General features: G+C 67.5%; 108 protein-coding genes, 1 tRNA gene and 1 pseudogene (2 of these 110 only partly in view). 52 read left to right on the top strand and 58 right to left on the bottom strand.

What is annotated here, in order from left to right; all coding sequences use genetic code 11:
- The 8 genes from MKK52_RS10140 to rimP all read right to left on the bottom strand — a co-directional run.
- Positions 1-1,387: the 5' portion of a histidine kinase dimerization/phosphoacceptor domain -containing protein gene (locus tag MKK52_RS10140; RefSeq protein WP_243953663.1), read on the bottom strand. 1,244 nt of this gene lie to the left of the window's left edge; the window shows 1,387 of its 2,631 coding nt (coding positions 1-1,387); its start codon is at positions 1,385-1,387; its stop codon lies beyond the left edge, outside the window.
- A 99-nt stretch (positions 1,388-1,486) separates the two neighbouring features.
- Positions 1,487-2,890 carry a dihydrolipoyl dehydrogenase gene (locus MKK52_RS10135; protein WP_243953662.1) on the bottom strand — a complete coding sequence of 468 codons (1,404 nt, stop codon included), beginning with the start codon at positions 2,888-2,890 and terminating at the stop codon, positions 1,487-1,489.
- 72 nt (positions 2,891-2,962) lie between these two features.
- Positions 2,963-3,988, bottom strand: a complete 1,026-nt coding sequence (gene truB, locus MKK52_RS10130; protein WP_243953661.1) for a tRNA pseudouridine(55) synthase TruB — start codon at positions 3,986-3,988, stop codon at positions 2,963-2,965.
- A 91-nt stretch (positions 3,989-4,079) separates the two neighbouring features.
- Positions 4,080-4,490, bottom strand: coding sequence for a 30S ribosome-binding factor RbfA (gene rbfA / locus MKK52_RS10125; protein ID WP_243953660.1), 411 nt, complete (start codon positions 4,488-4,490; stop codon positions 4,080-4,082).
- 108 nt (positions 4,491-4,598) lie between these two features.
- Complete coding sequence (infB, locus tag MKK52_RS10120; RefSeq protein ID WP_243953659.1) at positions 4,599-7,637, bottom strand: translation initiation factor IF-2; 3,039 nt, start codon at positions 7,635-7,637, stop codon at positions 4,599-4,601.
- Between the two features lie 109 nt (positions 7,638-7,746).
- Positions 7,747-8,451: an RNA-binding protein gene (locus tag MKK52_RS10115; protein ID WP_243953658.1), complete on the bottom strand. Its 705-nt coding sequence runs from the start codon at positions 8,449-8,451 to the stop codon at positions 7,747-7,749.
- Positions 8,452-8,474: 23 nt separating this feature from the next.
- Positions 8,475-10,109 (bottom strand): transcription termination factor NusA, encoded by a 1,635-nt coding sequence (gene nusA, locus MKK52_RS10110; RefSeq protein ID WP_243953657.1) that lies wholly within the window; start codon positions 10,107-10,109, stop codon positions 8,475-8,477.
- Positions 10,110-10,141: 32 nt separating this feature from the next.
- Positions 10,142-10,939: a ribosome maturation factor RimP gene (gene rimP / locus MKK52_RS10105; RefSeq protein ID WP_243953656.1), complete on the bottom strand. Its 798-nt coding sequence runs from the start codon at positions 10,937-10,939 to the stop codon at positions 10,142-10,144.
- Positions 10,940-11,126: 187 nt separating this feature from the next.
- On the opposite strand from rimP, the gene MKK52_RS10100 reads away from it, so the two are divergent.
- The 7 genes from MKK52_RS10100 (at position 11,127) to MKK52_RS10070 (ending at position 16,890) form a co-directional block, all read left to right on the top strand.
- Complete coding sequence (locus MKK52_RS10100) at positions 11,127-12,089, top strand: glycosylase (protein ID WP_243953655.1); 963 nt, start codon at positions 11,127-11,129, stop codon at positions 12,087-12,089.
- A gap of 5 nt (positions 12,090-12,094) precedes the next feature.
- Complete coding sequence (locus tag MKK52_RS10095; protein WP_243953654.1) at positions 12,095-13,051, top strand: hypothetical protein; 957 nt, start codon at positions 12,095-12,097, stop codon at positions 13,049-13,051.
- Between the two features lie 27 nt (positions 13,052-13,078).
- On the top strand, positions 13,079-13,828 hold the full coding sequence (locus MKK52_RS10090) for a class I SAM-dependent methyltransferase (protein WP_243953653.1): 750 nt from the start codon (positions 13,079-13,081) through the stop codon (positions 13,826-13,828).
- A 36-nt stretch (positions 13,829-13,864) separates the two neighbouring features.
- On the top strand, positions 13,865-14,560 hold the full coding sequence (locus tag MKK52_RS10085) for a spermidine synthase (protein WP_243953652.1): 696 nt from the start codon (positions 13,865-13,867) through the stop codon (positions 14,558-14,560).
- Positions 14,561-15,089: 529 nt separating this feature from the next.
- The gene (locus MKK52_RS10080) at positions 15,090-15,722 is read left to right on the top strand and encodes a cell division protein DivIVA (protein ID WP_243953651.1); all 633 of its coding nucleotides are present in this window, start codon (positions 15,090-15,092) and stop codon (positions 15,720-15,722) included.
- A gap of 71 nt (positions 15,723-15,793) precedes the next feature.
- A complete protein-coding gene (locus MKK52_RS10075; protein WP_243953650.1) occupies positions 15,794-16,312 on the top strand; it encodes a hypothetical protein in 519 nt (172 codons plus the stop codon).
- A gap of 26 nt (positions 16,313-16,338) precedes the next feature.
- The gene (locus tag MKK52_RS10070; protein ID WP_243953649.1) at positions 16,339-16,890 is read left to right on the top strand and encodes a hypothetical protein; all 552 of its coding nucleotides are present in this window, start codon (positions 16,339-16,341) and stop codon (positions 16,888-16,890) included.
- Positions 16,891-16,896: 6 nt separating this feature from the next.
- Here the strand turns inward: MKK52_RS10070 and MKK52_RS10065 are convergent, their stop codons facing one another.
- Positions 16,897-17,913 (bottom strand): aldo/keto reductase, encoded by a 1,017-nt coding sequence (locus tag MKK52_RS10065; protein WP_243953648.1) that lies wholly within the window; start codon positions 17,911-17,913, stop codon positions 16,897-16,899.
- 164 nt (positions 17,914-18,077) lie between these two features.
- On the opposite strand from MKK52_RS10065, the gene MKK52_RS10060 reads away from it, so the two are divergent.
- A complete protein-coding gene (locus tag MKK52_RS10060; protein ID WP_243953647.1) occupies positions 18,078-18,977 on the top strand; it encodes a sulfite oxidase heme-binding subunit YedZ in 900 nt (299 codons plus the stop codon).
- Between the two features lie 59 nt (positions 18,978-19,036).
- On the top strand, positions 19,037-19,411 hold the full coding sequence (locus MKK52_RS10055) for a hypothetical protein (protein WP_243953646.1): 375 nt from the start codon (positions 19,037-19,039) through the stop codon (positions 19,409-19,411).
- A gap of 7 nt (positions 19,412-19,418) precedes the next feature.
- Here MKK52_RS10055 and MKK52_RS10050 read toward each other — a convergent pair whose 3' ends face one another.
- The 3 genes from MKK52_RS10050 to MKK52_RS10040 form a co-directional block, all read right to left on the bottom strand.
- Positions 19,419-19,595: a hypothetical protein gene (locus MKK52_RS10050; RefSeq protein ID WP_243930532.1), complete on the bottom strand. Its 177-nt coding sequence runs from the start codon at positions 19,593-19,595 to the stop codon at positions 19,419-19,421.
- Positions 19,596-19,704: 109 nt separating this feature from the next.
- The gene (locus tag MKK52_RS10045) at positions 19,705-20,415 is read right to left on the bottom strand and encodes a cache domain-containing protein (protein ID WP_243953645.1); all 711 of its coding nucleotides are present in this window, start codon (positions 20,413-20,415) and stop codon (positions 19,705-19,707) included.
- A gap of 196 nt (positions 20,416-20,611) precedes the next feature.
- Positions 20,612-21,022, bottom strand: a complete 411-nt coding sequence (locus tag MKK52_RS10040) for a DUF4174 domain-containing protein (protein ID WP_243953644.1) — start codon at positions 21,020-21,022, stop codon at positions 20,612-20,614.
- A 122-nt stretch (positions 21,023-21,144) separates the two neighbouring features.
- Here MKK52_RS10040 and MKK52_RS10035 point away from each other — a divergent pair, with 122 nt between their 5' ends.
- The 8 genes from MKK52_RS10035 (at position 21,145) to MKK52_RS10000 (ending at position 28,581) form a co-directional block, all read left to right on the top strand.
- Positions 21,145-22,164 carry an NADP-dependent oxidoreductase gene (locus tag MKK52_RS10035; protein WP_243953643.1) on the top strand — a complete coding sequence of 340 codons (1,020 nt, stop codon included), beginning with the start codon at positions 21,145-21,147 and terminating at the stop codon, positions 22,162-22,164.
- 330 nt (positions 22,165-22,494) lie between these two features.
- Positions 22,495-23,070 carry an FMN reductase gene (gene msuE, locus MKK52_RS10030; RefSeq protein WP_243953642.1) on the top strand — a complete coding sequence of 192 codons (576 nt, stop codon included), beginning with the start codon at positions 22,495-22,497 and terminating at the stop codon, positions 23,068-23,070.
- A 5-nt stretch (positions 23,071-23,075) separates the two neighbouring features.
- Positions 23,076-24,026, top strand: a complete 951-nt coding sequence (locus MKK52_RS10025; RefSeq protein ID WP_243953641.1) for an aliphatic sulfonate ABC transporter substrate-binding protein — start codon at positions 23,076-23,078, stop codon at positions 24,024-24,026.
- 5 nt (positions 24,027-24,031) lie between these two features.
- Positions 24,032-25,030: a sulfonate ABC transporter substrate-binding protein gene (locus MKK52_RS10020; protein ID WP_243953640.1), complete on the top strand. Its 999-nt coding sequence runs from the start codon at positions 24,032-24,034 to the stop codon at positions 25,028-25,030.
- Positions 25,027-25,812 (top strand): ABC transporter permease subunit, encoded by a 786-nt coding sequence (locus MKK52_RS10015; protein ID WP_243953639.1) that lies wholly within the window; start codon positions 25,027-25,029, stop codon positions 25,810-25,812. The genes MKK52_RS10020 and MKK52_RS10015 overlap by 4 nt, the downstream gene beginning before the upstream one ends.
- Positions 25,812-26,645 (top strand): ATP-binding cassette domain-containing protein, encoded by an 834-nt coding sequence (locus MKK52_RS10010; protein ID WP_243953638.1) that lies wholly within the window; start codon positions 25,812-25,814, stop codon positions 26,643-26,645. Before MKK52_RS10015 ends, MKK52_RS10010 begins: the two co-directional genes overlap by 1 nt.
- A 16-nt stretch (positions 26,646-26,661) precedes the next feature.
- Positions 26,662-27,837: an FMNH2-dependent alkanesulfonate monooxygenase gene (gene ssuD, locus MKK52_RS10005; protein WP_243953637.1), complete on the top strand. Its 1,176-nt coding sequence runs from the start codon at positions 26,662-26,664 to the stop codon at positions 27,835-27,837.
- An 84-nt stretch (positions 27,838-27,921) separates the two neighbouring features.
- On the top strand, positions 27,922-28,581 hold the full coding sequence (locus MKK52_RS10000) for an SCO family protein (RefSeq protein WP_243953636.1): 660 nt from the start codon (positions 27,922-27,924) through the stop codon (positions 28,579-28,581).
- Positions 28,582-28,590: 9 nt separating this feature from the next.
- Here MKK52_RS10000 and MKK52_RS09995 read toward each other — a convergent pair whose 3' ends face one another.
- From MKK52_RS09995 to MKK52_RS09975, 5 genes and pseudogenes are all read right to left on the bottom strand, one after another.
- Entirely contained in the window at positions 28,591-30,915 is a 2,325-nt protein-coding gene (locus MKK52_RS09995) for a TonB-dependent receptor family protein (protein ID WP_243953784.1), read from the bottom strand.
- Positions 30,916-31,050: 135 nt separating this feature from the next.
- Positions 31,051-32,232: pseudogene (locus MKK52_RS09990) on the bottom strand (PepSY-associated TM helix domain-containing protein); the annotation flags it as partial.
- 39 nt (positions 32,233-32,271) lie between these two features.
- Positions 32,272-32,589: a hypothetical protein gene (locus MKK52_RS09985; protein ID WP_243953635.1), complete on the bottom strand. Its 318-nt coding sequence runs from the start codon at positions 32,587-32,589 to the stop codon at positions 32,272-32,274.
- Between the two features lie 106 nt (positions 32,590-32,695).
- A complete protein-coding gene (locus MKK52_RS09980) occupies positions 32,696-33,916 on the bottom strand; it encodes a thermonuclease family protein (RefSeq protein WP_243953634.1) in 1,221 nt (406 codons plus the stop codon).
- A gap of 59 nt (positions 33,917-33,975) precedes the next feature.
- Positions 33,976-34,770, bottom strand: a complete 795-nt coding sequence (locus tag MKK52_RS09975; protein WP_243953633.1) for a hypothetical protein — start codon at positions 34,768-34,770, stop codon at positions 33,976-33,978.
- A 229-nt stretch (positions 34,771-34,999) separates the two neighbouring features.
- On the opposite strand from MKK52_RS09975, the gene MKK52_RS09970 reads away from it, so the two are divergent.
- A complete protein-coding gene (locus tag MKK52_RS09970) occupies positions 35,000-35,890 on the top strand; it encodes a lipid kinase (RefSeq protein ID WP_243953632.1) in 891 nt (296 codons plus the stop codon).
- Positions 35,891-36,054: 164 nt separating this feature from the next.
- Positions 36,055-36,924, top strand: a complete 870-nt coding sequence (locus tag MKK52_RS09965; RefSeq protein WP_279597738.1) for an FkbM family methyltransferase — start codon at positions 36,055-36,057, stop codon at positions 36,922-36,924.
- Here the strand turns inward: MKK52_RS09965 and MKK52_RS09960 are convergent.
- The 6 genes from MKK52_RS09960 to chpT form a co-directional block, all read right to left on the bottom strand.
- A complete protein-coding gene (locus MKK52_RS09960; protein WP_243953630.1) occupies positions 36,833-37,678 on the bottom strand; it encodes a CheR family methyltransferase in 846 nt (281 codons plus the stop codon). The genes MKK52_RS09965 and MKK52_RS09960 overlap by 92 nt on opposite strands.
- On the bottom strand, positions 37,675-38,844 hold the full coding sequence (cheB, locus tag MKK52_RS09955; protein ID WP_243953629.1) for a chemotaxis-specific protein-glutamate methyltransferase CheB: 1,170 nt from the start codon (positions 38,842-38,844) through the stop codon (positions 37,675-37,677). Before cheB ends, MKK52_RS09960 begins: the two co-directional genes overlap by 4 nt.
- Before the next feature lie 132 nt (positions 38,845-38,976).
- The gene (locus MKK52_RS09950) at positions 38,977-39,378 is read right to left on the bottom strand and encodes a response regulator (RefSeq protein WP_243953628.1); all 402 of its coding nucleotides are present in this window, start codon (positions 39,376-39,378) and stop codon (positions 38,977-38,979) included.
- 11 nt (positions 39,379-39,389) lie between these two features.
- Entirely contained in the window at positions 39,390-39,911 is a 522-nt protein-coding gene (locus MKK52_RS09945) for a chemotaxis protein CheW (RefSeq protein ID WP_243953627.1), read from the bottom strand.
- Positions 39,912-39,946: 35 nt separating this feature from the next.
- Entirely contained in the window at positions 39,947-42,667 is a 2,721-nt protein-coding gene (locus MKK52_RS09940; protein WP_243953626.1) for a hybrid sensor histidine kinase/response regulator, read from the bottom strand.
- A gap of 105 nt (positions 42,668-42,772) precedes the next feature.
- On the bottom strand, positions 42,773-43,468 hold the full coding sequence (chpT, locus tag MKK52_RS09935; protein WP_243953625.1) for a histidine phosphotransferase ChpT: 696 nt from the start codon (positions 43,466-43,468) through the stop codon (positions 42,773-42,775).
- A 192-nt stretch (positions 43,469-43,660) separates the two neighbouring features.
- Between chpT and MKK52_RS09930 the strand changes: the two genes are divergently transcribed.
- Positions 43,661-44,503: a 3'(2'),5'-bisphosphate nucleotidase CysQ gene (locus tag MKK52_RS09930; protein ID WP_409564645.1), complete on the top strand. Its 843-nt coding sequence runs from the start codon at positions 43,661-43,663 to the stop codon at positions 44,501-44,503.
- Here MKK52_RS09930 and MKK52_RS09925 read toward each other — a convergent pair.
- A complete protein-coding gene (locus MKK52_RS09925; RefSeq protein WP_243953623.1) occupies positions 44,484-44,975 on the bottom strand; it encodes a YHS domain-containing (seleno)protein in 492 nt (163 codons plus the stop codon). The two genes, MKK52_RS09930 and MKK52_RS09925, sit on opposite strands and share 20 nt — an antisense overlap.
- A gap of 148 nt (positions 44,976-45,123) precedes the next feature.
- Here MKK52_RS09925 and MKK52_RS09920 point away from each other — a divergent pair, with 148 nt between their 5' ends.
- The 8 genes from MKK52_RS09920 to MKK52_RS27250 all read left to right on the top strand — a co-directional run bounded on the left by MKK52_RS09920 (position 45,124) and on the right by MKK52_RS27250 (position 50,441).
- Entirely contained in the window at positions 45,124-45,726 is a 603-nt protein-coding gene (locus MKK52_RS09920; RefSeq protein ID WP_243953622.1) for a DUF1134 domain-containing protein, read from the top strand.
- Between the two features lie 130 nt (positions 45,727-45,856).
- On the top strand, positions 45,857-46,504 hold the full coding sequence (locus MKK52_RS09915) for a hypothetical protein (RefSeq protein WP_243953621.1): 648 nt from the start codon (positions 45,857-45,859) through the stop codon (positions 46,502-46,504).
- A gap of 135 nt (positions 46,505-46,639) precedes the next feature.
- Positions 46,640-46,918: a 3',5'-cyclic-nucleotide phosphodiesterase gene (locus MKK52_RS09910; RefSeq protein WP_243953620.1), complete on the top strand. Its 279-nt coding sequence runs from the start codon at positions 46,640-46,642 to the stop codon at positions 46,916-46,918.
- A gap of 125 nt (positions 46,919-47,043) precedes the next feature.
- Positions 47,044-47,400 (top strand): LPS translocon maturation chaperone LptM, encoded by a 357-nt coding sequence (gene lptM, locus MKK52_RS09905; RefSeq protein WP_243953619.1) that lies wholly within the window; start codon positions 47,044-47,046, stop codon positions 47,398-47,400.
- Between the two features lie 36 nt (positions 47,401-47,436).
- The gene (gene lysA / locus MKK52_RS09900) at positions 47,437-48,705 is read left to right on the top strand and encodes a diaminopimelate decarboxylase (RefSeq protein ID WP_243953618.1); all 1,269 of its coding nucleotides are present in this window, start codon (positions 47,437-47,439) and stop codon (positions 48,703-48,705) included.
- 27 nt (positions 48,706-48,732) lie between these two features.
- Positions 48,733-49,533, top strand: a complete 801-nt coding sequence (locus MKK52_RS09895; RefSeq protein ID WP_243953617.1) for a glycosyltransferase family 2 protein — start codon at positions 48,733-48,735, stop codon at positions 49,531-49,533.
- Positions 49,534-49,545: 12 nt separating this feature from the next.
- Positions 49,546-49,637 (top strand) — tRNA-Ser (locus MKK52_RS09890).
- A 495-nt stretch (positions 49,638-50,132) separates the two neighbouring features.
- A complete protein-coding gene (locus MKK52_RS27250; RefSeq protein ID WP_409564652.1) occupies positions 50,133-50,441 on the top strand; it encodes an ImmA/IrrE family metallo-endopeptidase in 309 nt (102 codons plus the stop codon).
- Positions 50,442-50,790: 349 nt separating this feature from the next.
- Here MKK52_RS27250 and MKK52_RS09885 read toward each other — a convergent pair whose 3' ends face one another.
- The 17 genes from MKK52_RS09885 to MKK52_RS09805 all read right to left on the bottom strand — a co-directional run bounded on the left by MKK52_RS09885 (position 50,791) and on the right by MKK52_RS09805 (position 66,467).
- Positions 50,791-51,729, bottom strand: a complete 939-nt coding sequence (locus MKK52_RS09885) for a DMT family transporter (RefSeq protein ID WP_313898745.1) — start codon at positions 51,727-51,729, stop codon at positions 50,791-50,793.
- A gap of 15 nt (positions 51,730-51,744) precedes the next feature.
- Positions 51,745-52,518, bottom strand: a complete 774-nt coding sequence (locus MKK52_RS09880; protein ID WP_243953615.1) for a ferredoxin--NADP reductase — start codon at positions 52,516-52,518, stop codon at positions 51,745-51,747.
- 17 nt (positions 52,519-52,535) lie between these two features.
- Positions 52,536-52,874 (bottom strand): ferredoxin FdxA, encoded by a 339-nt coding sequence (gene fdxA / locus MKK52_RS09875; protein ID WP_243953614.1) that lies wholly within the window; start codon positions 52,872-52,874, stop codon positions 52,536-52,538.
- A gap of 23 nt (positions 52,875-52,897) precedes the next feature.
- Positions 52,898-53,758: an ABC transporter ATP-binding protein gene (locus MKK52_RS09870; RefSeq protein ID WP_243953613.1), complete on the bottom strand. Its 861-nt coding sequence runs from the start codon at positions 53,756-53,758 to the stop codon at positions 52,898-52,900.
- A gap of 91 nt (positions 53,759-53,849) precedes the next feature.
- Positions 53,850-54,740 carry an ABC transporter permease gene (locus MKK52_RS09865; protein WP_243953612.1) on the bottom strand — a complete coding sequence of 297 codons (891 nt, stop codon included), beginning with the start codon at positions 54,738-54,740 and terminating at the stop codon, positions 53,850-53,852.
- A 6-nt stretch (positions 54,741-54,746) separates the two neighbouring features.
- Positions 54,747-56,171: an ABC transporter substrate-binding protein gene (locus tag MKK52_RS09860; RefSeq protein ID WP_243953611.1), complete on the bottom strand. Its 1,425-nt coding sequence runs from the start codon at positions 56,169-56,171 to the stop codon at positions 54,747-54,749.
- A 164-nt stretch (positions 56,172-56,335) separates the two neighbouring features.
- The gene (locus MKK52_RS09855) at positions 56,336-57,112 is read right to left on the bottom strand and encodes a Crp/Fnr family transcriptional regulator (RefSeq protein WP_243953610.1); all 777 of its coding nucleotides are present in this window, start codon (positions 57,110-57,112) and stop codon (positions 56,336-56,338) included.
- A 166-nt stretch (positions 57,113-57,278) separates the two neighbouring features.
- Positions 57,279-58,244 carry a HEAT repeat domain-containing protein gene (locus MKK52_RS09850; RefSeq protein WP_243953609.1) on the bottom strand — a complete coding sequence of 322 codons (966 nt, stop codon included), beginning with the start codon at positions 58,242-58,244 and terminating at the stop codon, positions 57,279-57,281.
- Positions 58,245-58,252: 8 nt separating this feature from the next.
- Entirely contained in the window at positions 58,253-58,486 is a 234-nt protein-coding gene (locus MKK52_RS09845) for a ferredoxin family protein (protein WP_149312599.1), read from the bottom strand.
- 26 nt (positions 58,487-58,512) lie between these two features.
- Positions 58,513-60,264 (bottom strand): fumarate reductase/succinate dehydrogenase flavoprotein subunit, encoded by a 1,752-nt coding sequence (locus tag MKK52_RS09840; protein ID WP_243953608.1) that lies wholly within the window; start codon positions 60,262-60,264, stop codon positions 58,513-58,515.
- Positions 60,265-60,328: 64 nt separating this feature from the next.
- Positions 60,329-60,700, bottom strand: coding sequence for a DUF971 domain-containing protein (locus MKK52_RS09835; RefSeq protein ID WP_243953607.1), 372 nt, complete (start codon positions 60,698-60,700; stop codon positions 60,329-60,331).
- Positions 60,701-61,139: 439 nt separating this feature from the next.
- Positions 61,140-61,553: a VOC family protein gene (locus MKK52_RS09830; RefSeq protein ID WP_243953606.1), complete on the bottom strand. Its 414-nt coding sequence runs from the start codon at positions 61,551-61,553 to the stop codon at positions 61,140-61,142.
- A gap of 40 nt (positions 61,554-61,593) precedes the next feature.
- A complete protein-coding gene (locus MKK52_RS09825) occupies positions 61,594-62,628 on the bottom strand; it encodes a biotin-dependent carboxyltransferase family protein (protein ID WP_243953605.1) in 1,035 nt (344 codons plus the stop codon).
- Positions 62,621-63,355, bottom strand: coding sequence for a 5-oxoprolinase subunit PxpB (gene pxpB / locus MKK52_RS09820; protein WP_243953604.1), 735 nt, complete (start codon positions 63,353-63,355; stop codon positions 62,621-62,623). The genes MKK52_RS09825 and pxpB overlap by 8 nt, the downstream gene beginning before the upstream one ends.
- The gene (locus MKK52_RS09815; protein ID WP_243953603.1) at positions 63,348-64,121 is read right to left on the bottom strand and encodes a LamB/YcsF family protein; all 774 of its coding nucleotides are present in this window, start codon (positions 64,119-64,121) and stop codon (positions 63,348-63,350) included. Before MKK52_RS09815 ends, pxpB begins: the two co-directional genes overlap by 8 nt.
- Positions 64,122-64,143: 22 nt before the next feature.
- Complete coding sequence (locus tag MKK52_RS09810; protein WP_243953602.1) at positions 64,144-65,427, bottom strand: Zn-dependent hydrolase; 1,284 nt, start codon at positions 65,425-65,427, stop codon at positions 64,144-64,146.
- The gene (locus MKK52_RS09805) at positions 65,424-66,467 is read right to left on the bottom strand and encodes a hydroxyacid dehydrogenase (protein ID WP_243953601.1); all 1,044 of its coding nucleotides are present in this window, start codon (positions 66,465-66,467) and stop codon (positions 65,424-65,426) included. Before MKK52_RS09805 ends, MKK52_RS09810 begins: the two co-directional genes overlap by 4 nt.
- Before the next feature lie 220 nt (positions 66,468-66,687).
- On the opposite strand from MKK52_RS09805, the gene MKK52_RS09800 reads away from it, so the two are divergent.
- From MKK52_RS09800 to MKK52_RS09775, 6 genes are all read left to right on the top strand, one after another.
- Positions 66,688-67,494 (top strand): amino acid ABC transporter ATP-binding protein, encoded by an 807-nt coding sequence (locus tag MKK52_RS09800; protein WP_243953600.1) that lies wholly within the window; start codon positions 66,688-66,690, stop codon positions 67,492-67,494.
- A gap of 34 nt (positions 67,495-67,528) precedes the next feature.
- Positions 67,529-68,212 carry an amino acid ABC transporter permease gene (locus tag MKK52_RS09795; RefSeq protein ID WP_243953599.1) on the top strand — a complete coding sequence of 228 codons (684 nt, stop codon included), beginning with the start codon at positions 67,529-67,531 and terminating at the stop codon, positions 68,210-68,212.
- Positions 68,213-68,279: 67 nt separating this feature from the next.
- Positions 68,280-69,077 carry a transporter substrate-binding domain-containing protein gene (locus tag MKK52_RS09790; RefSeq protein ID WP_243953598.1) on the top strand — a complete coding sequence of 266 codons (798 nt, stop codon included), beginning with the start codon at positions 68,280-68,282 and terminating at the stop codon, positions 69,075-69,077.
- Positions 69,078-69,145: 68 nt separating this feature from the next.
- Positions 69,146-69,826 (top strand): GntR family transcriptional regulator, encoded by a 681-nt coding sequence (locus MKK52_RS09785; protein WP_243953597.1) that lies wholly within the window; start codon positions 69,146-69,148, stop codon positions 69,824-69,826.
- A gap of 16 nt (positions 69,827-69,842) precedes the next feature.
- Positions 69,843-71,009, top strand: a complete 1,167-nt coding sequence (locus MKK52_RS09780; RefSeq protein ID WP_243953596.1) for a M24 family metallopeptidase — start codon at positions 69,843-69,845, stop codon at positions 71,007-71,009.
- A gap of 33 nt (positions 71,010-71,042) precedes the next feature.
- Positions 71,043-71,897, top strand: a complete 855-nt coding sequence (locus tag MKK52_RS09775; RefSeq protein WP_243953595.1) for a D-amino-acid transaminase — start codon at positions 71,043-71,045, stop codon at positions 71,895-71,897.
- Between the two features lie 229 nt (positions 71,898-72,126).
- Here the strand turns inward: MKK52_RS09775 and MKK52_RS09770 are convergent, their stop codons facing one another.
- The 3 genes from MKK52_RS09770 to MKK52_RS09760 all read right to left on the bottom strand — a co-directional run bounded on the left by MKK52_RS09770 (position 72,127) and on the right by MKK52_RS09760 (position 74,122).
- Positions 72,127-72,528 (bottom strand): RidA family protein, encoded by a 402-nt coding sequence (locus MKK52_RS09770; protein WP_243953594.1) that lies wholly within the window; start codon positions 72,526-72,528, stop codon positions 72,127-72,129.
- Positions 72,529-72,599: 71 nt separating this feature from the next.
- Positions 72,600-72,980, bottom strand: coding sequence for a DUF4267 domain-containing protein (locus MKK52_RS09765; protein WP_243953593.1), 381 nt, complete (start codon positions 72,978-72,980; stop codon positions 72,600-72,602).
- Positions 72,981-73,003: 23 nt separating this feature from the next.
- Positions 73,004-74,122 carry a zinc-binding alcohol dehydrogenase family protein gene (locus MKK52_RS09760; RefSeq protein WP_243953592.1) on the bottom strand — a complete coding sequence of 373 codons (1,119 nt, stop codon included), beginning with the start codon at positions 74,120-74,122 and terminating at the stop codon, positions 73,004-73,006.
- Between the two features lie 60 nt (positions 74,123-74,182).
- On the opposite strand from MKK52_RS09760, the gene MKK52_RS09755 reads away from it, so the two are divergent.
- Positions 74,183-75,130 (top strand): AraC family transcriptional regulator, encoded by a 948-nt coding sequence (locus tag MKK52_RS09755; RefSeq protein WP_243953591.1) that lies wholly within the window; start codon positions 74,183-74,185, stop codon positions 75,128-75,130.
- 57 nt (positions 75,131-75,187) lie between these two features.
- Here MKK52_RS09755 and MKK52_RS09750 read toward each other — a convergent pair whose 3' ends face one another.
- Positions 75,188-75,856, bottom strand: a complete 669-nt coding sequence (locus MKK52_RS09750) for a glutathione S-transferase family protein (RefSeq protein ID WP_243953590.1) — start codon at positions 75,854-75,856, stop codon at positions 75,188-75,190.
- Between the two features lie 217 nt (positions 75,857-76,073).
- Between MKK52_RS09750 and MKK52_RS09745 the strand changes: the two genes are divergently transcribed.
- Positions 76,074-76,967 (top strand): LysR family transcriptional regulator, encoded by an 894-nt coding sequence (locus MKK52_RS09745; protein WP_243953589.1) that lies wholly within the window; start codon positions 76,074-76,076, stop codon positions 76,965-76,967.
- 195 nt (positions 76,968-77,162) lie between these two features.
- Here the strand turns inward: MKK52_RS09745 and MKK52_RS09740 are convergent, their stop codons facing one another.
- Positions 77,163-77,702, bottom strand: a complete 540-nt coding sequence (locus MKK52_RS09740) for an MAPEG family protein (protein WP_243953588.1) — start codon at positions 77,700-77,702, stop codon at positions 77,163-77,165.
- Between the two features lie 613 nt (positions 77,703-78,315).
- Entirely contained in the window at positions 78,316-80,070 is a 1,755-nt protein-coding gene (locus MKK52_RS09735; RefSeq protein ID WP_243953587.1) for a GGDEF and EAL domain-containing protein, read from the bottom strand.
- A gap of 485 nt (positions 80,071-80,555) precedes the next feature.
- Here MKK52_RS09735 and MKK52_RS09730 point away from each other — a divergent pair, with 485 nt between their 5' ends.
- On the top strand, positions 80,556-80,798 hold the full coding sequence (locus MKK52_RS09730) for a DUF6522 family protein (protein ID WP_279597735.1): 243 nt from the start codon (positions 80,556-80,558) through the stop codon (positions 80,796-80,798).
- Between the two features lie 263 nt (positions 80,799-81,061).
- A complete protein-coding gene (locus tag MKK52_RS09725; protein WP_243953585.1) occupies positions 81,062-81,625 on the top strand; it encodes a chemotaxis protein CheB in 564 nt (187 codons plus the stop codon).
- 146 nt (positions 81,626-81,771) lie between these two features.
- Here the strand turns inward: MKK52_RS09725 and MKK52_RS09720 are convergent, their stop codons facing one another.
- Together MKK52_RS09720 and MKK52_RS09715 are read right to left on the bottom strand one after the other, a co-directional pair.
- A complete protein-coding gene (locus MKK52_RS09720; protein ID WP_243953584.1) occupies positions 81,772-82,041 on the bottom strand; it encodes a hypothetical protein in 270 nt (89 codons plus the stop codon).
- A 490-nt stretch (positions 82,042-82,531) separates the two neighbouring features.
- Positions 82,532-82,792, bottom strand: a complete 261-nt coding sequence (locus tag MKK52_RS09715) for a DUF6894 family protein (RefSeq protein WP_243928156.1) — start codon at positions 82,790-82,792, stop codon at positions 82,532-82,534.
- A gap of 342 nt (positions 82,793-83,134) precedes the next feature.
- Here MKK52_RS09715 and MKK52_RS09710 point away from each other — a divergent pair, with 342 nt between their 5' ends.
- Both MKK52_RS09710 and MKK52_RS09705 read left to right on the top strand, forming a co-directional pair.
- Positions 83,135-83,881, top strand: a complete 747-nt coding sequence (locus MKK52_RS09710; protein ID WP_243928155.1) for a Crp/Fnr family transcriptional regulator — start codon at positions 83,135-83,137, stop codon at positions 83,879-83,881.
- A 255-nt stretch (positions 83,882-84,136) separates the two neighbouring features.
- Complete coding sequence (locus tag MKK52_RS09705; protein WP_243928154.1) at positions 84,137-84,751, top strand: NIPSNAP family protein; 615 nt, start codon at positions 84,137-84,139, stop codon at positions 84,749-84,751.
- A 163-nt stretch (positions 84,752-84,914) separates the two neighbouring features.
- On the opposite strand, the gene MKK52_RS09700 is transcribed toward MKK52_RS09705, so the two are convergent.
- Positions 84,915-85,541, bottom strand: coding sequence for a LysE family translocator (locus MKK52_RS09700; RefSeq protein WP_243928153.1), 627 nt, complete (start codon positions 85,539-85,541; stop codon positions 84,915-84,917).
- A gap of 99 nt (positions 85,542-85,640) precedes the next feature.
- On the opposite strand from MKK52_RS09700, the gene MKK52_RS09695 reads away from it, so the two are divergent.
- From MKK52_RS09695 to MKK52_RS09640, 12 genes are all read left to right on the top strand, one after another.
- On the top strand, positions 85,641-86,546 hold the full coding sequence (locus MKK52_RS09695; protein WP_243928152.1) for a LysR substrate-binding domain-containing protein: 906 nt from the start codon (positions 85,641-85,643) through the stop codon (positions 86,544-86,546).
- 308 nt (positions 86,547-86,854) lie between these two features.
- Positions 86,855-87,724, top strand: a complete 870-nt coding sequence (locus tag MKK52_RS09690; RefSeq protein WP_243953583.1) for an STAS domain-containing protein — start codon at positions 86,855-86,857, stop codon at positions 87,722-87,724.
- 4 nt (positions 87,725-87,728) lie between these two features.
- A complete protein-coding gene (locus tag MKK52_RS09685; protein WP_243953582.1) occupies positions 87,729-88,127 on the top strand; it encodes an STAS domain-containing protein in 399 nt (132 codons plus the stop codon).
- Positions 88,108-88,512 (top strand): anti-sigma regulatory factor, encoded by a 405-nt coding sequence (locus MKK52_RS09680; RefSeq protein WP_243953581.1) that lies wholly within the window; start codon positions 88,108-88,110, stop codon positions 88,510-88,512. The genes MKK52_RS09685 and MKK52_RS09680 overlap by 20 nt, the downstream gene beginning before the upstream one ends.
- A 2-nt stretch (positions 88,513-88,514) precedes the next feature.
- Entirely contained in the window at positions 88,515-89,510 is a 996-nt protein-coding gene (locus MKK52_RS09675) for an ATP-binding SpoIIE family protein phosphatase (RefSeq protein WP_243953580.1), read from the top strand.
- Entirely contained in the window at positions 89,507-91,423 is a 1,917-nt protein-coding gene (locus MKK52_RS09670) for an ATP-binding protein (RefSeq protein WP_243953579.1), read from the top strand. The genes MKK52_RS09675 and MKK52_RS09670 overlap by 4 nt, the downstream gene beginning before the upstream one ends.
- The gene (locus MKK52_RS09665) at positions 91,423-91,956 is read left to right on the top strand and encodes a GAF domain-containing protein (RefSeq protein ID WP_243953578.1); all 534 of its coding nucleotides are present in this window, start codon (positions 91,423-91,425) and stop codon (positions 91,954-91,956) included. The genes MKK52_RS09670 and MKK52_RS09665 overlap by 1 nt, the downstream gene beginning before the upstream one ends.
- Positions 91,957-92,087: 131 nt before the next feature.
- Positions 92,088-94,049 (top strand): response regulator, encoded by a 1,962-nt coding sequence (locus MKK52_RS09660; RefSeq protein ID WP_243953577.1) that lies wholly within the window; start codon positions 92,088-92,090, stop codon positions 94,047-94,049.
- 830 nt (positions 94,050-94,879) lie between these two features.
- Entirely contained in the window at positions 94,880-97,135 is a 2,256-nt protein-coding gene (locus tag MKK52_RS09655; protein WP_243953783.1) for a TonB-dependent siderophore receptor, read from the top strand.
- A 10-nt stretch (positions 97,136-97,145) separates the two neighbouring features.
- Positions 97,146-98,699 carry a PepSY-associated TM helix domain-containing protein gene (locus tag MKK52_RS09650; RefSeq protein ID WP_243953576.1) on the top strand — a complete coding sequence of 518 codons (1,554 nt, stop codon included), beginning with the start codon at positions 97,146-97,148 and terminating at the stop codon, positions 98,697-98,699.
- Positions 98,700-99,080: 381 nt separating this feature from the next.
- Positions 99,081-100,658, top strand: a complete 1,578-nt coding sequence (locus tag MKK52_RS09645) for an ABC transporter ATP-binding protein (protein ID WP_243953575.1) — start codon at positions 99,081-99,083, stop codon at positions 100,656-100,658.
- A 117-nt stretch (positions 100,659-100,775) separates the two neighbouring features.
- On the top strand, positions 100,776-101,174 hold the full coding sequence (locus MKK52_RS09640; RefSeq protein ID WP_243953574.1) for a hypothetical protein: 399 nt from the start codon (positions 100,776-100,778) through the stop codon (positions 101,172-101,174).
- A 632-nt stretch (positions 101,175-101,806) separates the two neighbouring features.
- Here MKK52_RS09640 and MKK52_RS09635 read toward each other — a convergent pair.
- The 8 genes from MKK52_RS09635 to MKK52_RS09600 all read right to left on the bottom strand — a co-directional run.
- Complete coding sequence (locus MKK52_RS09635; protein ID WP_243953573.1) at positions 101,807-102,166, bottom strand: hypothetical protein; 360 nt, start codon at positions 102,164-102,166, stop codon at positions 101,807-101,809.
- Between the two features lie 30 nt (positions 102,167-102,196).
- Complete coding sequence (locus MKK52_RS09630) at positions 102,197-104,425, bottom strand: TonB-dependent siderophore receptor (RefSeq protein ID WP_243953572.1); 2,229 nt, start codon at positions 104,423-104,425, stop codon at positions 102,197-102,199.
- 758 nt (positions 104,426-105,183) lie between these two features.
- Complete coding sequence (locus MKK52_RS09625; protein ID WP_243953571.1) at positions 105,184-105,375, bottom strand: hypothetical protein; 192 nt, start codon at positions 105,373-105,375, stop codon at positions 105,184-105,186.
- Positions 105,376-105,397: 22 nt separating this feature from the next.
- Complete coding sequence (locus MKK52_RS09620) at positions 105,398-106,738, bottom strand: exodeoxyribonuclease VII large subunit (RefSeq protein WP_243953570.1); 1,341 nt, start codon at positions 106,736-106,738, stop codon at positions 105,398-105,400.
- 164 nt (positions 106,739-106,902) lie between these two features.
- A complete protein-coding gene (locus MKK52_RS09615; protein WP_243953569.1) occupies positions 106,903-107,772 on the bottom strand; it encodes a hypothetical protein in 870 nt (289 codons plus the stop codon).
- Positions 107,773-108,036: 264 nt separating this feature from the next.
- Positions 108,037-111,495: a MobF family relaxase gene (mobF, locus tag MKK52_RS09610; protein WP_243953568.1), complete on the bottom strand. Its 3,459-nt coding sequence runs from the start codon at positions 111,493-111,495 to the stop codon at positions 108,037-108,039.
- An 8-nt stretch (positions 111,496-111,503) separates the two neighbouring features.
- Positions 111,504-111,800: a hypothetical protein gene (locus MKK52_RS09605; RefSeq protein ID WP_243953567.1), complete on the bottom strand. Its 297-nt coding sequence runs from the start codon at positions 111,798-111,800 to the stop codon at positions 111,504-111,506.
- Positions 111,801-112,135: 335 nt separating this feature from the next.
- Positions 112,136-112,524, bottom strand: partial view of a hypothetical protein gene (locus tag MKK52_RS09600; RefSeq protein ID WP_243953566.1) — the 3' portion only. 274 nt of this gene lie beyond the right edge of the window; only the last 389 of its 663 coding nucleotides appear in the window; its start codon lies off the right edge, out of view; the stop codon is at positions 112,136-112,138.

The following is a 112,524-nucleotide window of genomic DNA, read 5'->3' as shown; positions in this document are numbered from 1 at the left end:
CGATCTCCTGCACCCGCATGGCGAAGGCGTCGGTCAGCACCGTCGCCGCCGCGCGGGTCTCCGGCGGCACGTAATGCGGCCGGCGGTGATGGCCGATCATCAGTCCCCACAGGCGCCCGTCCACCATGATCGAGATCGACATGGAGCCGTTCACGCCGAGGTTGCGCTGATATTCGAGATGGATCGGCGACAGGGAGCGGTGCTGCGCGAAGGTGAGGTCGATGGGGGCGTTGCCGCCCCCCGGCGCGCCGACGAGCGCCACCGGCACGCTGTCGCGGTCGATCACGAAGCGGCTCTTGGCCTTGGTGTAGAGGGCGCGGGCCTGGGCCGGGATGTCGGAGGCCGGGAAGCGCAGGCCGAGGAGGCTCCGCGACCATTTCGGCGTCTTGTCCTCGGCGACGGCCTCGCCGTTCCAATCCGAATCGAAGCGGTAGACCAGCACGGCCTCGAAGCCGGTGAGCGCGCGGATCTCCAGCGCGGCGACGCGGGCCGCGCCGGCCAGGGTCTCGGCGGCGCGCAGCCGGGCCACGGCGAGTTCGGTGTCGGTCTGGCTCGCCAGCCGGAAATCGTCCGCAAGGTCGGGCTCGCGCTCGATCTCGACGATCAGGCGCTCGGCATGGACATGGGCCACGGCGAGGTAGTTCGCCTCCGAGCGATCCGGGAACCGCACCCGTCGCCGGAGCGAGCGGCCCTCGTCCAGGGTCCCGCTCGCCAGCCGTGCCTTCACCGCCTCGATGAAGGCGGCGGGCAGGACGTCGCCGAGGGAGCGGCCGAGCAGCGGCGGCTCGGCCGGGTCCACCACCTCCGTCACGTTGGTGGAGAAGGCGGTGACGAGGAGGGTCGCCGCGTCGGCGGCGAAGAGGACGGCGTTGGGCTGGATCGAGCCCGGAATGTGGATCGGCTCGCGCTCGCACAGGCTCGGATCGACCGGCTCGGCGCGGACCCGGCGCCCGATGGCGGACACCACCGCATCCCGCGAGGCGCCGTAGCCGAGGCTCTCCAGGGGATCGATGCGCAGCCACGTGACCGGCGCGCCGTCGTACCGGCCGTGCTTCATCTGCACCTGCGCCCGCAGGGGCTGCGGCAGGCGGCCGAACACGTATTCGAACTGCTCGTCCAAGTCCCCGCGCCGGGCCCCGGCGAGGAAGCGCCCGCGGAAGGCCGGCACGTTGGCGGCCGGCATTACGTCCTGGAAGTAATCGCGCCCGAGCACCGCGTCCCGGGGAAGCTTGAGCAGCGCGCTCGCGCCTTCACTGAACGCGACGATGGTCCCCGCGCCGTCGAGGGCGATCACGCCTGCATCCAGGCGGTCGAGCTCGTCGGGGGCGAGGGTATCGAGGTCGGCACCGCCCTCGCGGCTCTCCAGGGGAGGCTCGCTCGGCGGCATCAGGCACGAGACCGGATCATCGGAGACGGTATGCCGGGGCTATCCGCGAAGTGCAATGCTTGCACGTCCCGTGTTGTACCCGCGATGCTGCGAAGTCCCTCACCCCCTTCGAGCATCCTCGATCCTTTGTATCATTTCGGACAATAACGTATTCAGCCCTTCTTCGACAGTCGGATGGTAAACGGGCCGGTCCATCATGGCATGGACGGTCAAGGTGTCGCGCAGGGCGTTCGACAGGATCTGGGACAGGTGCTCCACCGCCGGGCCCAGAAGCTCCCCGCCCAGCAGGCGGCCATCCGGCGCGGCCCAGAGGCACGCGCCGCCTTTGTTCACGCACTCCGTGCGGGCTCGGCCCTGATCCGCGAAGCTCATCCGCGCCACGATCCGATCCTCTGCCTCGGGGTCGAAGGGGGCGCCGACGCTGGCGGCCTGGGGGTGGGTGAACACCATCGCCAGGGCGGGCCAGGTCTCGGGGGCCTCGACCGGGCGGCCGGCGACGAGGGCGGCGGCGTTCTCGCCCGCGATGTGCCCCTGCCGGCTCGCCTCGTGCAGGATCGGACGCCACCCGTTGGCATCCCCGGCGATGAGGATGGGTGCGCCCTCGCAGACGAGGCTGCGCGGATCGAAGGCGGGCATCCCGTCCTCGTCGAGGGACAGGCCCGTCGTGTCGAGGCCGAGATCGGACACGTTCGGGGGCCGCCCCGCCGCCGAGAGCACATGGCTCACCTCGGTCGATTGGCGTGCGCCGTCCTTGTCGGTCCAGTCGAGGCGGACGAGGTCACCGACGCGCTCCGCCCCCTCGACCCGCGCCCCGAGATGGAGCGTGAACTCGTCGGAGAAGATCCTGGCCGCCTCGGCCACGAGGCCGGGCTCGGTCAGCCCGGCGATGGTGTCGCCCGAATCGAGGGCCGTCACCCGCACGCCGAGGCGGGCCATCGCCTGGGCGAGTTCGACGCCCACCGCGCCGAGGCCGAGCACCGCGAGGGAGGGCGGGAGGTCCGGGATCTCGAAGATCGTGTCGGTGGTGAACAGCCGGTCGCCCAGCCCCCGCAGGGGCTTCGGCACGGCCGGGCTCGACCCCGTCGCGATGATGGCGGCGCCGAAGCGCAGACGCGTCTCCCCGTCGATCACGAGGGTGTGGCCGTCGAGGAAGCGGGCCTGACCGGCCACGCGGTCGTCCTCAGGGATCTCCGCCACGCCGTCCAGCACCGAGCCGACGAAGCGGTCGCGCTCCCGGCGCAGGCGGGTGAGGACGGCGGGGCCATCGACGCGCACCGACTCGACACGGATGCCGAACAGATCGGTGCCGCGCGCGCGATGGGCGGCCTCGGCAGCCGCGATGAGGAGCTTTGAGGGCATGCAACCCACGCGGGCGCAGGTAGTGCCGCCGGGCCCCCGTTCGATGAGGATGGCGCGGGCCCCCTTGGCGCGCGCCGCCCGATACGCGGCGAGACCGGCGGTTCCCGCCCCGATCACCGCCACGTCGCATTCCCGTTCGCGCATCCAGCCCCCGCTTGTCGCAACGGGGGGCCAACAGGGCTGAAATGCCCCGTGTTCCGGGTGCGCCGACGCGCCTCAGGCGCGGCCGGGGGCCGTCCCGCCAAGGTGGAAGACGCGGTGCGGCACGAGTTCGCCGCGCTCCACGTCACCCACGGCCACGAGAATGCCGGAGCAGGTCGCGAAGGCCTTGCCGGAGACCGGGGCATCGCGCCCGCGCAAGATCACCGGCTGGCCGCGCATCAGGCGCAGGCCCATGTCGCGGGAGACGGCGATGCCGGGGATGGCGTCGAGGGCGATCTCGACCGGACGCAGATGGATGAGTGCCGCCTCCGGCCCCTGATCGGTCAGGGTCGCCACGGCGCAGGATTCCGCCTCGGCGAAGGGTCCGACGCGGGTGCGGCGGAGGGCGGCGACATGGCCGAAGCAGCCGAGCATCCGCCCGAGGTCGCGGGCGAGCGCGCGGACATAGGTGCCCTTGCCGCACTCGGCCTCGATGATTGTCTGCCCGTTCTCGTGGCCGACCACCTCCAGGCGGTCGATCTGCACCGGCCGGGCGACGAGTTCCACGGTCTCGCCGTCACGGGCGAGATCGTAGGCGCGCTCGCCCTGGATCTTGATGGCCGAATAGCGCGGCGGCACCTGCTCGATGGCGCCGACGAAGGCCGGCAAAGCCGCCTCCACCGCCGCCCGCTCCGGCCGCGCCTCGCTGGTGGCGACGGGGCGTCCCTCGGCGTCGTCGGTATCGGTCTCGACGCCCCAGGAGACGGTGAAGCGGTAAGCCTTGCGGCCGTCCATCACGAACGGGACGGTCTTGGTCGCCTCGCCCAGCGCGATCGGCAGGATGCCGGAGGCCAGGGGATCGAGGGTGCCGGCATGGCCCGCCTTCTTCGCGTTGAAGGCGCGCTTCACCACGGCGACGGCGTGGGTCGAGGTCATGCCGACATGCTTGTCGAGGATCACCCAGCCAGACACGTCCTTGCGCTTCGGGCGATCGGGCCGGGGACCGCGCTGCTGAGGGCGGCGCCCGTCGTGGCTGCGGGCTTCGCCCGGCAGGCCGGCGACCGGCTGCGCCGGAGCGTGATCGTCGGTGGAAACCGTCATGTCCCTCTGTGCCCTGGAACGTCAAAAACAAGGTTTCAAAAGGACTTGGTCCTTTTGCGGGTGCAGGGCGGCGCCCTGCGTCACCCCCGGATCAATGATCCGACTCGTGATCCGTTTCGTCGAGATCGCGCCGAACCCGGTCGTCGCGGAGCAGGCGGTCAATCCGCGCGGCCTCGTCGAAGGTCTCGTCGCGGCGGAAACGAAGCTCCGGCGCGAATTTCAGGTTCACCCGCCGGGCCACCTCCTGGCGCAGGACCTTCTGGTTCCGCTCCAGGGCCGCGATGACTGGGGCCTCATCCTGCCCGCCGAGCGGCATGATGTAGGCCGTCGCCAGCTTCAGGTCCGGAGACATCCGCACCTCCGGCACCGTCACGACATGCGAGCCGAGCACGGGATCCTGGATGTCGCCCCGCTGCAGCACCTCGGCCAGCGCATGGCGGATGAGCTCCGCGACGCGCTGCTGGCGCTGGGAAGGGCCTGTCGGTGTGGGTTTCTGTGCCATGTCCGTGAGCTAAGGCCCCGCCGTGAGGGGGGCCCTGCCTCCTCGAAAAAGAAAAGACGGCCGCGGCATGTGCCGCGGCCGCCCGGTCCGGACGGTTCGTCCGGACGATCAGAGCGTGCGGCGAATCTCTTCGACCCGGTAGCACTCGATCTCGTCGCCTGCGCGCATGTTCTCGAAGTTCTCGAAGGCCATGCCGCATTCCTGGCCGCTCGTGACCTCCTTCGCGTCGTCCTTGAGACGCTTGAGGGTCTTGAGCTTGCCTTCGTGGATGACGACGCTGTCGCGCACGAGGCGGACATGGGCGCCGCGCTCCACGACACCATCGGTGACGCGGCAACCGGCGACCTTGCCGACCTTCGACACCTCGAAGACCTGCAGGATCGTCGCCTCGCCCAGGCGCTCCTCGCGGAGCGTCGGCGGGAGCATCCCCGACAGCGTGGCTTTGATGTCGTCCACGAGGTCGTAGATGATGTTGTAGTAGCGGATATCGACACCCGCGCGCTCGGCGGCCTCGCGGGCCTCCTTGTGGGCGCGGACGTTGAAGCCGATCACCACCGCCTTGGAGGCCTGGGCCAGGGTGATGTCCGACTCGGTGATGCCGCCGACGCCCGAGAGCAGGATGCGGGCCGCGACCTCGTCGTTGCCGAGCTTCTCCAGGGCACCCACGATGGCCTCGACCGAGCCCTGCACGTCGCCCTTGATGAGGACGGGCAGTTCCTTGCGGAGAGAGCCTTCCTTGGCCTCGCGCATCATGTCGACGAGCGAGCGGTTGGCACCGCCGGTGCGGGCCGCGATGCGCTCGCGCTTGATGCGGGCGCGGTACTCGGTGACTTCGCGGGCACGGGCCTCGGTCGGGACCACGATCACGCGGTCGCCGGCATCGGGCGTGCCGTTGAAGCCGAGAACCTCCACCGGCACGGACGGGCCGGCGTACTGAACGTTCTCGCCGAGGTCGTCGATGAGGGCGCGGACCTTACCCCACTCGGCACCGGCCACGACGATGTCGCCGGTGAAGAGCGTGCCGCGCTGCACGAGCACGGTGGCCACGGGACCACGGCCGCGATCCAGCTGCGCCTCGATCACGGTGCCCTCGCCATCGCGCTTCTCGTTGGCGCGGAGGTTCATGATCTCGGCCTGAAGCTGCAGACCCTCGAGGAGGTCGGGCAGACCGTCGCCGGTCTTGGCCGACACCTCGAATTCCAGGGTCTCGCCGCCCATGGACTCGACCTGGATGTCGTGCTGCAGCAGCTCGGTGCGGACCCGCTGCGGGTTCGCGTCCGGCTTGTCGATCTTGTTGATCGCGATGATCATCGGGACGTTCGCCGCCTTCGCGTGCTGAATCGCCTCGATGGTCTGGGGCATGACGCCGTCATCGGCCGCCACCACGATCACGACGATGTCCGTCACCTTGGCGCCACGGGCGCGCATGGAGGTGAAGGCCGCGTGGCCGGGGGTGTCGATGAAGGTGATGAGGTCGCCGGAGGGCGACGCCACCTGGTAGGCGCCGATATGCTGTGTGATGCCGCCGGCCTCGTCATCGGCGACGTTGGCCTTGCGGATCGCGTCGAGCAGCGAGGTCTTGCCGTGATCGACGTGGCCCATGATCGTGACGACCGGCGGACGGGGATCGAGATCCTCCTCCAGATCCGGCTCGTCCGAGGACAGGCCCTCTTCGACGTCCGACTCGGCGACGCGGCGGACCGTGTGGCCCATCTCCTCGGCGATGAGCTGGGCGGAGTCCGAATCGATCACATCGGTGATCTTGTGGATCTGGCCCTGCTTCATCAGCATGCGGATCACGTCCACCGCCCGCTCCGACATGCGGTTGGCGAGCTCCTGGATGGTGATCGTCTCGGGGATCGTCACCTCGCGGGACAGCTTTTCCTTCTGCTCCACCTGGCCACGGCCGCTCATCCGCTGCTGGCGGCGGCGGAACGAGGCGACGGAGCGCGTACGCTCGTCCTCGCCGGCGGTGGCGTTGGCGATCGTCAGACGGCCGCGGTTGCGGTCGCCGCCCGGACCCTTGGGGGTCTTGGGCGGGGTGATGATCTTGAGCGGCATGCCGGGACGGCGGATGACCCGCTTCGTCTCCGACTCGTCCTCGTTGGTCTGCGCGCCGCGACCGGCGGCCGGACGGGCCGTCGTCGCGCCGGCCGGACGGGCCGCCGTGGTGGGCGTGGCCGACTTCTCGGGCTCCGGCGCGGGCGCCGGACGGGCCATGAAGTTCAGATCACGCGGCTTGCGGTTGTCGGCCGTGAGGATCTTGCGCGGCTCGTTCGACGCCGGGCGCGGGGCCGGCGGGGCGGACGGACGCGGAGCCTGACCCGCCGCAGCGGCGGGACGGCCGGCACCGGCCGGACGCGCGGCCGACGGCTGGCGCGCCGGAGCAGCCGGCTGACGCGGCGCGGAGACCGGAGCCTGGACCGCGGCCGGAACCGGCGCCTGGGGCGCGGCCGGGGCCGAGGCCGGGGCCTGGACGGCCGCCTGAGCGGGAGCCAGGCTGGCGGCGGCCGGCGCGGACGCGGCGGGAGCCGGTGCAGCGGGGGCCGGAGCGGCAGGCGCGGGAGCGGCCGGAGCCGGGGTCGCGGCGGCGGCTTGCGCGGCGGCGGCAGCCTGAGCCTCGGCTGCGGCCTTGCGGGCAGCCTCCTCGGCGGCCTTCGCCTCGGCGGCGGCACGGGCGGCCTCCTCCTCGGCGCGGCGGCGGGCGTCCGCCTCCTCGCGCTGGCGACGGGCCTCGGCCTCGGCGGCGGCACGCTGGGCAGCGGCATCCTCCTCGGCCTTGCGGCGGGCATCCGCCTCGCGACGCTGGGCGTCGGCCAGGGCGGCGGCGCGGGCCGCGCTTTCCTGTTCGCTCAGGGTACGGAGGACGACGCCACCGGCAGCGGGACGCTGCGGCGGACGCTGCGATCCGGCCGGTGCCGCCCCGGCGGGGCGGGCATTGGCGGCGGGACGCGGTGCGGGCGTTGTCGGAGCCGGGTTCGCCGGGGCACCGACGCGGCGCTTCACAGTCTCGACCATGACCTGCTTCGTGCGGCCATGGGAGAAGCTCTGACGCACCACGCCCTGTTCGATCGGACGCTTCAAGGAAAGCGGCTTGCGGGGGCCCCGCTCCGCAGTCTTGTCGCCCGGGTTGTTCGTATCACTCATCCAGTCAGAACCCTGGGGGTTTCCATTCGTGCCGTGGACTGCGCCCCGGTGGCGCCGGCTGCGCAGTCAATCTCGTGTCGTCTCGTGGGGCTCGTACGATCCCGCCGTGTCAGGCAGTCTCGGGCTCCTCGGTCGCCGTGGCGGCGCCCTCGAACGAGCGTAGCCGACGCCAACGCGACAGGCAGCCGGCAGCTCCGGCTCCTGCGACGAGCGCAGCGTGTATCACATGATCCCGACCCAAAGCCATGTCCAATTCGTCCTCGGACAAGTCATCGACGATCGGGATACCCGATATGGCTTGTCCATGCCTTCGCATCAAGGCTGCGGCGATCTTCCTGCGCCCGTCCGGACTGGCTTCGGCGGCGTGAATCACCGCCGCGACGCCGGGATCCGCGCCGATCGCCGATTCGACCTTGCCGAAGCCGGCGACGATGCTGCCGGCCTTGTTGGCCATCGCGATCGCCTGCCGCAGCTCGGCGCGCAGGGCCTCACCGAGTCGGTCGGGAAGATCGGCCCCAACCGGGGTCGGCCCCTTAAACGCCCGTGAGAACAGGTTTTTCTTCACCGCCAGCGCCACGACCTCGCGCCGGGCGCTGATCCAGGCGCCCCGGCCGGGCAGCTTACCCCGCAGGTCCGGCACGACGGTCCCGTCCGGGCCGCGCACGAAGCGGATCATCTCGTCGGGGGCCTGGGCCACCCGCGTGACGATGCAGGTGCGCGTGCGCGCACGGCGGCCGGGGCCCGCGTGGTCGGGGCCCGAATCGAGGGCATCCTCGATCCCGGACTCCGTCGTGTCGTCCACGGCCTCGCTCATGCTGCGGCGCCCGGCCCCCTCGCTCAGGCCTGCTGCTCGGCCGGCTCGGCCTCGCCCTCGGCGTCCTCGGCCTCGGCCTCACCGTCGGCCTGCTCCTCCGATTCGGTCGGAGCTTCGATCCAGCCCGCATGGACGCGGGCGGCCATGATCAGCGCCTCGGCCTCGGCCCGCGACACCTCGAACCCGTCGAGGAAGCCCGCGTGGCGGACGGCCTCCGGCCCACGGCCCTCGGTGTAGCCCACGAGGTCGTCCGTGGCGCAGCCGGCCAGATCCTCGACCGACTTCACGTCGTTCTCGCCGAGCGCCACCATCATCGGCGTGGTGATGCCCTCGAGCTCGCGCAGGTCGTCCGACACGCCGAGTTCGCGGCGGCGGTCGTCATGCTCCTGCTCGATCCGGGCGAGGTGATCCTGGGCGCGGGCCTGGATCTCGGCGCCGGTCTCCTCATCGAGGCCCTGGATGTTCGACAGCTCCCCGGTCTCGACGAAGGCGATCTCCTCCACCGAGCGGAAGCCTTCCGCCGCCAGCAGCTGGCCGACCGTCTCGTCCACGTCGAGGGCTTCCATGAAGGTCTGGGTCCGCTCGGCGAACTCCTTCTGGCGGCGCTCCGATTCCTCGGCCTCGGTCAGGATGTCGATGTCCCAGCCGGTGAGCTGCGAGGCGAGGCGCACGTTCTGGCCGCGACGGCCGATGGCGAGCGAGAGCTGGTCGTCCGGCACCACCACCTCGATGCGGTCGGCCTCCTCGTCGAGCACCACCTTCACCACCTCGGCGGGCTGGAGGGCGTTGACGATGAAGGTCGCCTGATCCTCGGACCAGGGGATGATGTCGATCTTCTCGCCCTGCAACTCGGCCACCACCGCCTGGACGCGGGAGCCGCGCATGCCGACGCAGGCGCCCACGGGATCGATCGAGCCGTCGCGGGAGATCACGGCGATCTTGGCGCGGGAGCCGGGATCGCGGGCGACCGCCTTCACCTCGACGATGCCGTCGTAGATTTCCGGCACTTCCTGGCCGAACAGCTTGGCCATGAACTGCGGGTGCGAGCGCGACAGGAAGATCTGCGGGCCGCGCACTTCCGAGCGCACGTCGAACAGGTAGGAGCGGATGCGGTCGCCGGGGCGGAAGGTCTCGCGCGGGATCATCTCGTCGCGGCGGACGATGCCCTCGCCACGGCCGAGATCTACGATCACGTTGCCGTACTCGACGCGCTTCACGACGCCGTTGAGGATTTCGCCGATGCGGTCCTTGTACTCCTCGAACATCCGGGCGCGCTCGGCGTCGCGGACCTTCTGGACGATGACCTGCTTGGCCGACTGCGCGGCGACGCGGCCGAAATCGAAGGGCGGCAGGGTGTCGGAGATGACATCGCCCACCAGCGCGCCGGGGTTGAAGCGGCGGGCCTGATCGAGGGTGATCTCGCGGGCGTCGTTCTCGACCTGCTCCACCACCAGCAGGTGGCGGGAGAGGCGCAGCGCGCCGCTTTTCGAATCGATCTCGGCGTGCACGTCCGTCTCCGCGCCGTAGCGGGAGCGGGCGGCCTTGGCGATCGCCTCCTCCATCGCCTCGATGACGATGCTGCGGTCGATCACTTTCTCGCGGGCGACCGCGTCGGCGATCTGGAGGAGTTCGAGCCTGTTGGCGCTGACGACGGCCATGGGTTCAGGTCCTTCTTCTCAAACGGGAATTGCTAGAGCGGCTCGTCTTGGCCCTTGAGCCGGGCGGCCTTGGTGATGACTGGCCCCTTCGGCCCGCTCCGCGCGGACTTCTCGGCGGCCGGCTTCCTGGCCGGAAACTTGGTCGTCTTGCCGGCGGGCGCCTTGCCCGGCGACTTGCCCCCCGACTTGGCCTTCGGTGAGGCGGCCTTGCGCGGAGCTGGACGCGGCGGGGCCTCGTCCTCCTCCTCGATCTCGTCCATCTCGTCGGCGGGCGGGCCGCCGCGACGCAGGGATTCGCGCACCAGTTCGTCGGTGAGGACGAGATGGGCCTCCGCGAGGTCGCGCAGCGGCACCGCGATGCGGCTCGGCAAGCCCTCCTTCACGTCGGGCAGGTCGACCGGCACCGTCTTGCCCTGGGCATCCGGCGTGCCGAGGATGCCCCGGAAGCGCTTGCGCCCGTCCAGCGGCACGGCCAGTTCCAGCTTCGCCTCGTGCCCCGCCCAGCGGGCGAAATCCGAGACCCGCACCAGCGGCCGGTCGATGCCCGGTGAGGACATTTCGAGGTTGTAGGCGCCGCCCACCGGATCATCGAGGTCGAGGATCGGCGACAGGACGCGGCTCGCCGCCTCGCAATCGTCGATGGTGCAGGTCCCGTCCGGCCGTTCCAGCATGATCTGCACGGTGCAGCCGTTCTGGGCCGAGACCTTCACCCGCACCAGCCGGTAGCCGAGGCCCTGGAGCGGGCCTTCGATGACGCGCGCCACCTGGGCGCCGACACCGGTCTCGCCAGTGAGGCGCGGTTCCGCGAGATCGGAGGGAATGTCGGCCATGGAGGTTTCGCGCAAGAGCCCGCTTCGGAGGCGACGTTGCGGCCAAAAAAAAGAGCGGGCCCGGGGGCCCACTCCGAACCGCAGCCTCGCGACTGCCATCAGAAATGATGCGCGTAACTTACGGGCATTCGCCTTCCGCCGCAAGGGCCGCGCGGGTAGTCTGCGCCATCGCGGGAGGGGGAACGACGTGCCGCATTGGCGCAAGCTCGGACGGGTCTTCGACCCCATGGCGGTCCATCACAGGCCCTGGTTGAAGGAATTCGCGCAGGCGCCGAGCGCCCTGGTCTGCGGCGACGTCGTGCGGATCTACTTTTCCTGCCGCCCGCCCGCCGACGCGGCCGGGCAATACGTGAGCCACAGCGCCTATGTCGATCTCGACCGGGCCGACCTGTTCACGATCCGCGCCGTGGCCGAGGCGCCGATCCTGCCTTTGGGCCAGACCGGCACCTTCGACGAGTTCGGTGTCTATCCCGTCTCGGTGATCCGGCACGGGGACGAGGTGCGGGCCTATTACGCCGGCTGGACGCGCTGCGAATCGGTACCCTTCAACACCGCCATCGGCTGCGCCGTGAGCCATGACGGCGGCGTCCGCTTCGAGCGCCTGGGGCCGGGACCGATCCTGCCCTATAGCCCGGACGAGCCCTTCGTGATGAGCGGCCCCAAGGTCCGCATCTTCGACGGCACGTGGTACCTGTTCTACATCGCCGGCCGGAGCTGGAAGATGCATGCGGGCCGGGCCGAACCGGTCTATCGCATCCGCATGGCGACCTCCCCCGACGGGCTGACCTGGACCAAGGCGGGCCGCGACCTGATCCCGCCCCGGATCGAGCCCGACGAGGCGCAGGCGAGCCCCGACGTCTTCTTCGCGGACGGGCGCTACCACATGCATTTCTGCTACCGGTACAGCACCGATTACCGGGGCCATGAACGCGGCTACCGGATCGGCTACGCCTGGAGCGACGACCTCGTGACGTGGACCCGCGCGGACGAGCGCGCCGGCCTCGACGTCTCGGCGGAGGGGTGGGACGCGCAGATGGTGAGCTACCCGCACGTCTTCGCCGTCGATGGGCGGACCTACCTCGCCTATCTCGGCAACGATGTCGGGCGCGGCGGCTTCGGCCTCGCCGTCCTCGACGGGCCGATGGGGTGAGGCCGATGCGCTGGGACAGGCTCGGCCTCGTCTTCGACCTTCAGGCGCATCCGCTGCCCTTCGGCATCGGCGCGTTCGCGCAGGGGCCGCAGGCCCTGGTGCTGGACGACCGCGTGCGGGTCTACTTCTCCACCCGCAGCCGCGATCCGGACGGGAAGTACCGCAGCCTCGTCGCCTTCGCGGATTTCACCCGCGACCTCTCGGCCGTCCTCGGCGTCAGCCAGGGCCCGGTGATCGAACCCGGCGGGCTGGGCACCTTCGACGAGCATGGCATCTTCCCGATGACCGTGCTGGCTCAAGGGGACCGGGTCTTCGGCTACACGACCGGTTGGAGCCGCCGCGTCTCGGTCTCCGTCGAGACCGGGATCGGCCTCGCCATCAGCCGCGACGGCGGGCTCAGCTTCGAGCGGCACGGCACCGGGCCGGTGCTCTCGGCCACCCTGAACGAGCCCTTCCTCGTCGGCGACGGGATCGTGCGGGTGATCGGCGGCCGCTTCCACATGTGGTACATTTTCGGCACGCAATGGACCCGGCCGACGCCCGACGCGGAGGCCGAGCGGGTCTACAAGATCGGGCACGCCACCTCGGCGGACGGGATCGCCTGGGTGAAGGAGGACGGGCGCCGGATCGTGCCCGACCGCCTCGGCCCCACGGAATGCCAAGCGCTGCCTACCGTCTTCGACCGGGACGGGCGCCACCACATGGTGTTCTGCTACCGCGAGCAGGTCGGCTTCCGCACCGACCCGTCGCGGGGCTACCGCCTCGGCCATGCGTGGTCCGACGACCTCGCCACCTGGACGCGGGACGATGCCATGCTCGGCCTGCCGGGCGGGCCGGGGGAGTGGGACGGGGCGATGCAATGCTACCCGAACGCCTTCACCTGCGACGGGGCCACGTACCTCCTCTACAACGGCGATGCGTTCGGGCGATTCGGTTTCGGCGCGGCGCGATTGGTTGTGTGACAGGGCGCCGGATCAGGGGAGCGGACCATGACCGGACCACGCGATTTCGACCGTGAGACGCAGGATGTGCAAGGGCACCGCTACGCCTACGACTTCGATTTCGACGTCATGCACGGCTACATGGTGCGCGCCTTCACGCCGTTCTTCCGGCCGGGCCGGCTGCTCGAACTCGGCAGCTTCCGGGGCGACTTCACCCGGCGCCTGACGCCGCACTTCTCCGACATCACCTGCGTCGAGGCCTCCGGCGAGGCCGTGGAGACCGCGCGCGACCGGCTCGGCGACGCGGCGACCGTCACCCACGCCACCTTCGAGGAGGCCGCCCTCCCCGGCCGTTTCGACACGGTGGTGCTCACCCATGTCCTCGAACATCTCGATGATCCGGTCGGCGTCCTGCGGCGGGTGAACGATGAATGGCTCGCCGAGGGCGGGCGCCTCCTCGTCGCCTGCCCGAACGCCAACGCACCCTCCCGGCAGATCGCCGTGCGGATGGGCCTGATCCCGCACCACAGCGCCGTCACCGAGGCCGAGCGCCAGCACGGCCACCGCCGCACCTACGCCCTCGACACCCTGGAGCGCGACGCCGCGGCGGCGGGCCTGCGCGTCGTCCACCGCTCCGGGATCTTCTTCAAGGCGCTGGCGAACTTCCAGTGGGACGCGCTGCTCAAGACGGATATCGTCTCGCAGGACTACCTCGATGGGTGCTATGCGCTCGGTCAGGTCTATCCCGACCTCTGCGCGAGCATCTACCTCGTCTGTGAGGCAGGCCGCGCGGCCTGACCCGGAGCCGCCCTTCGCGCGGCGTGAGAGTGACCCGTGCTTCCCTGGATCGAGATCGACACCGGCCCCGTCCCCGGCTGCGAGGCGCCCCTGCGGCTGATGCAGCGCGGCCATGAGTTCTCGATCTTCGCCGGATCGAACGAACTGATGAACAGCTTTCGCGGCGGCTCGGAGGAGGCGCTGGCCGTCCTCGCCTGCGAGCGGCTGGCCGGGATGCGCGCCCCGCGCGTGCTGATCGGCGGGCTCGGCATGGGCTTCACCCTGCGCGCCGCGCTCGCGAATCTCGGGCCGGACGCGCATGTCGCGGTCGCCGAACTGGTGCCCAAGGTCATCGCATGGGCCAAGGGCCCCCTGACCGGCGTGTTCAAGGGCTGCCTCGACGATCCCCGCCTCGCCCTGCACGAGGCCGACGTGAACCGCCTGATCCAGTCCGGCGAGGGCGCCTGGGACGCGATCCTCCTCGACGTCGACAACGGCCCCGAGGGCCTGACCCGGCGGGAGAACGACCGCCTCTACGACAGCTGGGGCGTGAAGCGGGCCCTGTGGGCGCTGAGCCCGAACGGCGTGCTCGGCGTGTGGTCGGGCGGGCCGGACCGCAAGTTCAAGGCCCGTCTCCAGAACGGCGGCTTCGCGGTGGACGAGGTGCGCCCCCGCTCCGGCGGCCGGCGCGGGGCGCGTCATGTCGTCTGGCTCGCCACCCGCGCGCAGGGTGCCGGCCACCGCGCCCGGTGATTTTTTAACGCGGCCGGGGCGTTCTTCGAACGCGCGCCGCTTCCAGTATTCACTGGGATGCGGGAGCGACTTCTTCGCCCCGCGCAAGCATTCCCCGGCACCCCTCGCCCTTGTGAAAATCTGCCCATCGGGTCTTCGCGGGGGCGGCGATGCCAGTCGGGGTTGTATTTCTTCCCGCTTGCTTCTGATCCTAATGCGATTGGACCACCGGGGGTTGCGATACTGCCTGGCGCGGACGGATCGTCCAGCACAGTGCAACGCAGCGCGATCAACTGAGCTATGCGCTCGACCCGGCAAAAACTGCCGCTCACATGTTAATCCGCGGCAGGACAGATTAGAAAAGGCTTACCCGGCAACTGCATGTTAACTGCGCATTAACCATGGCCGTGGTCCACATACGATTAGATTAAGTTTTCGTGTGGAGGGCAGAAACATGGCGGTGACTGCGCGCACTCCCTGGTCGCAAATCTTGAACCAGTTTGCGGAAGGGCTCGACGCTATACCTGATCAAAGGAGCGCCGAAATTCTTGTGTTGAAGTCCAGTCTCGACAACCCGACCGCGTCTCGCGACGAGGACGCGGTGGAGGTGGCGGCGGAGGCGATCCGGCCGCAGGTGACGGCCCAGATGGCAGCCCCGGTCGCGCCCCAGGCGACGGCGCAGGCGTCCATCTCGGCCTCTGCCCAGTACGCCGCGCAATATGCGGCGGCGGCCGAGTTGGACCCGGCCTCCGGCGAGGACCTGTCCGACTGGACGGCGACCCTCGACATCATCAACGGCATGGCCGGCTACGCCGACGAGCAGCGCTCGCGGGTGAAGGAGCAGGCCAAGTCGTACAAGGAGACTCTGCAGGACCTGCAGAAGGAACTCCGCGACGTCCACCAGCGCCTGCGCCTCTTCGAGAAGCAGGCCGCCGAGACGCAGCTTCAGGCCGATGCCCGCGTCCAGCGGATCCAGGCCGAGGCCGACGCCCAGGTGCAGGACATCCGGCTCGCCGCCGAGGCCCAGATCCGCTCGATCCGCAACGAGGCCGACGGCCGCGTGAAGATCGCCGAGGAGAAGACCCGCGCCGCCAACCTGCGCGCCGTGACCGCCGAGAAGTGGTTGCAGCGCATCGACAACGCCGCCAAGAACCTTCTGACCGGCGTCCACACCGGCGTCTGAGCCGCTCGCTCTCACCGTGCCCGGCCCGTGCCGGGGACTACCGCAACAGGGACGAAACGGGACAGGGACCGATGGACGACCACAACAACGATCAGAACCCCACGGTCAGCTCCCTGATGGACAAGGGCAAGAAGTTCGCGAACGCCGAGCAGGTGAAGAAGATCCTGCTGCTGAACACGGCCGGCAAGTCCTCCCCCGAGCGGGGCACCTTCGACGGGTTCCCGAACTCGGAGAAGATGGCCGGCCTGCTGGACCGGGTCCGCGACGCGGCGAGCTACATCCGCGACGTCGAGGACCGGGCCCAGGAGCAGGAGTTCCGCACCCAGGAACTGCTCGACCAAGTGCGCGCCGACATGCAGGCCGCCCGCAGCCAAGTGCAGGCGGCCGAGCAGCGCACGCGGGAGATCCAGGCCCAGGCGAATGCCCTGATCAAGGCCGCCGAGGACCGCGCCCGGGTCGCCGAGGAGCGGGCCGAGACCGCCGAGGGTTGGCTGCGCCGCATCGCCGAGGCGATCGAGTCCGAGTTCGCGCCGGGATCCGACGAGGCTGCCGCGATCCGCTCCAGCATCGGCCGCGCCGCCGTGGCGTGACGGTCCGCAGGGGACAGGGGACCGTCATGCCAGGGATAGACGAAGGGTTCTGGGACCAGCTCGACGCCCGCATCGCCGCCACCATCGTCCGGGCGCCGCGGCGCCTCCGGCCCTCGCAGACCTCCTCGAACCCGGCGCGGGTGTCGCGACCCGCGTCGATGATCGAGGTGCCGGCGGAGCGGCTCCACGTCTCCGACTGGACGGGGCTCGTGGAGACGATCTCGGCGGCCGGTGCCGCCGCGCAGGTGCAGGACGAGCGCCTGCGCGAGCGGAATGCCGCCTACGAGGTCCTGGCGGGCGATCTCAGGCGCGCCCTGGACGACGTCGAGCGTTACAAGGGCCTCGTCGCCCAGGCGCAGGCCCAGGCCGAGGCGAAGGCCCGCGAGATCCAGGCCCTGGCGGAGGCCCGGATCGACGCGATCCAGGCCCGTGCCGATGCCCGCGTGCATCGGGCGGAGGAGCGCGCCCACGCCGCCGACCAGCGGGTGGTCGTGGTCGAGGACTGGCTCACCACCTTCGAGGAGGCGAGCCGGAGCCTCCTGCCCGCGCTCCGCGCGCCGATCGCCAAGGCGTCCTAGCGGCCCTCAGCCCTCGCCCGACCGCGGCAGGCGCCCCTCGATCGGGTAGGCTGGGTCGTTGTAGCCGGGCGTCGAGGGGTGGCCCACCGCCACATGCGCGTCCACCAGCGCCTCGTCCTCGGCCGTGAAGGCGTATGCGAGGGCGCCGACATATTCCTCCCATTGCGCGAAGGTGCGCGGCCCAGCGATCACCCCCGTCACGAGGCGGTTGTTGAGCACCCAGGCCGTGGCGAACTGCCCGGCGGTGATGCCCCGCGCCTGCGCGTGGTCGCGGAACAGGCGGGCGATCCTCAGGGATTCCGGCCGCCACTCGGTCTGCATCATGCGCGTGTCGGCCCGGCCGGCGCGGGTTTCCTGCGGCGGCGGGGCATCGGGATCGTACTTGCCGGTGAGCACGCCGCGCGCCAACGGCGAATAGGGGAACACCCCGAGCCCGTAATGGGCGCAGGCCGGCAGGTGCTCGGTCTCCGGCATCCGGTTGAAGGCGTTGTAGTAGGGCTGGCTCACCACCGGGCGGTCGATGCCGGCCTCGTCGCACAGGCGGCAGATCTCCGCGACGCGCCACGCGCGGTGGTTCGAGACGCCGAAATGGCGGATCTTGCCGGCCCGGACGAGGTCGGCCATCGCCCGCACGGTCTCGGAGAGCGGCGTGCTGTGATCCTCCTTGTGCAGGTAGTAGATGTCGATGAAGTCGGTGCCGAGCCGGCGCAGGCTGTCCTCGACCGCCTTCATGATGTGCACACGGGAGAGGCCGCCCTCCTGCGGGCCCTTGCCGGTCAGCGTCGCGACCTTGGTCGCCAGCACCCAGGCATGGCGGTCGGCGGCGATGAGCCGGCCGGTGACCTCCTCGGAGCGCCCCTCGGTGTAGACGTTCGCCGTGTCGATGAAATTCACCCCCGCCTCGCGGGCATGGGACACGATCCGGCCGGCATCGGCCTCGTCGGTCGGGCCGCCGAACATCATCGTGCCGAGGCAGATCGGCGAGACCTTGAGGCCGGAGCGGCCGAGACGTCGGTACTGCATGGCGGCGATGGTCCTTTTCTCGCGAGGGCCCAATGTCGGCCGTGTTCCGCCCGCGTCAACCGGCCGGCGGCGTAACCGGGGGCGGCGGCGCGGCGAACTGACCCGCGAGGGGACGGAACGGCCGCCCCGCCGTTACCGTCTCCGTATCCCAGAAACCGATCCCGATGACGCACACCGCATCCTTGGCTCCCCGCCCGGCTCCCCGGATCTGGCCCTGGCTCGACAGGGCGGGCCGGCTCTCCTGGCTGAAGCTCGTCCTGTTCCTCGCCTGCCTCGCGCCGGCCTGCGAACTCGCCATCGCCTACCGGCTGGACGCGCTCGGGGCGAAGCCCGTCACCGCGCTGATCCACGGGACCGGCGAATGGGCGGTACGCTTCCTGCTGGCGGGCCTCGCCATCACGCCCCTGCGGCGCATCGCGGATTGGCCCAAGCTGATCCTGGTGCGGCGGATGCTCGGCGTGACCGCCATGGCCTACGCCCTGGCCCACCTCGCCCTCTACGTCACCGACCAGAATTTCGACCTCGTGAAGGTCGTCTCGGAGATCGCCCTACGGATCTACCTGACGATCGGCTTCGTCGCCCTGGCCGGGCTGATCGCCCTCGGCGCCACCTCGACCGATGCCGCGATCCGCAACATGGGCCCGAACTGGCACCGGCTGCATCGGCTCGTCTACACGATCACCGTGCTGGGCCTCGTCCACTACTTCCTGCAGGCGAAGATCGACGTGTCCGCGCCGGTCTTCTGGACGGGGGTGTTCCTGCTGCTGATGGGCTGGCGGATCATGCGCAAGTTCCGCCTGCCCGAGCGGCCCTGGGCGCTGCTGCTCCTCGCCATCGCCGCCGCCCTGCTGACGGCGGGGCTGGAGGCAGCGTGGTACGGGCTCGCCAGCGGCGTGCCGGCGAGCCTCGTCCTGGCGGCGAATCTCGACTTCTCCGGCCCGATCCGGCCGGCATGGTGGGTGCTCGCGGTCGGCCTCGCGCTGCCGGTCACGGCCCTGGTGCGGACCTCGCGCGCCGCCGCCGACGTCCGGGGCGCGGCGCCGCGCTTGTCGCCGCGCGCCTGATATCGCAGAACCCGCCGGCTCCCCCGCCCTCCCGGCGGGGCGATGGCGGAGTGTTCCGGATGACGCGCGGCCTGCTTCTCCTCCTCGCGGGCGCCCTGTGGCCCGCTGCGGCGCTGGCGGCGCCCCAGGCCAAGCCGCCCGCGCCGCCGGCCCCGGCCCCCGCGCCGGTCGCGACGACCTGCACGGTGCCGGCGCCGCCCGCGATCGGCGAGCGGCCCGCCAAGCCGGCCCTGCCGCAGAAGCCCACCTGCCTCGACGCCAAGGAGGGCTGCCCCGGCTGGGAGGCCTACAGCTACAACGATGCGGTGAAGGTCTATAACACCCAGGCCCAGGCGTTCCGGCCCCTGGCCGAGGCCTATCTCCAGAAGCTCAACGCCTACGTGAAGGCGAGTTCGGCCTACGCCCAGTGCGAGGCCGAGGCGATGCAGAAGTAGCCCCCGGTCAAATCCGCGCCGGCGCCTTCTTCAGGGCGGCGGCGAAGGCCTTGAGCTGGCGGTTGAGGTCGGCCAACTCGTTGAGGGCGATGGTCTTGTGACCATCGCGGACCGCGCGCTCGATATCCTCGACCTGCGAGGCGACGAGGCGGCGGAGTGCGGTGGCGACTTGTTCACGGGTCATCGGTCGAGCGTCTTCGCGGAGGATCGGGAGGACGGCCGGACGGGCGGCCAGGCACCTCCCGGTGATAGGCGGGTAGGCTTAACCGTTCGTGTCGCGCAGGGCCTTCGCCCTAATCGCCCGGAACCCGCGCGGCGGTGACCTTGAGGGCCGCCTCGGCCGCGTTCAGCCCCTCCTGCGCGCGGGTGATCGCAGCGGCCCGCGCGTCGCCGGCCTGATTCAGGGCCTCGAGGAACGCGGTCCAATCCGCCCGCGCGGAGGCGGGGATCTCTCCGTCGAGCTTCGCCCGGAGGCTCGCGACCCGCGCCTCCGGGGTCTCCGCCACGGGATTCCGGGAATCGGCTTCGTAGATACCGACCGCACAGGTCTGGTCGCCGGCCTTGGTGAAGTAGGTCGTCTTGGGCTCCTCGATGGTGCCGCCGGGCTTCGGGAAGAGGTAGCGGACGACGCTCACCCGATCGGGCCTCGCCTCCTGCATCATGCTGCGGATGAAGTAGTTGCCGGTGCGGTCATGCAAGTCGCGCACGTCGTGGCCGCGCAGGATCGGGTTGGGGTGGGCGCTCATCACGCCGTCCGGCGCGACGCAGAACACATAGGTGTCGGCCGTCCGGAACCCCTGCGTGCCGGCGGTGAAGGCCGCCAGCGCCTTCGTCTCATCCTGGGCGACGGCGGCGACGACCCGCTTCAGCATCCACTTGGCGCCGGCCTCGGCGCCGGTCGAGGCGTCGTCGCAGGACAGGCCCGCTTCGCTGTCGCCACAGGCGAGGGCGTGGCCGGGAGTGGCGAGCAGCGTGAGGACGGCGAGGATCGGAAGGGCGCGCATCGGTCTCTCCTCCGGGCGGTCCACGAGCGACTCGCCCGTTCGGCAAGCTAGGCCCCCGCGCGGCGCAACGAAAGCCACGAATTGCGCGAATATTACATTCGTTTGTCCGGCTCTGCGATCTCATCAATCGAATTGGGTGGATGTTGCCGATGCGGGAGGCATAGACGGCTGGCGATCTGTATCCACCCCAGCGCGATTACGGCGTTTGCACGCCTCTCCGCATCTCGTCCTTCCGCATCGGCATGGCGTCGATAGTGGCGAACAGGGTCTGCGGCGGGATCGGCTCCGCGGAGACCAGCTTCGATCCGCCGTCCTTGCCGATCAGCACCGCGCGGAACGCCTCCGGCGGCAGGCGCAGGCGCTTGCGCAGGGCCGTCGCCTCCGGCCCGGTGCCCACCGCCTCCATCACGACGAGGTTCCGCTCGGCGAGGCCGTCCCGCACCGGCCCGAGGGCGGCGCGCTGGGCCTTCAGCCCGGCATCGTCCGGCCCCGGCGCCGAGACCACGAGGATGCGCGCGCGCCAGCGCTGGGCGGCCAGGGGGTCGCGGGCCGCCGAGGCCCCGAAGGCCAGGGCCGCCAGGCAGAGACCGGCCACGAACGCGCGCATTCCTCATCTCCCGTCGCAGGACAAGCCCAACGCGCCCACGCCCCGGTCGTTGCGGATTTGCTTCGGCGGGCCGTCCGCCCCAGATCCGGGGCTCGATCCACCCTTGACCACGGGGTCCCCGCATGGCCACCATGAACCGCCGCATCGTCCTGGCCTCCCGCCCGCACGGCGAACCCAAGCCCGGCGACTTCCGCCTCGAGGAGGTGCCCGTGCCCGAGCCGGGTCCGGGGCAGGTGCTCCTGCGGACGAAATGGCTCTCCCTCGACCCCTACATGCGCGGCCGGATGAGCGCGGCGAAATCCTACGCCGCCCCCGTGGAGATCGGCGCGCCGATCACCGCCGAGACGGTCGGCGAGGTCGTGGCCTCGAACCATCCCGACTACAGAATCGGCGAGCTGCTCACCGCCTTCGCCGGCTGGCAGGAGTATTTCGTCACGGACGGCAAGGGCTCCCGCCGGATCGACCCGGCCGAGGCCCCGCCCTCGACGGCGCTGGGCGTCCTCGGGATGCCGGGCATGACCGCCTATACGGGTCTGCTCAACATCGGCCAGCCGAAGGCGGGCGAGACCGTCGTGGTCGCCGCCGCCACGGGGCCGGTGGGCTCCATGGTCGGGCAGATCGCCCGGCTGAAGGGCGCGCGGGCGGTGGGCATCGCGGGCGGGCCGGACAAGTGCCGCTACCTCACCGAGGAACTGGGCTTCGACGCGGCGGTCGATCACCGCGCCCCGGACTTCGCCGACGCCCTGGCCCGCGCCTGCCCCAAGGGCATCGACGTCTATTTCGAGAATGTCGGCGGGGCCGTGTTCGACGCGGTGCTGCCGCTCCTCAATGACTTCGCCCGCCTGCCGGTCTGCGGCCTCGTCTCGGCCTACAACGCCACCGAGGTCCCCCCGGGGCCCGACCGCCAGCCCGCGCTGATGCGCATGGTGCTGACCAAGCGGCTGCGCATCCAGGGCTTCATCGTCTGGGACTTCGCATCCCAGGCCGAGGAGTTCCGCCGGGAGGTCGGCGCGTGGATCAAGGAGGGCCGCGTGCAGTACCGCGAGGACGTGGTCGAGGGGCTGGAGAAGGCGCCGGAGGCCTTCATCGGCCTGCTCAAGGGCCGCAACTTCGGCAAGCTCGTGGTGCGCGTCTCGTCCTGAGCCCCCGGCCCCGAGGCGGTTTTCCTCTCCGGGACGCCGCCTCGGAGCGCTTTCTTCGCCGCACCGCTCGCACGGCGACACAGTTCTTCCGAATATCCATTGCGCAAAAGATGAGTGCGGCGAACATTTCGCCTGCATGACCCGCCACGCGGCGAGGCTTTTTCTGCCTCCCAGAGCAAAGCCGGAAATATCGTCTGGCGCGACGGCGATCTTTGAAAAGGCATTTCATTGACGGGAATGCCGCCCGGCGCCACCCTTTGTGGCGACACCTTGGCATGCCCGGCGCGGAATACGCATCGTCGCGGCCAGACCCACCGGAAAGATCCCGTGATGACCCGTCCGAGACTCGTCGGCCTGAGCGCGAACGTCCAGCGCCCCTCCAAGACGCGCACCCTGGTCGACCTGATCGTCCGCGAGGCCGCCGCGCGCGGCCCCGTCGAGACCCGCGTGTTCGACTTCGTGGATGCGGGCACCGGCCTCGGCGCCGCCTGGACGCGGGACCAGCTCTCCCTCCCTGCCCGGCGGCTGGTGGAGGCCATCGAGGAGGCGGACGGGCTCGTCGTCGGCTCGCCGGTCTACAAGGGCAGCTATACCGGCCTCTTCAAGCACCTGTTCGATCTGGTCGATCCCGCCGCGCTGGCCGGCAAGCCGGTCGCCATCGCCGCGACGGGGGGCGGCGCCCGCCACGCCCTGGTGGTGGAGCATTCGTTCCGGCCGCTCTTCGGCTTCTTCGGCGCGCTTCAGGTGCCGGTGACGGTTTACGCCTCGGATTCCGAGTTCACCGACGGCGCCCTGACCGACCAGGGGGTGCGCGAGCGCGTCGGGCTCGCGGGTAGTCTTCTCGCCGACCTGCTGGCGCACCGGGCGGCGGCGGACGCCCCCCGCGCCCTCGCCGCCGCCCGGTGAGCACCATGACCCTGCACAGGCGCACCCTCCTGGCCGGGCTCGCCGCCCTGCCCGCCCTCCACATGGCCCGCGCGGCGGAACCGGAGGTGCTGCGCATCGGCTACCAGAAGAACGGCATCCTCGTCGTCGCCAAGCAGCAGCGGGCGATCGAGGCCGCCCTCGAACCCCTCGGCCACAGGGTGGCGTGGGTCGAGTTCTCCTTCGGGCCGCCGCTCCTCGAAGCCCTGTCCCTCGGCGGGATCGATCTGGGCCAGACCGGCGACGCGCCGCCGATCTTCGCGCAGGCCGCGAAATCCACCCTCGTCTACGCTGCCGCGCAGGAGGCGGGCGGCTCGGGCTCGGGCATCCTGCTGCCGGCGGGCTCGACCATCCGGAGCCTCGCGGAGCTGAAGGGCAAGCGCGTCGCCTTCGCCAAGGCGTCGAGCGCGCACAACCTCACCGTGGCGGCGCTGGAGAAGGCCGGGCTGTCCTACGCGGACATCGAGCCCGTGACGCTCGCCCCCGCCGACGCGGCCGCCGCCTTCTCGCGCGGCAGCATCGACGCCTGGACGATCTGGGACCCCTATTTCGCCATCGCGGAGGCGGGCGAGGGCGTGCGGGTGCTGGCTACCGCCAACGACATCGCCCCACAGAACAACTTCTTCCTGGCGAGCCGCGCCCTCGCGACCGAGCGGGCCGCCGTGCTCTCGGCCGCCATCGCCACCCTCGGCCGGGTGGCGGAGTGGTGCACCCGGAACCGGGGTGAGGTCGCCGCCCTGCTCTCGCAGGGGACCGGCGTGCCGCTGCCCGCCACGAAGCGGGCGGTGGACCGCACCGATTACGTGATCGGACCGATGAACCCGCGCGTCACCGCCGCGCAGCAGGCCATCGCCGACCGCTTCCATGCCCTGAAGCTCATCCCCCGCCCGATCCGCGTCGCCGACGCGGTGTGGACGGCGCCCGACCGCAACGGCTGACCCCGATGACCCAGACGAAAGCCCTGTCTCCCAGCGCCGATGCGGGCCTGAGCCGGCGCTTGCTCCTTTCCGCCGGCCTCGGCCTCGCGGCGGCCTCCGCCCTGCGCCCCGCCCGCGCGGCCGGCGGCACCGTGCGGATCGGCTACCAGAAATACGGCTCCCTCGTGCTGCTGAAGGGGCGCGGAAACCTGGAACAAGCCCTGAAGCCCCTCGGCTATGCGGTGGAATGGTCGGAATTTCCCTCCGGCCCGCCGCTGATGGAGGCGCTGAACGCCGGGGCCATCGATTTCGGCTCGGCCGGCGAGGCGCCGCCGATCTTCGCCCAGGCGGCGAGCGCGGAACTCCGCTACGTCGCCGCCGAGCCGCCGGCCCCGCGGGGCGAGGCGATCCTCGTGCCCAAGGACAGCCCGATCAAGGACCTCGCGGACCTGCGCGGGCGGACCATCGCCCTCAACAAGGGCTCGAACGTCCACTTCCTGCTGGTGCGCGCCCTGGCGAAGGCTGGCATCCCCTACGATGCGGTGAAGCTCGCCTTCCTCGCCCCGGCGGACGCCAACGCCGCGTTCCTGCGCGGCGCCGTCGAGGCCTGGGCGATCTGGGACCCCTACCTCGCCGCCGCCGAGCGCTCTACGGGGGCACGGGTGCTGGCCGACGGCCAGGATCTGGCGCCGAACCGGCAATTCTACCTCTCCCGGCGCGGCTTCACCGGCGCGAGCCCCGCGATCGTCGCGGAGGTGCTGAAGGCGATCGGCGAGGTCGATGCCTGGGCCGAGGGCCATGCCGAGACGGTGGCGGCCGACCTCGCCCCCTCGGTCGGCATCCCCGCGCCGGTGCTGCGCGTGGCGCTGGAGCGCCTGTCCTACGGCGTCGCGCCCCTCGACGCGGCGGCCGTGGACGACCAGCAGAAGGTGGCGGACGCGTTCCACGCGCTGGGCCTGCTGCCGAAGCCGATCCGCGTCGCGGACGCGGTGTGGACCGCTCCGAAGAAGGCTGCCAGCCGATGAGCCGCGCTCTCACCCTTCCGCGCCTGCGCGACGCCACGGTGCCTTGGCTCCTGCCGGCGGCGCTGATCGTCGGATGGCAGGCCGCCGTCTCCACCGGGCTCGTCTCGAACCGCTTCATGCCCGCCCCGCTCGACGTGCTTCGCGCCGGCTACGACGCCGCGCGAACGGGCGAGCTCTGGACGAACCTCGGCGTCAGCACCCTGCGCGCCCTGGCGGGCTTCGCGGTCGGCGGCGGCATCGGCTTCGCGCTCGGACTCGCCAACGGGCTGTCGCGCCTGTCCGAGACCCTCACCGACACCTCCGTGCAGATGGTGCGCAACGTGCCCCACCTGTCGCTGATCCCGCTGGTGATCCTGTGGTTCGGCATCGGCGAGGAGGCGAAGCTGTTCCTCGTGGCGCTCGGCGTGTTCTTCCCGATCTACGCCAACACGCTGCACGGCATCCGCTCGGTGGATCCGGCGCTGGTGGAGATGGGCCGGGTCTACGGCATGTCCCGCGCGGAGCTGTTCCGTCGGGTGGTGCTGCCGGGCGCCCTGCCCTCGATCTTCGTGGGCCTGCGCTACGCGCTCGGCATCATGTGGCTGACGCTGATCGTCGCCGAGACGATCTCGGCCTCCTCCGGCCTCGGCTACATGGCGATGCAGGCGCGCGAGTTCATGCTCGTGGACGTCGTGGTGCTGGCGATCCTGATCTACGCGGCCCTGGGCAAGCTCGCGGACACCCTCACCCGGGCGCTGGAACGCAGCTGCCTGTCCTGGAACCCCGCCTACAGGAGCGCCTGATGCTGCTCGACGCCGTGAGCCGGGACGCGCTCCCCGCCTCCGCCCCCACCGCCTTCCGCACGGCGGCGCCTCCCCGGCCCGCCGGGCGGGGCCTCTCCGTCACCGTGAACGGCCTGCACAAGAGCTTCGACGGCAACCCCGTCATCGCCGGGCTCGACCTGTTCCTGCCGGCCGGCAGCTTCACGGCCATCGTCGGCCGCTCCGGCTGCGGCAAGAGCACCCTGCTGCGCACGATCCTCGGATTGGAGCGCCCCAGCGCGGGCCGCGTCACCGTCGAGGCGCCCTCGGCCGCCTCGCCCCGCGCGGTCCCGCCGAAGCGCATCATGTTCCAGGAGCCGCGCCTGCTCCCCTGGGCAAGTGTCCTCGACAACGTCGCCGTGGGCCTGACGGGGCTCGGCACCCGCGCGGAGCGTCGCGACCGGGCGCGGGCGGCGCTCGCCGAGGTCGGCCTCGCGGACAAGGCGGGGCAATGGCCCGCGACCCTCTCCGGCGGGCAGCGCCAGCGCGTCGCCCTGGCCCGCGCACTTGTGAGCGGGCCGGGCCTGCTCGCCCTCGACGAGCCGCTGGGCGCCCTCGACGCCCTGACGCGGATCGGGATGCAGGACCTGATCGAGCGCATCTGGCGGACGCAAGGGTTCACCGCCCTCCTCGTCACTCACGACGTGAGCGAGGCGGTGGCGCTGGCCGACCGCATCCTCGTGATGGAGGATGGCGGCGTCGCCCTCGACCTGCGGGTCGACGTGCCCCGCCCCCGCCGCCGGGGCGAGCCGGACCTCGCGCGCCTGGAAGGGCGCATCCTCGACCATCTCCTCGGCGCGCCCCAAGCTGCCTGAGAAAGGACGAAGCAAAATGACCCAACCGCATGACGGGCGCGCCGACGTCCTCTGGTTCCTCCCGACCCACGGGGACGGGCGCTATCTCGGCGCCGCCGAGGGTGCGCGAGAGGTGTCCCTCCCCTATCTCCGGCAGATCGCGCAGGCCGCCGACGAGCTCGGCTATTTCGGCGTGCTGCTGCCGACCGGACGCTCCTGCGAGGATTCGTGGGTGGTGGCCTCGGCCCTCGCCCCCCTGACGCGGAACCTGCGCTTCCTTGTGGCGGTGCGGCCCGGCCTACAGGAGCCCTCCGCCGCCGCGCGCATGGCCGCGACGCTCGACCGGATCTCGAACGGCCGCCTGCTCATCAACGTCGTGACCGGCGGCGATCCGGTGGAACTGGCCGGCGACGGCGTGTTCCTCTCGCACGACGAGCGCTACGCGGTGACGGACGAGTTCCTGCACATCTGGCGCGGCCTCGTCTCCGGCGCGACGGTCAGCTTCGCGGGCAAGCACCTGCGGGTCGAGAACGGGCGGGTGATCTTCCCCTCCGTCCAGAAGCCCTATCCGCCGCTCTATTTCGGCGGCTCGTCGCCCGCCGGCATGACGGTCGCGGCCGAGCATTGCGACGTCTACCTCACCTGGGGCGAGCCCCCGGCGCAGGTCGCGGAGAAGATCGCCGCCGCGAAGGAGGCCGCCGCCGCGAAGGGAAAGACCTTCTCCTACGGCATTCGCCTGCACGTCATCGTCCGCGAGACCGAGGCCGAGGCCTGGGAGGCCGCCGAGCGGCTGATCTCCCGCCTCGACGACGCCACCATCGCCAAGGCGCAGGAGACGTTGAAGCGCCAGGATAGCGTCGGCCAGAGCCGCATGATGGCCCTGCACGGCGGCAAGCGCGACAAGCTCGTGGTCTCGCCGAACCTCTGGGCCGGCGTCGGGCTGGTGCGCGGCGGGGCGGGCACGGCGCTCGTCGGCTCGGCCGATCGGGTCGCCGACCGGATGAAGGAGTACATCGACCTCGGGATCGACCGGTTCATCCTCTCCGGCTACCCGCATCTGGAGGAGGCTTACCGCTTCGCGGAGCTGGTCTTCCCCAAGCTCCCCCTGCGGGAGACCACCGGCCGCGCCGCGAGCAAGGCCCGCAACGACGGTCCGTTCGGCGAGATCATCGCCAACGACCTCGTGCCGCAGCGGCAGGTGTCGGCGAGCTGACCCGCCCTGCCCCGGACGCGGTGGCATAAGGCGGGACGGAGGCTTATGTGAACGAGGCTCCCGCGCCGCCTTTGGATGCCGCCCGTGATCTCGACCCCGCTCGCAGTCCTCGCCTCCGGTGTGATGCTTGCCCTCGTGGCGGCGGGCACGGGCGCGATCATGCTGCAGCAGGGTTCGTCCTTCAGCCATCCGCGCCGGGTCGGCGGGCCGTTCACCCTCGCCGACCTCGACGGCAAGCCGGTGACGGAGGCGGACCTGAAGGGCAAGCCGACCGCCCTGTTCTTCGGCTTCACCCGTTGCCCGGACGTGTGCCCCACCACCCTCTCGACGCTGACGAACGCGCTCGGCCGGATGGGCAAGGACGGCGACAAGCTGAACGTCGTCTTCGTCACCCTCGACCCGACCCGCGACACGCCGGACGTGGTGCGTGACTATCTGACCTCGTTCGATCCGCGCATCCGCGCCCTCACGGGAACGCAGGCCGAGGTCGACCGGATGGCCGACCTCTTCCACGTCCATGTGAAGCGCATCGCCGGCAAGGACGGCGATTACACGCTGGAGCACAGCGCGGCCGTCGAACTCTTCGACCGGACGGGCAAGGTCGTCGGCGAGATCGGCTACAACGAGGAGGAGGCCTCCGCCCTCGCCAAGCTGATCACCCTGGCCTTCCCCGGCCAATGCCATCCCGGCGGCGGCGTCAGCCTCTGGGACGGGGCGGCGGATGGAACCTGCCGCCCCTCGTGAGGGTGGGCCTCAGAAGGACAGCTTCATCCCCCCGGTGATGGTGCGCGGCGCGCCGGCATAGACCGAGCCCGTCGTGGTCGCGAGCACCCCCGCTCCGTTCTGGAACCCGGTCGTCCCGCTGATCGTGTTCGCGAGGTTCTGCGCCGAGGCGACGTAGACCGTGTCGAACAGGTTGCGGACTTCGAGATAGAGGTTCAGCCGCTTGGCGTAGCCGCCGGTCAGCACCGTCTCGTAATGGACGTTGGCGTTGACGATGGCATAGCCCGGCGCCTTCAGCAGGTTCGCGTTGTCGATGTAGAAATCGTCCTGGAAGACGGTCTCCACGAAGGCGCCGAGCCCGGCCAGCGGGCCGGTCGGCACGTCGTAGCCGATCCGCGCCAGAAGCTGGTGCGCCGGCACGCCGGGGATGGTGTTGCCGGCCCGGTCGAAGAACCGGGTGAGGCTCCCGGCGCTGATCTGCTCGACGTAGCGCGTGTAGATCTGATCGTTGAACCCGTAGGCGGCATAGGCTCGCCAGCCGGGGGCGAAGGCCCAATCCGCCCCGAACTCGATGCCGCGATGCTCCGAGGCCGGCGCGTTGAACGTGTAGGCCAGCAGCCCCGCGCCGGGGGATTGCGAGACCAGCTCGTTGCGGAAGAACTCGTAGAAGCCGGTGAGGCTCACGGTAAAGCCCGGCTGCGGGGTCCAGTCGGTGCCGAGGTCGAAGCCCAGGTTCTCCTGCGTCTTCAACTGCGTGTTGTTGCCCGGCAGGCCCGCCGGGGTGATGAACAGGTTCGAGGCGGCCGGCGTGGTGTAGCCGGTGGCCGCGCGGGCGCGCAGCTGCCACGCCTCGCTCGCCCGGTAGACGAGCGCCAGTTCCGGCGCCGTGTTGAGGAACTGGCGATCCGTGTCGGCGACGGTGCGGGTGATACCGCTCGCCGCGTAGCTGTAGGCGAGATTGCGGCCGGTGATGCGGGTCGATTCCGCGCTGATCCCGGCCACCGCCGTCAGCCGGTCGGTGAGCGCCAGCTCCATCCGCGCGCGCCCGCCGAGATTGTCCTGCACGGCGCTCTGGTCGCCGATCAGCCCCCCGAGGCTCGGGCCGTTATAGGGCGCGCGATTGTAGGTCGCGATGTGATTGTCGATGCGGTTGTAGGCCAGCGCCACGTACCCCACCGCCGGCAGGCCGAAGAGGTCGCCGCGCCGGGTCAGGTCGGTGAGGAAGTTCCACGACGGGTACGAGCCGGTCGAGGAGGTCGTGTAGAACGGCTGGTCGAAGTTGCGTTCATCGAAGCCGAGTTGCGTCCGCCACGTCGTATTGGCGTCGAAATCGTGCTCGTAGCGTAGGCCCACGATGGTGCGGCGGTCGTTGCGCTGAAGCGAGGCTTCGGTCGCCGTCACCGCCACGGTGCGCCCGAAGGCGCCGTTCACGAAGTAATTGTAGGTTGTGCAGCCCGGCGCCGCGTTCAGCGCCGAGGCGCAGCCCAACTGGTACGGGTTGATGCCGTACTGCGCCAGGGACGAACGCGCCGCGAGGTTGGCGTGCAACTCGTTGTTGATGACCTTCAGGGTGAAGCGGTTGTCCGGCGTCGGGGTGTAGCTCGCCAGCAGGTTGATGGTCTGGGTGTCGTAGGAGGAGTGGTCCTGATAGCCGTTGCCGCGCACGTCGCTGGCGAACAGGCTGATCTCGAACGGGCCGCTCACCCCGCCGACCGTGAAGTAGTTCGACAGGTACCCGAACGAGCCGGCATCGACGCCATACTCATAGCCGTCGATCTCCCGGCCGGTGCGGGTGCGGAAGGCGATGGCGCCGCCCGTGGCATAATTGCCGAACAGGGCCGATTGCGGCCCCCGGAACACGTCGATCCGGCTGTAGGCGCGTGGATCGGTGATGTCGAACCGCGAGGCGCCGTCCGGCTGGGTGACGATGAACCCGTCCTCCAGCACGACCATGTTCTTGATGACGCCGGTCGAGCGGGCGTTGTTGCCGCGAATCGAGACGATGACGTCCCGCGCGCCGTTGCCCTGGCGCACGGTCACGCCGGGGCTGTTGATGAGCACCGAGCCGATGCTCGTCGCCGGCCGGTCGGCGATGGTGTTCGCGCGGCCGATGGCGGTGACGACCTGCCCCACCGGCTGGTCGATCACGACCGATGAGCTGTTGGGCGGGGCGGCGACGCCGAAGGACCGGACGGTGGCCGGGCCGCCTTCGCCGGTGACGGAGAGTTCGTCCAGCGTCACCGTCTCCTGCGCCCGCGCGGGCGAGGCGCCGACGAGGCACGCGCCGCAGAGGAGCACGGCCGGCGCGGCGCGGCGGGCCACGACGCGCCGGAGGGCGAGGTCGAGGCCGAGCATCACGAGGATCGCGAGGCCGGTGAGCGGGAACAGGGCGCCGAGCCCGATCACCAGGGCGGTGACGCCCGCCATCACCCGCCTGTCGCGGGGCCAGGGCGGGGTGCCGAGGCCGCCCTTCGGCCGCCGCTTCCACCACATCGTGGCCGCCGTGACGGAGAGCAGGATCGTGGCGAGGCAGAAGGCCAGCATGGCGAACTGGTTCGCCCGTCCCCAATACTGGCCGAGATGGATGCCGATCCCGTACTGGATCAGCCGCCCCACGGGGCCGAGTTCCTGGAAGGGCACGTCGACCAGGGGCTTGCCGGAATATTGGTCGAGGGTGATGACCCGCTGGCGGGCGACATCCTTCGGATAGACCGCCGCCGCGTAGACCCCCTGCGGACCCATCGGCAGGGACAGTTCGTAGCCGCGCGGCATCCCGAGCCGGCCGAGGATCGCGGCGGCCTCGTCGATGCCGATGGGCTTACCCCCAGCGGTGGAACGCGGGACCGGCGCGTCCCGCATGGTCCAGCCGGTGGAGTCGAGCACCTGCCCCATCGGGACGGTCGAGACCGGCTTGCTCGCCCAGAGGATCGTCGGCTGGCCGAGGCCGGCGGCGTTCGACCAGTGGCGGAGCTGGTCGCCCCACCAGACCGACCAGGGCAGGCCCGTCAGCGCCAGGAAGAGCAGCCCGCCCCCCGCGATGATTCCGGTGACGGCGTGGAGATCCCGCCACCACACCCGGCGGCGGGGCGTGGCGCGGATCGTCACGACCCCGCCCTCCTGCCCGCGCGGCCACCAGAGATAGACGCCCGTGAGCACGAGGATGATCGCGAAGCCGGCGACGACCTCGATGATCCCGTTCGCCAGCGGCCCGAAATAGGCGAGGCTGTGCAGGCGCTTCACCACGGTGAAGAACTCGGAATCCCGGTCCACCGTATCGAGGACGGTGCCGTCGGCGGGGTCGAGATAGACGAGGATCCGGCGCGGCCCCTCGGCCAGCGTCACCACGGCCGAGGCATCGGGCCGGGCGGGGTCGGCGTAGGAGAGCGGCGTGCCGCCGGGGACCGCCTGCGTCGCCTCGAAGATCAGCCGGTCCGGCCCCAATGGCTTGGCCGTGGGCGCCACGATGCTGCGGCTCGCGAAGACGGTGGCGTTGATCTCGTCCTTGAAGAGGTACAGCGCCCCCGTCGCGGAGAGGGTGACGAGGAAGGGCAGGCAGAGCAGCCCGGCATAGAAGTGCCAGCGCCACACGGCGCGGTAGACGGCATCGCGCGAAACGCGCGCGGCCTGCGCGACGCCGAGCGGGCGGGCGCTGCCGGAAAGCGAAAACGACATGGGAATGGGTCCGTGGCTGAGCGATCGGGGACGGATCGGTCAGACGGCGGGCGGACCTCGGGACGAGACGGCGCGGTTCGGCGGGCCGCGCACGGGCGGCCGCTCGGCGACGCGCCAGACCGGCGCCACGTTGCGGCGGCGCGGGACGACGAGGGCGACGGCCTGCGGGACCGGCGCAACGAGGGGCTGGGCGAGATGGGCGGCGAGGCAGCAGAGCTGCTGCGGACAGGGCGTGCCCTCGTCGGCCGGGGCACCGTCATGGGCGGCGCAGATCACCCCGTCGGCGTTGAGGAACGTCGGGACGGGCTGGATCGAGACGAGGAAGACCTGAAGCAGCAGGCCGTAGAGCGCGGCCACCGTGATGACCGCGCGGCATCGAGCCGATCGGTCTGAGGGCCTGCGCATGGATCTTCACTAGGCGGGAGAATCGGCCCGCGTCAACGCCCCGCGTGGCCTCGCGCGGTCAGCGTTTCCACACCCCGAGGCGCTCGCTGCGGGCATGGTCCTCGGCGGCCACGAGTTCGGGGCTCGCCTCGGGGGAGGCCCGACCGCCGCCGTTGTAGAGCACCACCTCCGAGAGGTCGCGGCCATCGACGGTGCAGTTCATGTTCTCGCTGCCCGGCGCCGGCTGGCAGCTCACCGTGCGCCCGCCGATGTAGCGGGCGAGTTCGTCCGCCTGCCCGCCGCGCACCCATTCGACGCCGAACAGGTGCAGCAGCTTTCCGCCGACCTTGAGGGTCGCGGTGTCGATCACCTGCACCGTGCCGGTGATGGCGTTGGCGGCGGGAGGCGGGGCGTCGGGCTCGGGGTCGCCCCGTCCGTCGCCTTCCGGCGGCGGCGTGACGTTGTCCGGCACCGAGGGCGCGCGGGCGGTCTGGGCCGGCTGGGGGGTCGGCTCCGGCGCCGTGGTGGGCGCGGGCGCAGGCGCGGTCTGGGCCTGACGGGTGGCCGGCGGCTGCGCCGTCTCTGGCGAGCGGGGGGCGCTCACGACCACCGCCAGGAGCGCCATGGCGCCCGTCGCCACGGCGGCGGCGCCGAGCCAGAACCGGCCGCGATGCCCGTCCGCGTCCCCTGCGGTGATCCGGTCGCGCAGGGAGCCGACACGCTCGCCCAGGGCCTCGCGGACGTTGCCGCCCGCCTCGCCGTCCCGCTGCAGGCGGCCCCTCAGGGTCGCGAACGCCCCGGCGGCCGAGCGGGCCAGGGCCCGGCCCTGCACGGAGGAATGTTCGGCGAGGGAGCGCGCCCGCTCCGATTGCGAGCCGATGAAGCGCGCCGTGGCGGCCCGCATCTCGGAGGCCTGCGTCGCGAGGGCGGATTCCGCCGCGGGCTTGGCCTCGGGCCCGGGGGCCGGCTCCGGCTCGGGGGGGAGGAACAGGCCGGGATGCTTGGTGCGCTGCTCGGCGATGAGGTCGCCCAGGGTGAAGGGGCGTGGCTCGGCCCCCTCCCCCGCCGCGTGAACGCGCGGGGCTCCGTGCCGGTCGAGGACGCGGTAGCCGGGTTCGCCCTCCCGCGGCTCCAGGGCCGCCTGGAGGATCAGGAGCAGGGTGCGCTCGGCCACCGGATGCGGCCGCGCCTTGCGGATCTCGGCGAGGACGACCTCACGCAGGGCGGCACGCTCCGGCGCGTCGAGCCGGGGATGCGCCGCCGCCTTCTCCTGATCCGCCGCGACTGTCGAAGCCGTCATCCGCCCCTGCCTGCTGCTCCCGCCGGCCGGGAGGGCGGGCGGGGAACGATGGGAGGCTCTTAGCCCCTGCCCGCGGACGGGGCCAGGGTCTCGGCCCGCGCCTGCCCGGCGCCGTCGCGGTGCAGCACCCGCCCGCTCTCGGCGACGATGACCGGGCGCTGACCGGCGAAGCTCACTTCGAGCACCAGTTCGGACGCGCCCCGCGACACCGCGCCTCGCTGCGGGTTGGCGGCCCGGAAATCGACGATGGCCCGCACGATGCAGGTCGCCCCGTCCGGGGTGCAGCGGGTGCTGAAGGCGCGGGCCGCGTAGCGCCGCTCCGGCCAGCGCCGCACGAAGCCGCGCTTCTCGTCGAGGAGCCCGGCCAGCGTGGTCGGGCGACCGTAGAAGCGGACGCGGGTGCCGTAGAAGCGCGGCGTGGCCCCGACCATCTCATCCCCCGACGAGGAGACCACCGAGAGGTAATCCAACGCGAGCGCCTGGGCGGCCTCGACCCGGCCGGCTGGCGCGGGGCCTTGCGCCCTCGGCGCGGCGACCGGGCCCGCGGCGGGGGTGTCGGCAAGGCGGGTCGCGCGGCGGGCGTGAAGCTGGCGCGGCGCCGGGCGCTCGACCTCGGCCTGACGCGTCGGGCGCTTCGGACGGGCGGCCGGGGCGGCGGCGGCCTTGGTCGGCGGCGCCTCGGGGGCGGCCTTCACGGGCGCCTCGGCCGCCGGAGCGGGCTTCGGCGCGGCCGGGACGGATTTCGGCGGATCGACCCAGGCGCGTGGATCGGCCGAGGCCGGCAGCGCGAGCAGGGGCAGCACGAGCCCGAGGGCCGTGGCCAGGGTGCGGAAGGGAATGGGGGTGGCGCGCATGGGACCGGCCCGACCGAAGCGAGGGGGGAGGCTCTAGGAGAAAAACGCGCCCGGGTGCCGCATCGGTTCCGGGCGAAGAACAGGCATCGCAGGTGCCGACCCGACTCACCAGTGGCGAATTCCGGGGATGATGGGGTTGAGTTCACGCGTCTGACGACCAAGTGCCGAAAAGCAACACGTGTGGCGACAGCCGGCGGAGAACGATGCGCAACCCCATGACGGTCTCCCGATGACCGCGCAGACCCGTCGGGCGCTGCTCTGCTGCAACGCCAAGGCCCGCAACGGCAGCCTCTCGCTGGACGAGGTGCGTGCCGTCCTGCGCGCGGGGGGCATCGAGCCCGTCGATCCACCGAACGACGGCGATGCCTGCGCCGCGATCCGGTCGATGGCGGGCGAGGTCGATCTTGTCATCCTCGGCGGGGGCGACGGCACCATGAACGCCGCCGCCGAGGCCCTGGTGGAGACCGGCCTGCCGCTGGCGATCCTGCCGCTCGGCACCGCGAACGACCTCGCCCGGTCCCTCGGCCTCCCCCTCGATCCGCTGGCCGCCGCGAAGTTCATCCCAAGCGCGCAGCCGCAGCCGGTCGATCTCGGCTGGGTCAACGGCCATTACTACTTCAACGTCGCGAGCATCGGCTTCTCGGCCGAACTCGCGGGCGAACTCACCTCGGAGGCGAAGAAGCGCTTCGGCGTGTTCGGCTACGCGGTCGCCGCCGTGCGGGTGCTGCGCCGGGTGCGCCCCTTCGGCGTCACCATCGAGCACGACGGCAAGGTGGAGAAGGTCACGACCATCCAGGTCTCCGTCGGCAACGGCCGCCATTACGGCGGCGGCATGACGGTGGAGCAGGAAGCCGCCGTCGATGACGGCAACCTCGATTTCTACAGCCTGGAGGTCGCCCATTGGTGGCGCCTCCTCGCCCTGCTGCCGGCCCTGCGCCGGGGGACGCACGGCAAGGCGGCGGACGTGCGTGCCTTCAAGACGCAGGAGATCCGCCTGACGACGCGCAAGCCCCGGCCGATCAACACCGACGGCGAGCTGACCACCCACACCCCGGCCCACTTCAAGGTGATGCCGAAGATCCTGCGGATCTACGCGCCGCCGCCCTCCCAGCGGGGCTGACCCCGCGCGTCACTTCGCGCGGCACTCTATATTGATCTACTGGGAACAACCGAAAGTAGTTATCTTTATTCGGTGGGATACAGCGATCTTCATTGCCTCAATCACACGCGATCATGGTAGACCCATCGCCTCAGGACTGAAAGCCCAGGGTTCAAGGCGCCGCGATGGCCAGAGCGATCGTTTACGATTTCGGTATGAACAAAGGCGACGACGTCGAGTACTATCTCGCGAAGGGTCACGACGTCGTCGCCGTCGAAGCGAATCCCGCCCTGTGTGAAGACTGCGTGGCGCGGTTCGCCGTGGAGCTGCAATCCGGGCGGCTCACCATCCTCAACGCCGTCATCACCGACGCCGACGACGAAGGCGAGGTGGATTTCTACATCCACAAGACGAACCATGTCCTGAGCCAGTTCCCGGCTCCGCGCCCCGACCAGAGGGACGAGTTCGACCGGGTCCGGCTGCCCAGCATCCCGGCCGCCACGATCGTGCGCCGGCACGGCGCGCCGCATTACATCAAGATCGACCTCGAAGGGTTCGATCAGAACGTCCTGAGGAACCTGTTCGCGGCCGGCATCAGGCCCCCCTTCCTCTCGGCGGAGAGCCATTCCATCGAGGTGTTCGCCCTGCTCTGCGCGAACGGCTACAAGTCATTCAACCTCGTCGACGGAGCGACCGTCAACCAGGTCTATCGGCACACCATCATCGTCTGCGCGACGGGACGGAAGTGGTATTCCTTCAAGTTCCACTCGGCCGGGCCCTACGGCCTCGACCTCATGTCGCCCTGGCTCGATGCGGAGGCGTTCTTCTACAAGCTGGCGGAGGCCAAGCTCGGGTGGAAGGACATCCATGCGAGCCGCGAGCCCATGCCGAGCCGGCTCACGCCGCCGCTGAACGGCGCCGTGAGGAGCTGGCACTGGGGTTACGGGCCACCGCCCGCAGACCCTATCCCGCCGCCGCCCTCAGGGCCGGGGTCGGCACCGGCGCGTGACCGTACAGGCCCCGGTGCTTGGTATCGGGGGCAAGGCGGTCGGTGAGGCCGATCACCGTCTCGGCGGCGCCGAGCAGCAGCGCGCCGCCGGGCACGAGGCTGTTGCCGAACCGCGCCAGGATCTCCGACTTGGTCGGCGCGTCGAAGTAGATGAGCACGTTGCGGCAGAAGATGACGTCGAACGTGCCGAGCCCCTCGTAGCCGTGCAGCAGGTTGAACTGGCGGAACTCGACCATCGACCGCAGCGAGGCCGCGATCTGCCACTGTTCTCCGATCTGCGTGAAGTACTTCAGCAGCCACTGAACCGGCAGGCCGCGCTGCACCTCGAACTGGCTGTAGAGGCCGAGCTTGGCCTTATCGATCACCTCGCTGGAGATGTCGGTGGCCACGATGTCCACCTGCCAGCCGGCGAGCTTGGCGCCCGCCTCCTGCAGCAGCATCGCGATGGAATAGGGCTCCTGCCCCGTCGAGGCCGCCGCGCACCAGATCCGCAGCCGCCGCCGGGCGGCGTTGCGGGCGATGGCCTCCGGCAGCACCACGTCCCGGAAGAGGTCGAAGGGCAGCCGGTCACGGAAGAAGAAGGTCTCGTTCGTGGTCATGGCCTCGACCACGGCGCGCTCGATGGCGGTGTCGTGGCCGACCTTCAGGCTGCCGATCAGGTCGCGCAGGGTGGCGTAGTTGAAGCGCCGGCAGACCGGGGCGAGTCGGCTCTCGACGAGGTACCGCTTCTCGGCGGTGAGGGCGAGCCCGGAGCGCTGCTTGAGGTAGGCGCGCAGGAACTCGAAATCGAGCTCTGTCATGCCGGTTGACCCGTGATCATGGCCCGGAGCGCCGGGCCGATCTCGGGCAGGGGCAGGATGGCCTCGGCGAGGCCGGCGCGGGCGACGCTGCCCGGCATGCCCCAGACGGTGCTGGTGGCCTCGTCCTGGGCGAGCACCGGGCCGCCCGCCTCCACGAGGGCGCGGGCCCCGTTGGTGCCGTCCGAGCCCATGCCGGTGAGGATCACCGAGGCGGTCGCTGCGCCGAAGATCGCCGCCGCGTCCTTGAACAGCACGTCCACCGCCGGGCGGCAGAAGTTCACCGGGGCGCCGTCGTTGAGCTTGATCACCGTGCCGCCGGCCACCGCCGCGAGGCCCATGTGGCGGCCGCCGGGGGCGACGTAGATCCGGCCCGGCTCGATGCGCTCGTCGGCCTTGCCCTCGGCGGCCGGCAGGCCGACCCGCGCCGAGAGGTGCTCGGCGAACACCGCCGTGAAGACCGGCGGCATGTGCTGCACGATGAGCGTCGGTACCCGCCGCAGGGCCGCCGCGCCGATGCCGGCCAGGGCCTCGCCCACGGCGCGCGGGCCGCCGGTCGAGGAGCCGATGAGCAGGACGCGGGGGGTGGTGGCGACGCGGGCGCGGGGCCGCAGGACGACGGGGGCGGCGGGCTTGGCCGCCGCGACGGGCGCGGCCGGGACCGGCGTGGAGGTCTGCGTGGTGGGCGCGGCGGTGGTGCGCCGGCCCCGGGCGCGGGCGGCGCCGAAGACGCGGACGCGCTCGATCAGGTCGGTGCGGAAGGCGTCGGAGGTGGTGACGCCCCGGTTGCTCTCCGGCTTGGCGATGTAGTCCACCGCGCCGAGCGCGAGGCATTTCAGGGAGATGTCGGCGTTGCGCGTGGTCAGCGTCGACATCATCACGACCTGGAGGGTCGGGCTCGCCGCGAGCATGCGCGGCAGCGCCTCCGTGCCGTCGAGTTCGGGCATGTCGATGTCGAGGAGCACCACGTCCGGGTCGTGGCGCGACATCATCTCCAGGGCGATCTTGCCGTTCGAGGCGGTGCCGACGAGCTGGAACCCGGCCTCGGTGATCCAGCGGGCGACGAGGCCCCGGACCACCGCCGAATCGTCGGCGATCAACACGCGCACCGGGCTGCTCGGCGTTGAGGCAGGCATGCGCGGCGCCGCCGCCGCAGGACTCGAAGCCATGACCTTGTCCTCTCCCCTCGCCGACCCGATCCGGGCCCCGAAGGCGCCGCACCTCACCCGGGTTGGCGGGGAGGCGGCGGCGCCCACCCCGGGGCCGGTACAGCGTGAATATCCGAGACTAAGCGTAAGAGATTAAATAAGATTGGAGGCGGCTTTCGCCGAAACGCCAACCTGTTCGAGCTTCGCGGTCAAGATGTCGCGATCGAACGGCTTCATGATGTATTCGTCGGCGCCGGCGTGAAGGGCACGGGCGATGGCGCCGACATCGTTCTCGGTGGTGCAGAAGATGACCTTCGGCTGCCGTCCCGCCTCGCTCTGCCGCAATTCCTGCAGGAAGGCGTAGCCGTCGCGGTTGGGCATGTTCCAATCGAGCAGGATCACGTCCGGCATCGATTCGGCACAGAGTTCGAGGGCGGTGTCACCGTCCTCGGCCTCCACGACCACGTAGCCGATATCCTCGATGATCCGCCGGGCGACCTTCCGGATCACGGCGGAATCGTCGACGACGAGGCAGGTCGTCTCGCGCGGGCTCATGCTGGCCACCCTTACGCCGCCTCGGCGCCACGGGCGCCGCGCGAATCCTTGGCGCCGAAGTCGAGGAGCGAATCCACGTCGAGGATGACGAGCAGGCGCCCTTCCAGGCGGTGGACGCCGGTCGTCAGGTCGCGCCAGCGGGCATCGAGGTTGATCGGCACGCTCTCTCGCGTGTCGGCGCCGAGCTTCAGCACCTCGCCGACCCCGTCCACGATGAGGGCGAAGGTCTCGCCGCCCTGCTCCAGGCCGATGGCCATGCCCCGGTCGGTGACGGTGGCCTCGCCCTCGGTCCGCGCGGCGGCCGGGGCCATGCCGAGCCGGCGGCGCAGGCACAGGGCCGTCACCACCCGCCCGCGCAGGTTCAGGAGCCCGACGATCTCCGGCGGGGCCAGGGGGACGGGGGTCACACCCGAGGGCACGAACACGTCGTGCACCCGCTCGATGGCGAGGCCGAACAGGACCCCGTCGACATGGACCGTCACGAAGTCTTCTGTCGGGCCGGTCTCGGCGCCGTTGGCGTTCGCAGCCTTCATCTCACCCACTCCGGAATACGCTACAACCGTTCCGATCAGGCCGCGCGGGCCACGCCGTTCTGCGTCTCGGCCTCTTCGGCCGAGGCACCGATCTCACCCAGGGCGGCGACGAGGCCGCTCCGGTCGAACTTCGCGACGAGGTCGGTGATCGCGAGGGTGCGGGCACGCTCCACCGCCTCCGCCCCGACCGAGCCGCTGAGGCCGACCACCGGCATCCCGGCGAGGCGCTCGCCGCCGTGGCGCATGGCGCCGACGAGGTCGAACCCGCTGCGGCCGGGCATGTCGAGGTCGGTGACGACCACGGAGATGCGCTGGTCGGCCTGGAGGGTGGCCATGGCCTCGTCCGCGCTGCCGGCGGTGACGACGTGGAAGCCCGCCGCCTTGAGCACCGGCGAGAGCATGTCGCGGAAGAAGGCCGAGTCGTCGACGAGGAGCAGGGTCGAGGCCTGCTTCTGCGCCTTGCGCGGCCCCCGCGCCCAGTCGTCGTAGGCCATGGGCAGGAAGTGGGCGATGTTGATGATGTCGGTCGCCCGGCCCCGCAGCACCGCCGAGCCGATGAGATCGGAGCGGTCGGCGGCGATCTCGATGTCGAGGCGCTCCTCCACGATGTCCACGATCTCGTCCACGACGAGGCCCATGGCCCGCTCGCCATCGGAGAACACCACGAGCGCCTGACGGCCCTCGCTCTTGATCGCGATGCCGTCGTCGGCCGGCACCAGCGGCATCAGGCGGCCGCGGTACTGGATGAGCGGACGCCCGCCCAGCCACTCGACCTTGTCGCCCTCGATCTCTTCGAGGCGCGTGACCAGCGACAGCGGCACGGCCTTGAAGCCGCCCCCGCCGCCCTTGAACACGAGGAGCGTGGTGGTCGCCTCGGCGGCGTCGGCCGCCTCGGCCTCGGCCTCGGCCTGGCCGGCGCTGGCCTGGGCGCCCTGCGCCACCTGGTTGGCGACGCCGTTCGGGTCCACGATCAGCACCACGGCGCCGTCGCCGAGGATGGTGTTGCCGGCGAAGAGCGGGATGTGGCGCAGCTTCGCCGACATCGGCTTCACCACGATCTCCTCGGTGTGGAACACCTCGTCCACGAGGATGCCGAAGCGCTGGCGGCCGACCTGGGCCACCACGACGAAGCCTGTGGCCTCGGCCGCCGCCTCCGCCCCGAGCAGGCCGGTGAGCGACACGATCGGCAGCAGCCGCTCGCGCAGGCGCAGGACCGGCGAGCCGTTGATGTACTCCACGGGCTGCGCGTTGGCGCCGACCCGCACCAGTTCGAGCACCGCCACCTGCGGCAGGGCGAAGCGCTGCTCGCCGGCCCGGACGATGAGCGCCGCCACGATGGCGAGGGTGAGCGGGATCTTGATGGTGAAGACCGTGCCCTTGCCGGCCTGGGTGGCGATGTCGATGACGCCGCCGATGGTCTCGATGTTGGTCTTCACCACGTCCATGCCCACGCCCCGGCCCGAGACCGAGGTGACGGCGGCGGCGGTGGAGAAGCCGGCGTGGAAGATGAACTTCGCGACCTGCGCGTCGGTCATGCGATCGACGTCGGCCTGGCTGGCGAGGCTCCGCTCCACCGCCTTACGGCGGATGGCGGCGAGGTCGAGACCCTTGCCGTCGTCGGCGATCTCGATGGTGATCGTGCCGCCCTCGTGAAAGGCCGAGAGGCGGATCGAACCCCGGGCCGGCTTGCCAGCGGCGACGCGCTGGGCGGTGGATTCGAGGCCGTGATCCGCCGAGTTGCGGACCATGTGGGTCAGCGGGTCCTTGATGACCTCAAGGACCTGCCGGTCCAGTTCGGTCTCGGCGCCCTGCATCACCAGTTCGATCTGCTTGCCGAGTTCGGCCGACAGGTCGCGGACCACGCGGGGCAGCTTCTGCCACGCATTGCCGATGGGCTGCATGCGCGTCTTCATGACGCCTTCCTGCAGCTCGGCCGTGACGTGCGACAGGCGCTGCAGCGGCACCTTGTAGGCGGAATCCTCGTGACGGCGGGCGATCTCGAGGAGCTGGTTGCGGGTCAGCACCAGTTCCGAGACCATCGTCATCAGATGTTCGAGGGTGTCGACGTTCACACGGATCGTCTGCACCTTGTTGTTGTGGTTGGTTTCGCCTTCAGCGGCGGCCACGGGCGCATGAACCTCGGGCTTCGCTTCCGCCTTGGCTTCGACCTTGGCCTCCGCCTTCGGGGCCTCGGCCTTCACGGGCTCGGGGGCCGGCAGCGCCGGGACGGAGCCGAAATCCATCTCGTCGGGACCCGGCGCGGCCAGGAACGCCGCCTCCAGATCGTCGAGGGTGACTTCGCCGGGCTTCAGTTCCCGCGACACGGGCTCGGGTAGGACGATCTCGGGGACGATCACCGCCGGCGCGGGAGCCGCGCCGGTGCCGTGCTCCGCCATGTATTCCAGGGCCTCGATCAGGTCCGAATCCGCGCCCGTCGGCTCGGAGCCGGTGGCTTCGAGGTCGGCCAGGATCGCCTTGAGGCGGTCCAGGGTGGCGAGGATCAGCGTGACGCTCGCGGAGGAGACCGGCATCCCGTCGCGGAAGCGGCCCATCAGCGTCTCGGCGGCATGCGCCAGGGCTTCGAGGCGCGGCAGGCCGAGGAACCCGCAGGTGCCCTTGATGGTGTGCACCAGACGGAAAATGTTCCGCAGAATCGTCTCGTTGTTCGGGTCCTGCTCGAAACGGACGAGCTCCGTGTCGACCGTATCGAGATGCTCCGCGCTCTCGGTCAGAAACTCACGCAGCAGGTCGTCCATCGCCGATACTCGTTACGTGCGAAACGTCTCGCACCGGCGATGATGACGATGGGGCGTTATCGAAGAGTTGCGCCCGATTGGTTCCGCAGTGCTATTTTAAGCGCCTCAGGCGATTTCGGTGCCTGAATTCCCAGCATCGCTCTCCGGCGTCTGTTCAGTCACGGACGGTTCCGCCGTCACGGTGACCTCATCACCGTCGATGGCGAACTTCACATCCATCCGCGCCGCGCGAGCCACGAGGCCGGCATAGAAGGGCAGGATGCCGTGGGCGTCGACGGTGCCGCTCTCGGGCTCGCCCGCGATCAGCTCCACCACATGCGGGGGAATGCGGGCATGGGAGCCCTTGGCCTTCAGGACGAAGGTCGGCGCCTCGCCGTCGCCCGTCACCGTCACGTCGATGAGGCCGCCGCGCGGGATCGCGGAGGTCGTCACCATCACGAGGTTGAGGATCAGCTTCACCTTGTTCTTCGGGAACAGGGCCTGCGGCGCGCGCCATTCGAGCTTGGTCTTCTCGTCGGCGAACATGCCCTTGGCCACGCTCTCGGCGTCGGCGAGGTCGATGGAGGCCCCGGCCGAACCCGCCGCACCGAAGGCGATCCGGGCGAACTTCAGCCGGGCGGAGGCCTGCCGGGCGCTCTTGCCGATCAGCTCCAGCGCGAATTCGCGCATCGATTCGTCCTGATCGTCCTCCAGCACCTCAAGCCCGTTCACGATCGCGCCGACCGGGCTGATCACGTCGTGGCAGACGCGCGAGCAGAGCAGGGCGGCGAGATCCAGGCCGTCGAGAGTGAGAGTGGGCATCGGGAACTCCGGGGCGAAACGGTGCGCACGGATAGACGCGCAACGCCCCTTTGCAAAGCGTTAACCGGCTGTGCGGAGATCCGATTCGAGCGCGGCAAGACTTGCAGACAAGACTTGCGGAATCGACATCCGTTGCCGGCTGGGGCATCCCTATCGCGGGAGGATCGCGGCCTCATGGGCAGAGCGGCGACGATGACGGAAGGCGAGGCCCGGCAGAGCGCGGATGTGCTCGCCGAGATCGCCTGCGCCGCCGGAACGGTGCTGCGGCGATGGCACCGCGCCGACTGCCCCCATGTGATGAAGGAGGACGGCTCGCCCTCCAGCGCGGCCGACCTCGAAGCCGAGGCGCTGATCCTCCAGGCCCTCACGGCCCGCTTTCCCGGAATCCCCATCGTCGCGGAGGAGAGCACCCGCGACCTGCCGGCCGGCGACCTGTTCTTTCTGGTCGATCCCCTCGACGGCACCCGCGACTTCCTGGCCGGCACGCCCGATTACTCGGTCAACATCGCGCTCGTGGCGGAGGGGCGCCCGGTGGCGGCGGCCCTGGCCGCGCCGGGGCTCGAACGGGTCTGGCTCTCCGGCCGGGACGCCTACGAGGCGCCCATCGTCGAGGGCCGCCCCGGCCCGGCGCGGCCGGTGCGGGCACGGGGGGCACCGGAGGCGGGGCTCCTCGCCCTCGGCAGCCGCCGCCACGGCGACCCGGACACCGCCGCCTGCCTCGCCGCCCTCCCCGTCATGGAGGTGCGCACCAGCGGCTCGGCCCTGAAGTTCGGCCTGCTCGCCTCCGGCGAGGCGGATGTCTACGTCCGCTGCGGCCCGACCATGGAATGGGACACGGCGGCGGGCGACGCGATCCTGACGGCGGCGGGCGGCTGCGTCATCGTCCCCGATGGCGGGCCGATCCGCTACGGCCGCCTCGGCGACGGCTACCGCAACGGGCCCTTCGCGGCCCTGGGCGACCCGGCGCTCGCCCCCGACATCGTCCTGGCGCGGGGCTTCTCCTGCGACCGGCCGCTCAGCGCACCGCGCCCTTGATCTCATCCGGGTCGTCGAGGAGCCGGGTCAGGCTCGGCCAGATCGCCTCGGCCTGCCGCGCCAGGGCCGGATCCGCGAGGAAGCGCTCCCGGCGCTCGTTGTCCCGGAACAGGTAGAGCCGCCCGTCGAGCACCGCGAAGAGCGCCGGGTCGGCATCCACGATCCGCTGGTCGAGGATGCCGGCGGCGTCGTATCCCCCCAGGCGAGGCGCGTAGATTGTGGGGGCCTGCAGGAAGGCCGCCCGGTTGCCGTCGAGGGCGAATCGCCACACGCGGCCGTCCCATTGCGCCTCGAACCGCGCGGCGCCGGGCTGCGGCCCCTCCGGCAGGAAATAGCTCACCGGGTCGTAGCCGTTGAGGGCGAGGGGGGCGATCCGCGTCGGCGCGGCCTGCGCACCGGGGGCGAGGACGGCCAGAAGCCCGGCGACGACCGAGCGCCGCGATCGGTCGCGGTCACGCCCCGTTAACCCCATCTTGCGAATTTGGCCCAATGCTGATCCCACTCCCGGCCCCGGCGCGGGAGCCGTTGCCGCACATCCGGCCCAAATGCGCAAGGGGCGCCGGGTGGGGCGGCCGGCGCGACGCACGGGGCGCGGCCACGCTCATCGGCGGAGGAAGCCCATGACGTCATTTGTCTCTTCCGGCCTTCCACGGCGGCAGGTCCTGCGCGCCGGGCTCGGCCTCGCGGTCGGCGGCCCGGTCTCGGCCTGGGCGGGCAACCTGCCCCCGAACGCCGACCCCGAAACCTTCCGCGCCGAGGAGCTGGTCGATTCCGGCCATCGCTTCTTCGGCACGGTCTCGCGCGGGCTCGCCCTCACCGTCGAGGAGGCGGGCCGCCGCTGGGGCCAGCCCAACGGCTACATCCTCGGCCAGGAGGGCTCCGGCGCCTTCGTCGCGGGCCTGCGCTACGGCGAGGGCACGTTCTACACCCGCAACACCGGCCAGCAGCGGGTCTACTGGCAGGGCCCCTCCCTCGGCTTCGACGTGGGCGGCGAGGGCGCGCGGACGATGATGCTCGTCTACAACCTGCCCGGCACGCGCGCGCTGTTCCGCCGCTTCGGCGGCATCGACGGCTCGGCCTATTTCATCGGCGGCTTCGGCTTCACGGCGATGACCGACGGCGGCATCGTGGTGGTGCCGATCCGAAGCGGCGTCGGCGCGCGGCTCGGCGTGAACGTCGGCTATCTGAAGTTCACCCATCAGGCGACCTGGAACCCGTTCTGAGGCCGGGTGCGCCCCCGCTCCGCGCAAGACGGGCTCGGACTTGCTTGAGAGTTGCGCTAGAAGCCCAATGTGAAGCAGGGCCGGACCGTCCGGCCGGGGACGCGAGCGGTTCCTCTTGATCGAAACGGCGATGATCTTCGCGCTGGGGTTCCTGGTCGCAAGCCTGCTGGCCCTCCTCGTGCTGCCGGCGGTGAACGCGCGCGCCGCGCGCCTCGCCCGGCGCAAGGCGGAGGCCCGGCTTCCCCTCTCCCCCAGCGAGATCGCGGCCGAGCGGGATTTCCTGCGCGCCCAGTTCGCCATCCGCGAGCGGCGGTTGGAACGGGCCGTCGAGGCGGCCCGGGCCAAGCGCCACGCGGACATGGCGGCGATCGGCGCGGGCACCATGAAGGTCGCGAGCCTGAGCCGCGACCTGGAGGCGCTGGAGCGCCAGCTGGCGGATGTCCGCCTCGCCAACGGCAATCTCGAAGCCACCCTCGCCCAATCCCGCGAGGACAGCACGGCGAGCCTCGCCACCCTGCGCGCCCTGGAGGAGGCCCATGCCGACCTCCTCGACAGCCTCCTCGCCGTGCGCGGCACCGACACGGCCGCCCTGGTGGCGAGCCTGGAGGCCGCCGAGCAGGCGCTGGCCGGAGGATCCGGACGCGACGAAGCGACCGAGCGCGAGAACGCGGACCTGCGCCGCCGCATTACCGAAGTCGCCGACGCCGTGATCGGCCAAGCTCGCCTCCCGCGGGCCGGAGCCTTCGCGGTGCCCGAGCCGGAGCCGGAGCGGGTCTGAAGCCCCCCGCCTCCCTCGCAGGGCAGACGCCACGGGGCTGCAGTGCTGAATTCGTGCGGTCGCCATGTTTCGACCACGCGGAGGCATCATCGCAGCGCCACACCTTTGAAGACGAGCACACGGAAAGCGTACTCAATGCGCCTCAAGCACATCGTTCCCGCCGCGGTCGCGGCGCTCGCCCTCACGCTCCCGGCCGCCGCGCAGCAATCCAAGCGGGGCAACGAGACGCTGAAGAAGTACTGCACCGGCGATTATCTCTCCTATTGCGGCAACCTCGCCCCCGACGATCCGGCCACCGACGCCTGCATGCAGAAGAACTGGAAGCAGCTTTCCGAGAATTGCCGCCGGGCGATCGACGCCTACGAGGCCCAGGGCGGTCAGGGCGGCGCCAAGCGCGACGGCAAGCGCGGCTAAGGCCCGCCCGGCGTTGCGGGCGGCGCAGCTGTGGCCGATCGGCGCTCGCCCCGCGCCCGCCTAACGGCTAAGGTGGGGCTCCGGCCGGGCACGGTGCCCGCCGGGGACCGCCGGACCCGCGCGTGATGTTGCCCCGTTCCGCCCTTCAGATCCTGTTCGCCGCCGGCCTGTCGGCCCTCGCGCTCGCCGGATGCGGCCGCCGGGGCTCCCTGGAGCCCCCGCCCACGGCCGCCGCCCCGGCCTCGACCGTGGCGCCCACGAACAACCCCTCCTCGGTGAAGACCGCGCGCATCCTGCCCGAGAGCATCGGGCTCGGCGGCGGCCAGGCCGAACCGGAGCCCGAGGCGGTGCGAGCGGGGGACGAACTCCCCCCCTCCGCGGTCGCGCCGGCCGGGACCGAAGCCCCCATCCAGACCTCGAAGGGCGCCAAGCGCGGGTACCGGATCCCCAAGGAGCCTTTCATTCTCGACCCGCTGCTGTAGACGGACCCCGAACACGCAGCGACGGCGATAGGCGCGATGCACCACTTCCATTACCGCAGCGGCCGCCTCCACGCGGAGGAGGTCGATCTCGCGCGGCTCGCGGCCGAGGTCGGCACCCCCTTCTATTGCTACAGCACCGCCACGCTGGAGCGGCATTACCGCGTGTTCGCCGACGCCTTCGCGCAGGACGGGGCGCTGGTCTGCTTCGCCATGAAGGCGAATTCGAACCAGGCGGTGCTGGCGACCCTGGGCCGCCTCGGCGCGGGCATGGACATCGTCTCCGGCGGCGAACTCGCCCGGGCGCTGGCCGCCGGCATCGATCCGCAGCGGATCGTCTTCTCCGGCGTCGGCAAGACCCGCGAGGAGATGGCGGCGGCACTGAAGGCCGGCATCCTGTGCTTCAACGTCGAGAGCGAGCCCGAACTGGCGCAGCTCTCCGAGGTCGCCGTGAGCCTCGGCGCGGTGGCGCCGGTCTCGGTGCGGGTGAACCCCGACGTCGACGCGCTGACCCATGCCAAGATCTCCACCGGCACCTACGAGAACAAGTTCGGCATCCCGATCACCCGAGCCCGCGAGGTCTATGCCCGCGCCGCCGCCCTGCCGGGCCTCGCGGTGCACGGGATCGACATGCATATCGGCAGCCAGATCACCGACCTGACGCCCTTCGCCGACGCCGCCGCGCGGCTCTGCGGCCTCGCCCGCGACCTGATGGCCGACGGGCACGCCCTGAAGCACATCGATCTCGGCGGCGGCCTCGGCATCCCCTACCGGGACGACAACGCCCCTCCCCCGGACCCGGCAGCGCTCGCCGCGACCCTGCGTCCGCATTTCGCCCCGCTAGGCCTGCGCCCGGTCTTCGAGATCGGCCGCATGATCGCCGGCAATGCCGGGATCCTCGTGACCAAGGTACTCTACGTGAAGCGCGGCGAGGGCCGGACCTTCGTCATCGTCGATGGGGCGATGAACGACCTGATCCGCCCGACCCTCTACGACGCCTTCCACGCCCTGCGGCCCGTCACCGAGCCGGCGGCCGAGGCCCCGCGCCTCGTAGCCGACGTGGTCGGCCCGGTCTGCGAGAGCGGCGACTATTTCGCCAAGGGCCGCGAGATGCCCGAGCCCGCCCCCGGCGACCTGATCGCCGTGATGAGCGCGGGCGCCTACGGGGCGGTGCAGGCGGGCACCTACAACACCCGCGCGCTGGTGCCGGAGGTGCTGGTGCGCGGAGCCGAGGCGGCGGTGGTGCGCCCGCGCCAGGAGGTCGAGGCGATCATCGCCCTCGACCGCATGCCCGCCTGGCTCGGCTGACCCGGCGGCATCGGGGCCTCGACCGGCGTGTTACCGCTCTCCGTCTTCATCATCGCCCGCAACGAGGCGGACCGGCTCGGCGCCACAATCCGCGCCGTGCGGGACCTGACCGACGACCTGATCGTGGTCGATTCGGGCTCGACGGACGGGACGCAGGCTCTCGCCGAGTCCCTCGGCGCGCGGGTGATCCACCACGACTGGCCGGGCTACGGCCCACAGAAGCGTTTCGCCGAGGAGCAGTGCCGCCACCCCTGGCTCCTGAACCTCGACGCGGACGAGGTGGTGCCCGACACGCTGGCGGCGGAGATCCGCGCCCTGTTCGCGAAGGGCGAGCCGGCCCACCCGGCGTGGCGCATCGGCATCGCAGAGATCTTCCCCGGCGAGGCGAAACCGCACCCGTTCGCGTACACGCTCTATCCGGTGCGGCTCTACCGGAAGGACCGGGGCCGCTACTCGTCGTCGCCCGTCTTCGACCGGGTGGATCTGGAGCCCGGCGCGACGACGGGGCGGCTCAAGGCCAAGATCCATCATTTCTCGGTGCGGTCCCTGGGTGACCAGCTCGACAAGCTCAACCGCTACAGCGACCAGCAGGCGGACGACCTGGAGGCGCGGGGCGTGGTGATCCCGAGCTGGCGGGTGTTCGTGGAGCTGCCGGGCAACTTCCTGAAGGCCTATTTCGGCCGCCGCCACTTCGCCCGCGGCACCTACGGGTTCCTGACGGCGATGAATTACGCGATCTCGCGTCACTTACGGATCGCCAAGCATTACGAGCGCCGCCGCCTCGCCAGCCACCGGGATCGTCTTGACCGCTCCGGCCGGACGTCCTAGAGCCGGTCTGCCGGAGACGTGGCCGAGAGGCTGAAGGCACTCGTTTGCTAAATGAGCATACCCTTAATCGGGTATCGAGGGTTCGAATCCCTCCGTCTCCGCCACTTCCCTCTATTAAGTGGCTCCTGTGGTTAGGCTTTTGAGGGCGAGGGCTGGCCCCACCCCACACCACAGCCCACATTTCCGATCGGCTTGTAGCGCACGTAACCGGATCTCTTGGGACAATCGCCCCAACCGCCGGTTCTGTGACGGTCCATCAAGCTCCTAAGTTAGGCAGCCCGATCGCGCGTTTGCCGCGGCGCCAACTCGTCGAGCGCCACTAAGTCAGCACGGCCGCCTGCTCGTAGTGCCGCAGTCGGGTCACCGCCCGTACAGTCACACCTGTAGTCCCGTCCTGGAATCGCAGGTGCCTAGCTGCCTAACGGGTCGACGCGGGGACGGGATGGGGCTTCGCGGATGCCGATCAGCAGGTTGGACCTCGCGGACGCGAACTCGCCGGAAATGCTTGTCAAACCCGTCCTGAAGGCCAAGCGGACACTTTCCATGCCGGTGCCGATCCAAGAGCTGTGCGCAAGGCTTAACATCATCGGGAAAAGGTCATCGAAACCAATAGGTTCGAGGTCGGCCTAGCAACAGCTGCGAAGCGGTTCGAAGGCATCATCCTGGCCAAGTGCGGGGACGGACCGCGTCGCCGCTTAACCGTCGCCCACGAACTCGTCCACGGCCTGATGGCGCACCACATTCCGGATCTACGTGGCCGGTTCACGTGCAAGAGCTCTGACTTTCTGCGCGTCACAGCGAAGGACGGTGATCCGCGGCAGCGGAGGGAGGTCGAGGCCAATCGCTTCGCCACCCTCATTCCTATTGCCCCCGCACATGTTGTGGGCAATCATGGCAACCTTTCGTGATTCCCAATCTGCAGCACGTTCTTATGCTCGCGCGCGATTCCGCAATCGGCAAGAGGGAGGCGGCTCGGACCTACCTTCAGTACCACTTGGGAAGATCGCCGTCGGCATGGCGGGTAACTGCCGGATGCTGCGACGCTATTGCATATCGCAACCTCGCCTCTCCGACCCCCATCGTCGCGGTGTCAGCCCGGATCGTCTGAAGCTGGTTAAACTACTGATATGCGCCAAGAGCCGACATGAGCTCGCTGCCCGAAACCAGACATTCGGCTTCGCGCCCAACCCGGACATCCCGCCGCAATGAAGTGCTTCCCGGAAGCGGACGTCTCGCTCGTCCGCGGGCATCTGCGCGTCAGCGTACCAGGCCCGCGCTCGACGACACGCAGGCCGTTGGGGACGTTGGCACCACCTTCCTCTGCAGAGCCAGGCCGACGCCGCTCAGCGTCAGGACAAAGGCGAGCATCTGTCGAGATCCGATCGTCTCATGTAGCACCAGCGCAGCCGCGGCCGTGCCGATAATCGGCACCAACAGCATGCCCGTGGTCGCCATGCTGGTCGGCAGCCGGCGTAGGGCAGCCTGCCAGCTAAGGTAGCAGAGCGCGAGTGGGCCGATTGCCATGTAGCTGATGCCGACCAGGCTCGGCAGGCTCAGGCCCTTTATGTCGGAAGCCTCGGTGAACAAGCTGATTAGCGTCATCGCTAGGCAGCCAAGCCCGACCTGCCACGCGGTGAGTGCGATCGGGGGTAAGCCGATCGGCCTTCGCTCAAGGATCGTTCCCAGCGCGAACAGGATGGCAGCGGCCAGGGCGAGGGCGATGCCGGGCGCCTTCCGAAGGATCACACCGGTTCCGGTGCCGTCGACGAGGACGCAGATACCGAGGATGCCGAGTGCCAGGGCTGCGAACCCGCGCTGGTCCGGACGCTCGCCGCGCAGAACCCAGGCGAGAAGCACGGCCCAGACCGGCATCGAGTACGCCAGGAGCGCCCCCTCCGGCACGGTGAGCCATCTCAGGGACAGACCGGTGAAACCCATCCAGGCGAAGACGTTGATCGCGGCGGCGAAACCGAGCCGTCCGAAAAGTGCGCGCGGCACCGTCAGGCGCTCACCGCGCCCGTAGGCGAGAAGGCCCAGTCCGGAGGCCGCAATGAGACCGGCGACGCCCCGCGCGAACAGCGGCGGCCAGTCCTGAAGGACCAGCTTGAGCACCGGCCAGTTCAGGCCCCAGCCCGTCGCCGTAGCAAGGAGGAAGAGCCGTCCGGCCTGCGTGCGTGTCAGATGAGGGAGTCGCACGAGGTCCGGGCTCCCTTATTTCTCGACGAAGGCCTTCTCGATCACGTAGTGGGCCGCCTCGCCGTGGTTGCCCTCCTCGTAACCGCGGCAAGTCAGGAGCTCCCGGGTGTCGCGGATCATGTCGGGGCTGCCGCAGAGCATGAAGCGGGCGCTCTCGATCGCCATCTCCGGCAGGCCGATGTCGGAGAAGAGCTTGCCCGAGACCATCAAGTCGGTGATCCGGCCGCGGTTGCGGAACGGCTCGCGGGTCACGGTCGGGTAGTAGATCAGCTGGTTCGAGATCATCTCGCCCAGGAACTCATGGCGGGGCAGCGTCTCCGTGATGGTCTCGCCGTAGGCGAGCTCCTGCACCTGCCGGCAGCCATGGACCAGCACAACCTTCTCGAACCGGTCGTAGGTCTCGGGATCCTTGATGATCGAAAGGAAGGGCGCCAGCCCCGTGCCGGTGCCGAGCAGGTAGAGGTGCTGGCCGGGCAGCAGGTTGTCGAGCACCAGGGTGCCGGTGGGCTTCTTGCCGATGATGATCGGGTCGCCAACCTTGAGGTGCTGGAGCTTCGAGGTCAGCGGCCCGTCCTGGACCTTGATCGAGAAGAACTCCAGCTCCTCCTCGTAATTGGCCGAGACCACCGAGTAGGCGCGCAGCAGCGGCCGCCCCTCGACCTCAAGGCCGATCATGGTGAACTCGCCGTTGCGGAAACGGAACGCCGGATCACGGGTGGTGCGGAACGAGAACAGGTTGTTGGTCCAGTGGTGGACCGACAGAACGCGCTCCTCGTGAAACTTGCTCATGACTCTTTCGTCCTTACTCAGGCGACCGCCGGATCCGCATTCCCGAACGCTTCGAGCAGCTTGCCGTCGCGGCCGTCCCACGCCGCCGCGTCGCCGGCCGGTTCGGTCTTCTCGGAAATGTTGGGCCAGAGGTCGGCGTACTTGGCGTTGAAGGCCTTCCAGCCTGCCGTTCCCGGCTCCGTATCGGCCTTGATGGCATCGGCCGGGCACTCCGGCTCGCACACGCCACAGTCGATGCATTCGTCCGGCTTGATCACCAGCATTGTGTCACCGACGTAGAAGCAGTCGACCGGACAGACCTCGACGCAGTCAGTGTACTTGCAGCGAATGCAATTCTCGGTGACGACGTAGGTCATGGCTTCACCCGTTGGCGCGGAGCTCAGAGTAGCGCGGCGAGATCCTGGCCCTCGACATCAATGGCTAGGCCCTTCATCGCCTCGGCGCTGACCTCCCCGCCCATCGCGCGGATGCTCTCCTCGCGGATCAGCGACATGAGCCCCCGGCGCAGGCCCAGGAACTCGGAGGACAGAGTCAGGGCTGGCTGCCGCGGTCGGGGCAGCGGCACCACGATCTCGGCCTTGATGCTCCCGGGACGGGCGGTCATCACGTAGACGCGGTCGGAGAGGAAGATCGCCTCGTCGATGTCGTGGGTCACGAACAGCACCGAGATCTTCAGGCGCTGCCACATGTTGGTGAGGATTTGCTGCATGATCAGCCGGGTCTGCGCGTCGAGGGCGCCGAACGGCTCGTCGAGCAGGAGGATGCGCGGACCGGTGGCCAGCGCACGCACGATGCCGACGCGCTGCTTCATCCCGCCTGACAGTCGGTCGGGGTAGTGGTTCGCGAACGGCGTGAGACCGGCGAGGCCTAGGAGCGTGCGCGCCTGTCGCTCGCGTTCGCCGCGCCTGAGTCCCTTCATCTTCAGGCCGAACTCGACGTTTTCGCGCACCGTCTTCCATGGGAAGAGTGAGTACTGCTGGAAGATCATGCCCCGGTCCGCGCTCGGCCCCGAGATCGCCTCACCGTCGACGGTCACCCGTCCCGACGATGGCTTGAGAAAACCGGCCAGTGCGTTGAGCAGCGTCGACTTCCCGCAACCGGATGGGCCGATGATCGATACGAACTCGCCGGGCTTCACCGTGAGTGACGTATTCGAGACGGCCTCGACGGCGCCTTCCATCGTCTCGTACCGCAGGCAGAAGTCGCGGACCTCGATCAGGCCCCGGCTCGGCTCGGGCATGGCAGGCTCCTCGATTGATTGGAGGCGGGCATCCGCCGCATGAGGCGACGCACCACGGAGGGAGGCGCGGTCGTCGGGCTCGTCGGGTATCCTACCGGGCGGAAGCCCAGGGCATGACGAGGCGGCCCACGAGCCGGATCGCGAAGCTCGAGCCAAGCCCGAGCAACCCGATCGTGATCATGCCGAGCGCGATGTCTGGGTACTGGACCAGGGAGTAGGCCTCCCAGGTAAAGTAGCCGATACCGAACTGGCCGGAGATCATCTCGGCGGCGATCAGCGAGACCCAGGCCACGCCCATGCCGACCGTCAGCCCGGTGAAGATCTGCGGCAATGAGGCTGGCAGGTAAACCTCGCGGAACACCGCTACTTCCCTGGCTCCAAGACACCGTGCAGCACGCACCAGCACCGGGTCGACCTGCACCATGCCCTGGAGGGTGTTGATCAGGATCGGGAAGAACGAGCCGAGGAACGTGATGAAGATGATTGATCCCTCGTTCGTCGGCCAGAGCATGATCGCCATCGGAACCCAGGCGATGGCCGGGATCGGCCGCAGCACCTCGCAGATCGGGAAGGCAATCTCACGCAGGAGGTGATAGCGGCCCATGAGGAGGCCGAGCGGGACGGCGACACCGCCGGCCAGGAGAAAGCCGAACAGGATCCGGCGGCAGGAGATGAGTACGTGGTCGCCGAAGACCGGGTTGTGCAGAGCGATCACCGCCCGGCCCACGACGTCCATCGGCGTGGGTATGTTCAGGAACCGCACGTAGAAGGTAACGCGGTTGGCAGTCAGATACTGCCAGAGGGCGACGAACAGGATGAGCGACGCGAGCCCGATCAGCGCGGCGCGGAACTCACCATGGTGCAGGCGAAGCCAGCGGCGGGTGCGGCCGGTCGTGGGTTGGGAAGACGCGGACGGCGGCGCGAGGGTCGCCGTTCGCGGCGGCTCGGGCTCGGCGGTGGACCGGAGGGCGACAGCTTCCATAAGGGTCTAGCCTCCCGTTACAGCGGCCTTGAGGGCCTCGTCGTAGAGCATCACCTTGCCGCCGCCCTGAGCCGCGGTTTCGGCATCCTGCTTCAGCAGGAAGGGCGCGATGCCGCCCTTGCTGTCGACCACGTAGAAGGCCTCGCGGGCGAACAGCTTGATGCCGCGGGCGGTGTCGAAGACGTAGGCGACGTCGACGGGCTGCCCCTTGGTCTTCATCTCATTTAGCGCGCCGAGCGTGCAAGCGGCGCTGGAATAGGGCTGTATCGCGCCGCCTTTCACCCAGATCTCGCCGGCCTTACGCGGCTCGGTGATCGGCTTCTTGCAGAACGTGTCCTCGCCGCTCACCTCGTAGTTGGCGGTGCTCGCGCGCTGCTGCTCGTAGTCGAGACCGCGCTCGGCGAAGACCTTGCGCAGATACGCGTCGTCGACCCACGGGCCGACGTCGAACTCCTTGATCCGGTCGAGCTTCTGCAGGACCTTCACATCCTCGCGTGCGGCGTCGATCAGCTGCGGCTTGATTGTGGGATCGATGGTCATGATCCCACCGGGCCCGAGGAAGATGTAGACCACCTCCTTGTCGGTGCCGGTCCACGTCGCGATCTGCTCGGCGGCGCGCTTCGGGTCTGCCTTGACCCAGGCGTCGGCGTCGAGCACCGCCTTGACGTAGGCCTCGACGATTTCGGGGTATTGCTTGGCGAAATCGGTGCGTACGACGACGCCGTGCCAGGTCGGCAGCTTGGTCTCGACACCGTCGAACACCTTACGGGCGAAGCCGCGGAACGGCAGTAGCTCGGCGAAGGGGACGAAATCGGCGTGCGCGTCGATCTTCTTCTCCTGAAGGTTGGTCGAACCGACCTCCGGGCTCTGGCTCACGAGGCGGAAGTAGGTAGCTGGGTAGCCCTTGTCCTGTAGCGCCTTCAGAACCATGCCGTGGGCGGCAGAACCGAAAGGCACGCTGACTACCTTTCCCTTCAGGTCCTCGAAGGAGAAGTATTCGGAGTCCTTGTTGACGACAATGCCATTGCCGGAACCGTAGAGGTTGTACGCCGCGACCGCGATCAGCTGCGACTTGCTCTCGGGATTGTTCTGGAAGGTGGCGCCGTTGACGACCAACGGGTAATCGCCCATGGCGCCGAACTGAAGCTTGCCGGCCATCATGCCATTCGTGACCGGCGGCCCCGAGGTGAAGTTCTGCCAGTCGAGCTGGATGGTCTCCTCGGCATACTTCCCGGTCCTGGGCAGGTACCTCTCGAGCAGCTTGAGCTGTCGGATAACCACCCCCACGGTCGCGGTGTTGGTCGTCGTGTCCTGCGTACCGATGCCGACAGTCAGGGTCTCAGCGCGGGCCGGCGTACCGATCCCGGTGCCGGTGAGTGCGAGAAGCGCGAGAGCGGATACTGATCCGAGCCCGGGGAACCGTCTTGCCATCGCCCGCTCCGTCATGTCGGTCCGATGCCACAACGACATCGAGGGCATGATCGGACTTAGAGACGAGTTCGATCAAACACTGAGAGCGCGCGCGGGTCGATTAGTTGCGCAAAAAGGTTGTGTCGGCCCGGATGTGCTGTCGATTTGAGCGGGAAGCTTCGAATTTAAGCGCATTCCTCACCGCCACGCATCTGCGCTAGGATCTCAGGGCGCAGCACGACGATCTGCGTGCGCCGTGTCGCCACGACCCCTTGCTCCGAAAGGCGCTTCAGGCTGATGGTTACCCATTGCCGGGTGGCGCCGACCATGTGTGCGAGGTCGGCGTGGGTAAAGGTCGCCGCGATTACGGTCCCGTCCTCCTCCGGCACGCCGTAGAGATCGCACAGGTGCAGGATGAGATGGGCGAGACGCTCCGTGATTGAGCGAGTCCCGAGCATCTGGGCTAGGGTCGAGTAGCAGCGGCCCTTAAAGGTCAGGCCGTCAATGACCCCGATCGCCAGCGTCGGGATCTGCGTCACGAGCTGCTTGAGGGCCTTGCCCGGCAGGTGTAGCACACTGGAATTGCTCGCCGCCATGCCCGACCACTTGTGAAGGCCGGTGCCAAATACGTCGGGACCGCCGACGAAGTTGCCGGGGTACCAGTAGGCCAGCGTGATCTCGCGACCGGAAGGCGCCGCGTAGAAGACCCGGATGCGGCCGCTCTCGACGATCCAGATCCCGTCGTTCGGCGTCTCCTGCGTGAACAGGGTCGCGCCGCGGTAGAGTACACGGCGTCGCCCCTTCTCCATGACGAGGGCAAGCTCGCGTTCGGTCAATCCGTCGAGCAGCGGGCGCTGGCCGGCGCCAGGCCTGGGTGCCACCTCGGACAGCAGAAGGGCGTTCGCCTGGGTGTGAAGCCCCGCTGGGGCCTGAGACGGGCGTATCGGCGCCGTGGTCTGCATTGCCATCTCCTGCGTCTTGCAGGGATGTCGCCGCAAACCCTGTACCAGCTCTAAACTATCCCTGACCGCATGCGGCGTCCCGCTGTCGGCGAGCCGTCCGTGAACGCCCTGCGGCGCCCCACCCGAAGGAGAGGGACGCCGCATTAAACGTCGTCGGTTGGATTGGTCAGGGGCGTCCCTGGCAGCGCCCGATGGCCCATTGGATGAGCTTGCGGACGTCGGGATCTGGATCGTTGGAGGACGCCTCAAGGGCAGCGAGACCGCGTGGGTCGGCGATCTCGCCGAGGGCCGCGGCGGACTCCTTGCGCAGGTTACTCACCTCCGAAGTCAGTGCGCGCCCCAGGACTTCAACCGCAGCCGAGGCTTTGATCCGGCCTAGAGCGTTGGCAGCCTTGATACGGACCTGCCAGACGGGATCGTCCATCGCCGTGATCAGGGGGGGCGTCGCCTCGGGCAGCCGGATCTTGGCGCACGAGACTGCTGCCTCCTCGCGCACCTGCCAGTTGTCGTCAGACAAGCCAGCGATCAACGTGGAGACGCCCGGGCCGCCGTGTCGCAGGAAAACCAGCGCCGCCATCGTCGCGCGCCGGACGGTCGGGTCGGGATCGCCTGCGGTGGCGATCAGCGCAGGCAGCGCTTCCTCGGCCTTGAGATAGCCGATGACGCCGAGGCCCTCGCGGCGAACCTCAGGCGCCGAACTCTGGAGCGCCTTCAATGCGGCCGACAGGGCGTCCGGCAGGACGAGCTCGCGCAGCGCCCGCAGGGCGGACGCCTGCACGAAGGGGTCAGCGTGCTCGGCGCGCTCGATCAGCAGCGGACCGCAGGTCGGCTCCTTCTTCTCGGCGAGGGTGTCGGCGGCGGTGCGCCGCACGGCCTCGTCGGCGTCCTCCAGGGAGCGCACCAGGCCCTCGACGACGTCCGCGCCGTCGTGCTCGTCCAGGGCCCTGGCGGCGGCTGCACGAACGGTGGCGTCCGGGTCGCCGAGACCCTTCAGAAGCAGGACCTTCGCCTCGGGGCCGACAGCCTCGGCGAGCTCCATCATCGCGACGCGCCGGACGACCGCATCGGCGCTGGCGCAGCGCTCGGCCACGTCATCGAGGTCGTCGTCGAAGGAATCGAATACGGGGCTCATGGTCGGCCTCAGCGCAGCAGGTACGGGATGTTGACCTTGACTGCGTTCGTCGGGCAGTCGACCTCGCACGGCATGCAGTACCAGCACTCGTCGTACTTCATGTAGGCCTTCTGCCGCGTCTCATCGATCGCGAGGATGTCGAGCGGGCAGACGTCAACGCAGACGCGGCAACCCTTCTCGGCGATGCACTTCTCGTCGTCGATGACGACCGCGGCACTGCTGGCCTGATTGATGATCGGCATGGATCGATCTCCGGTTCTTGGGAGGGCTACTCGGCGGCGGCCGGCGTCTTGATGCGGAGCTGGTGGTAGGCGCTCATCTCCTCGGGGGCGACCGGCACGATGAACGGGTCGACCGCGCGCTTGGCGTGGGCCATCCGGCCCTGACCGTCCTTGAACAGGACGGTGTGGCAGTTCCAGTTTGCGTCGTCGGTTTCGGGGTGATCGACGCGCAGGTGGTAGAAGCCCCAGCGGCTCTCGGTGCGATAGAGCGAGGCCGCGGCCGCCATGTCGGCGCAGTCGAGGATCGTCTGCATCTCCAGAGCCCGGTGCAACTCGTGCGCGTCGCGGGCGCAGAGCAGGTCGAGGTCCTCGCGGATCTCGGCGAAGCGGCGCTGTCCAAGTTCCATCTTGGCCGTCACCTTCGGCGGCTCGAGGTAATCGTTGACGAGGCGGCGCGTCTTGAACTCCATCTCATGAGGCGTGAGGCCGTCGTCGCGCCGGGTCGGGGCCAGGACCCGCTCGCGCTCGGCGGTGATATCGGCCTCCTCATGGCCCGCCAGGGTGTTGGCCGAGCAGTAGGCGGCTGCATCAGCGCCCGCGATGCCGCCGTTCACGAAGGCGCCGAGCATATAGTTATGCGGCACACTCGCCATGTCACCAACGGCGTAGAGACCTGGAACCGTGGTGCGAGCATACTCGTCGACGAAGACGCCCGAGGCCGAGTGGCCGGAGCAGAAGCCGATCTCGGAGATATGCATTTCGACTGGCCGGCGGCGATAATTGGTGCCGCGCCGTTCGTGGAAGCGCCCGCGTGAGGGCCGCTCGTTCGAGTGGAGGATGGTTTCGATCTCCGAGATCGTCTCCTCGCGCAGATGGTCCATCTTCAGGAAAACCGGGCCGTTGCCACCCTGCAGCTCACGCCAGAACTCGAGCATCATCTGGCCCGACCAGTAGTCACACTCGATAAAGCGCTCGCCCCGGTTGTTGGCCGTATATCCGCCGAACGGGCCGGTGACGTAGGCGCAGGACGGCCCGTTATAGTCCTTGATCAGCGGGTTGATCTGGTAGCACTCGAGGTTCGCGAGCTGTGCGCCGGCATGGTAGGCCATCGCGTAGCCGTCGCCGCAATTCGCCGCATTCTCGTAGGTGCCGAAAAGGTAGCCCGAGGCCGGCAGGCCGAGTCGCCCGGCTGCGCCGCAGGCGAGGATCACCGCCTTCGCCTTCACCACCAAGAATTCGCTGGTGCGGGTGTTGACCCCGATGGCGCCTGCGATGCGCCCGTCCGGACCTTTCAGCAGGCGGGTCGCCATGTAGCGGTTGGTCACGCCGATCTGGAGGCGGCGAAGCTGCCGGTAGAGAACCTTCTTGACGTTGTGCCCCTCGGGCATCGGCAGCACGTAGGTCCCCATGTGGTGGACCTTGCGCATGTTGTATTCGCCCGACCCGTCCTTCTCGAACTTGACCCCGAGCTTGTCGAGGTACTGGATCATTGGGAAAGACCCCTGCGCGTAGGCCATCACCGCCTTCTGGTTGACGATGCCGTCGTTGGCGACGGTGATCTCCTTCACGTACTGCTCGGGCGTGGCGTAGCCCGGCACGACGGCGTTGTTCAGGCCGTCCATGCCCATGCTGATCGCGCCCGAGCGCTTGACGTTCGCCTTTTCCATCAGGACGACGCGGAGCTTTGGGTCGGACTCCTTTGCCTTGATGGCGGCCATCGGGCCGCCGGTGCCGCCGCCGATCACCAGGATGTCGGTCTCGATGATCTCGGTCTTCGTCGAGGATTCGAAGGCGCTCATGGTAAGGTCTCGCGTCAACGGAGTGGCGGCGCTTGTGCTTTCGCCGAGGAATCGGATCGGGGATTCAGGCGGCCTGCGCCGCGGCTGGCGGGCTGGCGACGGACTCAGCCGCGAGGGCGCGCAGGTAAGCCCACGGGAAGATCCCGCGGGTATGGCCGTCGGTGAACGCGATATGGATGGCATAGCCGCCCATGGGTTCGACGCAGGTGACCGTGATGTCGGTGAATGCGTCCGGGAAGCGTTCCACAGCCCGATCGCGGGTGCACCATGCGCACCGGCAACGAAGGCGCAGATGCTCAGCGGGCAGCGTCGCGGTCAGTCCGTCGCGCCAAATCAGTCTGAGCGCGGTTCCGCCGCGTGAGAGGGTCGCGGTGTCGGGGATTGCGTCGGGATCGAATGGAGGCGGGCTCGGAAGCTCGATCGCGCGGTTTATCATACGCTCCTCCTCAGATGCCTTCGTCACAGAAGCTCAGGAGCGATCGATCGGACAGCAATTAGTTGCCCGGAATTTCAGTCAGGCGGCAGCAGGAGAAGCGCATCGCTCGTTCACGGTGCGCTCAGCGTGGCGTTGAGTGAGCTGTTCGCGGTCCCGGGACCAGACGCAACGCCGCCGACGCCGCTTCAGATCGGCCGGCGGAAGGATTGATCATCCTGGGAGCACTCGCCTCGACTTATCCGAGCTACGACCGACGCCTCAACCGACAAGCAGCTGTTCCGCTTTGCGCCCATTGCAGTCACGCGAGTGCTCCCATTGGTCCTCCTAAGAGCTGACATTCAACAAAGAAGCGCCTCGACGCTTCGTGTTCCACGGACTCAACCGCTCCGTGCGACGAGCCGGCTGGCATTGAGGCGCCGGGCCTAACCGCAAAAGCCTTTCAGTGTTCGAAGACACCGTCTAGATCTCGGAAGCCTTTGATCTCGATGGGATTCCCGCTTGGGTCGAAGAAGAACATGGTCCGCTGCTCGCCAGGCTGGCCCAGGAAGCGGACCACCGGCGGGATGTCGAAGGCGATGCCCTCGGCCTCAACGCGAGCGGCCAGCGCTTCCCAGGCGTCGAGGGGCAGCACCACCCCGAGATGGGGCATCATCACCATGTGGTGGCCGACCTTTCCGGTCCGGGTCGTCGCGAAGGGCTCACCCAGATGCAGCGAGATCTGGTGGCCGAAGAAATCGAAATCCACCCAGGTCTCTGTGCTGCGCCCCTCGCGGCATCCGAGGACGCCGCCGTAGAAGCGACGCGCCGCGTCGAGGTCGGTCACGTGGTAGGCGAGGTGGAACGGGGTCGGCATCGTCGGGTCTCTCCGTTGTGCGTGATGGACGCGGCCTGCCTCAGGCCACCGATCCAATGTGGTTCGCCGAGACGACGCCGCCGATGAGGTTGCAGGACAGCAGGAATCCGCTGTCGAGATCACCGCCGCCGGCCGGCACGAGGGCGGCGAGCCTCACCGTGAGTGCAGATTTCGCGTCTTGGGCGAGGGACTGCGCCTCGTCGACGGTGACGGACTCGAACCGGATCGTCTCCCCCGGCCGCACCTGCGCGAGGCGGCTGAAATCGGCGGAGACGACCGTCGCGATCTTCGGATAGCCGCCCGTGGTATGACGATCGGCGAGCAGGATGAGGGGCCGCCCGTGGCCGGGCACCTGGATCGAGCCGTTCACGATCCCATCCGAGACGATGTTGAAGCCATCCGCATGGGCGATCGGGGGCCCGTCGAGGTGGCAGCCCATCCGGTCGGCGCGCGCCGTCAGCGTGTAGGGCGCGGACAGAAAGGTGCGCAGCCCCTCCTCCGTGAAGCTGTCGGCCTGGGGGCCAAGCACCACCCGGATCGAACCGCCGAAGCGGGGCCTGTGAACATGAGGCAGGGTCGGGGGTCTTCCCACGGGCTCTGGCGCTCGCAGCGGCAGCAGATCGCCTGCCGCGAGGGGAGTGCCGTCGAGGCCGCCGAGGCGGGTGCGGGTATGGGTCGAGACGCTGCCGAGCATCGGCGCCACTGCGAAGCCCCCGGCCACGGCGAGCCATGCGCGCAGCCCCCGGCTCGGGGCCCCGAGGTTGAGCCGGTCGCCGCGGCGCAGGTCGTAGGCGGTGTAGGGATCGACCGCTCGCCCGTTCAGGGCCATCGCGAACGACGCGCCGGCCAGGGCGACTCGGCACACCTCCGCCTCGCAGACCAGGGTCGGGCCGAGCATCGCCATCTCGATGCCTGCCGCGTCGGCTGGGTTGCCGACCAGGGCGTTGGCGAGCGCCAGCAGATCCAGGTCCATCGCCCCCGAACCCGAAATGCCGAAGCGCAGGTATCCCCGCCTCCCGGCATCCTGAAGGGTGGTGGCCACGCCGGGCGCGACGATCCGCAAGCCGTCAGCCATGGACCCGCTCCATCGTCGCGACGCGTTCCCCGGCCTGAGCCGCCGCGCTGAGATCATCGAAGGCGGCACGGTCGATCGGTTCGAACCGGATCAGATCCCCGGCCGCGAACAGGAACGGCTCGGCCCGCGCCGGGTCGTAGGAGCGTGCGGGCGTGCGGCCGATGAGCTGCCAGCCGCTCGGCAGTTCGAGGGGCGGCGAGACGCCGGTCTGGTTGCCGCCGATAGATACGCTGCCCGGCGGGATCGTGGGGCGCGGATCCGTGCGCCGGCTCGCGTGGATGCGGGGATCGAGACCGCCGAGATACGCGAAACCGGGGGCGAAGCCGATCATGTGGACGCGGTAGTCGCAGCCCGCATGGAGGGCGATCACTTCATCCTGGCTCAGCTTGGTCTTGGCCGCGAGGTCGGCGAGGTCGACGCCGTGCTCGCCGCCGTAGAGCACCGGCACCCGCCAACGGCGGATCGCTCCGGTCGCCGCGACCGGAGGCGGCCAGTGGGCGGCGATCAGCGCCGCGAGGTCGGCCCGGGGCAGTAGGTCGGGATCGTAAAGGACGAGGAGCGAGCGATAGGTCGGCACCGTCTCCAGCAGGCCGGGCCGTCCGGCGCTGCGGATCGCCTCGTCGAGGGCGACCACCTGCGCGTTGACGACAGGATCGACCGCGCGGCCGAGCTCAACCGTCAGCGCCCAGTCGCCGCAATCGAGCAGCCGGTAGCCGGGCTCAGACACCGAGCACCTCAGCCATCGGGCGCAGGGCGATGCCCTTCGCGGCGACATCGTCCCGCAGGCGGCGGGCCATGGCGACGGCGCCGGGCGTGTCCCCGTGGACGCAGATCGTGTCGATCCGCGTCGGGATGCGCCGCCCGGACAGGGAGGTGATCGCCCCGTCATCGAGCATCTGCGCCACGCGCTCGGCGACGGCCTCGGGCTCGTGCAGGACGGCGCCGGGGAGCTTGCGAGAGACAAGGGTGCCATCATCCGCATAGGCCCGGTCTGCGTAGACCTCGCGGGCGATGGGCAGACCGAGCCGCTCGCCCGCGCGTTCTGTTTCGAGACCGGGCATCACGACGAAGATCAGGTTCCGGTCCAGCGTCCGGATCGCCCGGGCGACGGCCAGGGCGAGGTCGGCATCCTCGTTGGCCATGTTGCCCATCGCCCCGTGGGTCTTCACGTGGCGCACGGGGCAGCCGGCATCCTGGGCCAGGGCCAGGAGGGCGCCGACCTGATAGAGCACCGCCTTCTCGATGTCGGCCGGGCGCTCGCCGTGGATCGGCCGCCGGCCGAACCCCCACAAATCGAGGAAGCTTGGATGGGCGCCCGCCTGCACGCCGTTCGCGGCGGCGAGGCGTAGCGTCTCGTGCATCACCAGCGGATCGCCGGCGTGGAAGCCGCAGGCGATGTTGGCCGAGGTGGCCAGGGCCAGCATCTCCGCGTCGTCGCCGAGGCGGTAGACGCCGAAGCCCTCGCCCATGTCGCAGTTCAGATCGACGATCATCGGTGCATCCTTTCGCGTGGGTTCACTCGGAGGCGACGAGGTGGGCGACCAGGGTCGCGGCGGCGCAGAGATCCTCGATCCGCATCGCCTCGTGCGGGTTGTGGCTGCCATTCTGGTTGCGGACGAAGATCATCGTGCTCGGCACGCCCTGCCCGGCGAGGGTCGCGGTGTCGTGTCCCGCTCCGCTCGGCATGGTCCGGAACGGCATCCCGAGCCGACGGGCATGGCCGGACAGGGCCTCGATCAGTGTGGGACTCATCTGGGCCGGGGTGCTGCCCGTCCGTTCGCCGAGGGCGAAGCGCACACCGCGGGCGACCTCAATGCCGGCGACGAGGTCGGCCAGGGCCGCCTCGATGCGCGCGATCACCGCCGGCTCGGTGCTGCGCACGTCGAGACAGAAGCGGACCTCCCCCGGGATCTTGGCGAAGGCGTGCTGGGCCGGGTCGGTGGCGACCTCGCCCAGGGTGAGTGTGGCGGGAAGCCCCTCCTGTTCCAACCTGCCCCACAGGCCGTCGAGGCCGGCGATCAGGTCGGCGAGGGCGAAGACGGCGTCGCTGCGCTCGGATCGCGCGACGGCGCCGGAATGGCCGTAGCGCCCGAAGCAGGCGGCCTTCCGGTAACGGACGCTGCCGCTGATCGCCGTGACGAAGGCGACGGGGATTTCGGCGGCCTCCAGGGTCGGCCCTTGCTCGATATGCATCTCCACGAACCCGTGGATCCGCTTCGGATCGAGCAGCGCCTCCCCTCGTGCCACCGCATCGGGCCGCAGGCCGAGCGCGGCCATGTGCTCGCGCAGGCTCCGTCCGGAATCGGTGCGGGGCAAATCGAGGGCCTCGAGCGGCAGCAGGCCGAAGGCGGCCCGGCTCCCGACATAGGAGGCGGGGAACCACACGCTTTCCTCGGCCCGGAACACGCCCACCGTCACGGGGCGTGCGGGCACGAGGCCCGATCGGCGCAGGGCCTGAACGGCCGCTAGACCGCCGACCACCCCGGCCGCCCCGTCGAAGTTGCCACCATGCGGCACGGTGTCGACGTGGGAGCCGACCATCCAGGCCGGCAGCGCCGGGTCGCGCCCTGGGAGGGTCAGGAAGAGGTTGCCGGCGGCATCGGTCTCGGGGGTGAGGCCCAGCGAAACCCCGGTCTCGCGCATCAGGGCGTGGGCCCGCTCCTCCCCCTCGCCGTAGGCGGCCCGGGTGACTCCGGGCTCGTCGCGGCTGAAGGAAAGGAGTTGCGCGAACAGGCCGGCGCAGAAATCCGGATCGATGGCGATTGAGTCCGCAATGGTGGCCGTGCCGACCCCGCTCATGCCGGGAACTCCGCCTTATGCGCACCCCGCCGCCGGCGATCCCAGACCTCCGGATTGACGAGGTTCGGCGGACGATGCCCGGCGAGAACGTCGATCACCTGCCCCGCGACCCGCTCGGCGGCGCGGATCAGGGCGGCCTCGGTCGAGGCGGCGACGTGGGGGGTGAGGATCACCCGCCGCTCCCGGTGCAGGGGATGGTCGTGCGCGAGCGCATCCCCCGACACCACGTCGAGCCCCGCGCCGGCGATGGTGCCCGCGGCCAGCGCCTCGGCCAGGGCGTCCTCGTCCACCAGGGCGCCCCGGGCGGTGTTGATCAGGAAGGCGCCGCGCTTCATCCGGCTCAGTTCATCCCGACCGATCAGGCCGCGGGTCTGCGCCGTGAGAGGCAGGTGCAGGGAGACGACGTCGGCCCGGGCGAGGAGGTCCGGCAAGGTGGCGGCGCGTTCGGCGTTCAGGGCCGCGAAGTCGGAAGCCGGCCGCGTCGGGCCGTAGGCGAGCACCCTCATGCCCAGCGCCGCCGCGAGCCGGCCGGTCGCCTGCCCGATGTCCCCGAACCCCACGACACCCAGCGTCAGGCCGGCGAGTTCAACGAGGCGCGCGCCATAGCGGAAATCGTGGTCGCCCTCCCGCATGGCCTGGTCGGCCTGCGGGATCGCCTTGGCGAGGGCGAAGATCAGGCCGATCGCATGCTCGGCGACGGAGAGGGCGTTGGCGCCCGGCGTGTTGACGACCGCGATCCCCGCCCGGGTCGCCTCCGGCACGGCCACCGGGTCGGTTCCGGTGCCGTGGACCCCGATCACCCTCAGCCGGGGCGCGGCCAGCACCGCTTCGGCGGGAAAGCCGCCGTTGCGGGTGACGACCGCGACGCAATCGGCCGCCTCGCGGGCGAGAATCGCCGAGGCGAGGCCGGTGGCGGCCCGGATCTCGAGCCCCGCCATCCGAAGCTGCGCGAGCCCAGCCGCATGGATCGGCTGAACAATGAGGCAGATGCCCGGCGCTCCTTCGAAGGGGCGGACCGGATCGGAAGGCTCGGTGAACACGTTCGAGGCAACCCTGCTCAAAAATACCGCTTGAATGCCGATGGTATACCGAAGAAGCTAGCTCAATGCCGCAGAGCTGGCAACATCAAAATACGATTATCGAGCCGATATCCAAGCAAAACAACGGGATACATTCCTGTTTTTCGATCTGGCGCGTCGTATAGATGAGATAAATGCGGCTATTATTTGGGATTAAAATTGAGATCAGTCAGGTCGAACGATGACTCAGGTCGAGACTGTTCTATCGCCGCTCCTGAAGATTAGGAAGCTGCACAAGAGCTATGGCGGCAACGAGGTGCTGAAGGGCATCTCCCTCGACATCCACGAGGGCGAGGTCGTGTCGATCATCGGCGCGAGCGGTTCGGGAAAGAGCACGTTCCTGCGCTGCCTCAACCTCATGGAGACGCCTACCTCCGGCTTCATGGATTTTGAGCGGTTCGCCTTCGACTACGAGGAGGGCGCCCGCCGTCAGCCGACTCCGCAGCAGCTCTGCGAATTGCGGTCGCGGATCGGCATGGTGTTCCAGAGCTACCATCTCTGGCCGCACATGACGGTGCTGGAGAACGTCATCGAGGCGCCGATCCGGGTGCGGCGGATGCCGCGCAGGCAGGCGGTGGCGGAGGCCGAGGCGCTCCTTGAGCGCATCGGCCTCTGCGAGAAGCGGCACGCCTACCCGTCGAAGCTCTCGGGCGGGCAGCAGCAGCGCGTGGCGATCGTGCGCGCCCTGGCCATGGCGCCCAAGGTGATGCTGTTCGACGAGGTCACCTCGGCCCTCGATCCCGAACTGGTCGGCGAGGTGCTGGCGCTGATGGGCTCCCTCGCGGCGGACGGGATGACGATGCTGGTCGTCACCCACGAGATGGCCTTCGCCCGGGACGTCGGCACCCGCACCCTGTTCTTCGACGGCGGGGTGATCGCCGAGGACGGCCCGCCCGCGGAGATCATCGGCGCGCCCCGGAGCGAGCGGCTGCGCCAGTTCCTCCGCCGCGTGCTGCACGAGCCGGCCGGGCTCGGGCAACCGGCATGAGTCGCCTTGGAGCCATCATGGAGTTCGGACGGCGATGAGCGGCACGGCATGGCAGGACTGGTGGCAGACCCTCGCGGAGGAGTTCGTCACCTACGGCCCCGGCTTCCTCTCGGCGACGCTGGTCGTGCTCGGCGTGACGGTGGCGAGCATCCTGGTCAGCTGGGTCTGCGGCCTGCTCGGGGCGCTGGGCAAGCGCTCCCCCTTCGCGCCCTTCCGGGCGCTCGCGAGCTTCTACGTCTGGTTCATCCGCGGCACACCGACCCTGATCCAAGTCTTCATCGTCTATTTCGGCATGCCGCAGATCGGCGTGAAGCTCTCCCCCGTCACCGCTGGCATCATCGCGCTCGGCGTCAGCAGCGGGGCCTACGTGGCCGAGACCATCCGCGCCGGCCTCGCGGCGATCCCTCGCGGTCAGCTCGAGTCGGCCTTGGCGCTCGGCATGAACCCGCGGATCATGATGGTCCGGATCGTCCTGCCGCAGGTCTTCCGCATGATCCTGCCCTCGCTGACGAACGAAGCGATCTCGGCGGTCAAGAACACCTCACTCCTGTCGACGATCACGGTGGTCGAGTTGACGCTCTACGCGCAGCTGATGATCGCCACGACGTTCCGCCCATTCGATTTCTACATCGCGGCGGCGCTGATCTACCTCGGCCTGACGTCGATCTTGTCGCAACTTTCCGCCTATTTCGAGCGGCGCTACGCCCGCCTGTCGTGAGCTTCCCCCGCCGCGGGACGGGCCGCGGCCGACACCTTCCGCCCCCTCGCCCGTACCGGAGATCGCCATGAACCGCCGCCGCCTCCTCGCCCTCGCCGCCCTCTGCACCGGCCTGCTTGCCGCTCCGGCGCTACGGGCGGCCGAGGGCAAGCTGGAGCTGATCGAGCCCGGCAAGCTGATCGTGGCCACCGACAGCACCTTCGCGCCCTTCAGCATGCGCACGCCGAGCGGCGAACTCGACGGGCTGGAGGTCCGGGTGATGCGCGAGATCTGCCGGCGGATCGGGGTCGAATACAGCCCGGTCAACGTCAAGTTCGACGCCCTGCTCGTGGGCCTGATGGCCGATCAGTACGACATCACCAGCGAGTCGATGGACATCACCCCCACCCGGCAGAAGCAGGTCGCCTTCGCGGACGGGTGGCTCGAGTCCGGTGCGCGGATCGTCACCCGCAAGGATACCGGGATCAAGGGACCGGAGGACCTCAAGGGCCGCAATGTCGGCGCCCTCTCGGCCTCGACCTTCGGCAAGCTCGCCGAAGAGCACGGCGCCAACCTCAAGAGCTACAAGACCGCCGCGGACGCCATGCAGGACCTCGTCGGCGGCAACATCGATGCGGTGATCAACGACGCGGTCGCCGGCAACTACGCGATCAAGGCGCGCAAGCTGCCGCTGGTGATGATCGAGACCCCGCTCAGCACCATCCAGAAGGGCTTCGCGATCAAGAAGGGCAAGCCGAACCTGCACGCCGCCGTCAACAAGGCGCTGGCCGAGATGGTCGCCGACGGGACCTACGCCAAGCTGCTCACCCCCCTGATCGGCTACGACCCGGCGCCGAAGGAGCCGATCAAGACGCCCGCGATGTGAGTGGATAGGGGAAGGCACAACAAGACATGAGCGGGGGCGGCCCGGTAGGCCGTCCTGGGAGGACACCAATGAAAACCCTCGACGCCTCGTCCTACACAACCGCGCTCGGCGCCCGTCGGGAGCAGAGCCTCGGCCAGATGGCCTACGATAGGCTGCTCGACATGCTCGTGCGTCGTGATCTTCCCGCTGGGACCGTGCTGCACGAGCGCCGTCTCGCGGAACTCCTCGACATCTCGCGCACACCGACCCGCGAGGCGATGTCACGCCTAGAGACCGAGGGGCTGGTCGAGCGGCAGCCCGGCGGGATGCTCGTCGTGAAGGAGTTCTCCCTGCGCGAGCTGATCGAGATCCTGCATGTCCGCCGCCTCCTGGAGCGGGAGAGCGTGATGCTCGCCACCGGCCGGATCCCCGATGGCGCGTTGGCGGAGTTGGAGCAGCACAGCGAGGCGTTGCTCGCGGCGGGCGATCCCGATGCGCCGGGCAACTGGGAGGTCGACCGCCGATTCCACGAATTGATCGCCGACAGCAGCCGCAACGCGATCCTCGCCAAGACGATCAAGGACCTGCGGCTCAAGACGCAGATGTTCAACCTGAGCCGGATGCCAGAGCGGTTCGAGGCGGTGCATCGCGAGCACCTCGCGGTCGTCGCAGCCCTGCGAGCCGGGGACGGGGCGGCGGCGGCGGATGCCATCGCGGCCCACCTCGAGAACTTCAAGCAGGGCATCATCCGCCGCCTGAGCGAGTTCTGAGGCGGGGGCCCAAGCCATGCACGAGTTTGCCCACCTGCGTGGCTGCGAGGCTGCCTTCCCGCTGGAAGAATTCGCCGTCCGGCAGGCGGCGGCCCGGGCCGCGATCTCCGCTGCCGGCCACAAGGCCCTGGTGGTGACCGGCCCAGAGACGATCTACTGGCTGACCGGCCGCCAGACTGCTGGCTACTTCGCCTTCCAGGCCCTCCTCGTTCCTGCCGAGGGCGAGCTCTCCCTGCTGGTGCGCCAACTCGAACTGCCTGGAGCGACGGCCAATACCTGGCTCGACGACATCCAGGCTTACCCGGACGGGACCGACCCGGCCGACGCCCTGGCGGCTCTGGTGCGGCGGCGCGGCTTCGTCCGCCCGGCGATGGAGCGGGACGGCTGGTTCGTCTCGGCCGCCCTCGCTGCGCGGATCGGCACGGCGCTCGGCACCGACCCGTTGCCCGATGGATCGGGGCTCCTTGGGCCCCTGCGCATCGTGAAGTCGGCGGCCGAACTACAGGCAATCCGGGAGGCCGCCCGTTACGCCCAGGCCGGGCTCGCCGCCGGCGTCGCCGCCTGCGGCGCAGGTGCCGATGAGAACGCCGTCGCCGCGGCCATGCTCGCCGCCGCGACGACGGCCGGCTCCGAGGCAATGGCAATGGAGCCCTTGGTCTCGTCAGGGCCCCGTAGCGGGCTGCCGCACATGACGTGGCGTCGGCGCCGCCTGGAACTGGGGGATGCCGTGTTCCTCGAACTCGCAGGCAGCCATGCGCGCTACCACGCGGCGCTGATGCGCAGTGTCTGGATCGGCGCGCCGCCGGTCGAGGCGCAGCGAATGATGGACTGCGCCCTGCGCGCGCTGGACGCGGCTCTCAGCGCAATTCGGCCCGGCCGACCCTGCTCCGCGCCGCACGAGGCGGCCCAGGCCGTCATCGACGCGGCGGGCTATGGCCCGGCCTTCCGCAAGCGCATCGGCTACTCGATGGGGATCGCCTTCGCTCCGGATTGGGGAGAGGGCAGCCTGCTGAGCCTGTTCACCGAGATCGACCGGCCGATTGAGCCAGGCATGGTGTTCCACCTGCCCGCGACCCTGCGCTGCTACGGGTTCTGGACGGTCGGCGCTTCCGAGACCGTGATCGTGACGCCGCACGGCGCCGAACCCCTTTCCGATCTGCCCCGCGCCCTGACGCTGCGGTGAGGCGAGACTCATTCCGACAACAAGGATCGCGCGATGCCCCGGACCGTCTACCTCAACGGCGACTGGCTACCGGAGACCGAGGCGAAGGTCTCGATCTTCGACCGCGGTTTCCTGTTCGCCGACGCGATCTACGAGGTGACGGCGGTGATCGGTGGCCGTCTGATCGACTATTACGGCCACGCCGCACGACTGCAGCGCTCCATGGCCGAGCTCGGTATTTCCTGTCCCCTCGAACCCGAGGCGCTACTGGTGATTCATCAGGAGATTGTGCGCCGCAACGACCTTCGCGAAGGTCTCATCTACCTCCAAATCTCCCGCGGAGTGGCCGACCGTGATTTCGCCTACCCGACCGGAGTCGATCCGACCTTGGTCCTGTTCACGCAGTCCAAGCCAGTCTTGGAGAACCCCCGCGTGGCCACAGGAATTACGATCGCCCTCCTGCCGGACCAACGCTGGGCCCGGCGCGACATCAAGACGGTGCAGCTCCTGCCAGCCTCTATGGCCAAGATGGAAGCGGTTCGGCGGGGCGCCGACGACGCATGGCTCGTCGAGAACGGCTTTATCACCGAGGGGAGTGCGGCCACAGCGCATATTGTGACCCGGGACGGGACCTTGGTGACCCGGGGCCTCTCGAGCGCTTTGCTCCACGGCATCACCCGCGCTAGCCTCCTCGACATTGCCCACTCCGAAGGCATCCCCGTGGAGGAAAGGGCCTTCACCCCCGATGAGGCGAAAGCCGCCGCGGAGGCCTTCGTCAGTTCGGCCACGAACTTCGTTCTGCCGGTCACGCGGATCGACGACACGCCGGTGGGCGACGGCCGAGCCGGACCGATCTCTAGGCAGCTGCGGGAAAGATATCTGGAGATCCGACTGGCCGATGCGATCTAACTCGTCTCAGCAAACGATGATGTCGACGTCTCCTTCGACGACTCCCCGATTTGAGAGCGGTCGTTCCGCTTTCGGCCAGATCCGGTCCCATGCGGGGCGTACCTCGGTGGCTGAGTTGGGCGGATTTGCGACGGTCTGCTTTGAAGCGGTCAGCAGGTCGAAGCGGACATCGCCCTAACCATCATGGGGCGCAGCTTGCCGACAACAGCGGCGCTGGATCGTCGGAGCTCTAGGCAATAGGTATCGGGATACGCGCGATAACTTTGATTTCGAAATCAAAGCCAGCGAGCCACGTCACGCCGACAGCCGTCCAGTTCGGGTAGGGGGGCGGCCCGATCTCCGTGTCGCGCACCGCCATGATGGTGGGGAACTGCGCCTCCGGATCGGTGTGGAAGGTGGTGACATCGACGACGTCGTCGAAGGTGCATCCCGCCGCTGCCAGCACGGTACGCAGATTGGCGAACGCACGCCGGACCTGCAGCTCGAATGTCGGCTCCGGCGAGCCATCCTCGCGGCTGCCAACCTGACCCGACACGAACAGCAGATCCCCTGACCGAACGGCAGGCGAATATCGATGCATATCGTAGAGGGCATGACGGGAGGCGGGGAAAACAACGTCGCGTTTGGACATGATTGGGTCTCCTGACGCTTGAGATCCGCTGAGCGTGATGATTGCGCCGCTCGAACGGAAGGGTCGGGATCTCAGGCCGCCCCCAGGATCAGAGGGACGGCGCCGGTGATCATCAGCATGGCGGTGAGGCCATGGATGCCGAGCGCCCTCGCGGTCGAGCCACGCGCGGCCACGACGAGTGACATATCGCCGGCTGGGATTAGTGCCTCTACCAGTAGGATGATCCCGAGCACGCGCGGTCCGCCCCACACCAACATGGCCAGGACAACTATCCCGGAGACGACGTCGCGAACCCCCTTGAGGCGAAGCCACCAAGCGACGTTCGCACCCGCCTCTGGTAACGGCAGACCGAAGCTTCGTGTGGCCGCCTTTGGATCTGACAAGTACATCATGCCAATTGCGATGATGCCGAATGCGGCTAGCAGCGCGATGACCATCGAAAACCAGTACATGCGCGACTCCTTGCGGTCCGATGCTACAGGGTGATGACGAGTTTGCGCGCCGAGACACCGACCCGCTGCCGTTCGAGCGCTTCGGGGACGCTGCCCAAGCCGTGGCCGACCACCAGCGGCTCCGGCGCCGCCGCGTAGCGCCCCCGTGCGAGCGCCTGCGGTAGAAACATCTCGTAGATCAGCGGCCCGACCTCGTTGTCGATGAGCGATCCACCCCAAATCATCCTGGTCGCGACACCGAGGCGCCGAGCGCGCAGCATCAGCGACAGATTGCCGAACATCATCTGGGCGATGGCCGGCGCGAGCTTGCGCATCCGGCCACGGCCCGGCGGAACGTCGTCGAACGACGCGGGCGGCGTGACCTGCGCGACGAAACGTCTGCCATCGCAGGCCGCCAGGATGTCCATGCACGCCGCGGCCGACCCCTTGCCGATGGAGAGTGCTCCCGCGCACCGCCGCCCCTGCAACTCGGCTAGGATGTCCCGCTTCACTGTTGGACTGTGGTAGTCGAACGCCTGCTTAGCTCCGAGGCGGCGAACGAGGTCGAAGTTGTGGGGCAAGCAGGTCGTGACGACCTCGTAGCCGGCCGCGCGTGCGAGTTGGATCGCGTTGCAGCCGACGCTGGTGGAGCCGCCCCAAACCAACATCACCTCGCCCGTGGCGACAGGATCGAGCCGCGGCGGTGGCAAAGCAAGGAAATCCCGCTGGAATAGCCCGCACGCTGCGGTTGATAGGCCGAGCGGCAGGACCGCGGCGTCTTGGAACGGCATGCCGTCAGGGATCGGCGTCGCCATGTGCGCGAGCAGCACAACTTTTTCCTGGAAGGCTCCCTCCGCCGCTCGGTTGCGGCCTTTCTCCAACCCGGCGGCGTGGCCGAGGACGCGATCTCCGATCCTGAAGCGCGTGACGCCCGCACCGACCGACACAACATCGCCGGCGACATCGGTGCCTAAGACGACGGGGTAGCGCAGATAGCTCGTGATTACGTCGCCGATCGCCTGGACGTAGCGGTCGAACGGGTTCACCGCGACGGCGCGGGCCCGCACGGTGATTTCACCGGGTCCCGGCGCGACGTCGGGCGCGGCCCGCTGGACGAGGTCGGCGCGCTTCGTCGGAAGCCAAAGGGCAACATGGTCGGACAAGTTCGATGCTCCTTCGCCGTAGCGATGGGACCGAACTATGGTTGTTCCTCTGGACCAGCCATGCTTGAACGTCGCGAATATCGTCGCGATCGTCCAGACCTGATGGATCCTCTCTCCGACATCCTCACGCTCCTTCGGCCAACTGGTTACGGTTTCCGGGGGCTGGACACCGCCGGCGACTGGGCGCTCGACTTCCGCGAGGCGCATGGCATCCGGTGCTTCGCCATCGAGGCGGGGTCCTGCTGGCTTCAGCCTTCGGACGACGACACGCCGACGCTTCTGAGCACCGGGGACGTGGCGCTCGTCATGGGCGGCCAGCCCGTCCGCCTCTACTCCCGCGCCGATGCCGAGCCACGCGACGCCTTTGCGCTGTTCTCGTCGGCGCCGGCGGGCGGGGTCGCATCGCTCAACGGAGGGGGCGAATGCCGCGGCGTCGGCGGCTTCTTCGAGCTCGGTGGGTCGAACGTGCGTGCGCTGCTCGCTGCCGTCCCACCAGTCGTCCACGTCCGCTCCGACAACGGCAGAGACGCGCTGCTGGCCGGCGTGCGGCGCCTGATGCGCGAACTGAGCGAGCCGCTGCCGGGCGGCGCCCTGCTCGCGAGCCATTTCGCACAGGCCTTGCTGGTCGAGGCGCTGCGCGCTCACCTGGCTGACGGCGAAGCGCACGGCGGCTGGCTCGCGGCCTTAGCCCACCCGACGATGCGCAGGGCGCTCGCCGCCATGCACGGTGACGTCGCCCGCCGCTGGACGTTGCACGATCTCGCGCAGGTGTCGGGCATGTCGCGATCGAGTTTTGCCGCGCAGTTCGAGAGCGTGACCGGCGAGACGCCGATCGCCTACCTGACCCGCTGGCGCATGGCACTCGCAGCGGATCGCCTGGCTAACACGGCGACGTCGTTGGCGCAGGTCGCGGCCTCGGTAGGTTACAACTCCGTGAGCGCCTTCGGTGCGGCGTTCAAGCGGATCACAGGCCGCTCGCCGCGTCGCCGAGGGGAGGCGTGCGTGTGACCCTGTCGAACGGCCGGGAACGTCGCGGACCGTCCTCGGTGACGTCGGCGCCATGCTTCAGAGCTTGATGCCCGCCGCCTCCAGGGCGCCGTCGATGCGGGCGTCGACCTCGCGCTTTGACGCCTCCCAGCTGGGCACCGTGGCGAGCAAGCGCTGCTGCCAGGCCACGAGGTTGGGGAACTCGTTCAGCGGGATCCTCGTCCGCGCGTTCTGCGAGAACGGGCCGGCGACGTCGAAGTCGGCCAGCGTAAGCCGGTCGCCCACGATGTGGCTGTGCTGCGCGAGGTGGACGTCCAGCGCGGCGGCGGCCACGCGTATCTTGTCGGCCGCCAGTTTGACGATGGCCTCGTTTGGGGCCCGCCCCATGAAACGCTTTGCAAGCACTTCGTCGAATGTGAGCGTCGCGAAGACGCGCCACTGTTCGCCCGACCAGAACATCCACTGGAGGATCTCGAACCGCTCGTGCGTCGTTCGTCCAGCCAAGTCGCTTCCCGCTTTCTCGGCGAGATAGAGGTTGATGGCCGCGGCCTCGTAGAGGACGAAGTCGCCGTCCACCATCACGGGCGAGAGGCCGTGCGGGTTCAACTTCAGGAACTCGGGCGTGTGGCTCTCGCCTTTGAAAAGATCGATGTCGACGATCTCGATGTCGATGCCCATGGCTGATGCCGCCGTCGTAACGCGGCGCCGGCTGCCGGAACCGGGGTCGCCGTAGATCCTGATTGCCATTGCAAGATACTTTTTCAGTCGAGTGATGAGGTGGCTGGTTAGCCCGGAACCAAGGGCAAGCGTCCGTTCTCGAAGACCTCATACGAGGCGTCGAGCTTGTCCTGACGCTTCATCGCCGCTCGCCTTGACGCCGCGGCGACCCCTCGAAACAGAAGGTAGGCCATCCGCCATATTCCATGTATCCATTCCGTACGAAGAACATCTATCCGTATTTCGAATGAGCGACCGCTGGCAGGAAATGGCCGTGTTCGTCCGTGTGGCCGAGACCGGCAGTCTTTCGCGCGCGGGACGCGAACTGATGCTCTCGCAACCTTCCGTGTCGCGCATCGTCGGTGCGCTGGAGGCGCGGCTGGGCTCGACGCTGCTGCTGCGCACCACTCGCAGCATTTCCCTGACGGAGGCCGGCAGCTTGTATCTGGACCGCGCGAGATCCCTCCTCGCGGAGCTTGAGGAGGCTGAGCAGGCGGCCCGGGGGGTGGACTCGTTACAGGGTTTGATCCGTCTTGCGATGCCAGTGCTCTACGGCTCCCGAGCCGTCGTCCCCGCACTCGCGACGTTCCTAGCCCGGCATCCGGACCTCCGGATCGAGATGACCATGAGCGATGCGCGCCAGAACCTCGTCACGGACGGGGTCGACGTCGCCATTCGCCTGGGCGTCGGCCCGCTGGTGGACTCCACCTTCGGGGCCCGCAAGCTCGCGGCGGTCGAGCGGTTGGTGGTCGCCGCCCCGGCCTATCTTTCTTCCCGTGGCACGCCCGCCAGCCCGGCCGAGCTTTCCCAACACGATTGCATCGTGCAGCACGGCCTTTTCGGTCGCGAGAGCTGGCGCTTCACACGCGACGGGACCGTTACCTCCGTCGATGCCCCCGCGCGCCTCTGGATCAATTCGGCGCCGGGGATCCTAGCCGCTGTGGTGGCGGGCATGGGCATCGCGCTGGCGACCCGCGTCATGGCCGGGGATGAACTGCGCGCCGGCCAGCTTATCCAGGTGCTTGAGCCCTATCGGCTCGATCCTGCCGAAGTCTACGCCGTATTCCCGGCGGGCCCGAGGCCGTCAGCGAAAGTCCGTGCGATCGTAGATCACCTCAGCGCGTCGCTTAATTCGGGCTGATTGAATAGTCCTCAGCTTCCACTGGGGGCGAACGTGACGCAGTGCGACTGGAGTAGCGGCAAAACGTAAGTCCGCTTTTGGGAACCTCGAAGCCGCGTCTGTACAGCTGGGTTGGGTCGCTATCAGACTGGCTGTTCGGGTCGAGATTGCGCCGTCCCGCTCTCCACCGCACGAGGCGACGGGGCATTACTGGTCTCATCCTATAACGACGTCGACTGCTGATATCCCCAGCAACGCAACAGTTGGGTAGAAAGTCAGCGCGAACCCGAGCGCACGACCGTGTGCACCACGCTGATAGCCGATCCAAAACATTGCCCGGCCGACGCAAAACAGCGCAGTGACCGTCATCAACACGCTCATCGGATGGACTGCGGCCGTCGCGAACGCGAGGTGTGTTGGGATTGCTAGAATGCTCTGCTCTAGAGTGTTTTGTAGAACTGCAACGGCATCTTGCACGGGTTTTGATCCGGGCCCTGCCTTGCTTCCTGCGATATCATCGAGTGAGAAAAACCTCAGTCGCGCGACGTTCGCGATTGCAGCAGCAAGCCAGACGATGACGAACAGGTCTGTTCGCAGTGCAGCTTGCAGACGTTCAGCAAGCGGTCTCACCGGCATTCCCACCGGCTCCCACGAAGTAGCCAGCGTCAATGCCAGGGCAGTGATTGCTAGGCCCGACGCCATTCCCACGGCTACCCGGCGCTGCTCCATACGGAATTCGTCAGTGTCTTGCATCATCTGCCAGCAGCGTTCGCGTATCCCATGCACACTCCATCAGCACGACGAGCGGCTTGCAACGAAGGTTCTCCGAAACGGCGTCCGCTCCCGGGAAAAGCGAAGCAGGGATTAAGTGGCAGAGTTGGGTCGAAAGCAGCCAATTAACCACGATTTTGCAGACCAAAATGGCATGCGCTGATGGCCTAAGCTTATGATCTATATGCGATAAATGGTCGGAGTGGCGGGATTCGAACCCACGACCCCTAGTCCCCCAGTTTGGTCACAGTCGTTGAAGCGCGACGATAATTTTGCAAACGGAACAACCCGGCCAGCATTGATCTCATTCGGCTTCTCGCCCGTTTTGCAAACGTAATTTCGACTCTCGCAGCGGCGCGAATGACTCGCTGCGCCTTGACGCTGTGGCGTTCGATTGGCGGAGGGGAAATCCGCTGGCGATTGGCGAACGTCTGGATCGGGCGGATTTCAGTCGGTCCGTTTTTACAAAGCTAGACAAATTAAGCAGCTGTCATAGAGGCGGCCAATTTATCCCGATTATACTCCAGAGAAACTCTGGCATAGAGCTAAGCCTGTTGGCGTCTCTATCGCCCACTCGCATCTTGCCTCTGAAATATCTTCAGAGAGCAATTGGGTCTCTACCGACCCACCTCACAAGCTCATCCGCAGCCATCGGACGGGCAAAGTGGTAACCCTGTGCTTCATCGCAGCCTGTCGTTCGCAAAAGCTTTAACGCTTGCTGAGTTTCCACGCCTTCTGCAACCACTCGGTAGCCAAGATGTTTAGCCATCGACACCATCATTGTCACGAGCGATAGCTGACGAGGGTCGACGTCAAGACCCATCATGAAGGCGCGGTCGATCTTCACAACATGAACGGGCAGCCTCTGTAGGTAGGCCAGACTGCTATATCCAGTCCCAAAGTCGTCGATCGCCAAACGGATGCCGGCCGCTCTAAGCTTACTCAGCTGGACGAGCGCCTGCGCGGCATCGGTCATCACCGCCGTCTCGGTTACTTCGAGTTCGAGCCATTCCGGTTCCACGCCATGTCGAACCAGAATTTGGCTGACACGCGAGGCGAAATCCGTTTCATGCAAATTGGTGGACGAGATGTTGACCGAGACGACAAAGTCTATGCCGTGGTTACGCCACCGAGCAATTTGTGAGATTGCCGTCTCCAGTACCCAAGCGGTTGCTGGCGTGGCCAAAGCTATGCGTTCGATGAGCGGGATAAATTCGCCCGGTGAGATCGATCCAAGGGTTGGATGCGTCCAACGCATCAGCGCTTCGGCACCTACACAACGTCCGGTCGCGAGGTCGATACGGGGCTGGTAGACCAATCGTAATTCGACTGGATTTTTCAGGGCGGCCTCGAAATCCCGAAGCAATATGAAGCTTCGCTGCGAGGCCGTATCGAGGGCCTGCGAGTAGATCTCAAACGACTTGTTCATGGAACGGGCGTCCAGCGCCGCCCCTTGAGCGATCCTTAGTATGTCGATGGGTGGCAGGCCGCCTAATGGGAATGGCGCAATGCCGACAACCGTCGAACCGAGGGCATGTGGCCCCCCGAGCTTGCGCAGGCGTTCAGCTTGGGCGGTCAAGAAATTACTGCAGGCGATTTCATCCATCCCATCGGGAGTTAATGCCGCGAGTTGGGTGGCGCCGACGTGGTAGGCCTTTTGCTGCGGACCAATCAAATGACGAAAGAGCCGTCCGGCTGTCTTGACCATGTCATCTACGACAGCCTGTCCCATCACACGGACGACGTGATTCATTTGATCCACGGCGATTAGGTCCACTAAAACCGCCGTCCGCCGTTGCCCGGGCGTTTGATCCCGCGCGAGGTCGCTGAGGTCCTCTATGAACTGCGTTCGGTTCGGCAGTTCGCTAATCGGGTCTATCCGTCCAAAAGCATGCTGCAACTCGATCTGCGCCATGACCGTAGCAGCGAGGTCACGAAGTGCCGTCAATTCTTCCCGATGTATCCTTCGCGGCGTCATTCCCAACACACACATGGCCCCGAGGCCGAAGCCGTCGCGTGTGACTAGGGGCGCGCCAGCGTAGAAGCGTATACCAGCCTTGGCCAAAAGACTGTCACTATAAAAAGGGTCTGCAAGGAAATCTTCGATTATGACCACGTCACAAGTCTCGGCGACTTGGCTGCACGGGGCCTTCTCGCGTGGGATAGACCAGTGCTCCACGCCGACCCTTGATTTGAACCATTGCCGATCGCTATCAGTCAGAGAAACCGCGGCTATTGGCAGATTGAAGATCTTGCTGGCCAAGCGAGTGATACGGTCAAAACTCTCGCTGGCGGGCGTGCCCAGAATTTCGAGTTGAGTGAGAGAATGCAGCCGCTCAGCTTCCGCGTTCATTTGACAAACCACATAAAACTAACGTGGATCGAATTTATAGCGTATCATCGTTTCGAAATTCTACATCTAAGAAGCGGGTGCGACAATTAATCAAACACAATACAGATCAGTATTCGAGATTGATTTATATTAGGTTCGCGCTTGCCCACTTTGGCGTTTGATTATGCGTGCATCGCGCCCGGTAAGATCGTCTGAATTCTCTGCGACAATCCCCCTATGCTGTCCGCTTCGAAGCATCGACAAAACGTTCATTAATTGCCACGTTGGGTCCCGACCGGAATGACTGCTTAGGTTGGTATCCTGACTGCCCAGTCTTGAACTGTCCCATAGGGGAAGGGGACATTCGCTCCGGTCATGCGATGGGTAGCCCTTGCCGATTAGGTGGCTTCCTACTGATTTGCATAATAATCAATGTAGGTGGCGCTTAATAATGCTAACATTGATCACGGCGCCACATTCGACGCCAAGCTGGATAGGATCACCCAATGCGGTTAGAGCGCAACGAACGTGGAGATTGGATGCTTGATCCCGAACAGCTTCACTCCCGCCTCATGATCAATCCAGGCATCATGCGGCAAAAGATGAGACTCGGCCTAGTAACAAGCCGAGTTGAGGAAGGATTTGACGCGGATAATGGCAAGACTCGTGTGACGATAAAGGTTGCCAACTCAGTTTGGGAGGGCATTTTCGACGAACATGGCTACTTAAAAAGCGAAAAAATGATATAGATAGGATTCTAGCTGATTTATAATACTCAAGGAAGGCTCGATCAGCGCCTTGGTTTCGGATTGATACCTTATAGACAGCTTATTCCGGCTTATGATGGGCAAACATTGTGCAGCTTAGATGACAATGAGAATATTTTCGAGGTATTATAGCCATATAGAGGATTTATGAGTCGACACATCTGCGCTGACAATCTACAAATATTCCTAAGAACTATGAGTAAAGAAGATGAGCAAAATCTAATATCAGCGATTGATGTGATGGAATGAGAGCTATCATTGTCGTTGCCACCTCCGCTGGTGGCCTTGATCCGCTCAGGCAGATCGTTTCAGCCCTACGAACTCCCTGCAACGCCTCCATGTTTATCGTCCAGCACATCGGCGCGAAGCCGAGCCATCTCCCCGACCTCCTCAACGCGTGTGGCGGTCTCCCAGCAGCTTTCGCTCGGCACGGTGAGGCCATTGCAGCTGGCCGGATTTACGTGGCTCCGCCTGACCATCACATGCGACTGCGCTTCGGCGCGATCTGCCTGGATCAGGGTCCAAAGGTTCACTTCACTCGCCCGGCTGCCGATCCGCTGTTTATCTCGGCGGCGGAAGCCTACGGCAAACGTGTCGTCGGTATTGTACTCAGCGGCAGCAATGCCGACGGAGCTGAGGGTATGCGTGCAATCACGGCATGCGGTGGCCTTGGTCTCGTGCAAGATCTAGCCGAGGCTGAATACCCCGAGATGCCGCTAGCAGCGATGAAGCTCGATCACCCAGAGGCATCTCTCACTGGTGCTCGACTGGCCGAGCGGGTCGTCGCACACTGTATTAACAACGATTGAGGGCTCTGCAATAGCAAGTGTCTGCTTTATCCCAATCTGAAGCTGACGAGCATCAGCTTATGAACATGATCATGGCAACATAAACGGCTGCATTGGGCTGTAATGCGTCAGAATTATCTTGAAAAGATCTACCGGAGATGGGATATTCATTCTCGGAATATTTGCACCTCATCGCCTGCAAGCGCCATCCGCTGATCGGCACACCACTGCTGCTCACCGACCGCCTTCACCTCGTCGAAGCGGCGCGCCAACTCGCTTTTGAAAGCGGCCTCTGATTGCTCCTTACCGAGTATCTCCGTCGCAACATCGCGGGCAGTTTGAGAGATCCTGAGTGCGGTCGTGCTGTCGATCTTAAAATGCTTCGTGCAGAAGGTGATGATCGCCGACTGCGCGCTGGAGGCTCGGAGAAGGGCCAAGGCCTGTTTTTCCTGACTCTGAGCTCTGCTTGAACCGACCATAGCGGAACTCACTACGGTGACAACGATAAGAGTTCGCAAGAGCACGTGCACATCCCGCTCGCCCGCAATCACACGCTGCGGGTATATTGGCGGGAAGCTTCGAGGCGCTCTTCTGTTCCCAGCTCACCACCCTCACTGTTGAAAAATGATTGCCCTGCGCGCAACGGACGAGCGTAAGATTTAAGGTTACAATAGGTATTAGATGGACGGTAGCACCAGAGGACGCATTGGCCGCCTCACGCCAAGAGGTGCTCTCACGCGGTTAGAGCGACTGCTTTCAGGGTATCCGTTCCGTCCCCGGGATGGCTGTTTGGGTCGAGTGCGGAATGGCGACTCGTGGTGGAACTGCGACCGTCCGCTTTCGGGCGATAATGTATCAGGGCGGATATCGACGTCACGCCCTCTCATGACCCAATGCGTGACCCGGAGATGCTCGGTTGAGGATCGGCTACTGGGCAGCCTCTGCCCCTTTACGCTCCGGCGACTTATCAATGACGATGAGCACCGACCCAGTTAGTACGCTCATGCCGGCCTCGTCGCGAACTTCGGCCCGAAACTGAGCGGCAGGTCGACCCTTGTGCTCGTCTCTGAGCATGCTGGCCAAAGTCTTGCGGACAACCTCCCGCACCGCGTCCTCATTGGGCAAGTCTTGGCCGACATCATCTATGACGATGATGCTGTCGTAGGTGTCGAAAAAGAAACGAGGCATCAAACCCTCCGGGTCGCAGGCGGGAGCACTCGCCTCACCCAGCCGCTAGCGCCTACAATCGACCAGCCAGCGATACTCAACTAAAACACATACAATCTACAAGCGGTATAATTTATGTTTTAATAGTACGCTCGATGCCCGAATTTTCTCAACTAAAATCCCGCCGTGCATCAATCGATTAGAGAAATTTTCGTCTTATATCTGTTGGTCTTTGGTCGTAAAAAAGTTTTGGGAACTACTAAGTATCGCTCTATGTTAACTGTGGGATTATGATTCGGTGAAACCTGAAAGATGCCCTGCTACTTCCCTTTATAAGGGCGGCCGAATTACGGGGGGGGGTGAATGTCCAATCCGCTGATCATGAAGCTCGAACACGGAGCGCAACTGACAGACGAAGACCGCGCTGTCCTCCAGCACCTTACCGGTACGACCCGGCGCGTTGCGCGGCATATGGACATCAGCCCCGAAGGCGAGCGCCCTGAGGATGTGCATCTCGTTATGCAGGGCTTCGCCTGCCGCTACAAGACGCTCAGAGATGGGCGACGCCAGATCATGGCTTTCCTGGCGCCTGGCGACTTCTGCGACCTGCACGTGGCCATCCTCGGCGAAATGGATCATAGCATCGGCACCGGCTGGGGCTGCACCATTGTGGACATTCCACGCTCCACCATCGAGGATCTGACGGCCCACCACCCTCGCATCACGCGGGCACTCTGGTGGGCGACGCTGGTCGATGAGGGCACGCTGCGGGCGTGGCTCGTCAACATGGGCCAGTGTGAAGCCGACCGTCAGATGGCGCATCTCATCTGCGAGTTGCACGTGCGACTGCGGGTGGTTGGCCTAGCGGGCAATGACAGCTTCGAGTTCCCGATTACTCAGGAGGATCTTGCCGACACACTGGGTATCACCAATGTGCATGTAAACCGGGTTCTTCAGGATCTGCGAGCCCAGGGGTTGGTTGAGTGGAAGAGCAAGCGCGTGCGCATTCCCGACGTGGAGCGATTGAGGGCCTTCGCCGAGTTCGACCCGAAGTACCTTCACCTGAACCGGCGCAGTGAGGATGAGCGTCCGTTTTGGGGTACGCCGTAGCTCGCCGACTGTGAAACGTCAGTTTCAGGATGGAGGGTCGTGGATTATTTGTCGTCGCGAGCCAAAGCTGTCGGACGGTTGACCCATGACCGCTTTTGGGAAGCGCCGACGACTGCTCGCACGACCAGGTTCGGTCGGCAACGGACGAGCGCGGACGTAGCGATATTCCCCGCTTCCGACCCATGGCAGGTGCAGATTCGGCCCATTGAAACGAATGGCGCGCTCTGGGCTTGAGAGTGCAGCGCCGAGGTACCTATGCTCTACGAACTCACTACCCTTTCGTGCCCGTTGCTAGCTGTCGGTCGAGCATCCGAGGGCGTTTATGACTGGGTGAACGACGCAGAGGCCAAGGGTAAACTGTTTGGCTGCTGGCGGACCGAGATAGGAACACTCGGTCGCCTGATCGTGCTGCGTGGGTTCGAGGCACCGGAGGATATGACTGCCGAGCGCCGCCGGGCGCTTCTGAGCGCTAACCCGTTCAATGCGGGGAGCGTGGTGACGGCGCTGGAAATGGACAGCTACGCGCCACTTGCCTTTCTGCCGCCGATCCGGACCGGGGACCGGGGTGGGGTGTACGAGTTCCGGACTTACCACCTGAAGCCGGGCGGGCTGCTGCCAACGCTCGCAGGCTGGGAAGCCGCTATCACACCGGCACATGAGTATACCGAGCATCTTGTCACGAACATGTACGCCCTCGATGGAGCACCGCGGATCACACACATCTGGGGCTTCACGAACTTGAAGGAGCGGGCCGATCTACGCTCTTGGGCCTATGGTGCTGGTGTATGGCCGCCTGAGGGAGGCCCCGAGCAGATTGCCGAAGGGACTTCGACTATTGCGCTTCCACAGGGGCCATCTCCTCTGGCGTAAACAGTCCTCAGAATGGCTCGCAGATGACTGCTTTCGGATTGCGTTGGCAGCCGTCAGGATAACTGACATTGTCGCCAGCGGAGCGACCGCTTGGGGTGGTTTTGCGACTGTCCGCTTCCGAACGCGGATGCATCGAAGCGGACATACTTTCGGAGAGCGCCCCCTACGCCTCTGAGATCAGCTTGATCGAGAAGGCGGCAAGTAGGCTGCCCATAGCCCAACGCTGGGCCAATAACCAAGATGGACGCTTTGCCAAACCCGTTGCGAGGGCGCCGGCCGTGCTCGCGATGACGACGCCGAAGCTGAGGTTCACGGCAATGTGGATCAGCCCGAGAACAAGGGTCTGGCCCAGCACGCTGCCGTGCCCCGGAACGACGAACTGCGGTAGCAGCGCGAGGTAGAGCAGCGCGGCCTTCGGGTTCAAGAGCGTCGTTACGAAGCCCATGGTGAAGACTTTGCCTTTGCCGCTGCTCGGAAGCCGGTTCACCTGGAAGGGTGAGCGTCCGCCGGGCCGTACCGCCTGCCAAGCCAGGAACATGAGGTAGCCCGCCCCAGCGACGCGAAGCGCATCGAAAGCGAGTGGCACGGCCATCAGGAGCGCTGTGATGCCGAAGGCAGCGCAGGCCATATAGACGATGAAGCCGAGCGCGCTGCCGCCTAGCGAGACGATACCGGCCGTCCGCCCTTGGGCGATGGAGCGAGAGATTAGGTAGATCATGTTCGGCCCTGGCGTGACCGCCAAGCCGAGGATGACGATGAGGTAGGCCGTGAGGGTGGATGTATCGGGCATGGGGCCTCGCAGGGCGCGGGTTCAGCGCTTCTTCTCACCGCCACTTCGATAGGTAAAATACGAAGATCGAATGTCTGTGATCCGCTGAGCCTATCGCCGATGGTCAACTTCCGCCTGCTTCGGCATCTCTGGCTGTTTCAGGCCGTCGCGGAGGAACGCCACTTCGGGCGTGCAGCCCAACGGCTCGGGATGTCACAGCCGCCCCTCACCGAGCAGATCAAGGCGCTGGAGCAGGCCCTCGGCACAACGCTGTTCGCCCGTGACCGTCGTGGTGTTCGGCTCACGGCGGCAGGTGCCGCAATCCTCCCGGCCGTGCGCAAGTTCGTCGATCAGGCGGGGCGGTTGGAACTCGCGGTACGGGAGGCCGTGGCCGGTCGGACCGGGACACTCACCATCGGCGCCATCAACGCGGCGCTGGTCGAGGACATACCGCCCCTGGTCGCCGCTCTGCGGACCGCGCATCCCGACCTGACGGTAGCCATTAGAGAGATCGACAGCGTCGAGGCGGTCCCGGCCCTAGAAGCTGGTGACATCGATCTGGCCTTCGCTCGGCTCGAAGGGGTGCTCGGTCAGACGATCCAGTCGCGGCCGGTGGCGCAGGACAGGCTTGCGGTGGTCCTTCCCGAGGGACACCGCCTCGCGACAATGCCCGAGGTTCCCCTCGCTATGCTGGCGCAGGAGGACTTTGCGATGTTCGCGCGCCGTTCGAGCCCGGTCTACTTCGACAGGGTGCTGGCCGCCTGCCAGGATGGCGGCTTCTCGCCCCGCATCCTGCATGAGGTCCGCTCCGTCACATCGCAGATCGCGTTTGTGGGCTGCGGTCAGGGGATCGCCCTCGTCCCGTCGAGGTCCGAGAGGCTTGCTCCATCGAGCGTCGTCTTCCGGCCACTGAAGGAGCGCGTTGAGATTGTTGTCACCGCGCTAGTCTGGTCCACAGCGCATCATAACCCGCTAGTCGATACGGTCCTCGAATTGATCGAACAGAACTGCGTGGGTGGGTCGTAAAAAGAACGTCTGCTTCAGGTCGATCGGCCAAGGTCGGCTTCCCACCCCGAGCCGAAGTTGCCGGACGGCCGGCGAATGGCCGCTTTCGGGAAGCGCTGATGGCGGTCCCTACGACTGTGTTGGGTCGCGAGCGGGAGGGCTGCTGAGGGTGGATTTCGGCCAGTCTGCTTCCGGGAAGTGAGGTGGCGAAACCTGACGTTGGCTCAGAGATCGAATGCTGGCGACTTCAGCCTGAGCGATACCGCCTATCGAAAGGGTCGAGATCGGGATAGAGGCTGCGCGACAGCAATGAGAGGGACCCGATGAGTATGGACGGCGCCGAGGTCCTGAAGCGGACGCTCATCGAAGACGAGGCCGCCATCCTCGACGCGTGGTACGCCTCCTTGCGTGAGGGAACCTCCCTGCAGAGCGGCCGCATTCGCGAGGCCGAGCTCCAGACCCAGGCCAAAGCCGTGTACGGCCAGCTTCGGGACGCGCTCGCCAACGGCGGGGTCGACGCTGATGGCGAGCAATACACTTTGCTTCGCGAGGCCCTCGCCGACATCTCCCGCTCACGTGCCATTCAGGGCTTCACGCCGACCGACACCGCCAACTTCGTGTTCTCGCTCAAGGCGCCGGTCTTCGCGGCCATCGGGAAGGCCCATGGGACGGACGCCGCCACACTGGCGGCGGGGACCTGGGCCGCGAGCAAGGTCCTCGATCGGCTCGGCCTGCACACCATGGAGGTGTTCCTGGCCAGCCGCGAGGAGGTGATCGGGCGCCAAGGACAGGAGATCGCCGAGCTCTCAACACCGGTGGTCCGGCTCTGGGATGGCATCCTTGCGCTGCCGCTCATCGGCACCCTCGACAGCGCCCGGACTGGCGTGGTGATGGAGAACCTGCTCCAGGCAATCGTCGATGAGGAGGCCGAGATCGCCATCATCGACATCACCGGCGTCCCGACCGTCGACACCCTTGTGGCGCAGCATCTGCTGAAGACCGTCGCGGCAGCCCGGCTGATGGGCGCCGACTGCTTCGTATCCGGCATCCGGCCGCAGATCGCCCAGACCATGGTCCATCTCGGCGTCGAACTGAACGTCGTTTCCAAGGCGACATTAGCCGATGCCTTTGCGCTCGCCCTTCGGCAAACGGGTCGAAAGGTGGTGCGCCAACAGGCTTCTGCCGAGGGGCGCCGCTGACACCATGGACCGCATCCCAATCCTCAAGCTTGGTGGCGTCCTCATCGTCACCATCCAGGTCGACATGCACGACCGCCTCGCCCTCGCGCTGGAGGAAGACCTTACGGCGATGATCGTGCGCACCGGCGCACGTGCCGTCCTGATCGAGATCTCGGCTCTGGAGATCGTCGATTCCTTCATCGGCCGCATGCTGGTGAGCATTGCCGCCGTGTCGCGCGTCCTCGACGCGGACACGGTTGTTGCTGGGATGCGGCCCGCCGTGGCCATCACCCTGGTCGAGCTCGGCCTGGAGCTGACCGGCATCAAGACGGCCCTCAACGTCGAGCGCGGCATGGCGCTGATCCAGTCGCGGCTCGCCGAGGAGGACGGTTTCGGGGGCGACCGTGAAGCCCACGAAGGTTGAAACACTCCCGATCCGGTCGGGCGACGACGTCGTGCGGGTGCGCCAACGGGTCCGCGCGCTCGCCATCGAGATTGGGCTCGGGCTCGTCGATCAGACCAAGTTCGTCACCGCCGCGAGCGAACTGGCTCGCAACGCCTTGGACTACGGCGGCGGCGGCGAGGTCCGGGCGGAGATCGTCCAGGCCGGGATGCGCAAGGGCCTGTGCCTGACCTTCGAGGACGAGGGCCCCGGCATCGCCGATATCGAGCAGGCGATGACCGACCACTATACCTCCGGCGGCGGTCTTGGCCTTGGCCTCGGCGGAGCAAAGCGGCTTTCGAACGAGTTCCACATCGAGTCGACGCCCGGAGCAGGCACGCGCGTGACGATCGCGCGGTGGAAGTGAGCATGGTCCGGGTCCCCGTCACGGAAGCGAGCCAGGTGGCCGAGGCGCGGCGGCGGGCCGTGGCCGTGGCGCAGGCCATCGGCTTCGACGAGACCGCGGCCGGACGGGTGGCCCTGGTCGTTACCGAGCTCGCCACCAACGTCGTCAAGTACGGCGTCCCGGGCGAGGTTCTTGTGGGAACCTACGAGGATGGGACCGGCTCGGGCGTCGAGATTCTCGCGCTGGACAAGGGACCCGGCTTCTCGGACACCGGCTCCGCCATGCGCGATGGGCATTCCACCGGCGGCAGCGCCGGCGAGGGCCTGGGCGCGGTGCATCGCCTCTCCGACGCTTTCGACATCGTGTCCCGGCCCGGCCTCGGCACCGCGGTGCTGGCGCGCCTGTCGTCCGTCAGAGGGAGCACGTCCGGCGATGGTCCCAGCTTCGGCGCGGTGACGGTGCCCCTGAAAGGCGAGACCGCCAACGGCGACGCCTACGCCGTGCGCGAGCGCGCCGACGGCTGGACCGCCATCGTGTCGGACGGCCTCGGCCACGGACCGGAGGCCGCCAGGGCGTCAGAGGAGGCCCTCAAGATATTCCGGCGCCGTCGCGACGAGCCACCCGCCGCGATCCTCGCTGCGATCCACGCAGGCCTGTCCCAGACCCGGGGCGGAGCGATCTCGGTCGCGCGCTATACGAGGGACCGCGCCACGCTCGCGCTCGCCGGCATCGGCAATGTTGCGGGGGCGGTGATCTCCGGAACGACGATCAAGCGAACGGTCAGCCTCGCCGGGACCGCGGGCCACGCGGCTCGACGTATCCAGGAATACGAGTACCCCATGCGTCCGGAAGACGTGTTCGTGCTGTGCTCTGACGGCATCGCGACGAGTTGGTCCCTCGACGCCCATCCCGGCCTCGCATGGGCACATCCGACGCTGCTAGCCGGAGTGATCTATCGCGACTTCGCAAGGGTCAGGGACGACGCAACCGTGCTCGTCGTACGCGGGGATGCAGCGTGAGGTGGCCGCTCCTGACCAGCTCCGTCGAGCACGAGGACGACATCATCGTGGTGCGCCAGCGCGTGCGCGTGCTGGCGGAGCGCCTTGGCTTCGGCATCCAGAATCAGACGCGCATCGCCACGGCCGTGTCTGAGATCGCACGCAACGCCTACGGCTACGCCGGTGGCGGCCGGGTCGAGTACGGCGTCGACGACGAGAACGGTAGTCAGGTCCTGGTGATCCGCATCCTCGATCGGGGGCCGGGTATCCCTCGTCTCGACGAGATCCTGGAAGGGCGCTACCGCTCCACCACCGGGCTCGGCATCGGCATCACCGGTTCCCGCCGCCTCATGGATCGCTTCGAGATCGAGTCCGAGGTCGGACGCGGAACGCTCGTGACGTTTGGGATGCGGTTGCCGTACGGCTCTGGATCCTTCTCTGGCCGTACCCTGACGACCATGGCCGAGGACGTCGCCCGCTCCCGGGCAGAGGAACCGGCGATCGCCCTGCGCGAACAGAACCGTGAGCTCCTGCGCAGCCTCGCCGAACTCGCGGAGCGCGAGGATGAAGCCCAGCGCCTGAACCGCGAGCTCGCCGAGACGAACCGGGGCGTCGTCGCGCTCCATGCCGAGCTTGAGGCGCAGGCCGCTCTTCTGCGGGAGGCGGGGGCGCTCCTCGAAAGCCAGGTGGCGGCCCGCACCGCGGAACTCGCTCAGGCGAACGCCCGGCTCCAGGCCGAGGCGGTCGAGCGCGAGCGGATGGAACAAGACCTGCGGCAATCGCAGAAGCTCGAAGCAGTCGGGCAGCTGACCGGCGGCGTGGCGCACGACTTCAACAACCTGCTGACCATCATCCGCTCGTCGGTCGACTTCCTGCGCCGCCCGGACCTGCCGGAAGACCGGCGCAAGCGCTATATGGATGCCGTCTCTGACACCGTTGACCGCGCCGCCAAGCTCACCGGACAGCTTCTTGCCTTCGCGCGCCGCCAATCCCTGAAGCCGGAGGTATTCGAGGTCGGTGAGCGCCTGCGTGGGGTGGCGGAGATGCTCGATACCGTTACCGGCGCGCGTATTCACGTCCGGGTCGAGGCTTCGGACAGGCCGGCCTTGGTACGCGCCGACCTCAACCAGTTCGAGACCGCCTTGGTGAACATCGCCGTCAACGCCCGCGATGCCATGGACGGCAGCGGGACGCTGACGATGCGGGTGGCAGCCGGGCGGGCCCTGCCGACGATCCGTGGCCATGCCGGCTCGCGCGGGCCGTTCGCCGCGGTCTCCCTCACCGATACGGGGTCGGGCATTCTCCCGGAGGTGCTCGGACGCATCTTCGAGCCGTTCTTCACGACCAAGGACGTCGGACGCGGCACCGGTCTTGGGCTTTCGCAGGTGTTCGGGTTCGCCAAGCAGTCCGGCGGCGACGTCGACGTGACGAGCGAGATCGGCAAGGGCACGACCTTTACTCTCTACCTGCCCGAGGTCTCGTCCCTGGCGACCGAGGCCGTCGTGTCCGACCCTGACGCGGACCTATCGCCTGCGGGCCTCGGCCAGCGCATCTTGCTCGTCGAGGACAACCTGGAGGTTGGAAGCTTCTGCTCGCAGATTTTGGAGGATCTCGGATACGCGCCCGAATGGGTCGTCAACGCGGAGGAGGCGCTCGAACGCCTTGGGACGGACGGCGCGGGCTTCCGGGCCGTGTTCTCCGACGTCGTCATGCCCGGCATGGGCGGCATCGAGCTCGCTAAGGCATTGCGCATCCGCATTCCCACCCTTCCTGTGGTCCTTGCCTCCGGCTACAGCCATGTCCTCGCCCGCGAGGACAGCCACGGCTTTGAGCTGCTCCACAAGCCTTACTCGGCCGCGCAGGTCGGTTGGGTCCTGCACCGGGTCATCAGTGCCACGCTCTCAATCGCCGATCCCAAGGACCAAGGCCGATAATGCAGTGCCCGCCGCCATCGGCCGAGACCGGGGAACGCGAACGGCTTGCCGTCCTCGACGCATACGCCGTCCTAGATACGCCGCCCGAACCGGGTTTCGACGCCATCGTCCAGTTGGCCCGCGCCGTGTGCGCGGCGCCCGTCGCGCTGGTCAGCCTGGTGGCCGAGGGACGGCAATGGTTCAAGGCACGGTCGGGCTTCGTCGACTGCGGGACGGAACTCGACGCATCGGTCTGTCGACATGTCCTGGGCAGGAGCGACATGCTCGTGATCCCCGACCTGACGTGCGACGGTCGCACCCGCACCAATCCCCTCGTCACCGGCGCGCCGCACATTCGCTTCTACGCCGGAGCACCCCTCGTGACCCCGGACGGTCACGGCCTGGGCACGCTTTGCGTCATCGACACCAAGCCGCGCCCTGAAGGGCTGACCGAGGAGCAACGGGAATGCCTGCAGGTCCTAGCGGGGCTGGTCATGGCACATCTCGACATGCGCAAGGCCCTTGTTGCGAAGGAATTGCCCTTAGGGCTGTGAGTACGACGGGATTGGATGGACTTCCGCCCGTCTTCTTCCCAAGGGCTGATATGCAAATCGGACGTCGGATACACAACAGCGACGCGAACCGGTCGCTTTCCAACGCATCCGCGTCGTGACACTCCCCTTCCATGAGCAGCTTGCACAAATTGATCGGGTCGGTCGCCCGCCGACGTCATTCGCCGGTCACAGATTATGGTGTCACGCTGCTGCTGGTCGGCGCCATGACGTTCGCCCGGTTCATGGCCCCGGCCCATGTCGCACCGTTTCTGCTGTACATTCCGGTCCTGCTGGTCGTCACCCTTGCTTTCGGCTGGGGTGCCGGGACGTTGGCACTGTCATTGTCCACCCTGATCGCCGCGTGGTTCTACACGCGCGACGGGATGCTCAGCAGTGTCGACGTCGCCCTGCTGTGCCAGTACGCGACGGTCGGCGCGACCATGGTTTGGATCTGCCACGCGCTGCGCCGGTCCGTCGTTCAGAACGAAGCCACCCTGGAGCGGCTCAACGCAGCGAACCACATCCTAGTCGACAGAGAGGCGGCATTGACGAACGCCAATGCCGCGGCGGAGGCCGCCAAGGAAGCGGCCCAGCAAGCCAATGCGGCAAAGAGCGATTTCCTCGCGAACATGAGCCATGAACTCCGCACGCCGCTTTCCGCCATCATCGGCTACAGCGAGATGATGGGCGAGGAGATCGCGGACGGCTGTGCGGCGTCGGACCTCGTGCCCGACATAGGCAAGGTTGAGCGCAACGCCCGCCACCTGCTCGGGCTCATCAACGACGTGCTAGACCTTTCAAAGGTCGAGAGCGGCAAGATGGAGGTCTACGCCGAGGATTTCGCGGTGGAAGACATGCTCCGCGACGTCGCAGGTTCGGTCGCGACGCTGGTCGGCAAGAAGGGCAACACCCTGGAGGTGCAATTCGCACCTGGGCTGGGCCGGATGCATTCAGACCTGACAAAGACGCGACAAGTGCTGTTCAACTTCCTGAGCAACGCGGCCAAGTTCACGGACAAGGGGACCATCACGGTTGCGGCCTCCCGCATCATGGACGCCTCAGGCGGCGACCAGCTATCGTTCTCCGTCTCGGACACCGGAATAGGCATGACAGCCGAGCAGGTGTCACGCCTGTTCCGGCGCTTCGAACAGGCCGATGCCTCTACCACGCGCAACTTCGGTGGAACCGGGCTTGGGCTTTCGCTCACGCGTGCCTTCGCAGACATCCTCTTTGGGACCATTACGGTGTCCAGTGTGCCCGGCCAGGGCAGCACCTTCACGTTCACCGTCCCGGCGATCTACGTTCCACCCGTCGACGAGCAGGCCTCGCCCGATCCGGACGTCATCTGCGATGGCGGGGCGGAGGGCGACATCATCCTGGTCATCGACGACGATACGGATCAGCTCGCCCTCACGACGCGGTTCCTCCACCGCGAGGGCTTCCAGGTACGGACGGCCACGAACGGTAGGAGTGGGCTCGACCTTGCCCGGGAGCTGAGGCCGCGAGCCATCCTGCTGGACGTGATGATGCCGGGCGTGGACGGATGGTCGGTACTGAGCCAGATCAAGGCGGACTCAATGCTGGCGCCGATCCCGGTCGTGATGGTGACGTCCGTCGACCAACGTAAGCTGGCGGCGTCCCTCGGCGCCTCGGACTACATGCTGAAGCCGGTCAACTGGGTTCGGTTCGGCAAGATCGTGAACCAGTTCAGGCTCGTGGAGCCGAACCGGCGCGGCACCGTGCTCCTGGTCGAGGACGAGGCCATGACCCGCATGGCGATGCGCTCCACCTTGGAGGAGGACGGTTGGTTGGTCGTGGAAGCCTCGAACGGTGAGGAGGGCCTGCAGCAAGCGGCCGAGATCAAGCCGGACGTGGTAATCGTCGACCTGAACATGCCCGTGATGGACGGCTTCGGCTTCTTGGAGGGCGTTCGGGCCGTGCCCGGCTGCGCGGACATCCCGGTGCTCGTATTGACGGGCCGGGAGTTCTCGGCGGACGACCGGAGCAAGCTTCGCGGCGCCAGCCAGATCCTTAATCGTGGCGACTTGGCGTCGGCGAGTTTAGCCGAAAGGCTCAGGGACCTCACGGTCTAGCAGGGAGCGAGGATGGTTCAGCACATTGGCGTGGAAGCCATCTCAACGTCCGCTTCGGAGTATCTGATTTTGTAGTCTGAACGACTGGGTTGGGTCGAGGCTGTGTCAAAACTCGAATGCTATCAGCCTTCGTAGAAAAATATTCTCTCGTAGCTGGGCGACATCGGCCTAAGGGGCCTTGTGTTGCCATCAGTCGGTGTCGCCGGAGATCCCTCCCGGCCGCTGCGGAGACGTTTGTTCTACGGCTTCCCAGAACATCCGAGTTTTGACACAGCCTCGGTCGGTAGGAGCCAGTCCGCTTTTCCGGCGGGGCTGCTCCGATGCGGCCATTCCGCTTACGGCCATCAGCCGCCGCAAACCGCCTGCATGAGCGTCTCAGATGGGTGGAAAGCAGCTCGGCTGCTTCGAGATGTATCTCGCCATAAGCAGACAGTCGCGCGGAGCACGATAGGCGATCGCCTGGTTTTTGGTCTGCATCTCTTCGCTGCTGGAAAGTCCACTTACTTGACCTCCACGATGTGGATGACCTGCCCAGTCCGCTACTCCGGTGGTCGGGGGAAGGTGGCGCCCCATACCTTAAGATACTAAACCAGGCGATCGCCGTATCTATATTTTTAATAATTCCAGAGTTCGGGCCCTGTAGCCTGTTGCAAATTTACTATTCCGACATCACGAATTCGTGATATTGAAGTCCTTCGATGGGACATCGGACCAGGTGTCAGATCATTTGGGGCAACAAGATGCGCAATCGCCGAAATGTCTTGCGTACCGGCAGCGCGGTGCGCGCTCATAATCTCGAAATATCGAGATGTATCTTGACGACAGCTTGGGTGTTCGCTTTGGCGGGCGGCTCGACAGCCCAGACCGCCGACACCACGGAAATCGAGTTGTCCGAACTTAGCGTGACCGGCGAGGCGCGCGGGCGTAGCTTAAACAGCGATCTCTATGGACGGGGTGGCGCTAGCGGTCCGGTACCGGGCTACGTCGCGACCCGCAGCACTGTCGGCACGAAGACGGATACGCCAATTCTAGAAACGGCCCAGTCGGTGTCGGTCGTGGGCCGCAAGCAGATCGAAGATCAAAACGCTCTGACCATCAATCAAGCACTACGGTATACACCGAGCGTCACCACCGAGCAGCGCGGCGGCGCCGGCTCGACCCGCCTGGAGCAGTTCTACATCCGCGGCTTCTCCGCCCCGGTCTTCCTTGACGGGATGGCATTGATTGGCGGGCGTGACGCCAACGCCACGGTCGATCCTTACCGGCTGGAGCGCGTCGACATCATCAAGGGGCCGGCTTCGGTGCTCTATGGGCAGGCGGGGCCCGGCGGCCTCGTCAACCTCGTCTCCAAGGTGCCGCAGTTCACGCGCTTCGGCGAAGTGTTCCTGCAAGGGGGCAGCTACAGCACGGCTCGCGCCGGCTTCGACGTCGGCGGCCCGATCGAGTCGGACATTCCGGGGCTCGCCGACCAGTTCGCCTACCGCGTCATCGGCCTCGGCTGGAACGCCGACGGACCGGCGGTCACCACGCGGATCGAGCGCGCGCTGATCAACCCGAGCATCACGTGGCGGCCCTCGACGGACACGTCGTTCACGCTCATCGGCAACTACCAGCGCGACCCCTACTCGGGCTTTTACGGCGGCGTCCCGTCGGTGGGCTCGGTGTTCCCGCGTAACTTCGGCAACGGGCGGATCGGCTACCTGCCGGCGGATTTCTACGACGGGAACCGCACCATCGAGCGCTCGGACCGCACCCAAGCCTCGCTCGAGTACCTCCTCGACCACCGCTTCAACGAGAACCTACGCTTCCACTCGGCCGGGCGCTACCTGCGCACGCAGGGCGACTACCGCAGCGTCTACAGCTCCTTCAGTACCCTCAACGGCCCGTTCGCCAACGGGCCGACCATCGCCCGGCAGATCGGCGGCACCAATGTTGCCGCCGAAGCCTACACGATGGACAACAGCTTCGTGGCCAACTTCGACACCGGCTTCATCGCACATACAGCGCTTCTGGGCGTGGACCACCGGACCTTCAGCACGCGGACGACGAGCGGCCCGTTCCTGAACACGATGAGCCTCAACGTACTGGCGCCGAACTACGATGAACTTCTCGCCTTCCCGGCCTTCAACACCACCTCGCGGATTACCGCGCAGCAGACCGGCGTGTACTTTCAGGATCAAGCGAAGTTCGACCGCCTCGTGTTGACCCTCGGCGGCCGTTACGACGTCGCCCGTCAATCCGGTCCCACCCGCAACTTCGCCAACCGCACGCTGACGCTCCAGGACGTGCCGGCCGACGCCTTCACCGGCCGGGCGAGCCTACTCTACCTGTTCGACTCGGGCGTCGCTCCCTACGTCTCCTACAGCCAAGCCTTTGAGCCCATCGTCAACGGCCGCATCTTCGATCCGGCGTTCGGCACCGCAGGTCGCATCCCCGACCCGGTCTCCAGCGACCAGTACGAGGCGGGCATCAAGTACCAGCCCCCCGGCACCGACATCCTACTCACCGCGGCAGCCTTCGACATCCGACAGTCGAACAACACGACTACCGACACGCGCAATCCCGGCTTCGTCCTACAGAACGGCGAGGTCGGCGTGCAGGGCGTGGAATTCGAGGCGCGGGCCAATCTCAGCGAAGGCCTGACCCTGATCGGCGGTTTCTCGCTGCTAGACATCCGCAACACGCGCACCACCGCCACGACAACCAACGACTTGACCGGGCTGACGAACGTTTCCCTTCAAGGCCTGCGTCCCGTCCAGGTGCCCGACACGACCGCGGCACTGTTCGTCGATTACCACTTCACCGGGGGGCCGCTTCTGGGGGCCGGGATCGGCGGCGGCGTGCGCTATCTCGGGCCGTCCTGGGGCGATCCGGCTAACACCTTCCAGGTCCCTGAGAGCGTCCTCGTGGATCTGTTCGCATCCTACAACTTCAAGCATTTGGACCCGCGGCTGCAGGGCTTCGATCTGCAGGTCAACGTCCAAAACCTCCTCGACGAGCGCTACGTGACGGGCTGCTTCGGCTACTCGGGCTGCTATTACGGCCTGCCGCGCACGGTCTATGCGACCTTGCGATATCGTTGGTGAGGTCCATACGATGGGCAAGACCTTCCGCCAATCGATGGCGTGGCTGCACGCGTGGTCCGGGCTCGTCGTCGGCTGGATCCTGTTCGCCGTCTTTGTGACGGGCACGGCGAGCTACTACCGCGCCGAGATCTCGCAATGGATGCGCCCCGAGTTGCGGTATGGCCGGTCCTTCGGCCCCGATGAGATGGCGGCGACCGCCGAGCGCGGCGTGGCCTATCTCCGGGAGCATGCCGGCGGGGCGCGGACGTGGTTCATCACGCTGCCACGGCCCGAGATGCCGCTGCTGGAGCTGTTCTGGCGGACGGGACCCGGCCGTCCGCCGGGCCACGTCCTGCTCGATCCCGACAGCGGGGCGCCCGCCGAAGTCCGCGAGACCCGGGGCGGCGACTTTCTCTACCGCTTCCACTTCGAACTGAGCCTGCCGCCGCTCTGGGGCCGGTGGATCGTCGGCCTGTGCGCGATGATCATGCTGGTCGCCCTGGTTTCGGGGATCGTCACGCATCGGCGCCTCTTCGTGGACTTCTTCACGTTCCGGCGGCGCGCCGACCAGCGCGGCTGGCTCGACGCGCACAACGTGACGGGCGTCCTCGCCCTGCCCTTCCACGTGATGATCACCTACACGGGGCTCGTGACCCTCGCGTCCCTCTACATGCCGTGGGGCGTGAAGACCGCCTACCGGGGCGACGCCCAGCGCTACTACGTCGAATCCGGCCAGATCACCGTGCCGCGCCCGCCCGCCGGCACGGCCGGCACGCTGGCCCCCGTCGGCCCCATGGTGGTGCAGGCCCTGAGCCGCATCCCGCAGCCGCTGGAGCGGCTGACGATCGTCAATCCCCGGGATGCGCATTCCGTGGTGGTGGCCGTGTTCGAGGAGCCCCACGGCCTGTCGCACCAGCATCCGCAGGTCGCCTTCCACGGGTCCAGCGGCGAGATCGCCGAGATCCGCGCGGGCGACCTCCGCCCCGCGACCAGGACCTTCACCACGATGGTCGGCCTGCACGAGGCGCATTTCGCCGGCTCGGCGCTGCGGGTGCTGTTCTTCCTCTCGGGCCTCCTCGGCTGCGCGATGGTCGCGACGGGTCTGGTGCTGTGGTCGGTGGCGCGACTGCCGAAGGGGCGCGCCCCCTCGCGGATGCCGTTGTCCCACCGCCTCGTCCACACCCTCAACGTCGGCACCGTGGCCGGGCTGCCGTTCGCGGTGGCATGCTACTTCCTGGCGAACCGCCTCCTGCCCGTCGCGATGCCGGGGCGCGCGGAGGCCGAGATCCAGGCGTTCTTCGGCGGGTGGGTGGTGGTGGCTCTCCTCGGCCTGGGCCTCGCCCCGCGCCGCGCCTGGATCGTCGCCCTGGCGACGGTCGCCATCGCGTATCTCCTCGTGCCCCTCGTCGGCGGCCTGCGCGAGGGCGGTACCGTATCGGTCGCCTTCGACGTCATCGTCCTCGGCATCGGAGCCGGATTTGGTTTCGCCGCCTACGCTCTCGCCAGTCGCCCATCAAAGCAAAAAACCTCAAGGCAGATTTGCATCCCGGATAGTACCGTCGCGCCAAACCTGGAGATCTCGTGATTTTAGCTTATTTGGGATGAATCACCGGAATACATAGAGATATTATATCGATTGTAATGCTACATCAGCCGATTGTCAGTTATCCACGACTGTGTGCGCTCGTGGGATAACTGCTTCCGGGAGTTTCTTATTACGAACTGCATTCCCGGCATGGGTCTCTACCGTGAGGACACCTTGGGGTAAGATTTTCGCCTGCTTGCTCTCCGGCACATATGCGGAAACGCTGGCGTGACCGTCAATACGTGCAACTTAGGCAAGACCGATTATATAATCTTCGAATTTTTTTCTAAAAATATATATGAAAGTTCGTATATCTAAATGATCCCGATTATAAATCCACTGCTAAGGTCATATTGGCAGGACGATCGCATAACGACGATCGTGGTCATTGCGGCAACCTCGGTCGGCGCGCTTGCGGGGATCGCTGCGCCTTACCTATTCGCGCGAGCCATTGATGAACTCACACACGGCGTCGATCGCGCTGGCGCTTTGCGCCTCCTACTTCTCTACGCGCTGCTGTTCGGCTGCGCGAAGGCGTTCGCTTACGGGGCTCGCTTCCTCATCTTCCTCTGCGCCGAACGCCTTTCCTTCATCGCCAGCACGGCCTTCTTCACGCGCCTCCTCCACAAGACGCCCGCCTTCTTCCTCACGCACAACGCCGCTGAGATCGGCACCGCGCGCCAGCAAGGCACCCAGACCCTGAACCTCGTCACGCAACTCGCGCTCGGGGGGCTGCTGCCGGGCAGCATGCAAATCCTGGTCAGCGTGGCTCTGCTCGGCAATCTTGTCAGCTGGGATATTGCGCTGGTCGTGCTGGCCTACGGGGCTGTGGTAATCTGGCTCGACTACGTCCGCATCGGCCGCGTGAAGCCGTCCCTCGATGGGGCGATGGCGAGCAGCCAGGCGAACGCACAGCTGGTTGGCAACGCCGTCGCGGTCATCGACACCTTGCGCCAGACGCGGGGCGAGAGCTGGATCGCCGAGCGTTTTGCTGCAAGCGCCGGCGAAAGCTTCGCGCACTGGCGGCGCTATGCCTTGGTGAGCAGCGGCTTCTGCGCGGTCCTAGGCGTTGCGGCCGCCCTGCAACTAGCCGTCACCGTCCTGATCCTGGTGCCGCGCTACGACGCTGGAGCGATCTCCATCGGTGGCATCGTGCTATTCAACACGCTGCTAATCCAATTGAACGAGCCCTTCCACCTGATTGGTATGGCAATCAAGGAGTCGGTGGAGGCCGCCGCCCGCTTCCGCCCCCTGGCGGCGATGTGGATGGCACCCGAGGAGCAGGAGCCGGCGGAGCCCTTGCCTTACCGGCCGTCGCAAGGAGCGATCGCCTTCGAGGATGTCGACTTTCGCTATGCGAACGGACGAGGCGTCTCAGCCGTCAGTTTCGTTGCGGTGCGCGGAACACCGACCTTCATCACCGGTGAGACCGGATCGGGTAAGTCGACCGTCCTGCGGCTGCTCCTAAAGGGGCTGCAGCCGGAGGCGGGCCGCATCCTTGCCGATGGCACCGACCTCGCCCGGGTGAGCCGCGCCGAATGGTTCACCCATGTCGCCGTGGTGCCGCAAGACGTGACCCTGCTCAACGACACGCTCCGTGCTAACATCGTGCTCGGCCGTTCGTTCGACGCGACGCGCCTACGCGATGCCGCCGCGCAGGCCTCTATCCTTGCACGCATCGACGCCATGCCGGAGGGGTTCGAGACCGTGGTTGGTGAGCGCGGGCTCAAGCTCTCGGGCGGCGAGCGCCAGCGCATCGCCATCGCCCGCGCCCTTTACAGCGACCCCGCGATCCTCGTCCTCGACGAGGCAAGTTCGGCCCTCGACGACGACACCGAGCGGCAGATCATGGACGGTCTGCGCGACCTTGCCGACCGTTTAACCATCGTGGCCGTCACGCATCGAACCTCGATTATCCGGCCCAACGATCAGGTGGTCAGCTTACGGGCATCACCTTGATGGACTTCTTCGCCCAAGTTGGGTCGCAAGCAGGAGATCTGCTCTGGGTGGATTTTCGCCAGTCCGCTTTGCGCCAAAGTTCGAGGTAAGCTGCCGAGCGAACCGTTCGGAGGGATCATGAAGACCGACTGGAATTTGATCCGCGATATGATGAGCGCAGCCATCGATACATGCGAACGGATCGAGGCTTGCGGCTACTCTGAGACTGATCGAGACGCGAGCACCGTCCTGGCCGGGCAAGATGTGAGCGTCTATGAAATGCTCGTCAGCGCGTGGACTTATCCCGAAAACATTCGATACCAAATTATCCGCTCACGCCATGATAACCAAAACGATCTACCGTACGTCCCAGAGGCGGCACGCATCTTGATCGCGATGGCGCAAGCCAGCGCTGAACTCATCGATGCAAATGTTTCTGCCACGACAGAAGCTGATGTTCGCAGGATGATCGATTGGTTTCGAAACAAAGCTGCGCCAAAAGTTGAAGAGGCGATTTCCAACAAGCGGGTGATTTGACGCTTCGATGTCCGCTTCCGGATAGTTCAAAAGCGGTGAAATTTGAATACCCTGGGTCGAAAGCGGCGCAACCACTCAAGTCGAATTGCCGTCGCCGCGCATCCTCGGCGTGAATGGGCGGATGGCTTTCCAGAAACTGATGATGCTACAGAAGGAAGGCAACGTTGCCGATAGTGCACAGCCGAATTGTCGCCAAGCCGGAGGCCAACTATTCTGGTAACTCAACGCTGAGGTCGCGCTTTTCCAGTTTTTGTCGCCAACTCTTACAGTGTACCAGCATAACAGTAGCGCGCCTGCCAAGGCAAATAGTGCCATCGCCCCCCACTTTGTGCGCTGTTTGAAGCTTGGGCGTTCTGTTTCGGGAAGCAGAAAAGGCACGCGCCGCTCCTTCGCCGTTGATCCCCTACCCCTATCAGGTACCTTCAGAATGTCTGGTTACTGGAACCCGCGTTAGTTACCCGGGCGGCTGGTATGGGTCGGACGCGGAATGACTGCTGGGGGTGGATTTCTTCCCGTCCGCTTCCGAGGAATCGTGGCATCAAAGCGGACATTGTCACTCCGCCCACTCACAACCCCTCTCCGGCCCGAAAGGTCGTTCTATCAGTGGCAAGGTTTATCTGCAGTTTGAGTTCTTATCGGTCCATACGCTCGCTCAATTGCAGCATTGATTGCGGCATTTGATCCGCCATCACTGAAAGGATCTTTTCGACGGAGGCGAGATCAAGGCTGTAGCCAGCACCTGCGACAATTGTGTCTTGGCTATCCAGAATAACCAAGCCGCCGCGGTTTCTAAGGTATGGCTGATGCCAGCGCGACTTCGATAGTCTCAGTCCCAGGCTCTTCGCCTGGATACGGAGCTTTGCGAGACGCAAAGCGTCTTGATAGCTTGGGGTCAGATCGATCTCGCGCACAGTTGGCTCAAATTTGCTTTGATTCCACGGCGACCCGCCATCACGCGGGTCGCGGTTGTTCTGTTCGTTGATTGAATCCACGCCTGATCATTTGATGATCGGCGAAACCGCTTACCACCGATAGATAAGACTACCAATGACTGTAGCTGGCTGATTGCGGTTACAGAAGCCAAACGAACAGGTTTGGAAGTTCCGGTCAAAAATGTTGTAACCATTAAGCTGTGCACGGAAGCCCTTGTACTTAGGATCAAGCGCAGCGAAATCATAGGCGACAAGCGCATCGTAGAGCGTGACGGCAGTGTTGCGTACCGTATTCTGATCGTCTGCGTAGCTCGCACCAATGTAGCGGATACCGCCGCCGATTTGCAGTCCGCGCAACGGCGAGGACGGCGGAAACGCGTAGGTCAGGAATGAGGCATAGGTGTCTTGAGGGATGCCTGAGACTAGGTTTCCGGCAATCGACTGACCGGTGGAGTCGATTGAGTTCACGAACCTGATATCGACATGCGTATAGGCGATGGTGAGGTTCGTGCCCGGAGCAAGGTTCGCGGTCGCTTCCGCCTCAAAACCCTTCGACCGTACGGCGCCGCCTGCGGTCTGGAAGGCAAGGTTGGCCGAGTCCGGTATCAGGATGCTCGACTGATTGATCTCGAAGCCGGCGAAGGCGGTCTGGATGTTCGTACCGGGGATCAGATACTTCACCCCTGCCTCGAGCTGGTCGCCGGTCGCTGACTTGAACGCTTGGCCGCTACGGTTGAAGCCGACCTGCGGCGTGAACGTCGTGGCATAGCTGGCATAGGGCACGAGGCCGGGAGCGAGAATGTAGCCGAGGCCGACGCGGCCGGTGAATGCGGAGTCGTTCTGAGACGACACCGCACTGGCAGGTGTCGCGTAGGTGTCTTGGAAGACCCAGTCATGGCGACCGTTCAGGGTCAGGATAAAATCACCGAACTTCGCTTGGTCCTGCAGGTAGACGCCGACCTGGTCCTGTGTCTGGCGAGAGGCATCCCCCAAGGGCGGTGTGGCGATGAACTGTTGGCCGTAGTTCCGGGTGATGAGGTTTAGGTCCGGCACGGCGGTACTATCGCCAAAGTAACTTCCGAACCGGCTGGTCAGGCTGTAACGGGCATAGTCCACGCCTGCAACTGCGGTATGGGCGATCGGGCCGGTGGCGAAGCGGGCTTCCAGCTGGTTGTCCAGCGTCTGCTGCACGAGGCCGGCTTTCAGATACCCATTGTCGCGGGCGGCGGTGACGCCGTCGGCATTGAAGGATGAGATGTCCACGTACTTCGCGCTCAGGTTCAGGCCGTAATGCCGGAAGTTTTGGCGGAAGATCAGGTCGGGGGTGAACTTATGTTCGAAGGCGTAGCCGATCCTGTACTGAGTCTGGTCAAGGCCGGCAAAGCGCGGATCGCCCATGTAGTAGTTCGTCGCCCGGAAGCCCGGTTGGTTGTAGAAGAACGTCGTTGCCGGGGTGTTGGTGATCTGGAATTCGCTGAGCAGCGTGAAGGTCGTGTCGGCCGACGGCTTCCAAGTGAAGGCCGGGGCGATGTTGAACTGATCATTGTTCGTACCGAGCCCGATAAAGGTCCCCGCTTCGCGCCGCACGCCGGTCAGGCGATAGGCCATCGTGCCGTCCGAGCCCGCCACCGGACCGCCGAAGTCGAAGTTGCCCTGGTAGCGGTCGAAGCTGCCGGCCTGGAACTGCACCTCGCCGAACGGCACGAAAACGGGACGCTTGCTCGTGATATCGAGGATACCGCCGGGCGAGCCAAGGCCGTACAGGCCCGAGGCCGGGCCACGCAGGATGGTTACCGCTTCGGCGCCATAAGGTTCACTCTTCGGATAGGCGAAGCCGCTGCCGATCACCCGTAGACCATCACGGTAGATGCCTTGATTCGTCAGAACATCGAAGCCGCGGATGAAGATCTGGTCGAAGCGCGGGTCGAAGCCGGACCGGGCGGAGATAGCGCCGGGAACGTAGTTGATTGCGTCGGTGAAAGTCTGGACGTTCCTGTCGTTGAGCTGTTCGCGGGTGACCACCGAAACCGACTGTGGGGCCTCGATCAGGGGCGTGTTGGTCTTCGTCGCGGCCGTAGAAACGCGAGCGGTATAGCCGGTGACCCCGGAGGGCCCGCCGCCACCTCCACTGGTGGCAGCCGTGCCACCATCGCCTGCGCTGAGATTGAGTCCGCCCGGACTAGGGACTGGATAGGAGTTGCCTGGCGCAGCTGCCACAACCGATAGTTCATTGAGTTGAACGGCTTCCTGTGCCGCCACTGGACTGGCGAGAGCGGTGGAAGCGAGGAGGATAGGGAGGAGCGAGAAGCGATTGGACATGAATCACGCAGGCACGCGCCATAAGCGGCGCAGTACCGACGTCATCGACGTTCACAACTAAGCGATCAAGCCAGAAAAGTGCTAAAAATCACACATTTACAGCAGTTCAAATCTGAAGTTTTTCTAATCAAGGGATTGCGGGACAGGGTGTGTTCTCCCGAGAGCGCATTATCGTTAGGGATCGAGCTGGGAATGACCCTCATCACGCAGGCAGCATTGCTCGATGCTTGGAGAAAAGGATACATTCGCTACTCCCGGTTTGAGCATCGAGCTACTGCATAGACGCGAACGAACGCACCACGTGCTAGCTCGCTAACGCGCTGATATGGCTTGGAAAACCAAGTTAGTCTGTGCACGTTTTGTCGGCGTCAGAGCACTAGGTACAGTTTGTGACATCAGGCAGGGGCAGCTGAGGGACCGCCTAATGGCTGCTTTTAGGAGAGGCGGATGGCTGCTCACGCGTCCGGGTTGGGTCGCAATCAGTCCGTCCGCATTTGCGTCTGCCAATTCCCGATACGGCCGGTGGCTCTCGAAGATTGTCATCCGTTCCAACAAGAGCATGTCCGGAACGGCGTTTTTAGGCGACGCGTCCGACCATAGCTGCACGCTTTGTCCAAGGCAGAAGTAATCGGCCCTTCCGGGGTTTGGATCGGTACCCATGCCTCTCCCGAGGCGGCTTCCGCGACGGGCGCCGCGGATGTGTTCCCTCAGGCGCCACCGCCGATGCGATGGCATCGGCGGTGGCGCGGATCCTCGGGCTATGCCGACCGGCGGCGTAGGTCAGCGATCCGGGCGTTCAGCACGGCGCGCAGGTCCTGCACCTCGACATAGGCGGCCTCGGCCTTCTCGAAGGCTGCCAAGCCATCCTTCTGGATCTCCTGGGTCAGCGCCTCGATGCGCCGGACTGCCGTCAGGAAGCTCGGCGTCTCGGGTGAGCGGGTCTTGGTCATGGTCTAACTCCTCGATATATGATCAGTTGTAGGTGACGAAGGTCGGCACGACCCGGACGAAGATCGTCCCGTCGCGGAAGTGCAGGAATAGCGGCATGTGGGACTTGAGCTCTCGATAGCGCTCAATGACGAGGCCGGTGTCGGCCGCCGTCACCAGCGCCCACCCCGGTTCCCAGGGTGGGTCCTCGTCGTCATCTCCGTCGCCGAAGCCGAGCACCTCGACGGGAGGGGCGGACGGCTCAATCTCGGCCGTCGCGCCGGTCGCCATGCCAGCTGCCGCGGCGAGGCCGGTCAGCAGGCTGCGCTCCACGCCCCGATTAAGCTGTCGCAGCCGCCGATCGGCGAGCTCCGCGAGATCGCCCAGGCTCGCAGCGAAGCCCTGCAAGGCCTCCGCCAAGGCGATGCGCCCGGCCGCCTCGAGATCCTCCGCGAGGGTGGCGTCGAACGCCGCGAGCGCGCGGTCGGCCCGCACACCGGTGGCCTCGACGAGTCGGCGCACCAGCATCGCCGCGGCCGTCGGGGTCGGCTCCGATCGCGACGCGACCGCGTCTAGGGCGGTGAGCGGCGTCCCGGCATGGCCGAGTCCGGCGACGAGGTTCGGAACCCTGGTGGCCGCGCGCACCGTCGCGTAGGCGTTGAGGGCCTGGAACCCCTCGACCGGACCGCCCCCTCGGCATACCAGGGTCGCCGACAGGCCGTGCTCGCGGTGCAGCTCGCCCGCTCGGGCGAACGCCTCGCTCAACGAGCGCTCCGCCGACGGTCCCTCGAACGTCGCCCAGATCCTATGGAGCTGGATCAGGCCGTTCTCCTCAAGCGGGCGCAGGACGTGCTCGACGTCGCGACGGGCATCGCCGAACTCGGCGGCGATCAGCACAACATGGCGTGGATCCTCCTGCTCCACCCATGTCCCGGGGCCGAAGCGGCGCCCCTCGCGCCGTAGGCGCTGGAGCGTCCGCTCGCGCTCGATCTCGCCGTCGATCGACACCGCGTCGACCGAGATCACGGCGGTGACCCGGGCCTGCACCCCAGCCCCGCGCCCGTAGCGCTGGCGCAGGCTGGTCTGCAGCCTAACCACGATCCGCCTGTTCACCAGGGCAGCTGGATCGAGGGCTTCGCCGATCGCATCCCGGAAGGCGGCGAAGTCGGCCGCGGCGAGCCAAACCTTGAGCCGGGGCGGCTCGCCGCCGCCGCCGGGATCGGCCTCGCCGAGCAGCAGCAGGTGACCGTCGGACCCGAGAGGCTCGACGGTCAGTACGCTGGCCCGCACCGTGTACTCGCCACGCAGGCGCTGGCGCAGCCAGCCAAGAAGGTCGCGCAGCTCGCGGACCTCGTCGGCGGGCCGGGCCGACTGTGCATCGTCCATCGGGATGGGGGCAGGACGGACATCCCCCGGGTGAGCTGGGGGTACAGGCCCCCCACGGGTCGTATGGAAGAATCTGTGGTGTCGCACGGTGTCTTTCGCTTAGGTCGGGATGGGGCAGTGGTCCGGCGGCCAGCATGCCGGCGGCCGGATCGTCGAGGGTGGCGTCAGTCGAACAGCGGCCCGGGCTTGCCGTGCGGCGTCTTCGCCTTGCGCGTGGGCTTGGGGATCGCCTCGATCAGTTCGGCGATCGCATTGAGCCGCGCCCGGTCGGCCATCCGCAGCTCCTGCCGAAGGATGCCGGCGAGGAAGGCCAGGATCTCGTCCGGGTGATCGAAACAGCGGTGGGCCAAGCCGTCGAGCAGCGTCGGCGACGACGCGCGGCGCGTGATCACCGGCACCGGCAAAACGGCGACCTGACGCATCAGCCCGTCGTCCGACAGCTCGCGGAACGCGAACCCACAGCCCGGGTCCACGACCACCACGTCCAGGGAACCCCACTCGTACTGATCGATCGCACAATCGAACGCATGCCGAAGCGCGGCGACCGAGCCCGGCTGCTCGAACGCGATCGGATGTCGGATCAGCTCGATGGCGCCCTGATCCCACCAATGGGCGAGGGCATTGACCAGCGGGTGCTGAGCGCCGTCATCCGGCTCGATTAGGAACACCCGCCGGAGCCGGCGCGGGATCGGCAGGTCGTGCTGCCGGACCCACAGATAGTCGGCTTCCAGGCCATCCCGAACCACAGCGTCCTGCTCGGCCCATCCCGTCAGGAAGGCGTCGCGCACGAAGCCGGCGACCCCCGCGGTGAGGTTCCCCAGCGGCTCGGCCACGAAGGTCAGCTTGAGTTCGTGTTCGCCCAAGATGGCACTGGGATCGAGCAGGATGCCGGTCGCGTCCTGAATCTGGCGGATGAGGTCGCCGGAGAGGAAGGCGTGAAGCCGTCCGGTACGGTCGGGATCGACGGGTTGAAGCTCGAGGACGAGGCCGTCCTTATTCCGGCGCGGACGCTCGACCCGGGCGCGAACCTGCAAGCCTGGCGGCTCGTGCGGGCGGCCGGGCTCGTTCGCGCCCGAGAGCACGTGATCATTTGTCATTTTGGGTGTCCGTAATCTGGAGAGAGGATCGAAGGAGCCTCGTCGACATCAGGCGGGTGCTCTTCGAGCGCTGCCAGAGGTCTTCGTCCCGTTCTTCCCGGGGTTTTCAGCGGAGGTGCCTTCGCCCCTATCTTTCCGGTCCCCTTCTCACTCCAATCGAGCATCGCGAGATTGGGCGACGAGCGGCGGCTCGTGGCCCCATCAGATCTCTAATCCGGAGTCCACTTTCGTCCCCCGACGCCGTCTCGCCTGCTTGCGCTGATGCCTCGTTTCTCCCACCTCGATCGGTCGAGGGGCCTGTTCAGCGGCTGAGCCGCTCCCTTTGCTCAGGGACTTCGCCGAGATCGCCGTGAGGATTGCGCGGGTCGTTCGGACTTGCAAATCCAGCCAGTCGGTGAGTGAGCGCCCCCAACCGTCGAGGCGCTCAATCTCCCGCCATCGGGCAAATTGCCGGGCGAGACGTCCCGGCTTCACCATGACATCGCGGTCCGGGTCGGAGAGACCAGCCGTCAAACCCATGATCTCGGCGCATTGCCGCTCGAGCAGTTCGCCGATTCCCTCCGCCCATATCTCCAGTCGTCGCAGGATGCGTCCGCGAACGAAGCCACCTAGCTCCGGCCCGTCGGTCGCCTTTCGGGACACGGCGCCCTCCTGTCGGTGGGGCAGCGCGTCCGCCAACGCGGCCGTGTCGGTGATTTGACGGGCGATCGGCTCCGCGATCGTCTCGGCCCAGTCCGTCAGCGCTGCGACCTCCCAGCCGCGCGCGAATCCGCGTCTCAGGCTGACCCGGGTGAGGCCGCGCTGCGCGCAGGCTTCCAGGGGTGCCAGCGCCAGAGGCAACGTCCGCCGAGCGTCGGCAGCGACCTCTCTCGCCCGTGAGACCAGGGCCGTTGCCGTCACGACCGTAGGCTCGCGTGAGAGGTTGGCTGCCACACGGTCCCAGATCTCGTCGTCGGTCACGGGGCGCCGGGCACCGATCGGGCGTCGGCCCGCGATCGCTACGCGCTCCGCAGTCTCACCGCAGATCAGGTAGCTTCGCGCCCGGTGCCGGCTGGCCGCGGTATAGCCACGGAAAGCATCGACGGGTGCCGAGCCGTTTGGCATCACGAAGATGCTCTCCTCGCTCGTCACGCCCTGGATGCTGTCGATCGTTAGGACGTCACCATATCCCAGCCGGTAGCGAGGCTCGGCGGGATCGCCGTCGGGATGGAGCAGCGTCGTCCAGGCCACCGACCCCGAGCGGCCGCCGGCGTCGCGCAGGCGTACGCCCTCCGGCCCGATCGTCTCGATCTCCAGCACGCTGCCGTTGACCCCAATCTCCAAGGTCTGCCCGCTGGAACTCCGGGCCGGCGTGCGTGCGAACAGCCGAACCCTGTCGCCCACGGCTAGGGTGACCTCGAACTTGCGTCCGACGTTGTCGGTCGCCTGGACGAGGTGATCCGGGCCGACGAGTTCTCCCGCCTTCCTCCTCCGGGCACGGATCGCACCCGCCAGCATCAGAGCATCGGCGTTGGTCGGGGCGCTCACCGACAGGCTGTAGGTCGGATCGTCGGCGTGCTCGGCGTGCCGCTCGGTCCACAGGTTGGCGACCAACTCAGCAACCGCGGCGGGCGAGCCGGGCACGAGCCGCGCAGTTCCGTCGCGTCGCTTGCGCATCAGCGCTTCCGCCGCCCGCCCCTGCCGGAACATGCCGGTCGTCTCACGCTCGTCCTGCTCGCGCTGACGAACGGTCGTCAGGATTTCGGGGATCGCTTCCGACCCCAACGCCTCCCGGAGCAGCTCGATGACCGGGCCGGCCGCCACGGAGGAGCATTGGCGCGGGTCCCCCACCGCCAGGATCCGGAACCTCCCGTTGGTGGTGCGCAACCGCATCAGCCGGAGCAGGTCGCGGGTGCCGACCTGCCCGAGTTCGTCGACGACGACGACCGTGTCCGGCCCGAGGACGATCTTGCCCCGCTCGCAATCCTCCAGCAGCTTGGCCAGGGCGAGACAGCGCTCAGCCGGGATACCGGTTTCGGTCAACGCGCGCGTCTGCTTCCATCCGAGCGACGTCCCGAACACGGTGGCGCCTGCGGCGGTGTAGGCGTCGACCAGGGGCTGGAGCAGGGTGGTCTTGCCGCTGCCCGCCACGCCGATCACCGCGGTGAAGGCCGCACCGGTCCCGAGCCGGTCCATCGCCTCGCGCTGCGTGCGCCCGTGCGCCGTCCCGGAGAAGTCCCGGCCCAAGCGCGATATCGCCGCGGTGATCGCCTTCGCGCTGAGCGCCCCGCGCCGCTCCGCGGCCGCCTCGCGGACGAGATCGATCAGCTCGCCTTCACGCTCGATGTGCAGTCCGGTGGTGTAGGATCGGGCCCCGCGCTGCCAGCCTGTCGCGTCTGCGTCAGGGCCAGGAGCTCCGGGCAAGAGCGTGACGATACGGCCCTCCTGGCGGACGCCACGGGTGTGGATGAGTTCGAGGACCCCTTCGACATCGCCCACTTCCTCGATCCCGGCGGCGATCAGCGAGCGCGCCGCGGCCAGCCGTACCTGGCTCTCCGGCAGGACCGCCACGTTCTCCAGCTTCGGCTCGAGCAGGTCGAGGGCGACCGCATAGGCTCGCTCCAGGCGTTGCTCTCGGGTCGGCATCGGTTGTACAGGCTCCGTGCCGAGCACGCCGAGATGCCGGTAGCCCAGGCTCGCCGCTTCGGCCTGCCAGCTCGCACGATCGCCGAGGTCGTCCCGCTTGGCCGCGCGCGGATCGCCCTGCACACCCTGTTTCAGCAGGGCGATGCGGGAGCGCTCCTCAAGGTCGTCCCAATCGAGGCCCAGCTCGCCCGCCTGAGCATAGGCGGCGGCCGTGCCGATCACAGTGCGCTTGGCGAAGGCGGAGCGCACGGCGTCCGGGATCGCGGTGATCCGGGCACAGCCGAGCGTGGGATCGAGCGCGACCGCGATCCCGGCGCGACGCAGGTTCCGCGCGAGGTTGGCCTGGAAAATGGCACCGAGTTCGTGGACGCGTCCATTCAGCCGTTGCAGGTCGAGGCCGCCGACGTGACCATCCGTGGTTCTGACGACGTTCAGGACGGGGCAGTGGACATGAAGCTGGGCATCCCCTGCAGCGCCAGGGGTCGGCCGGCTAGTCCAGTGATCAAATGCAATCCAAGCGATCGAGCCAGTCTCGGAGCCGGCGCTTCCGGCCTTGCCTCGGCGTGCCCGTCCGATCAGGGGGGCGACCATACGAACCATCGTCTCGTGAACCGCTTCACGGATGGCGAGCGCGATCACCGCCGCTTCCGCAGGAGTTCTGGCGAGCGCCCAGGCGATCGACACGGATTTGTCCGCGCTCCAGCAAAGGTCGATGAAAGTCAGGCGCTCCCCGGCTTGGACTCGCTTGCCCGGTATCGGCCGGCCGTCGGCGCGGTGCCCGGCGAGTAGGTTGGCGATGGTCTCTAGGTCGAGCAGAGTGACCGGATCCAAGCCGAGGAGTTGTGCCAAGCGGGGATCGAGATCCGCCCGCAGCCGGGGCGCCGGACGGCCGGCATCCGGTCCGGTGTCGAGATCGTGCGCCCAGCCATAGTAGGCGGCGACCGCCCTGAGATCGGGAGGCAGCGTCACCTGCATGTAGTGCCGCGCCAGCGCCAGCGCCGGCGTGGCGAGCCGTCCGGTCAGGTAGGTGAGCACGGGCGATACTAGGGCGTCGCCGGTGATGTTCCGCCGACCTGACGACAGATCACACTGAGCAACTCGCCGTTGAGCTTCAGCAGCTGGGTGATCTGATTGAGGTTTCGGTTCAGCGGACTGAAGTCGCTGCTCTCGGCAGGAGCCGCCGCGGCCTTCAGCACCTGCTCCAGCATCTTGGTGTGATCTTCAGCGGTTTGAATGAGGGCGTCCATCGCCTGGGATAGCGCCGAGAGCTGGTCGCCGAGGCGCTCGAGTGTCCAGGGAGCGGCGGCACCCGGATGGATCGGTGTCGTCTTGCCAGGCATCGCGATCGCCTCCTTCGTATCTGCACCAAGGGGTGCCTTGGTCTGTGGGTGGAATTCTTGGGGTGGGTTTGGCGGGTTGGAAGCGGGTCGCGCACAGATCCGCCACCGGTCGCCTACGCCTCGCGGGCGGGTCCGAAGTTTGGGAGTGTCGTTTGGGGGGCGAGTGGCCGGCCGTTCAGAGATTGGTTTTGAACGGCCCGTGACGCCCGAGGCATCGCGCGTGGATCAGAGGTCGCCGAGAGGATCGTGACAGCGCACAGGATCGATCTCCAATGGCATGATTTGCTAAGGTCGATCGCTCTGTGTTCGATCGGGATGTCCGCATCTTTCGATGTTCATGGCATCGCAGGTGGCGGAAACACGAGGGTCACCTCGCAGACGCGACGCCCATCGGCGATCCGACGGTAGCCGCTTCTTATGCAGACTTGGACGAATGGGCGCGGGTCGTTTCCCTCGATCAGAGGAGCCCAGGTCTGCGCCGAGAGCACGTCGATCCCGAAGGTCTGTCGCAATTGCTCGGCTTGTGTGAGCTGACTGCCGAAGGCCCGCCGGTCCCCCAACGCGTAACCGCCCAAGCACCCGATCAGCAGCGCGATGCCGCTGCTGAGGCAGGCAACGCCGGCCATAAGATAGCCAACGCGCCCGAGGAGAGACCGGAGATCCATCCGGGCAACCTCCTCGACCTGAGCCGTACAACGCTTGATCGCCCTCAGATCATCGGCGA

Origin of the sequence: Methylobacterium sp. J-067 (genome assembly GCF_022829465.1) — a bacterium.
Taxonomy (GTDB): Bacteria; Pseudomonadota; Alphaproteobacteria; order Rhizobiales; family Beijerinckiaceae; genus Methylobacterium; species Methylobacterium litchii.
This window is presented reverse-complemented; position numbering and strand designations above follow the sequence as displayed.

What these genes read in the sequence shown, in the direction of transcription:
- MKK52_RS09700 (WP_243928153.1), bottom strand. Translation starts at nt 85,541, where the DNA reads ATGCCCGATACATCCACCCTCACGGCCTACCTCATCGTCATCCTCGGC.
- MKK52_RS09630 (WP_243953572.1), bottom strand. Translation starts at nt 104,425, where the DNA reads ATGTCCAATCGCTTCTCGCTCCTCCCTATCCTCCTCGCTTCCACCGCT.
- MKK52_RS10040 (WP_243953644.1), bottom strand. Translation starts at nt 21,022, where the DNA reads ATGCGCGCGTTCGTGGCCGGTCTCTGCCTGGCGGCCCTGGCCTTCGGG.
- MKK52_RS09945 (WP_243953627.1), bottom strand. Translation starts at nt 39,911, where the DNA reads ATGAAGGCTGCGAACGCCAACGGCGCCGAGACCGGCCCGACAGAAGAC.
- MKK52_RS09705 (WP_243928154.1), top strand. Translation starts at nt 84,137, where the DNA reads ATGCTCTACGAACTCACTACCCTTTCGTGCCCGTTGCTAGCTGTCGGT.
- MKK52_RS09965 (WP_279597738.1), top strand. Translation starts at nt 36,055, where the DNA reads ATGGCCAGAGCGATCGTTTACGATTTCGGTATGAACAAAGGCGACGAC.
- MKK52_RS09925 (WP_243953623.1), bottom strand. Translation starts at nt 44,975, where the DNA reads ATGGGGTTAACGGGGCGTGACCGCGACCGATCGCGGCGCTCGGTCGTC.
- lysA (WP_243953618.1), top strand. Translation starts at nt 47,437, where the DNA reads ATGCACCACTTCCATTACCGCAGCGGCCGCCTCCACGCGGAGGAGGTC.
- MKK52_RS10075 (WP_243953650.1), top strand. Translation starts at nt 15,794, where the DNA reads ATGGACGACCACAACAACGATCAGAACCCCACGGTCAGCTCCCTGATG.
- MKK52_RS10035 (WP_243953643.1), top strand. Translation starts at nt 21,145, where the DNA reads ATGGCCACCATGAACCGCCGCATCGTCCTGGCCTCCCGCCCGCACGGC.
- MKK52_RS09660 (WP_243953577.1), top strand. Translation starts at nt 92,088, where the DNA reads ATGAGCAGCTTGCACAAATTGATCGGGTCGGTCGCCCGCCGACGTCAT.
- MKK52_RS10070 (WP_243953649.1), top strand. Translation starts at nt 16,339, where the DNA reads ATGCCAGGGATAGACGAAGGGTTCTGGGACCAGCTCGACGCCCGCATC.
- MKK52_RS09970 (WP_243953632.1), top strand. Translation starts at nt 35,000, where the DNA reads ATGACCGCGCAGACCCGTCGGGCGCTGCTCTGCTGCAACGCCAAGGCC.
- MKK52_RS09785 (WP_243953597.1), top strand. Translation starts at nt 69,146, where the DNA reads ATGAAAACCCTCGACGCCTCGTCCTACACAACCGCGCTCGGCGCCCGT.
- MKK52_RS10015 (WP_243953639.1), top strand. Translation starts at nt 25,027, where the DNA reads ATGAGCCGCGCTCTCACCCTTCCGCGCCTGCGCGACGCCACGGTGCCT.
- MKK52_RS09995 (WP_243953784.1), bottom strand. Translation starts at nt 30,915, where the DNA reads ATGCTCGGCCTCGACCTCGCCCTCCGGCGCGTCGTGGCCCGCCGCGCC.
- MKK52_RS10135 (WP_243953662.1), bottom strand. Translation starts at nt 2,890, where the DNA reads ATGCGCGAACGGGAATGCGACGTGGCGGTGATCGGGGCGGGAACCGCC.
- MKK52_RS10065 (WP_243953648.1), bottom strand. Translation starts at nt 17,913, where the DNA reads ATGCAGTACCGACGTCTCGGCCGCTCCGGCCTCAAGGTCTCGCCGATC.
- MKK52_RS09790 (WP_243953598.1), top strand. Translation starts at nt 68,280, where the DNA reads ATGAACCGCCGCCGCCTCCTCGCCCTCGCCGCCCTCTGCACCGGCCTG.
- MKK52_RS10020 (WP_243953640.1), top strand. Translation starts at nt 24,032, where the DNA reads ATGACCCAGACGAAAGCCCTGTCTCCCAGCGCCGATGCGGGCCTGAGC.
- MKK52_RS09735 (WP_243953587.1), bottom strand. Translation starts at nt 80,070, where the DNA reads ATGAACGCGGAAGCTGAGCGGCTGCATTCTCTCACTCAACTCGAAATT.
- fdxA (WP_243953614.1), bottom strand. Translation starts at nt 52,874, where the DNA reads ATGACCTACGTCGTCACCGAGAATTGCATTCGCTGCAAGTACACTGAC.
- MKK52_RS09650 (WP_243953576.1), top strand. Translation starts at nt 97,146, where the DNA reads ATGGGCAAGACCTTCCGCCAATCGATGGCGTGGCTGCACGCGTGGTCC.
- MKK52_RS09830 (WP_243953606.1), bottom strand. Translation starts at nt 61,553, where the DNA reads ATGCCGACCCCGTTCCACCTCGCCTACCACGTGACCGACCTCGACGCG.
- MKK52_RS10055 (WP_243953646.1), top strand. Translation starts at nt 19,037, where the DNA reads ATGACGCGCGGCCTGCTTCTCCTCCTCGCGGGCGCCCTGTGGCCCGCT.
- MKK52_RS09750 (WP_243953590.1), bottom strand. Translation starts at nt 75,856, where the DNA reads ATGGCAATCAGGATCTACGGCGACCCCGGTTCCGGCAGCCGGCGCCGC.
- MKK52_RS09940 (WP_243953626.1), bottom strand. Translation starts at nt 42,667, where the DNA reads ATGGACGACCTGCTGCGTGAGTTTCTGACCGAGAGCGCGGAGCATCTC.
- MKK52_RS09815 (WP_243953603.1), bottom strand. Translation starts at nt 64,121, where the DNA reads ATGATCGTCGATCTGAACTGCGACATGGGCGAGGGCTTCGGCGTCTAC.
- MKK52_RS09855 (WP_243953610.1), bottom strand. Translation starts at nt 57,112, where the DNA reads ATGCAGACCACGGCGCCGATACGCCCGTCTCAGGCCCCAGCGGGGCTT.
- msuE (WP_243953642.1), top strand. Translation starts at nt 22,495, where the DNA reads ATGACCCGTCCGAGACTCGTCGGCCTGAGCGCGAACGTCCAGCGCCCC.
- MKK52_RS10010 (WP_243953638.1), top strand. Translation starts at nt 25,812, where the DNA reads ATGCTGCTCGACGCCGTGAGCCGGGACGCGCTCCCCGCCTCCGCCCCC.
- MKK52_RS10115 (WP_243953658.1), bottom strand. Translation starts at nt 8,451, where the DNA reads ATGAGCGAGGCCGTGGACGACACGACGGAGTCCGGGATCGAGGATGCC.
- MKK52_RS09695 (WP_243928152.1), top strand. Translation starts at nt 85,641, where the DNA reads ATGGTCAACTTCCGCCTGCTTCGGCATCTCTGGCTGTTTCAGGCCGTC.
- MKK52_RS09795 (WP_243953599.1), top strand. Translation starts at nt 67,529, where the DNA reads ATGAGCGGCACGGCATGGCAGGACTGGTGGCAGACCCTCGCGGAGGAG.
- MKK52_RS09870 (WP_243953613.1), bottom strand. Translation starts at nt 53,758, where the DNA reads ATGCCCGAGCCGAGCCGGGGCCTGATCGAGGTCCGCGACTTCTGCCTG.
- MKK52_RS09825 (WP_243953605.1), bottom strand. Translation starts at nt 62,628, where the DNA reads ATGGCTGACGGCTTGCGGATCGTCGCGCCCGGCGTGGCCACCACCCTT.
- MKK52_RS09690 (WP_243953583.1), top strand. Translation starts at nt 86,855, where the DNA reads ATGGACGGCGCCGAGGTCCTGAAGCGGACGCTCATCGAAGACGAGGCC.
- MKK52_RS10025 (WP_243953641.1), top strand. Translation starts at nt 23,076, where the DNA reads ATGACCCTGCACAGGCGCACCCTCCTGGCCGGGCTCGCCGCCCTGCCC.
- MKK52_RS09755 (WP_243953591.1), top strand. Translation starts at nt 74,183, where the DNA reads ATGCTTGAACGTCGCGAATATCGTCGCGATCGTCCAGACCTGATGGAT.
- MKK52_RS09915 (WP_243953621.1), top strand. Translation starts at nt 45,857, where the DNA reads ATGATCTTCGCGCTGGGGTTCCTGGTCGCAAGCCTGCTGGCCCTCCTC.
- MKK52_RS10095 (WP_243953654.1), top strand. Translation starts at nt 12,095, where the DNA reads ATGCGCTGGGACAGGCTCGGCCTCGTCTTCGACCTTCAGGCGCATCCG.
- MKK52_RS09725 (WP_243953585.1), top strand. Translation starts at nt 81,062, where the DNA reads ATGAGAGCTATCATTGTCGTTGCCACCTCCGCTGGTGGCCTTGATCCG.
- MKK52_RS09605 (WP_243953567.1), bottom strand. Translation starts at nt 111,800, where the DNA reads ATGCCTGGCAAGACGACACCGATCCATCCGGGTGCCGCCGCTCCCTGG.
- MKK52_RS09740 (WP_243953588.1), bottom strand. Translation starts at nt 77,702, where the DNA reads ATGATGCAAGACACTGACGAATTCCGTATGGAGCAGCGCCGGGTAGCC.
- MKK52_RS09880 (WP_243953615.1), bottom strand. Translation starts at nt 52,518, where the DNA reads ATGAGCAAGTTTCACGAGGAGCGCGTTCTGTCGGTCCACCACTGGACC.
- MKK52_RS09930 (WP_409564645.1), top strand. Translation starts at nt 43,661, where the DNA reads ATGACGGAAGGCGAGGCCCGGCAGAGCGCGGATGTGCTCGCCGAGATC.
- infB (WP_243953659.1), bottom strand. Translation starts at nt 7,637, where the DNA reads ATGAGTGATACGAACAACCCGGGCGACAAGACTGCGGAGCGGGGCCCC.
- MKK52_RS09625 (WP_243953571.1), bottom strand. Translation starts at nt 105,375, where the DNA reads ATGACCAAGACCCGCTCACCCGAGACGCCGAGCTTCCTGACGGCAGTC.
- rimP (WP_243953656.1), bottom strand. Translation starts at nt 10,939, where the DNA reads ATGGCCGACATTCCCTCCGATCTCGCGGAACCGCGCCTCACTGGCGAG.
- MKK52_RS09620 (WP_243953570.1), bottom strand. Translation starts at nt 106,738, where the DNA reads ATGGACGATGCACAGTCGGCCCGGCCCGCCGACGAGGTCCGCGAGCTG.
- MKK52_RS09780 (WP_243953596.1), top strand. Translation starts at nt 69,843, where the DNA reads ATGCACGAGTTTGCCCACCTGCGTGGCTGCGAGGCTGCCTTCCCGCTG.
- nusA (WP_243953657.1), bottom strand. Translation starts at nt 10,109, where the DNA reads ATGGCCGTCGTCAGCGCCAACAGGCTCGAACTCCTCCAGATCGCCGAC.
- MKK52_RS09765 (WP_243953593.1), bottom strand. Translation starts at nt 72,980, where the DNA reads ATGTACTGGTTTTCGATGGTCATCGCGCTGCTAGCCGCATTCGGCATC.
- MKK52_RS09835 (WP_243953607.1), bottom strand. Translation starts at nt 60,700, where the DNA reads ATGATAAACCGCGCGATCGAGCTTCCGAGCCCGCCTCCATTCGATCCC.
- MKK52_RS10050 (WP_243930532.1), bottom strand. Translation starts at nt 19,595, where the DNA reads ATGACCCGTGAACAAGTCGCCACCGCACTCCGCCGCCTCGTCGCCTCG.
- MKK52_RS09980 (WP_243953634.1), bottom strand. Translation starts at nt 33,916, where the DNA reads ATGACGGCTTCGACAGTCGCGGCGGATCAGGAGAAGGCGGCGGCGCAT.
- rbfA (WP_243953660.1), bottom strand. Translation starts at nt 4,490, where the DNA reads ATGGCACAGAAACCCACACCGACAGGCCCTTCCCAGCGCCAGCAGCGC.
- lptM (WP_243953619.1), top strand. Translation starts at nt 47,044, where the DNA reads ATGTTGCCCCGTTCCGCCCTTCAGATCCTGTTCGCCGCCGGCCTGTCG.
- ssuD (WP_243953637.1), top strand. Translation starts at nt 26,662, where the DNA reads ATGACCCAACCGCATGACGGGCGCGCCGACGTCCTCTGGTTCCTCCCG.
- MKK52_RS09975 (WP_243953633.1), bottom strand. Translation starts at nt 34,770, where the DNA reads ATGCGCGCCACCCCCATTCCCTTCCGCACCCTGGCCACGGCCCTCGGG.
- MKK52_RS10060 (WP_243953647.1), top strand. Translation starts at nt 18,078, where the DNA reads ATGACGCACACCGCATCCTTGGCTCCCCGCCCGGCTCCCCGGATCTGG.
- MKK52_RS09770 (WP_243953594.1), bottom strand. Translation starts at nt 72,528, where the DNA reads ATGTCCAAACGCGACGTTGTTTTCCCCGCCTCCCGTCATGCCCTCTAC.
- chpT (WP_243953625.1), bottom strand. Translation starts at nt 43,468, where the DNA reads ATGCCCACTCTCACTCTCGACGGCCTGGATCTCGCCGCCCTGCTCTGC.
- MKK52_RS09865 (WP_243953612.1), bottom strand. Translation starts at nt 54,740, where the DNA reads ATGGAAGCTGTCGCCCTCCGGTCCACCGCCGAGCCCGAGCCGCCGCGA.
- MKK52_RS09775 (WP_243953595.1), top strand. Translation starts at nt 71,043, where the DNA reads ATGCCCCGGACCGTCTACCTCAACGGCGACTGGCTACCGGAGACCGAG.
- MKK52_RS10045 (WP_243953645.1), bottom strand. Translation starts at nt 20,415, where the DNA reads ATGCGCGCCCTTCCGATCCTCGCCGTCCTCACGCTGCTCGCCACTCCC.
- MKK52_RS09850 (WP_243953609.1), bottom strand. Translation starts at nt 58,244, where the DNA reads ATGAGCCCCGTATTCGATTCCTTCGACGACGACCTCGATGACGTGGCC.
- MKK52_RS09665 (WP_243953578.1), top strand. Translation starts at nt 91,423, where the DNA reads ATGCAGTGCCCGCCGCCATCGGCCGAGACCGGGGAACGCGAACGGCTT.
- MKK52_RS09745 (WP_243953589.1), top strand. Translation starts at nt 76,074, where the DNA reads ATGAGCGACCGCTGGCAGGAAATGGCCGTGTTCGTCCGTGTGGCCGAG.
- truB (WP_243953661.1), bottom strand. Translation starts at nt 3,988, where the DNA reads ATGACGGTTTCCACCGACGATCACGCTCCGGCGCAGCCGGTCGCCGGC.
- MKK52_RS09950 (WP_243953628.1), bottom strand. Translation starts at nt 39,378, where the DNA reads ATGAGCCCGCGCGAGACGACCTGCCTCGTCGTCGACGATTCCGCCGTG.
- MKK52_RS09730 (WP_279597735.1), top strand. Translation starts at nt 80,556, where the DNA reads ATGCGGTTAGAGCGCAACGAACGTGGAGATTGGATGCTTGATCCCGAA.
- MKK52_RS09840 (WP_243953608.1), bottom strand. Translation starts at nt 60,264, where the DNA reads ATGAGCGCCTTCGAATCCTCGACGAAGACCGAGATCATCGAGACCGAC.
- MKK52_RS09845 (WP_149312599.1), bottom strand. Translation starts at nt 58,486, where the DNA reads ATGCCGATCATCAATCAGGCCAGCAGTGCCGCGGTCGTCATCGACGAC.
- MKK52_RS09685 (WP_243953582.1), top strand. Translation starts at nt 87,729, where the DNA reads ATGGACCGCATCCCAATCCTCAAGCTTGGTGGCGTCCTCATCGTCACC.
- MKK52_RS09920 (WP_243953622.1), top strand. Translation starts at nt 45,124, where the DNA reads ATGACGTCATTTGTCTCTTCCGGCCTTCCACGGCGGCAGGTCCTGCGC.
- MKK52_RS09810 (WP_243953602.1), bottom strand. Translation starts at nt 65,427, where the DNA reads ATGAGCGGGGTCGGCACGGCCACCATTGCGGACTCAATCGCCATCGAT.
- MKK52_RS09715 (WP_243928156.1), bottom strand. Translation starts at nt 82,792, where the DNA reads ATGCCTCGTTTCTTTTTCGACACCTACGACAGCATCATCGTCATAGAT.
- MKK52_RS09860 (WP_243953611.1), bottom strand. Translation starts at nt 56,171, where the DNA reads ATGGCAAGACGGTTCCCCGGGCTCGGATCAGTATCCGCTCTCGCGCTT.
- cheB (WP_243953629.1), bottom strand. Translation starts at nt 38,844, where the DNA reads ATGGCTTCGAGTCCTGCGGCGGCGGCGCCGCGCATGCCTGCCTCAACG.
- MKK52_RS09675 (WP_243953580.1), top strand. Translation starts at nt 88,515, where the DNA reads ATGGTCCGGGTCCCCGTCACGGAAGCGAGCCAGGTGGCCGAGGCGCGG.
- MKK52_RS09710 (WP_243928155.1), top strand. Translation starts at nt 83,135, where the DNA reads ATGTCCAATCCGCTGATCATGAAGCTCGAACACGGAGCGCAACTGACA.
- MKK52_RS09640 (WP_243953574.1), top strand. Translation starts at nt 100,776, where the DNA reads ATGAAGACCGACTGGAATTTGATCCGCGATATGATGAGCGCAGCCATC.
- MKK52_RS09800 (WP_243953600.1), top strand. Translation starts at nt 66,688, where the DNA reads ATGACTCAGGTCGAGACTGTTCTATCGCCGCTCCTGAAGATTAGGAAG.
- MKK52_RS10090 (WP_243953653.1), top strand. Translation starts at nt 13,079, where the DNA reads ATGACCGGACCACGCGATTTCGACCGTGAGACGCAGGATGTGCAAGGG.
- MKK52_RS09960 (WP_243953630.1), bottom strand. Translation starts at nt 37,678, where the DNA reads ATGACAGAGCTCGATTTCGAGTTCCTGCGCGCCTACCTCAAGCAGCGC.
- MKK52_RS09910 (WP_243953620.1), top strand. Translation starts at nt 46,640, where the DNA reads ATGCGCCTCAAGCACATCGTTCCCGCCGCGGTCGCGGCGCTCGCCCTC.